At 50.4% G+C, this 103,862-nt stretch carries 98 protein-coding genes, 1 tRNA gene and 2 pseudogenes; 55 read left to right on the forward strand and 46 right to left on the reverse strand.

The features are described 5' to 3' along the window. The 10 genes from AC52PS_RS00005 to AC52PS_RS00050 form a co-directional block, all read right to left on the reverse strand. The coding region (locus AC52PS_RS00005; RefSeq protein ID WP_495560969.1) for an RHS repeat-associated core domain-containing protein at positions 1–2,278 on the reverse strand (2,278 nt) is incomplete at its 3' end. Positions 2,279–2,446: 168 nt separating this feature from the next. Beyond that, positions 2,447–3,391 carry an ABC transporter permease gene (locus tag AC52PS_RS00010; protein ID WP_495560970.1) on the reverse strand — a complete coding sequence of 315 codons (945 nt, stop codon included), beginning with the start codon at positions 3,389–3,391 and terminating at the stop codon, positions 2,447–2,449. Further along, positions 3,392–4,444 carry an ABC transporter permease gene (locus tag AC52PS_RS00015; protein WP_495560971.1) on the reverse strand — a complete coding sequence of 351 codons (1,053 nt, stop codon included), beginning with the start codon at positions 4,442–4,444 and terminating at the stop codon, positions 3,392–3,394. A 1-nt stretch (position 4,445) separates the two neighbouring features. Beyond that, entirely contained in the window at positions 4,446–5,963 is a 1,518-nt protein-coding gene (locus AC52PS_RS00020) for an ABC transporter ATP-binding protein (RefSeq protein WP_495560972.1), read from the reverse strand. 102 nt (positions 5,964–6,065) lie between these two features. Beyond that, a complete protein-coding gene (locus AC52PS_RS00025) occupies positions 6,066–7,130 on the reverse strand; it encodes a BMP family lipoprotein (protein WP_495560973.1) in 1,065 nt (354 codons plus the stop codon). A 129-nt stretch (positions 7,131–7,259) separates the two neighbouring features. Continuing rightward, positions 7,260–8,387, reverse strand: a complete 1,128-nt coding sequence (locus tag AC52PS_RS00030) for a thymidine kinase (protein ID WP_495561066.1) — start codon at positions 8,385–8,387, stop codon at positions 7,260–7,262. Positions 8,388–8,431: 44 nt separating this feature from the next. Continuing rightward, positions 8,432–9,199 carry a class I SAM-dependent methyltransferase gene (locus AC52PS_RS00035; protein ID WP_495560974.1) on the reverse strand — a complete coding sequence of 256 codons (768 nt, stop codon included), beginning with the start codon at positions 9,197–9,199 and terminating at the stop codon, positions 8,432–8,434. Next, positions 9,196–9,567, reverse strand: coding sequence for a YqfO family protein (locus AC52PS_RS00040; protein WP_495560975.1), 372 nt, complete (start codon positions 9,565–9,567; stop codon positions 9,196–9,198). The genes AC52PS_RS00035 and AC52PS_RS00040 overlap by 4 nt, the downstream gene beginning before the upstream one ends. A 2-nt stretch (positions 9,568–9,569) precedes the next feature. Beyond that, positions 9,570–10,910, reverse strand: a complete 1,341-nt coding sequence (locus AC52PS_RS00045; RefSeq protein ID WP_495560976.1) for a M18 family aminopeptidase — start codon at positions 10,908–10,910, stop codon at positions 9,570–9,572. Positions 10,911–10,961: 51 nt separating this feature from the next. Then, on the reverse strand, positions 10,962–12,002 hold the full coding sequence (locus AC52PS_RS00050; protein WP_495560977.1) for a hypothetical protein: 1,041 nt from the start codon (positions 12,000–12,002) through the stop codon (positions 10,962–10,964). A 60-nt stretch (positions 12,003–12,062) separates the two neighbouring features. On the opposite strand from AC52PS_RS00050, the gene AC52PS_RS00055 reads away from it, so the two are divergent. Beyond that, positions 12,063–12,152: transfer RNA gene (locus tag AC52PS_RS00055), tRNA-OTHER, on the forward strand. Between the two features lie 78 nt (positions 12,153–12,230). Here AC52PS_RS00055 and AC52PS_RS00060 read toward each other — a convergent pair. The 4 genes and pseudogenes from AC52PS_RS00060 to AC52PS_RS00075 form a co-directional block, all read right to left on the reverse strand. Continuing rightward, a pseudogene (locus AC52PS_RS00060) lies at positions 12,231–12,389 on the reverse strand (hypothetical protein); the annotation flags it as partial. Then, a complete protein-coding gene (locus AC52PS_RS00065) occupies positions 12,390–13,400 on the reverse strand; it encodes a calcium/sodium antiporter (protein WP_495560978.1) in 1,011 nt (336 codons plus the stop codon). A gap of 6 nt (positions 13,401–13,406) precedes the next feature. Continuing rightward, entirely contained in the window at positions 13,407–13,619 is a 213-nt protein-coding gene (locus tag AC52PS_RS00070) for a hypothetical protein (protein ID WP_495560979.1), read from the reverse strand. A gap of 30 nt (positions 13,620–13,649) precedes the next feature. Beyond that, entirely contained in the window at positions 13,650–14,345 is a 696-nt protein-coding gene (locus AC52PS_RS00075) for a TetR/AcrR family transcriptional regulator (protein ID WP_495560980.1), read from the reverse strand. Positions 14,346–14,595: 250 nt separating this feature from the next. Here AC52PS_RS00075 and AC52PS_RS00080 point away from each other — a divergent pair, with 250 nt between their 5' ends. Next, complete coding sequence (locus tag AC52PS_RS00080; protein WP_495560981.1) at positions 14,596–16,440, forward strand: ATP-binding cassette domain-containing protein; 1,845 nt, start codon at positions 14,596–14,598, stop codon at positions 16,438–16,440. Between the two features lie 119 nt (positions 16,441–16,559). Here AC52PS_RS00080 and cls read toward each other — a convergent pair whose 3' ends face one another. After that, positions 16,560–18,023 carry a cardiolipin synthase gene (gene cls, locus AC52PS_RS00085; protein ID WP_495560982.1) on the reverse strand — a complete coding sequence of 488 codons (1,464 nt, stop codon included), beginning with the start codon at positions 18,021–18,023 and terminating at the stop codon, positions 16,560–16,562. A gap of 87 nt (positions 18,024–18,110) precedes the next feature. Here cls and AC52PS_RS00090 point away from each other — a divergent pair, with 87 nt between their 5' ends. Then, on the forward strand, positions 18,111–20,177 hold the full coding sequence (locus AC52PS_RS00090) for an oxidoreductase (RefSeq protein WP_495560983.1): 2,067 nt from the start codon (positions 18,111–18,113) through the stop codon (positions 20,175–20,177). After that, a complete protein-coding gene (locus tag AC52PS_RS00095) occupies positions 20,161–21,312 on the forward strand; it encodes a DNA alkylation repair protein (RefSeq protein WP_495560984.1) in 1,152 nt (383 codons plus the stop codon). Before AC52PS_RS00090 ends, AC52PS_RS00095 begins: the two co-directional genes overlap by 17 nt. A gap of 30 nt (positions 21,313–21,342) precedes the next feature. Here AC52PS_RS00095 and AC52PS_RS00100 read toward each other — a convergent pair whose 3' ends face one another. Beyond that, positions 21,343–22,134: an ABC transporter permease gene (locus AC52PS_RS00100; RefSeq protein ID WP_495560985.1), complete on the reverse strand. Its 792-nt coding sequence runs from the start codon at positions 22,132–22,134 to the stop codon at positions 21,343–21,345. Between the two features lie 74 nt (positions 22,135–22,208). On the opposite strand from AC52PS_RS00100, the gene AC52PS_RS00105 reads away from it, so the two are divergent. Beyond that, positions 22,209–23,438 carry an LL-diaminopimelate aminotransferase gene (locus tag AC52PS_RS00105; protein ID WP_495560986.1) on the forward strand — a complete coding sequence of 410 codons (1,230 nt, stop codon included), beginning with the start codon at positions 22,209–22,211 and terminating at the stop codon, positions 23,436–23,438. A 204-nt stretch (positions 23,439–23,642) separates the two neighbouring features. On the opposite strand, the gene AC52PS_RS00110 is transcribed toward AC52PS_RS00105, so the two are convergent. Together AC52PS_RS00110 and AC52PS_RS00115 are read right to left on the reverse strand one after the other, a co-directional pair. Further along, entirely contained in the window at positions 23,643–26,132 is a 2,490-nt protein-coding gene (locus AC52PS_RS00110; protein ID WP_495560987.1) for a response regulator, read from the reverse strand. A 28-nt stretch (positions 26,133–26,160) separates the two neighbouring features. Beyond that, on the reverse strand, positions 26,161–27,420 hold the full coding sequence (locus AC52PS_RS00115; protein ID WP_495560988.1) for a response regulator: 1,260 nt from the start codon (positions 27,418–27,420) through the stop codon (positions 26,161–26,163). Positions 27,421–27,641: 221 nt separating this feature from the next. Here AC52PS_RS00115 and AC52PS_RS00120 point away from each other — a divergent pair, with 221 nt between their 5' ends. The 17 genes from AC52PS_RS00120 (at position 27,642) to AC52PS_RS00200 (ending at position 47,135) form a co-directional block, all read left to right on the forward strand. After that, a complete protein-coding gene (locus AC52PS_RS00120; protein WP_495560989.1) occupies positions 27,642–29,540 on the forward strand; it encodes a phosphoglucomutase in 1,899 nt (632 codons plus the stop codon). A 412-nt stretch (positions 29,541–29,952) separates the two neighbouring features. Then, complete coding sequence (gene hydG / locus AC52PS_RS00125) at positions 29,953–31,470, forward strand: [FeFe] hydrogenase H-cluster radical SAM maturase HydG (RefSeq protein WP_495560990.1); 1,518 nt, start codon at positions 29,953–29,955, stop codon at positions 31,468–31,470. Positions 31,471–31,481: 11 nt separating this feature from the next. Further along, positions 31,482–32,588, forward strand: a complete 1,107-nt coding sequence (gene hydE / locus AC52PS_RS00130) for a [FeFe] hydrogenase H-cluster radical SAM maturase HydE (protein ID WP_495560991.1) — start codon at positions 31,482–31,484, stop codon at positions 32,586–32,588. Further along, a complete protein-coding gene (locus AC52PS_RS00135) occupies positions 32,566–32,919 on the forward strand; it encodes a TM1266 family iron-only hydrogenase system putative regulator (protein WP_495560992.1) in 354 nt (117 codons plus the stop codon). The genes hydE and AC52PS_RS00135 overlap by 23 nt, the downstream gene beginning before the upstream one ends. Continuing rightward, positions 32,909–34,345 (forward strand): lyase family protein, encoded by a 1,437-nt coding sequence (locus AC52PS_RS00140; protein WP_495560993.1) that lies wholly within the window; start codon positions 32,909–32,911, stop codon positions 34,343–34,345. Before AC52PS_RS00135 ends, AC52PS_RS00140 begins: the two co-directional genes overlap by 11 nt. 20 nt (positions 34,346–34,365) lie before the next feature. Then, a complete protein-coding gene (hydF, locus tag AC52PS_RS00145; RefSeq protein ID WP_495560994.1) occupies positions 34,366–35,622 on the forward strand; it encodes a [FeFe] hydrogenase H-cluster maturation GTPase HydF in 1,257 nt (418 codons plus the stop codon). Between the two features lie 138 nt (positions 35,623–35,760). Next, positions 35,761–36,978 carry an ABC transporter substrate-binding protein gene (locus tag AC52PS_RS00150; protein ID WP_495560995.1) on the forward strand — a complete coding sequence of 406 codons (1,218 nt, stop codon included), beginning with the start codon at positions 35,761–35,763 and terminating at the stop codon, positions 36,976–36,978. Between the two features lie 87 nt (positions 36,979–37,065). Beyond that, the gene (locus AC52PS_RS00155; RefSeq protein ID WP_495560996.1) at positions 37,066–37,989 is read left to right on the forward strand and encodes a branched-chain amino acid ABC transporter permease; all 924 of its coding nucleotides are present in this window, start codon (positions 37,066–37,068) and stop codon (positions 37,987–37,989) included. Then, the gene (locus AC52PS_RS00160; protein ID WP_495560997.1) at positions 37,986–39,005 is read left to right on the forward strand and encodes a branched-chain amino acid ABC transporter permease; all 1,020 of its coding nucleotides are present in this window, start codon (positions 37,986–37,988) and stop codon (positions 39,003–39,005) included. The genes AC52PS_RS00155 and AC52PS_RS00160 overlap by 4 nt, the downstream gene beginning before the upstream one ends. Continuing rightward, on the forward strand, positions 39,002–39,721 hold the full coding sequence (locus tag AC52PS_RS00165) for an ABC transporter ATP-binding protein (RefSeq protein WP_495560998.1): 720 nt from the start codon (positions 39,002–39,004) through the stop codon (positions 39,719–39,721). Before AC52PS_RS00160 ends, AC52PS_RS00165 begins: the two co-directional genes overlap by 4 nt. Further along, positions 39,721–40,422, forward strand: a complete 702-nt coding sequence (locus tag AC52PS_RS00170) for an ABC transporter ATP-binding protein (RefSeq protein WP_495560999.1) — start codon at positions 39,721–39,723, stop codon at positions 40,420–40,422. The genes AC52PS_RS00165 and AC52PS_RS00170 overlap by 1 nt, the downstream gene beginning before the upstream one ends. 181 nt (positions 40,423–40,603) lie before the next feature. Then, a complete protein-coding gene (locus tag AC52PS_RS00175; protein ID WP_495561000.1) occupies positions 40,604–41,341 on the forward strand; it encodes a beta-ketoacyl-ACP reductase in 738 nt (245 codons plus the stop codon). 62 nt (positions 41,342–41,403) lie between these two features. Further along, positions 41,404–42,723: an acetyl-CoA hydrolase/transferase family protein gene (locus tag AC52PS_RS00180; RefSeq protein ID WP_495561001.1), complete on the forward strand. Its 1,320-nt coding sequence runs from the start codon at positions 41,404–41,406 to the stop codon at positions 42,721–42,723. 58 nt (positions 42,724–42,781) lie between these two features. Next, positions 42,782–43,987, forward strand: coding sequence for an acetyl-CoA C-acetyltransferase (locus tag AC52PS_RS00185; RefSeq protein WP_495561002.1), 1,206 nt, complete (start codon positions 42,782–42,784; stop codon positions 43,985–43,987). A gap of 208 nt (positions 43,988–44,195) precedes the next feature. Next, entirely contained in the window at positions 44,196–44,990 is a 795-nt protein-coding gene (locus AC52PS_RS00190) for an alpha/beta fold hydrolase (protein ID WP_495561003.1), read from the forward strand. 31 nt (positions 44,991–45,021) lie between these two features. Beyond that, positions 45,022–46,140, forward strand: coding sequence for a TetR/AcrR family transcriptional regulator (locus tag AC52PS_RS00195; protein ID WP_495561004.1), 1,119 nt, complete (start codon positions 45,022–45,024; stop codon positions 46,138–46,140). Continuing rightward, positions 46,137–47,135, forward strand: coding sequence for a 3-oxoacyl-ACP synthase III family protein (locus AC52PS_RS00200; RefSeq protein ID WP_495561005.1), 999 nt, complete (start codon positions 46,137–46,139; stop codon positions 47,133–47,135). Before AC52PS_RS00195 ends, AC52PS_RS00200 begins: the two co-directional genes overlap by 4 nt. 62 nt (positions 47,136–47,197) lie before the next feature. Here AC52PS_RS00200 and AC52PS_RS00205 read toward each other — a convergent pair whose 3' ends face one another. The 4 genes from AC52PS_RS00205 to AC52PS_RS00220 form a co-directional block, all read right to left on the reverse strand. Continuing rightward, entirely contained in the window at positions 47,198–48,112 is a 915-nt protein-coding gene (locus AC52PS_RS00205) for an HhH-GPD family protein (RefSeq protein WP_495561006.1), read from the reverse strand. 51 nt (positions 48,113–48,163) lie between these two features. Next, positions 48,164–48,898: an HAD family hydrolase gene (locus AC52PS_RS00210; RefSeq protein ID WP_495561007.1), complete on the reverse strand. Its 735-nt coding sequence runs from the start codon at positions 48,896–48,898 to the stop codon at positions 48,164–48,166. Between the two features lie 158 nt (positions 48,899–49,056). After that, positions 49,057–50,115: a tryptophan--tRNA ligase gene (gene trpS / locus AC52PS_RS00215; RefSeq protein WP_495561008.1), complete on the reverse strand. Its 1,059-nt coding sequence runs from the start codon at positions 50,113–50,115 to the stop codon at positions 49,057–49,059. A gap of 18 nt (positions 50,116–50,133) precedes the next feature. Then, positions 50,134–51,321 carry an AI-2E family transporter gene (locus tag AC52PS_RS00220; protein ID WP_495561009.1) on the reverse strand — a complete coding sequence of 396 codons (1,188 nt, stop codon included), beginning with the start codon at positions 51,319–51,321 and terminating at the stop codon, positions 50,134–50,136. Positions 51,322–51,483: 162 nt separating this feature from the next. On the opposite strand from AC52PS_RS00220, the gene trhA reads away from it, so the two are divergent. The 3 genes from trhA (at position 51,484) to AC52PS_RS00235 (ending at position 55,010) form a co-directional block, all read left to right on the forward strand. Then, positions 51,484–52,194 carry a PAQR family membrane homeostasis protein TrhA gene (gene trhA, locus AC52PS_RS00225; RefSeq protein ID WP_495561010.1) on the forward strand — a complete coding sequence of 237 codons (711 nt, stop codon included), beginning with the start codon at positions 51,484–51,486 and terminating at the stop codon, positions 52,192–52,194. A 26-nt stretch (positions 52,195–52,220) separates the two neighbouring features. Continuing rightward, on the forward strand, positions 52,221–53,042 hold the full coding sequence (locus AC52PS_RS00230; RefSeq protein ID WP_495561011.1) for a tyrosine-protein phosphatase: 822 nt from the start codon (positions 52,221–52,223) through the stop codon (positions 53,040–53,042). A gap of 117 nt (positions 53,043–53,159) precedes the next feature. Then, the gene (locus AC52PS_RS00235; RefSeq protein WP_495561012.1) at positions 53,160–55,010 is read left to right on the forward strand and encodes a methyl-accepting chemotaxis protein; all 1,851 of its coding nucleotides are present in this window, start codon (positions 53,160–53,162) and stop codon (positions 55,008–55,010) included. Here AC52PS_RS00235 and pncA read toward each other — a convergent pair. Both pncA and AC52PS_RS00245 read right to left on the reverse strand, forming a co-directional pair. Then, positions 55,000–55,617, reverse strand: a complete 618-nt coding sequence (pncA, locus tag AC52PS_RS00240) for a bifunctional nicotinamidase/pyrazinamidase (RefSeq protein WP_495561013.1) — start codon at positions 55,615–55,617, stop codon at positions 55,000–55,002. The genes AC52PS_RS00235 and pncA overlap by 11 nt on opposite strands. 97 nt (positions 55,618–55,714) lie before the next feature. Beyond that, positions 55,715–57,175: a nicotinate phosphoribosyltransferase gene (locus tag AC52PS_RS00245; RefSeq protein WP_495561014.1), complete on the reverse strand. Its 1,461-nt coding sequence runs from the start codon at positions 57,173–57,175 to the stop codon at positions 55,715–55,717. Between the two features lie 199 nt (positions 57,176–57,374). Between AC52PS_RS00245 and AC52PS_RS00250 the strand changes: the two genes are divergently transcribed. The 3 genes from AC52PS_RS00250 (at position 57,375) to AC52PS_RS00260 (ending at position 59,886) form a co-directional block, all read left to right on the forward strand. Then, positions 57,375–58,088, forward strand: coding sequence for a phosphoadenylyl-sulfate reductase (locus tag AC52PS_RS00250; protein WP_495561015.1), 714 nt, complete (start codon positions 57,375–57,377; stop codon positions 58,086–58,088). A 351-nt stretch (positions 58,089–58,439) separates the two neighbouring features. After that, a complete protein-coding gene (gene rsgA, locus AC52PS_RS00255) occupies positions 58,440–59,540 on the forward strand; it encodes a ribosome small subunit-dependent GTPase A (protein WP_495561016.1) in 1,101 nt (366 codons plus the stop codon). Beyond that, positions 59,530–59,886 carry an RNHCP domain-containing protein gene (locus tag AC52PS_RS00260; RefSeq protein ID WP_495561017.1) on the forward strand — a complete coding sequence of 119 codons (357 nt, stop codon included), beginning with the start codon at positions 59,530–59,532 and terminating at the stop codon, positions 59,884–59,886. The genes rsgA and AC52PS_RS00260 overlap by 11 nt, the downstream gene beginning before the upstream one ends. 82 nt (positions 59,887–59,968) lie before the next feature. On the opposite strand, the gene AC52PS_RS00265 is transcribed toward AC52PS_RS00260, so the two are convergent. Next, a complete protein-coding gene (locus tag AC52PS_RS00265; protein ID WP_495561018.1) occupies positions 59,969–60,757 on the reverse strand; it encodes a hypothetical protein in 789 nt (262 codons plus the stop codon). 337 nt (positions 60,758–61,094) lie between these two features. Then, complete coding sequence (locus AC52PS_RS00270; RefSeq protein ID WP_495561019.1) at positions 61,095–62,717, reverse strand: methyl-accepting chemotaxis protein; 1,623 nt, start codon at positions 62,715–62,717, stop codon at positions 61,095–61,097. Between the two features lie 210 nt (positions 62,718–62,927). On the opposite strand from AC52PS_RS00270, the gene AC52PS_RS00275 reads away from it, so the two are divergent. The 11 genes from AC52PS_RS00275 to AC52PS_RS00325 are packed head-to-tail and all read left to right on the forward strand — an operon-like array spanning position 62,928 to position 68,681. Beyond that, the gene (locus tag AC52PS_RS00275; protein WP_495561020.1) at positions 62,928–63,275 is read left to right on the forward strand and encodes a P-II family nitrogen regulator; all 348 of its coding nucleotides are present in this window, start codon (positions 62,928–62,930) and stop codon (positions 63,273–63,275) included. Positions 63,276–63,297: 22 nt separating this feature from the next. Continuing rightward, on the forward strand, positions 63,298–63,738 hold the full coding sequence (locus tag AC52PS_RS00280; RefSeq protein WP_495561021.1) for a PTS sugar transporter subunit IIA: 441 nt from the start codon (positions 63,298–63,300) through the stop codon (positions 63,736–63,738). Positions 63,739–63,741: 3 nt separating this feature from the next. After that, positions 63,742–64,254 (forward strand): Na+/H+ antiporter subunit E, encoded by a 513-nt coding sequence (locus tag AC52PS_RS00285; RefSeq protein ID WP_495561022.1) that lies wholly within the window; start codon positions 63,742–63,744, stop codon positions 64,252–64,254. Continuing rightward, on the forward strand, positions 64,251–64,532 hold the full coding sequence (locus tag AC52PS_RS00290; protein ID WP_495561023.1) for an MrpF/PhaF family protein: 282 nt from the start codon (positions 64,251–64,253) through the stop codon (positions 64,530–64,532). Before AC52PS_RS00285 ends, AC52PS_RS00290 begins: the two co-directional genes overlap by 4 nt. Beyond that, the gene (gene mnhG / locus AC52PS_RS00295) at positions 64,532–64,966 is read left to right on the forward strand and encodes a monovalent cation/H(+) antiporter subunit G (RefSeq protein WP_495561024.1); all 435 of its coding nucleotides are present in this window, start codon (positions 64,532–64,534) and stop codon (positions 64,964–64,966) included. The genes AC52PS_RS00290 and mnhG overlap by 1 nt, the downstream gene beginning before the upstream one ends. Further along, positions 64,966–65,202, forward strand: a complete 237-nt coding sequence (locus AC52PS_RS00300; protein ID WP_495561025.1) for a hydrogenase subunit MbhD domain-containing protein — start codon at positions 64,966–64,968, stop codon at positions 65,200–65,202. Before mnhG ends, AC52PS_RS00300 begins: the two co-directional genes overlap by 1 nt. Next, entirely contained in the window at positions 65,195–66,019 is an 825-nt protein-coding gene (locus AC52PS_RS00305) for an MnhB domain-containing protein (RefSeq protein ID WP_495561026.1), read from the forward strand. The genes AC52PS_RS00300 and AC52PS_RS00305 overlap by 8 nt, the downstream gene beginning before the upstream one ends. After that, positions 66,012–66,359, forward strand: a complete 348-nt coding sequence (locus AC52PS_RS00310; RefSeq protein ID WP_495561027.1) for a sodium:proton antiporter — start codon at positions 66,012–66,014, stop codon at positions 66,357–66,359. Before AC52PS_RS00305 ends, AC52PS_RS00310 begins: the two co-directional genes overlap by 8 nt. Beyond that, a complete protein-coding gene (locus AC52PS_RS00315; protein WP_495561028.1) occupies positions 66,346–68,157 on the forward strand; it encodes a complex I subunit 5 family protein in 1,812 nt (603 codons plus the stop codon). Before AC52PS_RS00310 ends, AC52PS_RS00315 begins: the two co-directional genes overlap by 14 nt. Further along, entirely contained in the window at positions 68,154–68,321 is a 168-nt protein-coding gene (locus tag AC52PS_RS00320) for an ATP-binding protein (protein ID WP_495561029.1), read from the forward strand. Before AC52PS_RS00315 ends, AC52PS_RS00320 begins: the two co-directional genes overlap by 4 nt. 48 nt (positions 68,322–68,369) lie before the next feature. Then, complete coding sequence (locus AC52PS_RS00325) at positions 68,370–68,681, forward strand: response regulator (protein ID WP_495561030.1); 312 nt, start codon at positions 68,370–68,372, stop codon at positions 68,679–68,681. Here AC52PS_RS00325 and pflA read toward each other — a convergent pair. From pflA to AC52PS_RS00350, 5 genes are all read right to left on the reverse strand, one after another. Next, positions 68,678–69,445, reverse strand: a complete 768-nt coding sequence (gene pflA / locus AC52PS_RS00330; protein ID WP_495561031.1) for a pyruvate formate-lyase-activating protein — start codon at positions 69,443–69,445, stop codon at positions 68,678–68,680. The genes AC52PS_RS00325 and pflA overlap by 4 nt on opposite strands. Before the next feature lie 8 nt (positions 69,446–69,453). Next, entirely contained in the window at positions 69,454–71,679 is a 2,226-nt protein-coding gene (gene pflB / locus AC52PS_RS00335; RefSeq protein ID WP_495561032.1) for a formate C-acetyltransferase, read from the reverse strand. Between the two features lie 110 nt (positions 71,680–71,789). Next, positions 71,790–72,392, reverse strand: a complete 603-nt coding sequence (locus AC52PS_RS00340; RefSeq protein ID WP_495561033.1) for a LysE family translocator — start codon at positions 72,390–72,392, stop codon at positions 71,790–71,792. Positions 72,393–72,425: 33 nt separating this feature from the next. Next, positions 72,426–73,136 (reverse strand): hypothetical protein, encoded by a 711-nt coding sequence (locus AC52PS_RS00345; protein ID WP_495561034.1) that lies wholly within the window; start codon positions 73,134–73,136, stop codon positions 72,426–72,428. A gap of 140 nt (positions 73,137–73,276) precedes the next feature. Further along, positions 73,277–73,849: a hypothetical protein gene (locus tag AC52PS_RS00350; protein ID WP_495561035.1), complete on the reverse strand. Its 573-nt coding sequence runs from the start codon at positions 73,847–73,849 to the stop codon at positions 73,277–73,279. Positions 73,850–73,970: 121 nt separating this feature from the next. Between AC52PS_RS00350 and AC52PS_RS00355 the strand changes: the two genes are divergently transcribed. From AC52PS_RS00355 to AC52PS_RS00365, 3 genes are all read left to right on the forward strand, one after another. Next, on the forward strand, positions 73,971–74,366 hold the full coding sequence (locus tag AC52PS_RS00355) for a VOC family protein (protein ID WP_495561036.1): 396 nt from the start codon (positions 73,971–73,973) through the stop codon (positions 74,364–74,366). A 232-nt stretch (positions 74,367–74,598) separates the two neighbouring features. Beyond that, positions 74,599–76,458, forward strand: coding sequence for an alpha/beta hydrolase family protein (locus tag AC52PS_RS00360; protein WP_495561037.1), 1,860 nt, complete (start codon positions 74,599–74,601; stop codon positions 76,456–76,458). Positions 76,459–77,343: 885 nt separating this feature from the next. Then, positions 77,344–78,450 (forward strand): TraB/GumN family protein, encoded by a 1,107-nt coding sequence (locus tag AC52PS_RS00365; protein WP_495561038.1) that lies wholly within the window; start codon positions 77,344–77,346, stop codon positions 78,448–78,450. Positions 78,451–78,575: 125 nt separating this feature from the next. On the opposite strand, the gene AC52PS_RS00370 is transcribed toward AC52PS_RS00365, so the two are convergent. The 4 genes from AC52PS_RS00370 to AC52PS_RS00385 form a co-directional block, all read right to left on the reverse strand. Continuing rightward, positions 78,576–79,442: a right-handed parallel beta-helix repeat-containing protein gene (locus AC52PS_RS00370; RefSeq protein ID WP_495561039.1), complete on the reverse strand. Its 867-nt coding sequence runs from the start codon at positions 79,440–79,442 to the stop codon at positions 78,576–78,578. Between the two features lie 184 nt (positions 79,443–79,626). Beyond that, a complete protein-coding gene (locus AC52PS_RS00375) occupies positions 79,627–80,574 on the reverse strand; it encodes a ketopantoate reductase family protein (RefSeq protein ID WP_495561040.1) in 948 nt (315 codons plus the stop codon). 123 nt (positions 80,575–80,697) lie between these two features. Beyond that, a complete protein-coding gene (locus AC52PS_RS00380) occupies positions 80,698–81,645 on the reverse strand; it encodes a hypothetical protein (protein WP_495561041.1) in 948 nt (315 codons plus the stop codon). Between the two features lie 143 nt (positions 81,646–81,788). Further along, a complete protein-coding gene (locus AC52PS_RS00385) occupies positions 81,789–82,691 on the reverse strand; it encodes an alpha/beta hydrolase (RefSeq protein ID WP_495561042.1) in 903 nt (300 codons plus the stop codon). A gap of 178 nt (positions 82,692–82,869) precedes the next feature. Here AC52PS_RS00385 and AC52PS_RS00390 point away from each other — a divergent pair, with 178 nt between their 5' ends. Next, positions 82,870–83,148 (forward strand): hypothetical protein, encoded by a 279-nt coding sequence (locus tag AC52PS_RS00390; protein ID WP_495561043.1) that lies wholly within the window; start codon positions 82,870–82,872, stop codon positions 83,146–83,148. 298 nt (positions 83,149–83,446) lie between these two features. On the opposite strand, the gene AC52PS_RS00395 is transcribed toward AC52PS_RS00390, so the two are convergent. Next, the gene (locus AC52PS_RS00395; protein WP_495561044.1) at positions 83,447–83,968 is read right to left on the reverse strand and encodes a DinB family protein; all 522 of its coding nucleotides are present in this window, start codon (positions 83,966–83,968) and stop codon (positions 83,447–83,449) included. 178 nt (positions 83,969–84,146) lie between these two features. On the opposite strand from AC52PS_RS00395, the gene AC52PS_RS00400 reads away from it, so the two are divergent. The 6 genes and pseudogenes from AC52PS_RS00400 to AC52PS_RS00425 all read left to right on the forward strand — a co-directional run bounded on the left by AC52PS_RS00400 (position 84,147) and on the right by AC52PS_RS00425 (position 87,901). Continuing rightward, positions 84,147–84,605 carry a GNAT family N-acetyltransferase gene (locus AC52PS_RS00400; RefSeq protein ID WP_495561045.1) on the forward strand — a complete coding sequence of 153 codons (459 nt, stop codon included), beginning with the start codon at positions 84,147–84,149 and terminating at the stop codon, positions 84,603–84,605. A 173-nt stretch (positions 84,606–84,778) separates the two neighbouring features. Then, complete coding sequence (locus tag AC52PS_RS00405) at positions 84,779–85,843, forward strand: hypothetical protein (protein WP_495561046.1); 1,065 nt, start codon at positions 84,779–84,781, stop codon at positions 85,841–85,843. A 12-nt stretch (positions 85,844–85,855) separates the two neighbouring features. Next, a pseudogene (locus tag AC52PS_RS00410) lies at positions 85,856–86,095 on the forward strand (DUF1349 domain-containing protein); the annotation flags it as partial. Between the two features lie 86 nt (positions 86,096–86,181). Beyond that, positions 86,182–86,760, forward strand: a complete 579-nt coding sequence (locus tag AC52PS_RS00415; protein ID WP_495561047.1) for a CIA30 family protein — start codon at positions 86,182–86,184, stop codon at positions 86,758–86,760. A 100-nt stretch (positions 86,761–86,860) separates the two neighbouring features. Continuing rightward, the gene (locus AC52PS_RS00420) at positions 86,861–87,025 is read left to right on the forward strand and encodes a hypothetical protein (protein WP_495561048.1); all 165 of its coding nucleotides are present in this window, start codon (positions 86,861–86,863) and stop codon (positions 87,023–87,025) included. A gap of 132 nt (positions 87,026–87,157) precedes the next feature. Further along, a complete protein-coding gene (locus AC52PS_RS00425; protein ID WP_495561049.1) occupies positions 87,158–87,901 on the forward strand; it encodes an alpha/beta fold hydrolase in 744 nt (247 codons plus the stop codon). 17 nt (positions 87,902–87,918) lie between these two features. Here AC52PS_RS00425 and AC52PS_RS00430 read toward each other — a convergent pair whose 3' ends face one another. After that, positions 87,919–88,290 (reverse strand): iron chaperone, encoded by a 372-nt coding sequence (locus tag AC52PS_RS00430; RefSeq protein ID WP_495561050.1) that lies wholly within the window; start codon positions 88,288–88,290, stop codon positions 87,919–87,921. A 308-nt stretch (positions 88,291–88,598) separates the two neighbouring features. On the opposite strand from AC52PS_RS00430, the gene AC52PS_RS00435 reads away from it, so the two are divergent. The 4 genes from AC52PS_RS00435 (at position 88,599) to AC52PS_RS00450 (ending at position 92,870) form a co-directional block, all read left to right on the forward strand. Continuing rightward, positions 88,599–89,630: a sodium:calcium antiporter gene (locus AC52PS_RS00435; RefSeq protein ID WP_495561051.1), complete on the forward strand. Its 1,032-nt coding sequence runs from the start codon at positions 88,599–88,601 to the stop codon at positions 89,628–89,630. Positions 89,631–89,656: 26 nt separating this feature from the next. After that, entirely contained in the window at positions 89,657–90,640 is a 984-nt protein-coding gene (locus AC52PS_RS00440; protein ID WP_495561052.1) for a hypothetical protein, read from the forward strand. A gap of 51 nt (positions 90,641–90,691) precedes the next feature. After that, the gene (locus AC52PS_RS00445) at positions 90,692–91,477 is read left to right on the forward strand and encodes an MBL fold metallo-hydrolase (protein ID WP_495561053.1); all 786 of its coding nucleotides are present in this window, start codon (positions 90,692–90,694) and stop codon (positions 91,475–91,477) included. A gap of 229 nt (positions 91,478–91,706) precedes the next feature. Continuing rightward, positions 91,707–92,870, forward strand: coding sequence for an AAA family ATPase (locus tag AC52PS_RS00450; RefSeq protein WP_495561054.1), 1,164 nt, complete (start codon positions 91,707–91,709; stop codon positions 92,868–92,870). An 11-nt stretch (positions 92,871–92,881) separates the two neighbouring features. Here AC52PS_RS00450 and AC52PS_RS00455 read toward each other — a convergent pair whose 3' ends face one another. Beyond that, positions 92,882–93,412 (reverse strand): PadR family transcriptional regulator, encoded by a 531-nt coding sequence (locus AC52PS_RS00455; protein ID WP_495561055.1) that lies wholly within the window; start codon positions 93,410–93,412, stop codon positions 92,882–92,884. 142 nt (positions 93,413–93,554) lie between these two features. On the opposite strand from AC52PS_RS00455, the gene AC52PS_RS00460 reads away from it, so the two are divergent. Then, positions 93,555–94,754 (forward strand): serine hydrolase domain-containing protein, encoded by a 1,200-nt coding sequence (locus tag AC52PS_RS00460; protein ID WP_495561056.1) that lies wholly within the window; start codon positions 93,555–93,557, stop codon positions 94,752–94,754. 40 nt (positions 94,755–94,794) lie between these two features. Here the strand turns inward: AC52PS_RS00460 and AC52PS_RS00465 are convergent, their stop codons facing one another. The 8 genes from AC52PS_RS00465 to AC52PS_RS00500 form a co-directional block, all read right to left on the reverse strand. Continuing rightward, positions 94,795–96,003, reverse strand: a complete 1,209-nt coding sequence (locus tag AC52PS_RS00465; RefSeq protein ID WP_495561057.1) for a Wadjet anti-phage system protein JetD domain-containing protein — start codon at positions 96,001–96,003, stop codon at positions 94,795–94,797. After that, the gene (locus AC52PS_RS00470; RefSeq protein ID WP_495561058.1) at positions 96,000–99,404 is read right to left on the reverse strand and encodes an ATP-binding protein; all 3,405 of its coding nucleotides are present in this window, start codon (positions 99,402–99,404) and stop codon (positions 96,000–96,002) included. The genes AC52PS_RS00465 and AC52PS_RS00470 overlap by 4 nt, the downstream gene beginning before the upstream one ends. Further along, positions 99,401–100,021 carry a DUF4194 domain-containing protein gene (locus AC52PS_RS00475; protein WP_495561059.1) on the reverse strand — a complete coding sequence of 207 codons (621 nt, stop codon included), beginning with the start codon at positions 100,019–100,021 and terminating at the stop codon, positions 99,401–99,403. The genes AC52PS_RS00470 and AC52PS_RS00475 overlap by 4 nt, the downstream gene beginning before the upstream one ends. Continuing rightward, positions 100,018–101,469 (reverse strand): DUF3375 domain-containing protein, encoded by a 1,452-nt coding sequence (locus AC52PS_RS00480; protein ID WP_495561060.1) that lies wholly within the window; start codon positions 101,467–101,469, stop codon positions 100,018–100,020. Before AC52PS_RS00480 ends, AC52PS_RS00475 begins: the two co-directional genes overlap by 4 nt. Before the next feature lie 129 nt (positions 101,470–101,598). After that, positions 101,599–101,706, reverse strand: a complete 108-nt coding sequence (locus tag AC52PS_RS00485; protein ID WP_495561061.1) for a hypothetical protein — start codon at positions 101,704–101,706, stop codon at positions 101,599–101,601. Beyond that, a complete protein-coding gene (locus tag AC52PS_RS00490; protein WP_495561062.1) occupies positions 101,703–101,864 on the reverse strand; it encodes a hypothetical protein in 162 nt (53 codons plus the stop codon). Before AC52PS_RS00490 ends, AC52PS_RS00485 begins: the two co-directional genes overlap by 4 nt. 99 nt (positions 101,865–101,963) lie before the next feature. Beyond that, on the reverse strand, positions 101,964–102,197 hold the full coding sequence (locus AC52PS_RS00495; RefSeq protein WP_495561063.1) for a response regulator transcription factor: 234 nt from the start codon (positions 102,195–102,197) through the stop codon (positions 101,964–101,966). Positions 102,198–102,236: 39 nt separating this feature from the next. Next, complete coding sequence (locus tag AC52PS_RS00500) at positions 102,237–102,632, reverse strand: hypothetical protein (RefSeq protein WP_495561064.1); 396 nt, start codon at positions 102,630–102,632, stop codon at positions 102,237–102,239. A 429-nt stretch (positions 102,633–103,061) separates the two neighbouring features. On the opposite strand from AC52PS_RS00500, the gene AC52PS_RS00505 reads away from it, so the two are divergent. Then, complete coding sequence (locus AC52PS_RS00505) at positions 103,062–103,775, forward strand: hypothetical protein (RefSeq protein WP_495561065.1); 714 nt, start codon at positions 103,062–103,064, stop codon at positions 103,773–103,775. Positions 103,776–103,862: the final 87 nt, after the last annotated feature.

Raw genomic sequence — 103,862 nt, forward strand, 5'->3', positions numbered from 1 at the left:
CATAGCTAAACCAGTTTCCCCCATCCCGGGCCGGATCCTCCGATATAAACCGCCCAATCTCAGCATCATACCACCGGGCATTGAAGTAATACAGTCCGATGTCTTCATCAAAGTCTTTCCCGGTATATTTCACCCTCTCTTCATCAGAGAGAACGCCGCTTCCAGATACCGAGTCTCCGAAGGGGTTGGTTTCTCCGCTCCATACTTCATCTCCCATGAAGTTTGTTACAAGCACGGTTGAGCCCAGATGGTCTGTTGAGTAGAAATAGGTGGTGTGGTTGTGGGTATCAGCATCCACTACCCGTTTAGCTACATGGCGGAGTTTGCGGAAGATGTAATATTCGCTCTGCCCTTCTGTGTGTTTTTCTATTCTGTTGCCGTTGATGTCATACACATAGTGGGTTTCTTCACCATCTTCGTTGTGTTTATAAATTCGTAAATTGTTGATGTCATAGCCGTATTCGCTCACCGTAACAAGTTGGCCTTGGTCATTGAGGCGTTCAACTTTTACCAGGCGGTTTAGAAGGTCCCAGTGGTAGCGGGTGTATTGGCCTTCATGATGAATGGTTACTTCATCGCCGTTGGTGGTGGCAGATGTTCCTTTTTCGATTAAGTTACCGTTGGCATCATAGCGGTAGGTAAAGCCGTTGGCGGTTTTGACCAGGTCTGAGTTGGCGTAGTAGCGGTAGGGGTCGTTGGTCATGCTTCCGGCTAAGATGCTTTTTTGGCTTCGGTTTCCATCCGGGGTGTAGTTGTAGAATTCGTTGGAGCCTCCGGTGAGGGCGGTGACTTTGATTGTGTCGGTGTTTGCCGTCAGGATTGAGCCAAGGGGTTTGGGTGTTCCATCGTCATTGAGGGTGTGGATGGTTGAGTGGAGTTTGATGTAGCGGGTAAAGACCGGGCTTGAGAAGGTGATGGTGATGCTGGTTTCAGTGAGTTCTATGCGGGCATCGTCGTGATGTTGGTAGGCACTGTTGCCATTGTAGAGCGCGGTAAATACCTGGAACATGTCGGGTGAGAGGTTTTGGGTGTCGATGTTTTGCAAAGGTATTTCTACAGATTGTACCGAGTAGCCGAAGCCGGTGTCGATTACCATGCTGTCTGCTGTTGTGGAGAGTTGAAGTTCCTCTCCCTGGAGGCTAAGCGGTTTTGTTCCTAAGACGTCGTTTTGCACAACCCCATAGCTTCGCTGGGATGTATCGGGTTCCCAGGTTTTACTTCCCGCATCGCCGATGATCATGGCTGACTGGAGTCGTCCCAATCTGTCATAGCTGTAGTAGTCATCGTTTTTTTCGATGATGTTGTCATCCATGTCATAGGCGAAGCGGTAACTTTTGAGGGTTCCTTCGTCATTGCTGTAGCTCATGGAGGAGAGGCGGTAATTGGCGTCATAGTTGTAGTTGAGCTCTACGCCGTTGGTCATGTTGTAGTCTGATAGAAGCCCCGCTTCGTTGTAGTTCAATTGGTCGATATACAGTGGCATGGATTCGAGTTGACCAAGGTTGTTGTAGTTGTACCTGGCTGAATGAGTGTCAGAATAGCGAGTCTCTGTCATCCTGAGCATTGTATCATAATCATATGAGGTTTCGAATGCTGTCCCATATCCTACTGTAGAAACTGAACGGATAAGTCCGTATGGGTCAGATAGATAAGCCCCTGGTTTGCTGTTGTATGTTGTAACCACACCGTTGTCACTGGCAGTTTTAATTTGACCTGCTTCATCATACTCGAACATCTGGCTGTGGCTAAGACCTTCACCAGTATTTGTATAGTTAATTTCTTCCAACAAGTTTCGTTCATCATAATCATAAACAGCAATGGTTTGGCGGGGGTCAATTGATCCACTCAGGTTTCCATTCGCATCGTATGCATATATCCACTCTTTTCCACGGGAATTACGCTCATATACCACCATGCCCCGTTCATCATGCAGTGCGAAGAATTCATCTGAGGCAGGATCCACAGTGCGGGATAGATTCCCGAACTCATCATAAGACAGAGTGGTGATCTGGTTGTCTGCATCTGTAATACCGATATTTCTCCCCAACTCATCGTAATAATAATAGGTTGGAAGCTGATTTCCGCTCCATTCTTCAACAAGCAGCCCCCTGGAGTTATACCGTGCCTGGTAGTTTACTCCTTTGGGCAAGGTTTGCCGAATAAGGTTCCCGAATTCATCATACTCCATGAACGAAGTAAGACCGCCGGGCAAGTTTTTTTTGATTACATTGCCTGCCGCATCAGTTGATGTTTTGCTGGTGAGTGTTATCCGTGACAATCCGTGCCTTTCCGTGGTTACATCTTTTCCAGCGTGTCCGTAGATTCATCCTATCCGCTGATTCAGTGGTTTCTTGCCATATGATGATAGCTGCCGTATGAGAAGTCCCATTTCTTTAGGGTAAAAAAAAGCCGCCTGATCATAGGATCAGACGGCCTGATGGTTCGCTCAACGTTTATCCTGTTGGAAGGGTTCGCCGATTGCTTTGGGGGCTTGAGAGGACTTGGAAAAGATGACCAGGGCCACCAGGGTAGCGACGTAGGGGAAGCTTTTGAGGAGCACCGGTGGAATTACCGCCAGCTCGGGGATTACCTGGCTCACATTGGCCATGGTGGTGGCGAAGCCGAAAAAGAAGGTGGAGCCCAGAATGCCTAATGGTTTCCATTGACCGAATATAAGGCTTGCCAGAGAAAGGAAGCCCAGCCCCGCAACGGTTCCGGTGAACTGTCCGGAATAGGTAACGATCATGATTCCTCCACCAAGGCCGGCGAAGGCTCCGGACACCCCTACTCCCAGGTATCGGGTGAGGCGTACGTTAATACCCGCCGCGTCTGCTGCATGGGGATGATCCCCGCAGGCCCGCAGGCGCAGTCCCGGCGGCGTGTAGTAGAGCACGTAGTATGCCCCGGCGAGGATTGCCAGAACCAGCCAGGTAGTGGCGTAGCTGTTGGTGAAGAACAGAGGACCGATGAGGGGAATCTTGCTTAATCCCGGTAGGTCGAAGCGGGAGAGGTTGTTGATGATTTGAATATTGCCGCTTCCCAGCATGTTCCGGGCGAAGAATACGGTAACAGCGGCTGCGATCATATTAATCGCCGTACCGGAGATGATCTGGTTCGCATTGAGCGATACCGATGCAAAGGCGTGAAGCATGGAGAACGCAGCGCCGGCGATCATGGCGGCAACCAGGCCGATCCAGATGGCGCTTCCGCCCATGCTGGTTTCCAGAACCCTGATGGTGAATGCGCTGGCGAATGAACCGATGATCATGAGCCCTTCAAGGCCGATGTTTACTACCCCTGAGCGTTCGCTGAACAGTCCGCCCAGGGCGGTGATGAGCAGAGGAATGGTGTATGCGATTGCGTAGGGAAATATCTGAATGATGATGTCCATTTATTCCTCCTTCCCTTTCCGACGGAATGAGTTGAGCATTCTGTCGAATAGAATGCTGGTCGCCGAGCCGTAGATGATCACCCCGATAATAATGTCGCCGATTTCCGGGGGTACGGCAGTCATGGACTGCATGAAGCCTTTCCCGTTCTGAAGCAGACCGAAGAAGATGGCCGAGAGCAGCGCTCCCACTGCGGTATTGGCTCCTAAGAGAGCAACGGCGATTCCGTCGAAGCCCTGGGTGGGAAGTTTCCCGATTTCCATGTGGCTTGAGTATCCGGCATAGTAGGTAAAGCCGGCCAGCCCGGCCAGTGCGCCGGCGATTACCATGGAAAGGATGATGTTCCGGTTCACGTTCATGCCCGCGTACTCGGAGGCGAAGCGGTTGTATCCGGCGGCTTTCAGCTGATAGCCCAGCACGGTTTTGTTGATAATCACTCCGATAATGATCACGATGATTATTGCAATGAACAGACCCAGGTTCAAAAATGACCTGTCGGTGATGCTGGTAAGCCACTCAGTCTGAAGACTGGCTTGAAACGGCAGCTTTGCAGACTGGGTTTCCTGTTCTGCGGTGAACCCGCCCTGAATGGTGTAATAGGTTACCCAGAGGGCAATGAAGTTCATCATAATTGTGGCAACAACTTCGTGTACATTGAACTTTGCCTTGAGAAGCCCCGGCACAAAGCCCCAGAGGGCACCTCCCAGCATGGAGGCGGTAAACATAATCGGCAGAAGCAGCGGTTTGGGCAGATCCAGGGTTAACCCGATCATGGTGGCCATGAGTCCGCCGATGAGCATCTGCCCTGAAGCCCCAATGTTGAATAAACCGGTGCGGAAGGCAAAGGCCACCGAGAGGCCGGTGAGCATGAGGGTGGTTCCGTTTGCCAGGGTGTTGGCAAATCGCTTGGTATTCATCAGTCCGCCCCGGAAGAGAGACCAGTAGGCGGAGATGGGATTGCTTCCTGTAATTAATATGAGAATCGCACCGATGATCAGGCCGAAGGCAATGGCCATTAATGCGATTTTCAACTGACGGGGAATGCGAAATTTCACATCAGGCTCCTTTTTCAATACCGGCCATCATCAGACCGACTTCATTTTCATCGGTTTCACTGGTGATTACCTCGCCCACCTTCTGACCGTGGTTTATAACCACGATTCGGTCGGCCAGGTCCAGAATTTCGTCCAGCTCAAGGCTTACAAGGAGAACCGCCTTACCGCTGTCCCGCTGCTCAATGAGCCGTTTGTGGATATATTCTATGGAACCCACATCCAGGCCCCGGGTGGGCTGCACTGCGATGAGCAAGTTGGGATCATGACTGATCTCCCGTCCGACGATTGCTTTCTGCTGATTTCCGCCGGAGAGGGCCCGGGCTTTGGCCACGGCCCCTTCACCGGAGCGTACATCGAATTCCTGGATCAGCGTGTCGGCGTGCTTGCGGATTTCATCAAACTGAAGAAAGCCGTGTCGGGAAAAGGGTTCCTTTTCGTGGATCTCCAGGATCATATTCTCCTGAATTGAATAGTCAAGGACCAGACCCCGTTTCTGTCGGTCTTCGGGGATATGGGCAAGACCGGCTTCGAAGCGGCCTTTAATGGATTTATGGGTGATATTAACGCCGTCGAGATCGATGGTTCCCGATTTTACCGGCCGCAGCCCGGTCAGAGCTTCAACCAGCTCGGTCTGACCGTTGCCATCCACACCGGCAATACCCAGGATCTCCCCGTTATATAAATCGAAACTGAACTGCTTCACCGCATCGTCGCCACGGTTGCCTTCAACCACCAGGTCTTTCACAGATAGGGTGAGTTCTCCCCGCTTCTGTTCTTCCTTATCCACATGAAACGAGACTTCCCGGCCCACCATCATTCTGGCCATGTCTGCTTCGCTGGTTTCACCAACGCCCACAGTTCCGATCACCTTACCCCTTCGGATAACGGTACATCGGTCGGCAACTTCTTTGATTTCTTTTAATTTATGGGTGATAAGGATGATGGATTTGCCTTCATTCAGAAGATTTCGCATGATCTTCATGAGATCCCGAATCTCCTGGGGAGTGAGAACCGCAGTAGGTTCGTCAAAAATCAGCACTTCCGCATCCCGGTAGAGCATCTTGAGAATTTCCACCCGTTGCTGCATGCCTACAGAAATATCTTCTATTTTCGCGTGGGGATCCACATTCAAGCCGTAGTGCTTGGAGAGTTTTGCAATTTTATCTGAAGCTCCCTTCCGGTCGATTACCGCACCGTTCATGGGCTCCATACCCAGAATAATATTCTCTGTCACGGTAAAGTTATGCACCAGCTTAAAATGCTGATGAACCATACCAATACCGAGATTATTCGCCTGAGTTGGATTGCGGATATCCACTTCTTCACCCCGAACCAGAATTCTGCCCTTATCGGGATTATACAGACCAAAGAGGATGCTCATCAATGTAGATTTACCCGCACCGTTTTCGCCCAAAAGCGCGTGCACTTCTCCCTGTTCCAGGGTCAGTGATATATCGTCATTTGCAACGATTCCCGGAAATTCTTTCCGGATATTCTGCATTTCAATTATTGTACTCATTGCCGTCCTCTAAACATCATCTTCTATCTCCGCGGAATTATCTAAAAAAAAGGCGGAGAAAAAAAAACAGGGGCATACGCCCCCGTTTTTGAGTACCAGTGCTTACTGGATGAGATCGCCCTGCTCAGCGGCTACGACGATGCTGCCGTCCATTACCTGAGCGAAAACATCATCAACCTGAGCCTGTACGTCTGCATCCAGATTGGGGTTTTCCGCGGGAATACCTACACCGTTATTGGTGGAATCAAGAGTAAGAATCTGACCGCCGGGGAACTCACCGTTCAGGTGTGCTTCGATCATGTCGTACGCAGCCTGATCAATTTTCTTCACTGCAGAAGTGAGAATAATTGAATTATCACCCTCATAGATTCCGTCGGCATACTGGTCTACATCGACACCCACAACCCATACATCTTCGCCTGAGCGTGCACGGCTTTTGGCTTCATTGATGGCGCCAACGCCAACTCCACCGGCTGCACAGAAGATTGCATCAACACCTTTTTCGTACATCTGAGCCGCAATCTGCTGACCCGCTGCCACGTTGTCGAAAGAACCCTGGTACAGTACGTTTTCTGCATTCAGAGTGATGTTTGTGCCGAGGTTTTCATTTGCATAGCTTACACCCTGCTGGAAACCCCAGTTGAACTTCTGTACGGGGGGAATTTCCATTCCGCCGATAAAGCCCGCTTCGCCTTCTTCAAGCTGCAGTGCGGTTGCAACCCCTGCCATAAAACCGGCTTCATGTTCTGCGAAGAAGATAGAAACGGTATTATCCGCTACTTCCACGTTGAAATCTCCGGGGTGGGGGCTTCCGTCGATGAGCACAAAACGCGCATCGGGGTATTCGCTCTGAGCCTGATAAATGGCCGTTTCGAATTTGAAACCGGGAGTTACGATAAACTTGTAACCCGCATCGTAGAGATTGCTGATTTCAAGAATATAATCGGCTTCAGTGGTTCCAACAGGCTTGAGATACTTGATATCAAGATCAAAATCTTCCGCCGCCATCTGAACACCTTCCCAGGTTCCCTGGTTGAAGGACTTATCGTCAATGGTACCGGCGTCTGTAACCATACCAACCTTTGTCTGAGCTCCTTCCTGAGAACCTTCAGCGAATACCGCCAGGCTCAGGAGGAAAACCATAAGTAAAAGTGCAATTTTTTTCACTTTTCCTCTCCTTTTTTTAAGGTTACTACTGCTATAGTAGAGCATGATTTCCAAAGGGTCAAAACTTTGTTGTTCAATTTTTGGAAAATCATCTCTTACTCTTTCATTCAATTAAATAATACTAGACCACTACCAATGCACAACCCGTCCGTTATCTTCCAGACGGCGGTTTATAAACTCCTGATCCAGGCTGAGCTCCCGGGATAGTTCCACCAGGGTCTGCTCCCCCACCAAATTCTGCTCAACGAAGAGATATATGAGGGCCCGTTCGGCAATGTTGGGAACCAGCAGAGCCCTCCTGTTGGCAATGCCCGACTCGCTTTCCGGATCATATTTTTCATTGAAGAGCGCCGCCAGGCTCGAGTTTTCAATATCCTCTTTCAGCAGGCTCAATTCGCCCTTAAGAGGCTCTGGATTCCCCCGGGCCGCTTCAAGCCCCAGAGGTTTGAGAATGAGAAACGTGTACTCTTTTCCCGGAAGATAATGATGTTCCTCACAGCGGGTACAGTAGTTGGGTTCCCGGGGATCGTCCTTCACATCATCTCCCCCTACGATTATAAGGGGATCGAAATAGAGAGCCGGGCATTCCTGCCCGTCAACCCGGTAATAGCGATAGGTAAAAAAAGAATCGGCCATGCAGTCCGCATGTTCGCAGTATGCGGTAAGGGGGAAAACATCAGTTGCGGTATCCAGCAAGAGCCGGGCACTGGAATTGAAAATATCTTTTCGGAAATTCAGAATGAGGGTGGGAAATACAAACACCAGACCACGCTCTATGCTGGCCTTTTTCGTCACATAGGCGATCCGTTCATCGTAGAAGCTGGCTTCATCCAGAATCCAAGTGCCTGCCTCAGGGTTGTTCATGAGCACGTTTTCCAGGCCGAAGGAATCTGAGATCCGTGCGATATTCTCCCCCAGTCGTTCGAACCCGCCACGGTAGGCCAGTGCATCTTCTGGGTATTCGCTGAAACGCTGAAGGTCGAGAATTGAGCGGATGAAAAACACCTTGCGCCGGTCGGCACCTCCGGTGATCGTGCTTTTGGCGAACTCTTTCGATTTGTTCATCGCAACCCGGGCATCACGCCAGATCTTGGCGGAGTACTCGGTTTTTCCCGAGCCCATTGGTCCGATTACCAGAATTCTGCGGGAAGGTTTCGTAAAATCGAAATGATTAATGGCATGGTGTATTTGCACATTCGGAAGCCCGAGACTTTTGAAAAACTCGCTGGCATCCGATGAATGGCTGCTTGTTAGCATCACGTTAAGAAACCCCTGTAGTCAGAGAACCAATCTACACAGTTTTACCCGGTTCTGTAAACATGGATATCCCAGAAATCCATTCCTTTGTCAAACCCATGGAGGGTTTCAAGAATATCTCCACCGGCAGAGCGGATTTCTGTTTCCAGTTCACCGGGTTGGAAGCAGTGAAGTGTAAATGTATTTAGAAGATCATCAGCGTCGGACGATTCGGCCTGGAAATACCAGTTCACCTCAATTGTAGTTTCGTCCAGCATACGGCTTTGTTCATATACCTGATACTCGTTACCCCGGGAATCATCACATGATCCCATGGAGACCGGAGCCTGGAGCGAATCCTCATAGCCCCGGGAATTGAGGACTGCGCACACGGCCACAGCATCTGTCCCCAGATGCCGGGCAATTGAGTCATACACCATGCTACGCTCCTGCCTGCTTCGGATGTGGCTCAGGCTGTTGGCCATGAGAAGAACCAGATCGTATGTTTCCCCTATACGGAAATTCCGCATATCTGCCCGATAAAAACGGGCGTCGGGAATTAACTTTCGGGCAAGCTCAAGCATGTGGGGGGATCGGTCCAGGCCGCTGAGCCGGGTACTGGATCCCCGGTACGCAAGTCCCTTTAAAATTCTGGCTTCACCGCAGGCCAATTCAAGTACCCGGGGGTTCTGCAACGGGAATCGGCGGGATATATAGCGGGACAGCCAGGCAATATCAACCTCATATCGTTCAAAGAGGGAACGGTATAATTCTGCTTGGCTATAAATAAATTCAGATGAGGGATCAGACTGATTATCTTCGTCAGCTTTCATGGTGATCTTCTTTCATTGGGAGTACGTTCATGGGGAAGCTCTTCATGGGGATCTTCATGGGGATCTTCCAACCGAATGAGTCCAAATGCCGGTTCCTCATAAGGATGGGCCATGCGCAACGCTTTCACCACATCTGCCCCATATTTCTCCGCACATATCATCTCAACCCTGAACTCCCTGACCCGGCGCAAGGAGAAACGCCTGCCGATTGCAGGGCTGGCCCCCTCTCCGGGAAGGAACTGGCCCCTGCCGGCGGTTTCCCAGCAAGCCTGGCTGTACTCGCCCTGGCGGCCGGCTCCGGCGGCGAACATGGCATGTTTCACCTTCTCCTTCCAGCGCCGGGGAACGAAGACATAGATCAGGTACATGGCTACTCTACCTCTTTGACCCCGTCACGGAAGAAGCTGAACAGCAGACGCTGACTGTCCATCTGATCCTCAAGGCCGGCGGTCTCCCGGGCACTGTGCATGGCAAGCATGGGAATCCCGATATCCACGGTGGGAATATCCGAGAGACTCATGGAGATGGTGCCGATGGTGGAGCCTGAGGGAACATCCGCCCGGTTGACCATTTCCTGGAGGGGAAGATTTTCCCCCTTCATAAGTTGGATAAACCGGGAGGCCACCAGAGCATCGGTGCCGTATTTGTACGCTGCGCTGCGCTTCAGGGCGATACCCCGGTTCAGCTCGGGGCGGAATGCGGGATCGTGTTTATCGGCATAATTGGGGTGCAGCGCATGAGCGGCATCTACAGAGATCTGAAAGCTGTTCTGCCGTGCGATAATCCGATCTTCTTCGGAAAGCCCGGCAGCCAGAAGATAGCGGGTGAACAGCGATTCAAACATCCGGCCTGCGGCTCCGCTGCGGGTTCTGCTTCCAATCTCTTCGGAATTATAGAGGCAGAGGATGGCATCCCGGGACTGGGCTGAAGGATCAAGATCAATGAAAGCTGAAAGTGCGGCATGGCTTGCCGCCAAATTGTCTATCCGCCCGGAAGTAAACAGGGAGTCTCCGCCTTCGGAAATGAAGTAATGCCCCTTCTCGGCGGGAACAAGAAAAGTCTCCACGTCCAGAATAGAGTCCCGGGATATTTCATGTTCATCGGCAAGCAGGTCCCGAATATCCTCTGAAGGGGAAGCGCTGTTCTGAAGTATCAGCGCCTTGAGTTCGGTCTGGGGGTTGTAACTGAGAGATTTGTTGATATCCCTGTTCATGTGGATGGCAACGTTGGGAATAATGGCGGCGCTCTGCTCCAGGATAAAATTCCGGGCTTCAAGTCCGTGTTTCCCCTGAAACACATAACGACCCGCCAGTTTCAGGTCCCTGTCCAGCCAAGTGGCATAGATGGGGCCGCCGTACACCTCAATTCCTGTGGTGAGACGGCCGGAATTTTTCTGAAATTCGCTGCCTTTGAGTTTGAGCAGGGGGCTGTCCAGGTGGGTTCCCACCACCGAAACACCCTTCTGGGGCTGTAATGGGCCGGTTGAAAAGGCCATAATTGCCGCGCCGTCCCGGACAACAAAATACTTTTTCCCTTTTTCAAGGTTCCAATTTTTGCCTTCTTCCAAGCGGACTGCGCCGGACTCCTCCAGCAGAAGGGCGCTGTATTCGGCGGCATGAAAGGCCGTGGGACTGGAATCGATAAACGAAGCGAGACCGCTGCTTAATTTCCTCAGCTCATCTGCACCGTAGCGGGGGGTATATTCGGACATACGTGGCTCCTTAAGACGTGGTTTTTGCACTTTTGCATACACCCTGCGATTTTAATAGAGGGTGTATGAATACAGACCGGCGTTGAGCTGGCCGTTTTTCAGATTCTTTTTTGTATCGGGTCTGAGCCCAACATGCTTTAAGCCCTCTCTGTTGGCAGAGAAAATATGTACCCCAAACCCTTTCCAATGCTGCTTCATGGTGTCGCCGAGACTGGAATAAAATTTCCTGATATCGTCCACCTGTAGCCGAATGTCGTAGGGGGGATTAAGTACCATCATTCGCTGCAGATTCTCGGATGCGGGGAGCTTGAGCACCTCGTGGAGGCGGTGAAAGTCGCACTGGAGAAACTCAATATACTCTTCAACACCCGCCCTGCGGGCATTTCTTTTGGCAATTTCCTGCGCCTGGGCATCCAGATCCGATGCAATTAGCCTCCAGGCCTTCCCTTCTCCGGGAGGCGCCGGCGTTTCGCCGGAGGACTCAGGCGTCCCGCCGTGGGACGTTTGCGTTTTTACCGAAGCCCCGGCGGCCGAATGAAAGGAATGGGAATAGGAACGGGAGGCGGCTATGAGGTAATCCCCCAAATCCGGCCAGCGGTGGCACATCAGCTCCCGACCCGCTGACGATTCTTTCTTTTTCACAAGAATGTTCTTTTTTTTAAGGATGGCGCCGGTGGATTTGTGTTGAGTTTCAACGGATTTCGTTTGAGTTTCGGCAGTTTTCATTTGTTCGTCGGCAGTATTCTTTGGATTTTCAGCGGAATTGTCCGGTTTCATCCCAGCTGTCCGGGCACCCTCAGTTGCTGCTAAGGCTGCGGGAGGAATTCCCCGGTCTTTCAGATACCGGGCCGCCTCGATGCTGAAGGTGCCGCTGCCGCACATGGGATCGATGAGGATGCCCGGGCCCTTTATGGGATCGAAGCCGGCGAGGCGGAGGATGCCCCAGGCCAGGGCTTCGTTGAGGGGGGCTCCGGCATGATCCTTTCTGTAGCCCCGCTGGCTGAGGGGAGTGCCGGCGGCGTCCCGCAGCAGCAGAGCACCGTCTTTCTGAAAGAGAACGGTGAAGCTGATATCCGGGCTGTTTCTGTCCACCGACGGGCGCCGGCCTTCCTTGGTGCGAAGGCTGTCAACGATGATGTCTTTGGTTTTCAGGGTGATATAGCGCAGGGAGGCCGGAGCCTTGCCGCCGCTCTCCAGAGCTTGGACGGCAAAGCTCTGGTTCAATCCCAGGTATCGCTTCCAGGGCAGTTTCTTCAAGGCAGAGTACAGCCCCGATTCCCTCTCCGCCGGAAGCCGGGATATCACATGAAACACCCGCAGGGCTGAGCGCAGCTGATTCAGAGCCCGTATGAGCAGAGCTTCATCCCCGGAAAAATTCACCGCCTGGCGGCCGGCTTGAATATCTTTGGCGCCGATCTGCTGAAGTTCCTCTTTCAGCAGTTCTTCCATTCCCGGCAGGCAGCTGGCAGAGAGTTTCACTTATATCCCCCTGCTTTGGAGGAGATAGATGAAATACCCGGCGTAACTGAGCAGGAAGAGAACACCGCTCCAGCGCTCAAGCCTGCGCCGCCACAGCAGAATAAAAAACAGCAGCAGACTGATAAGAATCATTGCCAGAATATCGAAGGTGAATCCCGCCGCATAGATGCTCAAGGGTGTTACCAATGCGGTTGCCCCGAGAACCATCAGGCTGTTAAAAATATTACTCCCCACAATATTCCCAACGGAAATATCCATCTGCTTTTTACTGGCGGCTATAACACTGGTAACAAGTTCAGGAAGACTGGTTCCGAAGGCAACAATGGTAATGCCGATAAAACGGTCGCTGGCGCCGAACAGATTTCTTGCCATCCAGGAGGCTCCGTCAATAAGGAAATCGGAACCGAAGCCCAGGGCGGCGATTCCGCCGACGATTTCCAGAAGCATGAGAGGTACGGGACGGTTTATATCTTCTTCGGAGATTTCATCCATCTCAACCAGCTCGGAAACCTCCTCCTCATGCTGCTTACTGTACAGGTAGAGAAACAGCACATAGGCAATCAGAGCTGCGATCATCAGAAGCCCTTCTATCCGGAAAATCCGCCCTTCACCGGGTGCCAGATCCTCCCAGAGCATGGGGAGGGCGGTGCTGAAAAGTATCAGATAACTGAAAAACATGAGGGGGATGTCCCGGCGGATAATTCCCTGGCCCACGGGTATGGCAACAATTACCGAGGATATCCCCAGGATGAGTGCTATATTGATGATATTGCTGCCCACAACATTTCCCAGGCTGATTTCGGTGTATCCCTGGAGGGCGGAAAAGAGACTGACGAAAAGTTCGGGTGCACTGGTTCCAAAGGCAACCACGGTAAGCCCCACCACAATGGGGGCAATTTTAAATCGGAGCGCCATTCCTCCGGCACCCTTCACAAGGTAGTTACCGCCTAAATATAGCAGAATGAGACCGGCTGCCACGGCTGCGCTGTTGAGAAGAATATCAAGTGTCATACTAAATTACTCCGGACGCTGAAGAAGTTCTAAAATCTGGGAGCGGTTCAGCATCCGCTCTTCGATTATCTCGAGACGTTTAATATCAACCGGCTCTTCAATGCCCTCGGTCTGGCAGTAGTTCAAGGCATCGAACACCGAAGTAAAACTGTCGATGCTGATAAGCTCGCCCATCTTTTTGTAGGTGAGTACGTATTTTACAGAACTGTTTGATCCCATAGCTGTATTATACTCATACAGCAGGATTTGTCATCCTGCAAAACTGATATTGCCGGGGGGAACGGTTGTAGTACCGCCGTAGACTCCGCATCGCAGAATTTCGAGCATATCATCCAAATCCTGCATAAATGCGGATCTAAACGTTTCCAGATCGGTGTCGGCTTCCTCACTCTGGTAAAGTCGCTGTTGTATGTCCGCCATGATCATAGTTGCAATCCGCCGCATCTGCAGGGGTTTGATCCGCAGTTCCTTCTGTGTGATCCCATCAAACATAAATTTCTGGAGTTGTGCGCTTTTTCGCCCATGTTCCCGGGCGAACTGATCAGCCATGGCATGATTCTCCGGGTGATGGACGGTTATGAGGAAACGAAACACTGCAGAATCCTGGATAAAAAGACCCAGGTAAACTTCACCCACCCAGCGTAGACGCTGGAGAAATTCGGAGGGGATGGTCTCCCGCCTCTGCTCGAAAGCTGAGATAAGCATGACTGTGGAGCGATTAATCAGATAAAGATATAGGCCCATCTTGCTTCCGAACATATTGAACAGGGTGCCCTTGGACACCCCCGATTCCCGGATAATTCTGTTGGTGGAAGCATTGGTGAATCCGTTTTGTGAAAACTCCTGGAGGGCGATTGCCAGAAGGCGGAGGATTTTTTTTCTGCCTACTGCGGAGGTATAGCGGGGTATCTCCAAGCCGTGGAGAAAATGGGATGAGAGATCCATAAAAGCATACTACCGCAATGTGACCAGGTGGTCAAACTACCTGGGGATGCTTTTTACAAGTGCGCTCCACTTTACCTCCACATCCACAGTTCGCCACAATTCAAACTGCGCCCCATCCCATCCCGCTCCGCCCCGCCTCATTCCGCCCCGCCTCGTCCCATCCCACATCGTCCCGCTCCCTTTCGTACCCGCATCTTTCCTGGGTGAACGATATTCACTCTTCCTCAGCTATGATATAACTGGCCCCACTATGGCATTGATTAGTTTGAAAAACATACACTTGCGCTATTCGGACGAATCCCTTTTTGAGGATGTAACTCTTCATATACGGCAGGGGGACAAAATAGGGCTCCTGGGCAGAAACGGCAGCGGGAAAACCACCCTTCTAAAACTGATCGCCGGCGATATCCAGCCGGACAGGGGTTCTGTTGCCGTCCAAAAGGAAGCTAAAATTGCCCGGCTCATGCAGGATGCAGCGGGTGATTTCAGCGGAAGCACCCGGAAGTTCTGTTTTTCACCCGAAGGGAAGGCGTTACTCCCGGTAAACGGCGCATTGATTAAAGACTTGCAAGATGAGGACTTCTCCCTTGAGCTGGACAAGAACTTCACCCGCCTCTCGGTGAATCCTGACGCCGAATACTCGTTGCTGTCCGGCGGAGAGAAACGCCGTGTTCACCTGGCTCTGGCTTTGGCCTGTCTCCCGGATGTACTTCTTCTGGACGAACCCACCAACCACCTCGATATCTCCACAATCCAATGGCTGGAGAGCCATCTCCGACGCTCTAATATTGCCCTGGTAATGGTCACCCATGACCGGCGCTTTGCCGCAGGGGTGACCAACAGAATCAGCGAACTGGACAGGGGGCAGCTGTACAGCTTCGACTGCGGCTACGATGAATTTCTGCGCCGGCGTGAGAATATCGCCTCCGCCCAGGATAAGGCCGAGCAAGAGTTCGATAAAAAGCTGGCGGAGGAAGAAGCCTGGTTGAGAAAGGGAATTAAGGCCCGGCGCACCAGAAACGAGGGGCGGGTTCGGGCCCTTCAGGCAATGCGGGAGGAACATCGGAACAGAAGGCAAAAGACCGGCAGGGTACGCTTCAGCATTGAGGAGGCCCGGCGCTCCGGTGATCTGGTGGCCGAGCTCGATGATGTAAGCTTTTCCTATTCGGAAGGTCCGACGGAATCACCGCTTATTTCATCTTTCACCGCATCTGTTCTCCGGGGGGATCGAATCGGAATTGTGGGGGATAACGGCGCCGGCAAAACCACCCTGGCCCGCCTGATAACCGGCGATCTGCGGACCGATTCAGGTAAGATCCGTCTGGGAACCGGTCTTTCAATCCTCTACTTTGATCAATTGCGGACACAGCTGGATCCACAGAAAACCATCCGGGAAAACATCGCCGGAGACGACGATGCAGTGGTGATCAACGAAAAGTCCCGGCACATCAATGCATATCTGAAAGACTTCCTCTTCGATCCGGAAGATGCCAACAAGCCGGTACATATTCTTTCCGGAGGTGAAAAAAACCGGCTCCTGTTTGCCAAGCTCTTTCTCCAGTCGGCCAACGTTTTAGTGCTGGATGAGCCCACCAACGATCTGGACATGGAAACCCTGGAACTGCTGGAGGATCTGCTGGCAGATTTCAGCGGCACGGTAATTATGATCAGTCATGACCGGGCATTCCTGGACAACTGTGTCAGTGATTTGTTTATATTTACCCCCTCCGGTACCATCGAGAGCTTTGTAGGCAGCTACAGTCAGTGGGAGGATCAACAAAAGGCCCATGGGAAGAGCACTTCACAGCTTTCAAAACCGGAAAACGCCTCCAAACCGGGAAAAAAACCCAAGACATCCGCAGCGAACAAACTCAGCTACCGGGAGAAGCAGGAACTGGAGTCTCTGCCGGAAAGCATTTCCTCCATGGAATCCCGTATTGCCGAAATAGAACAAACCCTTGCGGACCCGCTGCTGTACCAGGGTGATGAAGCCGGTGAGAAAACCCGAGCCTTGAGCACAGAGCTACAGGAATTGAACAACTCACTGGAAGATGCGTATGAGCGTTGGGATACCCTGGAGCAAAAACAGGGCTGACGGACCGCCCCCCGTCCCGCTCACCTTCCCCGCTTTCGTCTGTCGCCCCGCATTTCTCGGCCGCCCGTTTCCCTGAGCTGCCCCCTTTCGTCGGCGTATTCAACGGAACCGGTCGATGCCTACATGATGGGGGAGAAGATTCGCAGTATGCTGTTTCGCAACTTAATGAATGGAGACTGGCTGGTCAGGCTTGCACGGCTTACCTCTTCGCAGGACTCCAGGTCCCGTCGGAACTGATCCACCAGTTGTCGGGATAAATCTTCGTCATAGATCACCGCATTGGCCTCAAAATTGATGTGAAAACTGCGCATATCCATGTTGCAGCTGCCCACAGTACAAATTTTTGAATCAGCAACCACAAATTTGCTGTGTAAAAATCCCCGCCGATAGAGATACAGTTTCACCCCCGCATCTATCAGCCCGGAAAAGTATGTGTGGGCGGCCCAGAACGGCGGATGCTTGTCGGGAATGCCGGTCATCATGAGATGGACGTTCACTCCGCTCAGGGCGGCAGACTGCAGGGCATGGAGAATGCCCTGACTGGGTATAAAATAGGGACTCTGTATCCAGATATAAGTATTCGCATTGGTGATCATCAGAAAGAAGAGTTGCTCAATGGACGACCAGCGGGAATCGGGACCGCTGAATGCTATCTGAACCGGAGTCTGACGTTCACCGGGATGAAAGGCTGGAAAGAGTTTTCGGTCCAGAACCTGCTCGTTTCCGCTGGACGCCCAATCAATAAGAAACAGCGCCTGAAGCATCATCACCGAATCTCCGGTGATCCGCAGTGCGGTGTCCCGCCATTGTTCGAATTTTCTGCCCCCGTCAATATACTCTTTCCCCACATTGATGCCGCCGGTATAGGCTTTCCGGCCGTCGATTATCACCACTTTTCGATGGTTCCGGTAATTGATTTTCAACCGGGCTGGAGCCAGATTCAGGTCCAGAAAATATGAGAAGCGGATTCCCGCCTCTTTCAGTTCCCTGCGGTACGCAAATGAGATTTTTCCGAATGAACCAAGGCCGTCAAATATCAGCTTCACATCCACACCATTTCGGGCCCGCTCAATGAGAATATCCTTGAGATCTTCCCCCAGTTCATCCGAACGCCAGATGTAAAATTCCATGTGAATGGTTTCCCTGGCACGCTTGAGGTCGTGAAACATGGATGCAAAGGCATCTTTCCCGTTGTGGAAAAAGCGGATCCGGTTATTAAGGGTGATAATTGAGTTGTTTCCCGAAAGGAGCATGCGCATGAGTTTGGTCATGTCGCTGTAGGACTCGGATTCATGGGTCTCGATGAGCCGTGAGATAAACTCCTGTTGACGCTGGAGCACCGGCTGCAGGTAGGAGCCGAACACATCTTCCGGCTTCTGCTGAACTATTTTTCGCTTCTTCCAGTTGATACCCAGCAGGACGTAAAAGAGCACACCAATCCACTTAAACAGAAAAATCACAAGAAGCCATGCAATGGTGGTTTCGCTGCTTTTGGTATCATCAAGAATGATAATCATGGACGTAAACAGGGTCACCCCAAGGCTGAGAAGGGAGAGCAGTTGAAACGGATCGCTTAGATTCATATGACTATCGATACTACAACCATATCGATCCAAACACAATAATTGCGTTATCTCCACATCAAGATATAATGGGCGTCAGGAAGTATTATGAAAACAGAATCCTACAGCAGAACCTTCACCCCCCTGGATCTGGGGTTTACCTCCATCCCCAACCGTATTCTTATGGGTTCCATGCATACCGGTCTGGAAGAAAAGCCCGGGGGGTTTTCCAGGCTTGCGGAATTTTACCGGGAACGGGCTGAAGGAGGTGCGGGGATGATCGTCACCGGAGGAATCGCTCCCGACTTTCGGGGGTGGACCAAACCGTTCGCCGCCCGGATGAGTACGTTTTTCCATGTTCTGAAGCACCGGAAGATCACCCGCACAGTGCACCGTTACCCCACGAAAATCTGCATGCAGATTCTTCATACCGGCCGATACGGGTACCATCCGTTCACCGTATCGGCGGAAAAGCGCAAAGCGCCTATCAACCCCTTCACCCCCAGGACCATGACTCCCGCCATGATCCGCCGAAGCATCCGTCACTTCGCCCGGGCAGCCTCACTGGCGCAGCGAGCCGGCTATGACGGTGTGGAGATTATGGGTTCCGAGGGCTATCTGATCAATCAGTTTTTGTCCCGGCGAACCAATCAGCGCAATGATGAATGGGGGGGAAGCTTAGAAAACCGGATGCGGCTGGCCCTGGAAATTGTGCAGGCGGTTCGGAATAAGGTGGGCAAGAAGTTCATTCTTATTTTCCGCATATCGTTATTGGAACTGGTTGAGCAAGGAAATCAGTTTGACCAGAGTTTGGTGCTGGCACAGAGGCTGGCGGATTCGGGAGTGGATATTCTCAATACGGGCATCGGGTGGCATGAATCCCGGGTCCCCACCATCGCAGGAATGGTTCCCAGAGGAGTATTCAGCAGAGTGACGGCGAAGCTGAAAGCCCAAATAGGGATTCCGGTTGTGGCAACCAACAGAATTAACAGCATGGCAGACGCTGAATCCATTCTGGCGGCCGGGGAAGCTGATATGGTTTCCATGGCCCGCCCCTTCCTGGCCGATCCGGAGATTGTAAAAAAAGCCCGGGAGCACCGGGATGATGAGACCAATATTTGCATCGCCTGCAACCAGGCCTGCCTGGACCATGTATTTCTGAACCGCAGCGCAAGCTGTCTGGTGAATCCCCGGGCGGGCCATGAAACCCGCATTCCCCGGCCGGAAAACAATCGGGTGAACACAGCGTTGAGGATAGCGGTGGCCGGAGCCGGTCCGGCAGGCCTCTCCTTTGCCATCCATGCGGCTGCCCGGGGACACCGGGTGGAATTGTTCGAGAAGGAAGGGGATATCGGCGGGCACTTCACCCTGGCTGCCAGAATTCCGGGCAAGGCGGAGTTTCTCTCAAGCATCGCATATTACCGGAGAATGCTGGAGATTCATGGGGTCACCCTTCATCTGTCACGGTCCTTCACCCCAGAGGATGCTGCTCAATTTGACCGGGTGGCGCTGTGCACCGGAATTCAACCCCGGCAGCTGCATATTCCCGGCGTCGATCTTCCCCATGTGCTCAGTTACCGGGAGGCCTTAGAAGGGGACATCAGGCCCACAGGCAGGGTTGCAATTATCGGAGCCGGGGGCATTGCAGTGGACACGGCAAACTATCTTCTTATGCCCCACTTGCGGGGGATAGCCATGACGGGGAATCAGTTTTTCACCCATTGGGGAATTGACCCCGAGTCATCGGTACCCGGAGGGCTGACTATGAACCCTTCAGATCCTACTCACTCTACAAACCCGGAAAACGGTCCCCTCCAGGGCCGTATTTCCATGATGCGCCGCTCCAATGCCAAGCCCGGTGCCGGACTTGGGAAAACCACAGGCTGGATCCACCGCCTGGAACTGAAAAAAGGAGAGGTGGAGTTTATTCCTTCGGTACAATACCGCAGCATAGATTCCCGGGGAGTCAATATTACGGACGCTGAAGGACGGGAGCGCAGAATAGAGGCCGAAACGGTAATTATATGCGCCGGACAGGTCCCGGATAACAGGCTGTCCCGCCAACTGGATTCAATGGGAATCCGCCACCTGCTTATCGGCGGAGCCCGGGAGGCCCGTGAGGTGGATGCCAAACGTGCCATAGATGAGGCGGTTCGCCATGCAGCCCGGATCTGACGCCCCTTCACGGCCCAACAGCCTTACCAGAGAAACTCTTCATCCCGGGAGCATCACGCGCATCGCCGGCCAGATCCATGAGGCTTGGCCGGATTTTTCCCCTCAGGAGTTTGAGAGGGAGGCATCCGCCGGACTGGATTCACTGAATTTCAAGGAACGGGCACTGCAGATCAGGGACGCCCTGGTGCGCCATCTTCCCGAAGATTTTCCCAGGGCCGCAGCCATACTTTCCGCATCCCTGGGACCTCCCTCTCGGGAAGAATCAATTCGCGGAGTCGAAGGCTTCTACATTCTGCCCATGAGCATGTATATCTCCCATAAAGGACTGAATGATCCGGGCACCGCCCTGCCTGCATTGTATGAAATGACCAGACGATTCACGGCAGAGTTCGATATACGCCCCTTCCTCATACGGCATGAGCAGCAAACCCTGGAATTTCTCATGAAACTTACCCGGGATCCCAGTCCCTTCGCCCGAAGACTGGCCAGCGAAGGAACCCGTCCCCGCCTTCCCCTTGCACCCAGGCTTCAGCAATATGTGAACGATCCGTCACCCCTATTCCCCATTCTGGACGGTCTGCACGATGACCCCAATGAGATGGTACGCCGCTCGGTGGCCAACAACGTGAACGATATCAGCAAGGATAATCCTCGGCAGGCATTGGAGCTGATGCAAAGATGGGCAACCCCGGAATTATCGGAGGGAACAGCCGGGCAGCCGCCCTGGGTGGTTCGCCATGGAGCCCGCAGTCTGGTGAAATCCGCAGACCCCCGGGCTCTGGAACTTCTTGGATATTCGGACGCACGGCTCAGAATTACCTCTTTCACCTTGGCACCGGAGCAGGTGGGGCTCGGCGGTACCCTAAGCATGATTCTCCGCATTGAATCGGGGGCTACAGAGGAGCAGAAGCTGTTAATCCAGTACATCCACCGCCATCCCAACGCCAGGGGCAGCTACGCCGAGCGCAGTTTCTTTCTGAAACGAGTGCGCCTTGAAGCTGAAGCCGTGTTGGATATTTGTAAACTCCACCGGTTCCGGCCATCCTCAAACAGAAACTATTATCCGGGAATTCACAGCATCATTATCCGGGTGAACGGCCGGCGTCTGACGGAAAAGCGTTTCTGCTTCAGGTGAATGGGAATGTTACGGCTTCCGGTTCAGATATTACTTCTTCCATTTCAAATGGGGGTACGATGAGAGAAAGAGAAGCCGATAACTTCTGTAATTGGTAATAATGGTGGCCATGGCAGAAGATGCAATGATTCCAAAGAATATAAGGATCTGGTATCCCGCTGCCTCCAGGGGACTCGCACCGGCCACCATCATCCCCGCCATTGCTCCGGGAATATGAACGATTCCCAATGTTTTCAATGAATCGATCCGGGGAACCAGAGCGGTCTTCATGCTCATCTGCATGGGAATTCGCATTGCACTGCGGAAATCCATACCATCCAGCATTAAAGCCTCCACCATCTCCTGTTGGGAGGAAAAATCGCTGAGGGTCCGGCTGAACAATAGTGCAATGCTTCGGCTTGCATTACCTACAAGCATTCCGAATATGGGGATGGCCACATTGGCCTCGCTCTCCAAACCTCCGCTGAGTAAAAACACTCCAATAATGCTCACGGTGCTCAGACCCATGGCAAGGAGGCTGGTGACAAACGCGCCCGGAATTTCCCTGCCCCGTTCCCATGCCACCCTGGCGCCCATGAGTATCATCACCAGAATAATCAGAAGTTTCAGTGACCAATGGCCGGAGAAAATGGGCAATAGCAGCAGGGCAATAAACATCAGCTGAACAACGGCTCGAGCCGAGACTTTCAGCAATTCTCCGTGAAGCCCCAGCTTCATACGCATGGAGATAATCACCGGAACCAGCAATATGAGATACCCGATTAGCCACTGATCCCACTGCACGCCTGCCGAACCGCTGAACTCAAGAAATGATTCCCACATCCCCAACCTCCGTTTGCCCTTCCGATTAAAATTCCCGCTTGTAAGCCCGGGGCATAATCAATATTATCAGAGACATGATTAGAATGAACACACACTATAAGAAACTTCAATCCTCCTACTTGTTCTCAAAGATTGGGAAAAAGGTGGGGGATTTTCAGGCCGCCAACCCGGATCAGCGGGTAATAAAACTTGGAATCGGAGACGTAACCCACGCCCTGAGCGAAAGCATTCTCAAGGCCTTTCACAAGGGAGTGGATGACCAGGGAAGTGACGAAAGTTTTCACGGCTACGGACCGGAACAGGGCTACGCTTTCCTCAGAGATAAGATTGCCGAATATGACTACCGGCGCAACGGCTGTGATATTTCCGCTGATGAAATATTTGTATCCGACGGTGCCAAATGCGACACGGGAAATATTCAGGAACTGTTCTCACAGGATATCAGCATCGGTGTCCCCGACCCCGTCTATCCGGTGTATGTTGATACCAATGTGATGGCCGGTCGCACCGGCGAGTTTCGCGACGGCCGATATGAAGGACTTCATTACCTTGAAGGCAATGAAGAAAACGGCTTCGTACCTTCACCCCCGGATCAGCATATCGACCTGATCTACCTCTGCTTCCCCAACAACCCCACCGGGACCGTGGCATCGAGAGAGCAGCTGGCAGAATGGATTGCCTACGCCCGCAGGGAAAAAAGCCTGATTCTCTTCGATGCGGCATATGTTGAATTTATCCGGGATGAGAGCATTCCCAAGTCCATCTACGAGATCCCCGGTGCCCGGGAAGTTGCCGTGGAGTTCAGAAGCTATTCCAAGACCGCCGGCTTTACCGGAACCCGCTGCGCCTACACGGTGATTCCTTCGGAGTGCATGGTATATGACGAAACAGGTTCCCCCCATTCTTTGAAAGATCTCTGGCTGCGTAGACAAAGCACAAAATTCAACGGGGTGAGCTATCCGGTGCAGAAGGCAGCCGAGGCGATCTATACCGACAAAGGCCGACAGGAAGTTCGCGCCCTGAGCGACTATTATCTTGAAAACGCCAAACTGATCCGGGAAAAAATGACCGGACTGGGCTTTACCGTGTTTGGAGGGGAGAACAGCCCCTACGTGTGGGTTAAGGCCGGAGAATCCAGCTGGGAGCTTTTTGACGAGCTGCTGGAAAAAGCAGCGGTTGTCACGACCCCCGGTGCAGGGTTCGGAAGCTGCGGTGAAGGATACATTAGAATTTCCAGCTTCAACCACCGGGATCAGGTGGAGGAAGCGCTGGAGAGAATCGCCGAAGCCTTCGCATCCCGCTGAGCTGCGGTTTACGGGGTAACACTGTTCGGCCGGGGATAGGGGATATTTTTCCCGGCCGGAGTGTGCACCTCGGTACCTTTACACTAGCAGCGGCAAAGTTCGGCGCATTTCCGCCGGCGCAGCTGCTGCTGCCCCTTGCCCTTGTCGTATCTCGCCTCTTCCGTCACTATCTGCAGAGGCTGGGTCAACACCGCCGCCGGCGGGCTAATTACCGGCATCCCCGGCTCGGCGTTTTAACTCCGGCTCCAGATAGTTTTTGACCCGCTCCAGGGCCTGTTCCATGGCCGGCATGAACTGTAACGCCTCTGCTTTCTCCCCTTCTTCGCAGGCTTTTTCCACCTTCTCCGCGGCATTACCCAGTTCGGTCATACTCAAATTTCTGCTGCTGCCCTTAATCCCGTGGCTGAGAATTTGGGCATCCTTGTAATTATCGTGGTCAAGAAACTCATATATTTCATTGAGCTGATGCGTGCTGCGCTCCAGGAATTGTCCGAGAATCCTCACTACCGCCTCTTCATTATCCATGAAGGTTTTCACCGCAGCAGAAAAATTGATCATCTGTTTTTCCTGCTCCGTGGAATTCCACTCTTTACTGGTCACGGCCTGTTCCGCCTCTTTGATGTTGCCTTGCGGATGGATACTGCCTTGCGGATGGATGCTGCCTTGCGGATTCCTCCTGTCCGCTGAAGATTGTTCGGCGGCATTTTGTTCGGGGGTATATTGATCGGCGGCAGTTCCTTCCGGTGACAGACCGGGGTCGTTTCTCATTTTTCCCTGCCAGGCTTTCAAAATTTCCAACAGATCGTCACGGCTGAATGGTTTGGACATATAATCATCCATTCCCGCATCCAGACATTTCTGTTTCTCCCCCATAAGAGCGTTGGCGGTGACGGCAATGATCGGTTGCCGTGCACCTTTTTGGCGAAGCTCCCGGGCGGCACCGTAGCCATCCATCTCGGGCATTTGAAGGTCCATGAATATCAGATCAAAATTTCCGGGACTGTAGAGGTCCACCACCTCCCGGCCGTTGCTGGCCACAACAACCTGGTGTCCCAGTTTATCCAGAATGGTTTTGAACAGCTGCTGGTTCACGAAATGATCTTCCGCCAGCAGGATGCGCAGCACCGGTTCATCTATCTCTTCAAGTTCAAGCGGTTCGCCCTCTTCCACTTCCGAAAGATCGAGATTGGTATCCAGGGCAAGACTGAGCTGTTCGCTCAGCTGTTTGGTCTTCAGAGGTTTGGTGAGATAGCCGTCGAACCAATTCAGGAGTTTCATTTTTGCGTCCGCCTGCATGGTTCCCGGAGGACGGATCAGAAACAGTCTGCTGCTGTTGATCTCTTTGTCTGAATTAACCTCACTGGCGAACTGCCACCCGTCCATGTCCTCCAGCTGCAGGTCCACCAGAACCACAGGTTCCCTGCCGGACTCAATTCGGCTGCGGCGTAAATGCTCAAGCCCTTCGCCACCGGAACTGCAGTAGGATACTTTTTGTGCATAGGGGGACAAGAGGGCGGTGAGAAATTCCCCGGAAGGCCGGTACTTGTCCACCACCAAAACCTCTCTGTCTTCCAGGATGCTCAAATCCTCGGTGCTTTCACCCAGGGTCCGGGAAGGCAGCGCAGGAACTTTGAGGGTAAACCAGAATGTGGTACCGCTGTCTTCGGTGCTGGTAAAGCCGATATTGCCGCCCATGAGCTGCACCAGATTTTTGCAGATGGATAGCCCCAGTCCGGTACCCCCGTATTTTCGGGTGGTGGTGGCATCCACCTGCTGAAACGATGAGAACAGGATGCTCTGTTTTTCCTGGGGAATACCGATTCCCGTATCTCTCACCTCGGTACGGAATTGAATATACTCCGCCCCTTGCTGTATTAATGTTAAATGGAGGCTCACATGCCCTTCATGGGTAAACTTCATCGCGTTACTCAGAAGATTCACCAGGATCTGCCGCATTCTGGTGGGATCTCCGTTCACCATCTCCGGCATCCGGGTATCGATATCAAGAAGAATACCCAGTCCCCGCTTATAGAGCTCAAGACTGAGCATGTCCAGAACCGATCCGTAGAGATCAACTATGTTGTACTGGATATTTTCTATATGCAGCTTACCGGCTTCGATTTTTGAAAAATCGAGGATATCATTAATGAGACCCAATAACGCCTCGGCGGAGAAGCGGATTTGGGCCGCATACTCGGACTGCTCCTGATCCAGTTTGGTGTCCAGAAGCAGCTCTGACATTCCCCGTACCGTATGAATGGGTGTGCGGATTTCATGACTCATATTCGCCAGGAACAGGCTCTTGGATTTGGTGGCTTCCTCAGCAGCCTGTTTATCCCGCTCAAGATCTTCGGTTTCCTGGATCTGCTGATCAGCGGAGATAAAGGATGCATGCACTGCGGCGTTTTCCAGACGGGAGGCCGAGAGGAACCACCACTTATCGGCAACCCTTCCGGGAATGGATATTCTGCAGGGAATGACCGCGGTACTTCCAGGAGTGTTCAGCAACTTTTCCAGATCCTGCTGGTACAGCATTACATTCCGGGGCACTACGATATCTGAAAGATGTCTCCCTTCCAGATGCTCCAGCCCTTCGGCATACAACGCTGCGAAGCTCTGGTTCCACTGTATCACTCTGGCGCTGCCGGATAACAGGAGCTGTGGAACTGGTGAGGAGAAGACATAATCTCGCACTGAAGGCCTCCATGAGCGGCGTGTACGCTTAAAAATTCATCTGAAATATTTCAAGAGCTTTCTTGAAGACCATATCCGGCTGTATAGGTTTCACCAAATAACTTTTCACCCCCATCTGCAGGGCCTGGATGACGGTCTCCCGTTTATTCACCGCCGAGAGAACGATAATGGGAAGCTGAATCCCCCTGCTTTTCAAGGCTGTGAGAACGGAGAACCCGTCCATCCGGGGCATGAGAAGATCCAGGAAAACCATGTCAAAACTCTCTATGTCCTGGGAGTTGATAAACTCCTCGCCATTGGAGAAGGTTTGAACATCCAACTGTGTTTTGGAGAATGCCATGGAAATTAATTCCTGGATCACCGGATCATCATCAACCACGGCCATCTTCAGACCCGAGGCTATGGCGTCGAAATTTACCTGAGTATCATTTTGCTCGCTTTGGAAGCGCAGGTTGATTCCGTCAGAACTTTCTTCTACCCCCCGCCCGACTCTCAGGAAATCATCGTGAACGTTTCCGTTCTTATCTTTGTATCCCCCGGCCTTGTCTCCAAGCAGGGCATCCATGGCATCGGGCATGGAGGAGAACACCTCCACGGAGGCAATGTCCGATCTGGAGGATACGAACTTCTTTACCAAATCGTTGTTGGTAAGAATCTTGAAATTATGAAGTTTCAAATCGGTTGCGGATATAATGCCGTCAATAAGAGAACGAAGTTTCAGTGAATCACCTTCACTTATTTCTATTCCCGACATCATCAGCAGAACCCTGGGGATTTGTATGGAATAGAGTTTGATCAGCTCCTGTAGCCGGTAACGGAGCATCTCGATCTTTTCGCTGTTCAGCCCCCGGGCAACTTCTATAAACAGTATTTCCTCGTTGTAGTTGGCATCGATAATACAGGGAGTATTATCCAGCTCGATTTTTACATTGAGAAGTTCGCTTACCGACTTTGCCAGGCTGTCGATTTTAATAGGTTTGGTGATAAACTTTTTGATCCCGAATTTGCTAAGCTCAAGAATAACTTCCCGGGAGATCTTAGCAGAAGCGAATAGTACTGGCGTATTTTTTGAGTTCGGATCCCCGGCCTTTTTGGTGAGAAATTCCACTGCGCCCATTCTGCTGAGATAGTAGTCCATGATGATCAGATCCGGTTCATAACTTCTCAATTTGGTGTATCCCTCAAGACCATTGGAAGCTTGATCAGTCTCGAACCCGAATTCTTCAAGTTTTCTGTTCAGGAATTCCCGAATCATCCGAGAATCATCAATAATCAAAATCTTTTTCAAAACCCTTCTCCTGGGAGCACCGAGTGGATGTAGGAGCTGTATCGGCGTGTAATATCTCATATAACTATAGAAGTGAAATGGTTCCATTTCAAGCCTGTTTATACTCTCTCCGCCCAGGGCTGTTTTATGGAGTAAAACTCTATTCGGTATAGACAGCCCTTTTCCATGCATTTTAGTATGTTCTGAATCAATTCCCGGAGGAAAACTCATATATGTCGCATATGAAAGACAGCAACAGTGGACTCAGGCTTGGAGACAGCAGCATTATCCCCCGCCGCCTAGGGTCCAATTCAATATCCACCGAAGATATTTCCCGGGTACTGGAACCCATGATTCTTTCAGCGTCGGGCTGGAGAAAGGTCTTTGCCGCCTCAGGTGATGAGGAGGATCAATCCGAAGATATTTCCCCGGCCGATATGGTTTTGGCGGGGCTTATCGGCTTGAGCCTGGGGGAATTCCTCCTGGAGAAAGCGGGCGGAAGGGGGGAAATGACCACCCTTGTTGTTGCCTGCGATTCACGGCCCACCGGCCCGCTGTTGGCCGACGCCATCATGCGGGTATGCGGTTCTCTGGGCATTGGCATACGCTATGTGTTTATTTCCGCCGCACCTGAGGTAATGTCCTATGTCAGGACCAATCCCGGGACCGATGCCTTCGCATATATATCCGCATCCCATAATCCTGTAGGACATAACGGTTTCAAATTCGGGCTGAAAAGCGGAGGGGTTCTAAACGGAGAACAGGTGCAAGGTCTAATTGAGAGGTTTCGAAACCACTGCGGGAATGAGGCAAGCATTTCCCGGGTAACCGGGATGCTGGTTTCGTTTCCCGATCAGAAATTGCAGGAGTTTTTCCGGGAAAGCCCGGAGTGGAAGACCCAGGCTCTTGAGGCTTACACCCGCTTTAGCTCCCGGGTTATTTGTGACAGCGATGATCCAGAAGTAATATCCAGTCGGATGGAGGAGTTGAAAAAATCCTTCAGCGATGCGGATATTGCCGTATTGGCTGAACAGAACGGAAGCGCCAGAACCCTATCTATAGATGAGAGCTTCTTCCAGGAACTGGGCGTGAAGCTGCGCCTGATCAACAATGTGCCCCGGCAAATCACCCACCGAATCGTACCAGAGGGGCGAAGCCTCAATCTCTGCAAAGAGGAGCTGGAGAAGGCCCGCAGGGACGATCCGGCATTTGTGCTGGGCTACGTTCCCGACAACGACGGAGACCGGGGCAATATTGTATATATTGCCGATGACGGACAGGCCCGGATTCTGGAAGCACAGCAGGTGTTCGCCCTGGTTGCCCTGGCCGAGTCCGCCTGGCTGGAATACAGCGGACAGCTTTCAGAAGCGGACGCAAAAGCTGCCATTGCGGTGAACGGTCCAACATCCATGCGCATAGATGAAATTGCCCGGAGTTTCGGCCTTGAATGTTTCAGATCCGAGGTGGGCGAAGCCAATGTGGTGGGCCTGGCAGCCCGTCTCAGAAAGGAGGGCTTCATTGTACGGCTCATGGGCGAAGGTTCAAACGGGGGAAATATCACCCATCCGGCTGCGGTTCGCGACCCCCTTAACAGCATCGGTTCAATAGTCAAGCTTCTCTCGGTTCGGGGAGATGAAGAAACACCGGGGCTGTTCGAAATATGGTGCAAACGCAGGGGTATTGAGTACAACTCCAGTTTTTCACTTGAAGATGTCTTGAAATCCCTCCCGGAATTTGTGACCACCAGTGCGTATGAAGAGAGGGCCTTAATGAAGATCCGGGGCAGCGACCATGTACGCCTGAAGGCCGCATATGAGGAAATTTTCCAAACCGACTGGGAACAGCGGAAAAGAGAACTCAAGGAAGCATGGGGGATTGAATCCTGGGAGGAGATCAACACCGAAGGCGGCGAAGAGAAACCCGGTGTGGGCTCAGCATTCCGCAGCGGAGAGCAAAAAGGCGGACTGAAGATTCTTTTCCGGGATTCTTCCGGAGATCCCACAGCATACATGTGGATGCGGGGATCCGGCACTGAACCGGTGTACAGGGTTTTGGTGGATGTAAAGGGGGCCCGCCCCGAGCTTGAGAATGAGCTTCTTGAGTGGCACAGAGATATGATCCGGAGAGCGGATACCCAGTAAACCCGGGCCCCCGCAAATACGGCTTCCGGCGAATTCGCTTATCTGTGAAGCGGTGCATTCCTGGCTGAGCTGCGTGAAATGAGGGATCCAGGATCATCCCCGGTTTATATTGAATAGCGTATACGGGCACAGCTGAATATTTTAGGTATTTTTTTATAGATATTTAATAGTCTATTGTAGCCAAAAGATGGAAACTCCCCTACACTATTGCTGTACCCACTGAGGGTCCCCCGATGGGAGGTCCAAGGTGAACAGCCAGATCGGCATAAACCACAAATTGTAAGGTCTAAAGTAAGGGAGACTGCACGATGAGATACCATTACACCTGCCCGTCCGGACCAGCGTCGTCCGGCACCGCATTACCCATTTCTCTATTCCCGGTATGTCTGCATCTCCTGAACAGGGAGGACATATGGCAGATACCAAAGACAGCGGACCCGGCGGAGGAAAAATCCGAAGCTGGATAGATCAGGTAATCCGGCAGGATGAAATTGATCCCTACCTGAAGAATGGCAATTCGTTCATTAATGAACAGCTCATTTGGGATGAAATCGCTTCAGGACGCAACCCTTCAAGCGAAGGGGTACGGGAGATTCTGAAAAAGAGTCTGACAATACAAAGCCTCAGCCCCGGAGAAACCGCAGTTCTGTTGAATGTGCAGGATCCCGAACTTCTGCAGGAGATGGCTGACACCGCAGCCAGGGTGAAGAAAAAGGTATACGACTCGCGTATTGTTACGTTCGCCCCCCTCTATCTTTCCAACCATTGTGTGAACTCATGTCTTTATTGCGGTTTCCGAGAAGATAACGGAGGCATGAAACGGAGCAAACTCTCCATGGATGATATCCGCCGGGAAACCGAAGCTCTTGCGGGGAAGTTCGGCCACAAACGGCTGATTGTGGTGTATGGCGAACACCCCGATTCAGATATCGATTTCATGGAGGAGAGCATCAATCAGATTTACCGGGTACGGGCGAAAACCCGCAAGGGCCACGGAAGCATCCGCCGGGTGAATGTGAACGCAGCCCCCATGAGTGTGGAGAACCTCCGGCGGCTCAAGAATGTGGGGGTTGGAACCTATCAGGTATTCCAGGAGAGCTATCATCCGGGAACCTATGCACAGGCCCACCCTCCGGGAACATTGAAGGGCAATTACCTGTGGCGCTTGTACAGCATGCATCGGGCAATGGATGCGGGAATTGACGATGTGGGCATCGGGGCCTTGTTCGGCCTGTACGACTGGCGTTTCGAAGTAATGGGTTTGGTGCATCATGCCCGGGAGCTTGAACGGCGCTTCAATGGCATCGGCCCCCATACCATCAGTTTTCCCCGGCTGGAGGCTGCAGATAACGCTCCGTTTCTGAACAACATGAAATACCGGGTTTCCGATGAAGATTTCCTGAAAATAATCACCATTCTCCGCCTGGCAGTACCCTATACCGGCATGATTATTACCGCCAGGGAACCGGCGCATATCCGCAACAAAGCGGTTGAGCTGGGAGTAACCCAGATGGATGCTTCCACCCGCATCGGACTCGGTGCCTACAGCCGGGAGACAGATGATCAAGAGATCTCCCGCCAGCAGTTTATGCTGGGTGACACCCGCAGCCTGGAAGAACTTATCGGCGATTTGGCGGACATGGGATGCATTACCAGTTTCTGCACTGCAGGATACCGGATAGGACGCACCGGTGAGAGGATCATGAAACTGCTGAGGGAATGCCATGAGGGGGATTTCTGCAGGATGAACGCAGTCATTACCTTTCGTGAATGGCTGGATGACTTCGCCTCCCCGGAAATCAAGGTCAGGGGAGAGGCACTGATTGCCCGGGAACTGGAAGGAATCTCCCGGGATCTGCCCAAATATCAGGGTAAATTCCGGCCCATGTACGCCAGCACCTGCCGGGGCAAACGGGATTTATACCTGTGAGCCCTTCGCCCATGAACCGGAAGGAAATTCTGGAAATTTTGAATATACACCGGCCTGACGAGATGCAGGATTTGTCCCGCCGGGCGTCTTCACAACTGAAAGATACTCTGGGAACCCGGGTGTATTACCGAGGGCTGATTGAATACTCCAACTGCTGTTCCCGGGACTGTCTTTACTGCGGCATACGGCGCTCTGCGACTGGAGTCCAACGTTATACCCTCTCCCGGGAAGAAATTCTTAATGCGGCGGATTTTGCCGCCGAAAAAGGTTACGGTTCGCTTACCCTGCAAAGCGGTGAATCCGGTACTCCGGCGGCTGTGGATTTTGCCCGGGATATTGTGGGGATGATTAAGGAACGGACCCGGAGCGTCTACTTACCTGACGGCCTTGGCATCACCCTCTGCATCGGAGAATTTGATAAGTCCTCCTACAGAAGACTCTTTGAGGCGGGAGCCCATCGCTATCTGCTGAGAATCGAGAGCAGCAACCCTGACATTTTCCACCGGATCCACCCTCCGGGAGACAGTCTAAAGCGGCGTATCAGCTGCCTGAGAAACCTGAAAAAAATCGGTTTTCAAACCGGTACCGGTGTAATGATCGGATTACCGGGGCAGAGCACGGAGGATCTTGCCGACGATATCGAGTTTTTCCGTCGTGAAAATGTAGATATGATCGGAATGGGCCCATTTATTCCCCATAACGGAACTCCCATGGGTTCAGAGTTCCAGGGGAGCAGATCATTTCCCGCTACCGGGGAGCGGCTGCATCTCAGTTTGAAAATGATTGCTGCGGTCCGCCTTGCCATGCCCGATGTGAATATCGCATCCACCACTGCCCTCCAGACCCTCCATGCTCTGGGAAGGGAAATGGGACTGAAATTCGGAGCCAACGTTCTTATGCCGGTAATCACCCCTGGTGAGTACCGGAAACAGTACCAGCTCTATGACGGAAAACCCTGTATGGATGACAGCCCGGAGGATTGCGCAGGCTGTCTGGCAGGCCGGGTGGGAAGCACCGGAAGAGAAATCGCATTCAACCAGTGGGGGGATCCCCTGCACTTTTTTACACGCAATCAATCAAAAAAAGGAGGGGCGCATGGATATTTCCGGCAATCCTGAAACAGCTAAAAATTACCCGGCCCGGCAGAGTGAAGCAGAGTTGAGATACGGCTTTGTGGGAATTATCGTATCTCGAAAAGAAGCAGGAAGCAGGATTCAGGACATTATTGCCCGTCATGCTGATATTCTTCTCGGCCGTCTGGGTCTTCCCCATCTGGATGATGACCGTATTTCCGTTATCACCCTGATCATTCGCTCAGACACCGACCGCCTTGGCAGCCTCACTGGCCAGCTGGGAAAAATACCCGGGGTCACCGTAAAATCGGGACTGGCTCGAACCCCCGAGACCGCAGACCAGATTGTCTCTCCGGAGGACAGGGATGCACCGTAATTCCAACCCTTTTCCTGCGGAGAGTGAAACCGCCGCAGCCTGCAACATCTACCGTTTCTCTCCCTATTCCATGCCCAGGGAGCTGATCGATGCCGGCCTGGATGTGAAACTTGCTGCAGCCCTGTGCAATTCCCGGCTTGGGTATCTCAGCCCCGGTCATTTAGAGGCAATCCAAAACCGCATCTCCCGGATCCGCAGCATGGGCGAAGAAGATCTGAGAAAGCTTTTCCCCTTGGATCCATATCAGGGAGGTGCAGGCACATCCTTTCATATGAATCTTAACGAAGCGATTGCTCTGGACAGCGCACTGGACCCCTATAAAGATGTGAATCTTCATCAGTCTACCAATGATGTATTGCCGAGTGCATTAAAGCTGATGCTCATGCGCAGCTTTGCAGACCTTGAATACCTTCTCTGTGATTTTCAGGTGCATCTCCAGGGTTTGGAGCAGCGCTACGGCGAGTTGCTGATGACCGGGCGCACCCAGCTCAGGGACGCCCAATTGGTGAGCCTGGGAAGAATGTTTGCTTCCTGGGCACAGGGTATTGCCAGGGACCGTTGGAGAACCTTCAAGGCCAGGGAGCGGATTAAAGAGATCAACCTGGGAGGAACGGCCGTTGGCACCGGTGCCGGTGCTCCCAGAAACTATGTGCTCAAGGCGGCCTCGGTCCTCGGGGAAGTTACCGGACTTCCTCTCAGCAGGGCCGATGATCTGATGGATGCAACCGCCAACTACGATTCTATAGTTGAGGCCATGTCCGCGTTGAATGTCCTCGCTGTAAATCTGGAAAAGATCTGCGGCGACCTGCGGCTTCTGTCCAGCGGGCCGGGAGGGGGAATAGGAGAGCTGATTCTCCCACATCTTCTGCGGGGAAGCAGCATTATGGCCGGTAAAATAAATCCGGTAATTCCGGAGGCGGGCATACAGATCTGTGAGAAACTCAGAAGCAACCACCAGCTGATCTCCCGGCTTGCCGCCTCAGGAGAGCTGCAGCTCAATGCCTTCTGGCCCATGATCGCTTACAGTTGTTGGGAGAGCCACCGGCTTGTCGCCGGCTTCGTTCCGGCACTGGACGAGTATCTTCAAGGTATAACTCCCGACCGGAAGAGAATCGGTGATAATCTGAATCGCGGCGGTGCTTATAATCTGAGCCTGTTGCCGATTTTGGGCTACACCCATCTTGAGCGTCTCCTTGAAATCTGCGCCGCCGGAACATGCGGCCCTCCGGATTTAATTCGCTCCTGGAATATTCTCACAGTAGAGGAAGAGCGTCGGCTCTTCGCTCCCCGAGCGCTCACAGGCCTGGGATACGATGAAGAACTGTATGAGACGATCAGGAAACAGAGGGCGGCGCAGCTTCAACAGCGCATAGAAAGGGAATACTCCCAAATGTTTACCACCGCGGCCGGCGTTGGGGGGGGGTGAACCTCAGCAGGAGCAGAATAATGACTAAAACACCAAGAGGGCTTCGGCCCCATATTATTGTCTGCGGTACGGTAAACTCGGGGAAATCTTCGTTTCTCAACCGCTTTACCGGAAAGGATGTTTCCATTACCTCGTCAAGCCGGGGTACCACTACCGACCCGGTGTACATCAACATGGAGCTTTTACCATTCGGACCTGTGACTCTTGTGGATACTCCGGGGCTCAATGATGAAGGGGAGCTTGGTCGAAAGCGGATTGAACGGGCCCGTCGTCTGATTGCAACCGGGGATCAGCTGATCTTCCTCACCCGCCCCGGAGAATGGAACTCCCAGACCATGGCATTGATCAATGAAAGCGCAGAATCGGTCACAAAGCTGCATGTGGTGTTCACCCACCGGGATATCCCGGAGGAATCCGCCAAGGTGGATGCAGTTCTGAACGAGCTGGAACAGGGGCGGGGAGTATCCGCAGAATTGAAGCAAAACATCAGCATCCACCATATCAGCAACGTTGATGGGCGTGGGCTGGAGGAACTAAGCAGAGAGCTGATCGTCGGCTTGGAGAAGGCAGGACGACAGGAGCGAAGCCTCCTGCAGGATTTGGTCCGAGAATACCAGCTTGTGATGATGGTGGTGCCCATCGATACGGAAGCACCCCGGGGCAGGCTCATTCTTCCCCAGGTTCAAGCCATCCGGGAGGTTTTGGATGCCGACGGGGCAACCCTCACCGTAAAGGAGCGGGAGATTGACTGGGCTCTCTCCCTCTTAAAGCATACGCCCGACCTGGCAATCACCGACAGTCAGGCAGTTCTGAAAGCTGCGGGATCCATCTCTGAGGATATTCCTCTCACAACGTTTTCCATTTTGTTCAGCAGGCTGAAAGGCGACTTGAAGACCTTTGTGGATGGCGCCCGTGTAATCGATGATTTGGATGACGGCGATAAAATTCTCATTGCCGAAACCTGTACCCATAAGACCATGTGTGATGACATTGGAAGGGTGAAAATTCCCCGCTGGCTGAGACAATACAGCGGCCGAAACCTGGCGATCAACACCATCGGAGGAGAGTTTCCTGAAGATATATCGGCATACCGCTTGGTGATTCACTGCGGGGGCTGCATGATTACCAGGAAAAGAATGCTACAGCGCATGGGGCTGGCAGCGGACTCTCAGGTACCTATCACCAATTACGGAATCGCAATTAGCAAACTGCACCATGTGCTTGAACGGGTCCTTCGACCCTTTGCCGGGGAGACAGCTGAATCTCCTAACCCCTGATATTTCAAGGTTTTCAAAAATAAAACGCTCTTCAGGAATGAAAACCGAATCATCTCTCACTTTTTTGTTGACAGATCTGCAATACGGGTTGAAAATCAAAAAAAATGAGAACCGATTCAGTTTTCACAGGAGGAGAGTATGAATCACAAGTTCTTGCACGGGGTTCTTATTCTGATGCTTTTGGCAGGTTCAGTATTTGCCGAAGGTTCATCGGAAGGAGATCCTATCAAATTCGGAGGCATCTGGCCTCTGGGAGACATCACCGGAGATCAGGGAAGCAAAGCTGCCCAGATCGCAATTGATGAGATCAACGAACAGGGAGGTCTACTGGGACGCCAGGTTGAGTTGGTGGTAATCGACAGTGAGCTAAGCCCCGAAAAGGGTGCGGCTGCGGTTGAGCGCCTTGCAACCATCGATCAAGTTGATTTTTTTGTAGGCGGAATGTCCAGCGGAGTTCATCTTGGACAGATCCCCGTTATGAAAACCTACCAGAAGATCACCATGTGGACCGGTGCGGCCAGCCATTTGGCGGAAGAAGCAGTGGGTGAAAACCAGGACTGGTATTTCCATCTTCATCCTTGGGATTACAATCAGGGAGCATCTTATGTGGAAGGCTGGAATGCCATCGCAGAAGAATACCCTGAAATCTCCATCGGCAGATGGTTCCTGGCCTATGAAGAAGGAGCCTTCGGAAGCGCTTCGTATTCTGCAACCCAGGCACTGTTTTCCGATATGGAAATTGACGGGGAAGCCTTCCAGTCCGCAGCAGTTGGCGGCGGAGACTACACCGCGGTCCTGGAACGGGCGAAATCCTATGACCCCGATGTATTTATCTGGGCGGGATATGACGCCGACGCCCTGCCCCTCATGGAGCAGTCAAAGGCTATTAATTTTGCACCTCCCCTTTATGTGGGTGCACCTCCGGGATGGCCGGCATCCTTCGGCGAATCCAATCTTGCGGAAAACGTTACCCTCTACGGCATGTGGGCTCCCAGCCTGAATGAAGTGAGTGACGTGAGCCAGACCTTCTATGACGGATATGTTGGCAGGTATGACAACGAACCGGCCACATATTTTGCACCTCTGAGCTATTCAGCCATCCACATTATTGCTGAAGCCGTGGAACGGGCAGGTACTCTGGACAAGGAAGCGGTAATCGCCGAATTGCAGAAGACCGAGTATGAAAGTGCGCTGGGTGAAACCATCACCTTCAGTCCATCCAACATTATCAGCAATCAGGGAATCCGCCAGCAGAAAATTCTGCAGTGGCAGAACGGACGCCAGGAAGTTATCTGGCCCTTCGAATTTGCTACATCAGAACCGGTGTATCCTTTTGCACCCTGGAGTGAGCGCTAACACCTTGTATCCCGGGCGGCGTACCCCGCCCGGGTTTCATCCACAGATAATGAACTGAATCTGTTCGATCATATTTTGGAGAACTTCATGAGTAGATCTAAAATTATCAGGATAGCTGGAATTTCAGCAGGAGCCCTCTTCGTCATTATGCTCATTGTTCTGAAGCCCACTGCCCTGATTTACGGGATACAACGTGCGGGGATATACGCGGCCATCGCGATTCCCATGGCACTGATTTTAGGGATTGTACATATTGTCAATCTGGCCCACGGTGAAATGATGATGGTGGCAGCTTACCTCAGCTACTATCTTGCACGAACCTTCGGTCTGGATCCGCTTCTTTCGGCAATCCCCACGGGAATTCTCATGTTCTTGTTTGGACTGATGATTTTCCGTACAACAATTCAACATACTTTAAAAGCGCCTGAACTCAATCAGCTGATACTCACCTTCGGGGTGGCAATGGTGCTCAGTCAGACAGTGAATCTTATCGCCACAAGCCAGCCCCGCAAATTGAGCCTGGACTATGTAAGTGCCAGTGCAACTCTGGGAGATATGAGCTTTGGAATTTACGATTTTGTGTTTCCAGTGGTAGCAATCATTTTCCTGATTGTTCTTCTGCTCTTTCTTAAACGTACAAAACTTGGTAAGGCCGCCCTTGCTGTTGGACAAAATCCCAATGGTGCCCAAATTGTGGGAATCAATGTTCAACTCACCTATGCCCTGATTTTCGGCATTGCGTCCATGCTTATCGGGATTTTCGGCGGTTTCTTTCTTACAAAATTCTCGATATTTCCCGCCGTGGGAGGCAGCTACACCATGAAATCGTTCTGCCTGGTGGCCATGGCCGGGATCGGAAACCTGCCCATGGTGGCGGCGGCAAGCCTTCTCCTGGGTATTGCTGAAAGTTCCATTATGGCGGTTCCCCACGGTGCACCCTGGGCGCCAATGATCTTCTTCGTGCTGATCGTGGTTGTAATTCTGGTACGAAGTTTCAGGAGGGCGGCATGAGCACTGCGGATCTGAAAGCCTTGCAAAAAGATACTGCGTACAACCGGAACCTGGAAATTATCTTTATGGTGGTGGGAGCAATTCTCCTTATCGCGCCCATGTTCGCCGGCCCCTATGCCCGGATTATCGGACGCTCAGTAATCACCTATATGATTCTGGCAGTGAGCTGGGACATGCTTGTACGCTCCGGGCAGCTTTCCTTTGGTATAGCAGGATTTTTCGGTCTCGGGGGGTATGCGGCCACCGTTCTGGCGGCGAATTATAACATTCCCGGCGTTTTAGCCATCATACTGGGGGCAGTTCTCTCGGGTGTGGTTGCCTACGGTCTCGGGATGATTATTCTCCGTCTGAGGGGAATGTATTTCGCCATTACCACTCTGGCATTGGCAGAGATATTCCGAATTATCATGCATAACTGGACGCCTGTAACCGGAGGGCCCAACGGAAAACTGGTGCCCCAGGTGCTGTTCGCCGGGAATTCGTATCTGCAATATGGTTTCATGATTGTGATGGCCGTATTGGTAATAGCATTGAGTGAGTACTTCCGGCGCAGCAAAATCCACTATGCCCTTACTGCCATTCACGACAATGAAGTGGTGGCAAAATCCAACGGTATCAATATTTATAAGAACCTTCTGTTCATCTTTGCCGTTGTGTCGGCAATCCAGGCCATGGTGGGCGGTGGGTATGCCCATCTGTTCGGTTTTGTAAGCCCCGAATCCAACTTCAATGCGAACTATACCCTCATTCCCCTGGCGATTGCCCTATTCGGCGGCATGTACTCAACGTGGGGGCCCGTAGTGGGTGCGGTGATCCTTGGAGTAGTAGGCGAATTTCTCAAACTCTACATTCCCTACGGCCATCTGGTGGTATACGGGATTATCATTATTCTGGTTCTGCTGTTTATGCCCCAGGGTGTAGTGGGAATCTTTAAGGCAAAACTGTTCAAAAACACCAGCAACTACCCCAGCAAGGAAGAACTGGAGCTGGCCAATACCAAAGGAGAACCTGCATGAGTGAACTGCGAACCGAAAACCTCACCATCTCCTTCGGGGGACTTGTGGCCGTAGACTCGGTGAACCTGAGCCTGAAAAGCGGGGAAATCCTGGGCATCATAGGGCCCAACGGTGCGGGCAAAACCACCTTTATCAATCTTATAGCCGGTATTCATACCCCCAGCCAGGGAACCGTGTACCTGGACGGGGAGGATATCACTGGAAAACCCGCCCACGACCGGGCATCCATGGGTATCAGCAGAACCTTCCAGCTGATCAACCCGCTGCGAAACCTCACCCTTCTGGAGAACGTAATGACGGGTTTCCTTTTTGCATCGAAGATGAACACCCATGACGCCCGGAATGCAGCTGCACGGCTGTGCCTGGACCTTGGGCTGGACAGACTGAACCGGCAGACCAGCAATCTGAATATTCTTGAGACCAAGAAGATGGAGATTGCAAAGGCTCTGGCCTGTAACCCCAAAATTCTCTTTCTTGATGAGGTGATGGCAGGGCTGAACTCCACCGAAACCAAAGAAGCGATTGAACTGATCAAACATATTGCAGAGCGTCAAAACCTTGCGGTGGGCGTGGTTGAGCATGTAATGGGCGTTATCACATCCCTGACAAACCGGGTAATCGTATTGGATAACGGTCAATTAATCGCAGACGGACCGTATACCGAGGTGAGCAAAAACGAACGGGTGAAAACCGCATACCTGGGAGGAGCAGTCTGATGTTAAGCATAAAAAACGCACGGGCGTCATACGGAAAGATTCAGGTACTCCACGACCTCAGCCTGGATGTGGGCAGGGGATCAGTGGGCTTGTTCGGCCCTAACGGTGCGGGAAAGACCACCCTGATCAATACTATTTTGGGTCTGGTTCCCCTCCAGTCGGGCAAAATTGTATTTGATTTCAAAGATGTAACCACCCGCCCCACCCATGAAAGGGTTCGCCTGGGAATATCCGTTGTTCCCCAGGAACGGGAGCTGTTTCCCTGGCTCAGCGTATACGAGAACCTGGTAATCGGCGGGGAAAACACTCCTTTGGGAAGGGACGAAATTGATCGCACCCTTGAAGAGGTGTATGCCATCTTTCCGATTCTCAAGGAACGCCATGCCCAGCTGGCAGGAACCCTGAGCGGAGGTCAGCAGCGTATGCTTGCAGTGGGCCGGGCCCTGATGGCCCGACCGAAGCTGCTCATACTGGATGAACCCAGTCTGGGTCTTCAACCTTCGATAGTACATGAACTGTTCAACATCCTGAAAGAAATGAAGGAACGGGTGGGCGTACTGATCACCGAACAGAATGTCCGGGAAACCCTGCGGGTGGTTGACAAGGGATATGTAATCGAAAACGGACGGATAGTGCTCAGCGGCAGTGCCGACGAACTTGCCAGCAATCCGGAAGTTGAAAAAGCGTACCTGGGACTTTAGGCGAATATGATGGTGCAGATTGAGATTCCGGAGCCGGGATCAGGAATAGGCTTAGTCTGGGCGGCGGCAACAGTACGCTGGGGACCGGACAGCGTCAATAACAGGTAAATACAATGCATCCGCTACCGGATACCGGCGCCGGGTGCTCAATACAGAAAACATATTACATGAGGAGCAACACATGAACCTTGACGGAAAGGTATGTATTATTACCGGGGGTGCCCGGGGAATCGGACGGAAAATTGCGGAAACCATGGCGGAAGCAGGTGCTTCCGCGGTCTACGCCCTGGATATGGCATTTGATGGATTTGATGAGGTCACCAAGGCATATCCCAATGTGAAAGGCGAGAGCGCCGACGTGACCAAATCCGACGCAGTAAAGGCAGTGGTGGAGAAGATCTGGGAGGCGGAGGGCAGGATAGATGTGCTGGTAAACAACGCAGGTATTACCCGGGATAATCTGATCCAGAAAATGTCAGACGATGACTGGAACGCGGTAATCAGTGTGAATCTCACCGGCGTGTTCAACCTCACCCGGGAAATTGGACCCAGAATGATGAATCAGGGCAGCGGCTCTATTATTAACATGGCAAGCATTGTGGGCGAAGTGGGCAATGTGGGTCAGTCCAATTATGCGGCTACAAAAGGCGGAGTTATCTCCATGGCGAAAACCTGGGCCAAAGAATTTGCCCGGAAAGGCGCACAGGTACGATCCAACGCCATCGCCCCGGGATTCATCCGTACCCCCATGACTGAGAAAATGCCCCAGAAGGTTCTGGATGCTATGGTTGGCAAAACCACCCTGGGGAGAATGGGTGAACCGGAAGATATTGCCAATGCTGCGCTTTTTCTGGCAAGCGATGCATCCTCCTTCATTACCGGACAGGTTCTGAGTGTAAACGGCGGACTTACCCTGTAAAAACAGCATTACGCCCGGAGAGCCCGCGGGTCTTCGGGCCGAAAGTATGAGGAAGGTAGAATATGGCTGAATGGAAACAGGCATACCAACAGAAACTGCGAAACATGGAAGATGCAGTCCGTGCACTCCCAAAAAATGCAGCCATCATTATGGGCATGGCTTCCATGGAAAGTCAGGGATTCATGTCCCAGATACACAAATTCGCGGACCATTTTGAACATCTCAAAGTGCTGTCCTGTCTGAATATGAACTCTTACGATTTTTGTGAAGATCCTCAGTATGAGGGCACCTTCATGAATGAAAACTGGTTCTTCGGGCCCTCAAATAGAAAAGCGGCCAAGCTTGGATATAAACTTGTGGATTTTATCCCCAACAATCTGCACCAAGCCGGAACCAATAAACTGGCGGCCCTGAAAGAAGAAGGTGCCACCATCGTGTACTGGGGGCCTGTCACCCCCATGCAGGAAAACAGCGGATTCTTCAACCTGGGTGTATCCAACGTGTATGAAGCCGAGGTTATCGATGCGTCGGACATGGTGGTATTTGAAGTCAACCCTCAGGTCCCCTGGATTCACGGTGATACTCAGGTTCATATTTCCCAGGCAGATATGCTTGTGGAATTCGAATCTCAAATCCCCACCATTCCGGTTCTGGAACCCGGTGAAACTGAAAAGCAGATTGCAAAGCATATTGCGGATCTTGTTGAAGACGGCAGCACACTTCAAATCGGTATTGGGGGCATCCCCAATGCTGTGGCTTCTCTTCTGGAAGATAAAAAAGACCTGGGTATTCATACTGAAATGTTTACCGAAAGCATGATCGATTTGTTTGAAAGCGGTGCGGTGACCAACAGACATAAAACCCTTTGGCCGGGTAAATTTGTGTTCACCTTTGCACTGGGTTCCAAGCGAATGTATGAGTGGCTGGACAATAATCCCTCAGTTCTGGAACTCCGGGGAAGCTATGTGAATGATCCCTATGTGATCGCACAGAATGAAAAGATGATCAGCATCAATACGGCTATCACCATCGACCTAACTGGTCAGGTGTGCTCCGAGAGTCTGGGACCCGTGCAGTATTCGGGAACCGGCGGTCAGCTGGACACCCACCGGGGAGCTCAGAAGTCCAAGGGAGGCAAAGGCTTTATCGCCCTCCGTTCCACCGCCAAGAAGGGAACCATATCCACCATCGTTCCCATGCTCCCTGCGGGATCTGCAGTTACCGTCCCCAGACAGGACCTGGACTGGGTTGCCACAGAATTCGGTGCAGTACATCTGCAGGGGCGCACAACAAGCGAACGGGCGCGGCTGCTCATTTCAATTGCCCATCCTGATTTTCGGGAAGAACTTGAAAAGGAAGCAGCGAAGCTGGGATACGTATAATATCGATTCCTGCGGTGTGCCGGATGACTCTCCGCTGCCGCAGATTTAGGAGAAAATAATGGAAAACGTGTATATAGTCGCCGCCAGGCGCACCCCGATCGGTACCTTCGGCGGCAGTTTCAAGAAAACCCCGGCAACCCAACTGGCTGCTGCGGCGATCCGCGAAGTAATTAAGAATGCCGGGGTACCTGCCGAGGACCTTGGTGAAGTAATTGTGGGTAATGTGCTTACCAACGGTCAAGGAATGGGTCCCGGTAGACAGGCGTCAATATATGCGGGAGTTCCCGAGCAAGTTCCCGCCTACACTGTGAATATTCTCTGTGGAAGCGGAATGAAGACCATTATGCTGGCAGCGGATAATATCAGACTTGGAGAACACGGTCTGGCGGTTGCTGCGGGAATGGAAAACATGAGCATGGCTCCCTTTACCGTACCTTCTTCCGCCCGCTGGGGCAACAAGCTTGGAGCAATGCAGGTTGAGGACAGCCTGATCCAGGACGGGCTCACCGATGTATTCAATAACTACCACATGGGTGTGACAGCGGAAAACATCGTCCGAAAACATTCCATCAGCAGGGAAGAGCAGGATGATTTTGCCGCAGAAAGTCAGAGAAGAGCCGGGGAAGCACGGGATTCGGGCCGATTCGAGGATGAAATTGTACCGGTTGAGGTAAAGGACCGCCGAAAAACGGTGGTTGTGGACAGTGATGAACATATCAGAACCGAAACCACCAAAGAAAGCCTGGCCGGTTTGAAACCTGCCTTCGAAAAAGATGGAACAGTCACCGCCGGAAATGCCTCGGGCTTAAATGACGGTGGCTCGGCGGTTCTGCTGGCATCCGAATCGGCGGTAAAAAAGTACGGGCTGAAACCCATTGCCCAGCTTATTGCCACCAGTCAGGCGGCCCTGGATCCTTCCATTATGGGACTTGCCCCTGCACCGGCTGTGACGAAGGTATTGGAAAAAGCGGGCATGTCACTGAAAGAAATGGAACTCATTGAGCTGAATGAAGCCTTTGCCGCCCAGAGTTTGGGTGTGCTCAAAGAACTCAGTGCGGATCATGAAGTGAGCATGGAATGGCTCAAAGAGCGCACCAACGTGAACGGCGGCGCAATCGCCCTTGGCCACCCCCTCGGGGCAAGTGGAAACCGTATTACCGTTACCCTTCTGCATGAAATGAAGAAGCGGGGACTGAGCTACGGACTGGCCTCGTTGTGTATAGGAGGTGGAATGGCCACCGCTCTGATAGTAAAAATGCTCTAATCACCGAGCATCTTTCAAAATTGAATCTTGAAAGATGCTGCTTATCGGGTCGAAATCATAATTCATGTATATGAATCGAATTATGATTTCTGAAGGTCCTGGCAATTTCCAAAATCGAGGATTTTTGAAATTGCCTCCACCGACCGGGTAATGTTTGAACATACTGGATAGTAAAAACGGTATCCGGAAAGGACAGGAGAATAACCAAATGGAAAACCAAGCCTTGTTGAAATCCAGAACCATTACAATTCTGGGAACGCAAATTCAGGTACGCATCAGCGGCTCCTCTGTGAAGTCCCTCCTACCCCCCCTGATACTTATTCACGGCAACACAGGGAGCGGACGCTGGTTTGAAAAGCTGCTGGGGAAATATCCCGGCCTTACTCTTGCCCCGGATCTGCCTAACTTCGGTGAATCCGGACAGATAGATGAATGGAGCGTTCCTGACTATTCACGATGGCTGGGCTTTATTGCCGATTATTTTGACTGTGACTCTTTTATTCTTCTGGGACACAGTTTCGGCGGGGCGGTGGCAATGGATTTTGCCACCGCCCACCCTGAGAGGGTGACCAGACTTTTCCTGGTGGACTCCTCACCCGTGGAAGGACTGGTTACTCCCAGGGAACATTACCCGGTGATCGAGCAGTACAAAACAAACCGTGAACTGCTGGCCCAGGCGCTGAAGGCGGTGGTTCCCACGCTGAAGGACGAAGAATTTTTCCAAGAACTGGTTGATGATGCCTCCCGTATGAAGCCTGAAACCTACACCGGTCACGCCGATACATTGGCGGCTGCGGATTATCGCAGAGCGGCAAAACAATATGGGGGTCCCGTACACGTAATTTACGGCGAACATGATATCCTGATCGATGACAACAAGGCTGAGGAAACTGCAAAAGCGTTCTCCGCCACCCTTGATAAAATTGACGGATGCGGCCACAGTCCTATGGTTGAATTACCCGGGAAATTCTGGAACATTGTAGCAGGGTATTTACAAATCTGACCTGGCATGGGCGGCAACACGAGGTAAACGAATGGCAAAAAACACCAAAGTAAAATTACGGGACGCTGCATTAAACCTATTCTCCAATCAATGGTTTGAAACTGTGTCCATTGCAGAAATCTGCAGGCAGGCAGCTGTCTCGAATGGTGTTTTCTACCGTTACTACCCCAACAAAGCAGCTCTTGTGAAGGATCTTCTGGATGAGTTTCTCGAACAGTACAGGAATGAGCTGTTGGATATTCCCGGAGATACTATTGAAAGCCGCCTGGAAAACCTCATTGCAACCATCTACCGGGCCGGTGAAGTTCACAGCCGGCAGGTAACCATATTCAGGGAAGGACAATACCGTTTTCCCGAGTATGAAGAAAAACTGAGAAGTATCTATATGCAATGCTGCAGACTGGTCTATGAAAGAGAGGTTAGCGAAGCCGAGTACCTCTATATTATATCCGGCCTGCGCTTCTGTTCCACCCGGGCTCTCTATGACGGGCTGCAGAGAGATCCTGATCTCATACGGAAATATGTACTTGAGGGGATATTCACAGATCCGGGTGATCAAAAGCCCAATATCGAAATTCCCGAAGTCTTTCCGGACATAGAAGAAGCACCACCTGAGGACAGCAGGGCACGTCTGTTGGAAACCGGCATGAAATTGATCGGCAGCAGAGGGTATCACGATATCGGTGTGGCGGACATTGTCAGAGTCTCCGGTCTTGCGGTGGGAACCTTCTACACCTATTTCGACAGCAAAGAACAGTTTTTCTCCATTATTATAGAACAAATCGGGAAGCAGACCAGACATTACCTCAGCCGTCAGGCCATGACCCACGGCAACCGGCTTGAACAGGAGATTTTCGGCGTCTGGCACTTTCTATCGTTCTTCAATGTACATAAAGAATATTACAGCATCGTCAGAGAAGCGGAATTTGTGGGTAAACCCTGGGTTCGGCAGTATTACGACGCGTTTGAAGAGGGCTACATTCAGAATCTGACCCTTTTTCCCAGGGAACAACGCCGGATTGCCGCAAATTTCCTTATGGGTTTATCCCATTATATTGGGATTGAAGCCCTCCTGAACAAGCGCATTATCAATATCCCGGGATTTATTTCCGAACTTTCCGAATTATTATGCAAAGGAGTATCAAAATGAAAATCGTATCCACCGGTCTGTATGCACCGGGCGAAGCAATTGACAATAACGAATTGATGAAACTGGCAGGAATTGAATTTGACGCCTCACGAACCGAGGAGAAACTGGGCATACGCCAGAGACACATTGCCCATCTCCGGGGAATTGATGAGACTTCCGCGGATTTTGCCGAAAAAGCGGCCCGTGATGCCATAAAGAATGCAGCCATTGATCCTCAGGATATCGGCCTGTTTATCGTCGCAAGCGACACCCCTGAATACATCTCCCCGGCAACCAGCATGCTCGTTCAGGGACGGATTCAGGGGGGACAGCGGTATACTGGAACTTATGATGTTAACGCCAGCTGTTCAAGTTTTGTGGCGGCATTCAACAACGCCAGCGCACTGCTGAAGGCCGATCCGGATATCCGGTATGCCTGTGTAATTGGTCTTTATAATATGCCGGCGTTTGTACGGGAAAAAGATGTATTCGGATACTCCATTTTTGCCGACGGTGCCTCCGCGTGTATTTTGGAAAATACCACAGATACGGATGACAGATATCTGGGGGGAAAACTCCTGTCTGACGGAACTCAATGGAACTATGTGGGAGTTTATTCCGGAGGCACCCGCCAGCCGGTAACCAAACAGCGGCTGGATGACGGAGAGTACGGTCTCCAACTGCTTCAACGGCTCCCCGGCGACAGAAATGTGAAGCTCTGGCCTGAAGTGGTTGATACTCTGCTGAAAAAAATATCCCTGGAACGAAAAGATATTGATCATTTTCTCTTCACCCAGATAAACAGGTCGGTAATCCATCAGGTGATGGAAATTCTCGGCCAGGATCTAAGCAAAACCACTACAGTGATGGACCGCTACGGCTATACCGGCAGTGCCTGTATTCCCATGGCCTTTCATGAAGGGGTGCGGGAGGGACGGATTAAACGGGGAGACAGGGTACTCGCCGTGGCCTCAGGTGCAGGACTGGCAGTCGCTTCCACTGCATTTATTTACTAATTCTATTCGCTCCGGCTGCCGTATTAGACAGCCGGGGCCATATACTCCGAATAACCCGGGCATCAATCGGCAATCCTGTAGCCTCCCGGGGCTGTTTCTTTGAGAATAAACCCTTCGCTTTCAAGATTCCGAAGAGTGTTATGTATACGGACCCTGTCATGACCATGTTTTCCAAACACTGTCTCAACATGGGAAAAAATGCCTTCTTCATCCGCAGGGCCCTGTTCTGTTAAAAAATGAAGAATGCCCGAGCGAAGCTGTCTCAGAGAGCCTTCAAAAGGACTTTGACGGGAGTAGTGGGCGCTTCTGCGGTTGGCGTTGCCTGATTTCCGTTTCAGCTCAACACCGTAATCCATGAGAGCCCAGTACCAGACCCTCGGGTTCTCCCTGAAAAGAGTCTTCTCGATAACCGGCATAATATCCCGGTCCCGAACTCCTGCTTCCCGGGCCTTCGGGGTTGCGTACCTGTCGGCTGACTCAGCCGGGTAACCGGCGCCCTCTGTTTCCTGCTCCGGAAAAAACTCATGAATCATTACCCGCCGGATATTGGTTTCTATGAACACCACGGGAAGATTAAAAGCGAAGGCGGATATGGATCCGGCAGTATTAGGGCCGATTCCCGGCAGCTTCCTCAACTCATCGGGATCGGCTGGAAGGCGGCCGGCATAATCCCGGCACACCATTCGAGCCGCTTCCCGCATGAACTTGGCTCGGCGATTATATCCCAGCCCTTTCCAGTTAGACAAAAGTTCAGGAAGAGCAGCATCCGCAAGGGATTGAAAATCCGGATAGACACGCAGAAAACGCTCATAATATTCTGTTACCCTTGATACCTGGGTCTGCTGAAGCATCATTTCTGAGAGAAAAATACTGTAAGGTGATGTATCCTCACGCCAGGGCATGCCCCGTCCCCGCTCATTGTATATATCCAATATGCGCTGCTGGAATCCTTGAATTCTCCACCCGGCTAACTCCATTGAAGCGCTCCACAACAATACCCCGTTTTTGAAAATGGAAGCCGATACAATTCATTCAAGGAGACCGGCCTCATGGAGATGCTCAAGGAGAACCCCGGCGGAGAATTCCTTCATTCCACCGGGAAAGAGGAAGTGGGCCCGGGAAAACAGCTGTTCAAGCTCCCCGGGAATGTGGTGGGGAACGCCCACTACGGTCATTCCCGCCCGGAGTCCCGCCTCCACACCGTACTGACTGTCCTCGATTACCAGGCAGTTCTCCGCAGGTACGCCCAGCAGTGAGGCGGTATGCCGGAACAACATGGGATGGGGTTTGCTTTCGGAAACTGAATCGCCGGAGCATCGCAGATCAAAGAGTTCGGTTTCACCGATGCACTCAAGGGTGGTTTGTATAATGGCCGGACTGGAGGCGGATGCGATGGCCCTGGGCAGGCCCCGGCGTTTTATCTCCCGGGCGAAGGTTATCATTTCCGGGTACGCTCTGGATTCTGTGGCGGCAATCCGTATGAATTCCCGGTTCTTCTCCTCCAGCAGGTCCGGGAAGCTGCCCTGAAGCCCTTTATGGGCCATGAGTTCACGAACAAAGGCGGCACCGCCCTTCCCCACAATATGGATCCACTCATCCGGGGTGAGCTCAATACCCTTTCTCTCCAGCCAGCTCTTGTCCGCTTCATGCCAAAGAGGTTCGGAATCCACAAGGGTTCCATCCATGTCGAACAACACAGCCTGAATTGGAGCGTTCTCCAACGGGCTTTGTTTCAGGTTTGTCCTGACAATTTTACCTTTCATGGTATCCTGTCCCGGTTCACACATCCGAGCATCTTTCAACAATAAATCTTGAAAGATGCTAAATCACGGGTCAAAATCATAATCCGTTTAATAAGAAGAGAATTATGATTTCCAAAGGCCTCGGCAATTTCCCAAAATCGCTGGTTTTTGAAATTGCCTCATCCTGTTGCTTTTTTCTGATTTTTTCGGAACTTCTCAGCTTTCCGGCTGATGCGGTTCCAGGCACCGGTAAGCCCCATGGCCTTGCGGGTATCAATAATCGTCTGGCGTCCGATCTCCCGCATTTTCATGGTACCCTGGTATATCACTTCATCCACGTAACCGCTCATGGATTCATACTTTTCCCGGCGCTCACGCATGGGGTCCATAAAAGCGTTCAGCGCCTTGGCAAGTTTTTCTTTAACTTCAACATCTCCCACGCTTCCCTTTCGGTAGCGCTCTTTCAGATCATCCACTTCCGGGGTGTCGGGGTTGAAAATATCATGATACATGAACACCGGATTACCTTCCACTTTGCCGGGGATATCTGCTCTTACCCGGTTGGGATCGGTGAACATTCCCTTTACCCGTTTTTCCACGGTTTTTGCATCATCGGAAAGAAGAATTGCATTGTTCAGGCTTTTGGACATTTTCCCCTGACCGTCGGTTCCCACCAGTGTGGCGGTACCCACGATGGGTTCGGGCACAGGGAATACCTCAGCATAATGGTGATTAAAGCGCCGTGCGATCTCCCTTGTGAGCTCCACGTGGGCCTCGTTATCCTTTCCCACCGGAACCACATGAGCCCGGGGCAGGAGAATATCCGCACTTTGAAGCACGGGGTAGCCCAGCAGACCGAATGGCATTTCGTTCAGATGCGCATCCCTGGCCATGTCTTTGAGACTGGGAAGACGTTCAAGACGGGGAACGCTTACCAGCATTTCAAAAAGGAGATTCAGCTCATAGATCTCCGGCAGTGCGGATTGCATATAGATGGTAACCTTTTCCGGGTCGATTCCACAGGCTAGGTAGTCCAGGACAATATTTCTTGCATTCTCACTGATTTGATCAATGGCTTCTTTGCTGGGCTTGGTTGTAAGCATGTGGAGGTCGGCCACAAAGATGTAGGAATCGTATTGTTCCTGAAGTTTGACCCTGTTCTGAATCGAACCCACATAGTGTCCAAGGTGCAGTTTACCCGTGGGTCTGTCTCCCGTGAGAAGACGCTTCTTTTCCATTTTTATCTCCTGATGATGTTATGCTTCTCCGGAAGGCTCTTGGTATGCTGTTCCGGTCGAGGTATTCCTGGTATTGCCGGTGCCGGGACTGTTCTGACCGTCTCCGGCGGATTTGCGTGCCCGCCTTCGTTCAGCGGCTCTTATACGGTTTGCTTTAATTCTGGCTTTCCGCTCTCCGAACGTCCCCGTTCCCATGAGAATGCTGATGTAGCGCATGCTGGGCACATGTTCAAAAACAATTTTCAGCCCCACGGTCAGAGGTACGGCCAGAAAAAGACCTGCGATTCCCCATAAATAACCCCAGATAAGCATAGCCACAAGAATAATTACCGGTGATAGATTCAGGCTGTCTCCCAGCAGTTTTGGATCGATAATGTTCCCAATAATGATCTGGGGAATAACCATGGCCAGAACCGCCAGAATAATCGGTTCATATTGGGGGAAGAATTGAATAATTGCAAACACCGATGTAATGGCGGAAATACTGATGGAACCGATGGTGGGAATAAAATTAAACAGAAATGTCAGAACAGCCCACACAAATGCAAAATCGATGCCGATTGCACTAAAGCCGAAGAATACGATAATAGAGGTGAGCAGGCTGACAAAAAACTTAACCATTAAATACCGGCCAACCTGATGGGTAATATCCGCGAAAATCCGGGCAATCCGCTCCGTTTCCTCATGGCGGATTGCGTCCACAAGTTTTCTCCTGATAAACGGTTTTTCCAAAAAGAGGAACAGCATAAAGATCAGAACCAACATGGTATTTCCCAGAAAGTTCACCAGATTTCCCGAGACCTGTCCTACGATGCTGAAAATGGTACCGCTTATCTCCAGAGTCTCAAAATAATCTCCGGGCAGATTCAGCATGCTTGCAATGAACCCGGTCACCTCAGTGTAGCGGTCCTGATACTTCCCGAAATTCCGCAGAATGCTCTGGATGCTTTCGTACAAAATCAGTCCAATAAGAAAACTCAAACCCACCAGCACAATTATCACCATGAGAATGGCCACGATCCTGGGGATTTTGATTTTTACCAGAACCTCCACAAGGGGGTTGAGGACAAAAGAAAGCAGAAATGCAACAACAAAGGGGATAAGCACCGGCCCGGCCAGTTTGAGAAAACCCATAACGAGAAGGGTTACAATTACACCAAGAAGGGCAATTACAGAACGCATGAATTTGGGAGACAGCTTTTCCATAGAGCCTAAAATAACATAAAATGATCCGGGCTGTCAGCTTATTCCGGGTCTCTCCCAATAAGTAACCATACTCGGGAATTGGGAGATAGATATTCTGATGACAGGCTATGTATTTTTCAGTAATATATATCTGAAATCTACACAGCGGCAGAGGAATCCTACATGAAATCCAAATCAGGTATTCACCGGCTTTTCAGCGAACAGCTGTGCCCGGATCAGATCAGCCATGACGGGAATTCAGCAATTGAAGAAATACTGAACAGCATGCTCCACTCCATAGGAGCAGGTATGTCCATTGCAGGCCTGGTAGTGCTTCTGCTGCTCAGCAGTAATAATCCAAGTCCATGGAAGTACACGGCATTCTCTGTATATGGTGTCAGCCAGATCATCCTCTATCTCTCATCCGCCCTGCTCCATGCCTCCGCCCCCTTTCCCCTTCTTCAACGGCGCTTTTCCCGCCTGGATCATGCTTCTATTTATCTGCTTATCGCGGGAACATATACTCCCATTACCCTGGTGATTCTCCGCACCCCCCTGGGTTGGACGCTGTTTGGTATTGTATGGGGGCTTTCGGTGTTTGGTTTTATTATGAAAATGTGGGTGGTGAAAAAGCCTAACATTGTAATCGACAGTCTCTACATACCACTTGGCTGGATGATTCTCATGGCCATAGGTCCCCTCTCGCGAATTGCTCCTCCGGGATTTTTGCTCTGGGCTATTATCGGCGGGGTTACCTACTCCCTGGGGTTCATTTTCTATGCGTGGAAAAAGCTGCCCTACTCCCATGTAATTTGGCATCTTTTTGTACTGGCTGGAAGTATCGCTTTTTATCTGGGCTTCGCCATATACATAGCCTCTGTTTCAATATCCTGATTCTTTAAGGGGAGAACCAATTAACGATGAGTAATGCGATATCCGAACGACAGCTACTGAGGAAGATCAGAGCATACAATTTCCGCCCCGTATTCCCAGATCAGGGGCTTCCTGCACCGGCTGTTCGCCTGTACCGCTCCGGGGAGCTGAGCAGATTACATCCGGGCAGCCATTCTGCCCTTGAAACCTTGGGCATCACCAGGGTAATCGATTTCCGCAGCGAGTTTGAACGTAAAAGAGCTCCCGACAAACTCCCACGGGGTGTTGCATATCATCACCTCCCCATCGACGCCGGGGGCGAAGAAGTCCACCGGAACATGCAGGAGCTTCTCAGGGGAAACGGAGAGTTGGACCCCGCCGAATACATGTCCAGCCTGGGCAGAAGGCTCATTGATCAGGCCGGCGAACAATACTCAGCGTTTTTTAATCTCCTCAGTCAGCACATGGCAGAGCAAACTTCCAATTCCTCACCTCATGCCCGGCACGACCGCTCTGTGGTTTTTCACTGTACGGCGGGAAAGGACCGCACCGGATTTGCCAGCGCAATCCTTCAACGCCTATCGGGAATGTCGACAGAAGAAGTGCTGGAGGAGTATCTGGCCTCAAACATTCATAACAAAGCCCTTATTAAAAAGATTTTTACCCGCATTCGTATCGCTAGCCTTTTCCGTGCGGATCCGGAAGTACTCAGACCCTTGCTGGAAGTCCGTGCAGAGTATCTGCTCCCGGTCCTGGATTATATTGATGAACAATGGGGAGGTGCCGAACAATTTCTCCTGGCCGGGGATGGATTAAATCTCGAGCCCTCTGTTGTCCGCCGACTTTCACAATTCAACCCCTCGATCTGACCCGGAAGATGACCAGCGAGAAGAGTTGACAGCCGCTGCCGTGCATGGTACAACTCCTTTCAATTAAATAACTTGTACTCGCAATGCCTAACCATGTAAAAATAAACGGAGCCTCACATGCAAAAACAGGGACTATCTCTCTATCTAAAAATTTCTTTAATGGTGGTGGGCATATTGATGCTTGCCTTCATTATTATGACCGTATTTCTGGAATCAGCGCTTAGACGGATTATTGTAGAGGAGAACCGGGAGGAATTCGATTTCCGGATTCATCTCATTACTGCCCGTCTGGAAAATCAGAACTCCGCGTTTCAAATTGAGAAGCGGGACATGCTCAGCAGAGAGCGTGCCGCCGGAAATTCAGCATCCTTCACCAGCGGCAATCTTGCATCGTTTGAAGAAGATCTTCTTGAGCAGATGCAAATGAACGTTCTCCGGGAACTGAAATTTCAGTATTATCAGGGAAGCGCAGCAGAAGATCTGGCCGTGTATCCTTTCATCGTGGACCGGAACGGCAATGTGGTCATGCACCCCACCCTGAGCCGAGGCAGTGATGCATTGAGTGACATGGCATTCATTCAGGAAGCAGTAGACCTTCAAACAGGAGCCATTGAGTACAGCTTGAGGGGTGAAGAAAAATGGTATACCTTCGATACCTACCTCCCCTTCGGGTGGACTGTCGGCTACGCGATGAAGACCGATGAATTGTACGCCGCGGTTAGTGATTTTAGAATCATCGAAATAAGTATCGCAGTTATCACTTTCCTGGCCGTCGGTCTGTTTACAACTCTGTTCATCCGCTCTTCCCTCATGCCAGTGAGAAACGTCCACTCCAAGATGAGTGAAATTGCCCGGGGCGGAGGCGATCTTACCCAGCGAATGGAAATAAACTCTCGTGATGAAATCGCTGCCCTATCAGGGGAATTCAATGAATTCCTCGCGTCCCTTGGAAGCATTATTGCAGATATTAAGCATGTTTCCCGGCGCACTCTGGATATCCGCAGCGATCTCAGCAGCAATACCCAGCAGACCGCCACAGCGATCCAGCAGATTTCCCAGGTCATTGACAGCATTCAGGAGAAAATGCAGCGTCTCGGTAGAAATCTGGCAAGCTCCGTTCAGCATGTGAAGGAGATCAGTGAAGCCGCCCGGGTCAATGATGATATCAGCAGATCCCAGTCAGAACTGGTAAATGAATCGGTTGCCGCGGTGAACCAGATGTTTGCTTCTATTAAAAAAGTTTCTCAGGTTGTAGAGGAGCATGCAGCCCAAAGCCGCGAACTGGTAGGCACCGCGCAGGACGGAGGCGGAAAAATGCAGGCTATGGAAACATCTTTCCGTGAAGGTGTGAGTTCCAATATTAACCATATCAGTGACTTCGTGGGTGTCATCGGCAAAATATCAGCCCAGATCAACATGTTGAGCATGAACGCCGCCATTGAAGCCGCCCACGCAGGTGAGCGGGGCAGAGGTTTCGCCGTTGTGGCCGAGGAAATCCGCCGACTTGCGGAAGAAACCTCTCAGTATGCGGGAAAAATCGGCGGCACCATCAAAGAGGTTGTTGGATCTATCAGTCAGACCGATGGGGATCTCAAGGAGGTGCATCTGGCATTCGGAAAAATCGATACCAAGGTTCAGCAGGTGTCAGGAGCATTCGACGAGATTGAATCGAATACCCAACAGCTTAACCTGGGCGGACAGGAAATCCTCCAGGCAATGGAGGAACTTTCCTCGGTTGCGGTGAATCTTAGAGAACAGTCGTCTGATGTGAATCGGAAAAGCAGCAGCATTATACAAAACATGGAAGATGTTGAAGGATTTTCCCGGGAGGTTTCCAACGGAATCGGAGAGATCAGTTCCGGTGCGGTTCAGATCGGGGAAGCAATGAGCCAGGTTGAAAAGATCGCCCGGGAGATGGGCAGTTCATCCGAATCCCTTAACGCTCGGATCCAGGAGTTCAAGACCTGATCTCTTCTGCGTAGATACAGTGAACACCGGCCTCCTTCATTTGCTGCAGGGCGGCTTCCCCATCCCCGGGTTTCAGATTCACCGCTCTGCTTGCATCCTGGATCAGATAGGTCTCATATCCCAGCTGCCGGGAATCCAGGGCGGTGAACAGCACACACACATCCAGGGCCAGGCCGGCAATATACAGTGTATCCACCCCAATTTCCTGTAAATGATCATGAAGCCCTGAAGAAGTGCGGTGATCGTTATCAAAAAAGCCGCTGTAACTATCCACTTCAGGGTCCATCCCTTTACGGAAATTTCGTTGAACAGAGTCAATCTTCAATCCGGGAATAAAGTTCGCCCCTTCACTGTGCTGTACACAATGCACGGGCCAGAGAATCTGTTCCGTTCCTTCCAGCTGCAGTACATCTCCCGGCTCCCTGTTGGGATGATTGGATGCAAAACTCATATGCTCTCCGGGGTGCCAGTCCTGGGTGGTAAAAACATGGGAAAATCGGGGAATTATTCGGTTGAGCACCGGAACAACTTCATCTCCCTTGGGAACTGCAAGGGAACCGCCTGGTGCAAAATCATTTTGTACATCTATAATTATCAGTGCATTCATACTTTTTCTCCTATACGGTCACCACAGTAAGATCTCTCCGGTAAGGTCACTCCAGTGAGGTGACTACCGGGAATCCGGCCTTCTTAGCTGGACTTTCTCAGCGGGACGCCCGGGCTTCCATGATCATATCCTGCCTGAGATTGTGAAGCCGGGTTTCATTTCCCGCCGGATAATCATGCGGATTCAGCAGCCGGGTCACCGAGGGGTGAAATCGGCTCAGTTGATCCGCCGTATAATCCCGGATTTCATCCAGGGATTTCGGAGTGTACTCAGGCTTTCCGTTGCGGAACATTGGGCGAAGAAGATCTTCGTAGCTGTATTCATTCCCGAACCTTTTCCATCTTGTGGAATCCATGGGGTCGACAATAACCCCGGGATGATCGATTCCCAATTCCAGATCGAAAATAGCATCTCCCCGGAATATTCCATCCTTACTGTACCGCCGTATTTGATGCACTCCGGGCGTACTGCTCTTGATTGCCTGTTCCGAGACTTTCAGGCGGGGGCTCCACTTCTTTAGGGCCGGTGATCCATTGATATCTCTTACAGCGCTTAATTTATATATTCCGTCCAAGGCAGGCTGATCGTATGCGGTAATCAATCGTGTACCCACACCCCAAATATCGATTTGTGCCCCCTCCTCCTTCAAGCTGGAAATCAAATATTCATCCAGATTGTTACTGGCCACAATTTTGGCATTTTTAAAACCCGCATCGTCCAGCATCCGGCGGGCCTCACGGCTGAGATAGGTCAGATCTCCTGAATCCAGGCGGATTCCAGCCAGTTCATGGCCTGACTTTCGCAGACGCTTCCCTGCATCAATTGCATTACGCACCCCGGATTCGGTGGAATAGCTGTCTACCAGGAGCAGGGAATTTCCAGGCATTACATCAACATATGAATTGAACGATTCCAGTTCATCGGAAAAGGAGATCACCCAGCTGTGGGCGATGGTTCCTTTTACCGGGATTCCGTAGTGTTTCCCCGCCATCACGTTGGAGGTTGCGGCACAGCCTCCGATATACGCTGCACGGCTGGCACTCAGTCCGCCGTTTCTCCCCTGGGCACGGCGCAGCCCGAACTCAAGGACCGGATCACCCTGGGCGGCCCGCACAATTCTGGAGGCCTTGGTTGCAATAAGCGTTGGAAAGTTAATAAAATTCAAAAGCGGAGTTTCCAGAAGCATGCATTGAAGCAGCGGGCCCTGAACCCTGAGAATAGGTTCAAAAGGAAACACAGGAGTGCCTTCAGCAAGCGCATCAATACTGCACTCAGGCTCCATATCTGCCAGATAACGGATAAAGCCCTTGTCGAATAGTCTATTGCCTTCCCCGTCCTCCAGGGCGGACAAATATTCCAGATCACTATCCGAGAAATGATAGCTGCTAAGAAACTTACCTGCTTCATCAATGCCCGCGGCAATGGCATATTGTCCGCCAAAAGGAGCCTTCCGAAAAAACAGATGAAAGGTCCCCTCCATTGAACTGCGACCCGTCTTCCACAGGCCGTATGCCATGGTGAGTTGGTACAAATCTGTGAGCAGCGGTCCATTTTCCATGATTGCTCCTTCCAGCGCCCGTTTCATCGTCTGTTTAAAGTACACTTTCCCCGTGCAGGAGACAAATTTCAGATGCCTTGATAATCATACTTGATATTGTTACGTGTATTAGTTAACTTTTTAGAAAGATGGAGGATTACAAAGAATATCCAGACTCCACGGAACATGGAATCATCCGCTGGAGACAAGGGAGGATTTTATGAGTCAATATGGCACCCCCCCAGAGCCCCATGAACTGATCCGGTGGGCTCATGAAACATATTCGGATACACTCATCATGACCACAAGTTTTGGAATATACTCTGCGGTAATGCTGCATCATGCCACATCGGTGGTACCAGATATTCCTGTCGTATGGATCGATACAGGGTATCTTCCCCGGGAAACATATCTCTTTGCCGAGGACCTGAGAAAACGTTTGTCTCTAAACCTTCACGTATACCAATCCCATATAAGCCCCGCCCGTATGGAGACACTCTATGGAAAATTATATGAATCCCGTGACCCTGAGGATCTGAACAGTTATGACTACATCAGAAAGGTGCAGCCAATGGGCCGGGCAATTAAAGAGTTGGGAGCCGAAGCTTGGATCGCCGGAGTGCGAAAAGATCAGACGGATGCCCGGAACCATCTGAAGACCCTGGATCGGCAAAACGACATAGTTAAGATTCATCCAATTTTGCACTGGACACGCTCAGATCTGCTTGCGTATCTGGATGCCCACTCCCTTCCGGCCCATCCCCTCCACCAGGAAGGGTATGAAAGCGTGGGAGACGCACATTCATCCAGAGCCATGAGAGAGGACGATCATCATCCCAGAGATACCAGATTTCATGGTGTTAAGCAGGAATGCGGCTTGCATCTGGACCTGCGTCCGGACCAAATACAGGCTTTGGATTCAAGCAGACTGTAATTCGTAGTGAATGCCCCAAAGAATGTGGAAACCGCTCCGCTACCGGCGGTCATGGAACACCTGCAGTTTCTTGACATCAAACCATATCTCCATATATATTCCTATAAGATATTTAACCAAGGAGTGTACATGTTACCCATTGTCGTAAAGCCCCGGTTTCGTTTCGAATTACTGGCTGCAGCGGAATAACTTCACAAAGTAAGCTTTACAGGGTGTAAATCCGGGTTAAACCCGCCCGTTCTCTGAATCTGGGAACAGCCCCCCTTCCTTTCTTGTAAGTTTTCCTCTGCCTTCTGATCAGTACCGGTAGCAGTCCGGTCGCGGCTTGTCCTTTAGAGGAAGACATTACCAATGAACACAATGCATCTTGAATCCATCGGTTGGAACTCCGTTTGGAATCAAAAATTTCACCATATTAATGAAACATCCGCAGGAAACCTATATCTCATGCCTGCACGGGTTATCGGGAAACATCATGATCTGTTCACCGTTCAAAGCGAATTGGGAGAACATCTATGCACTCCGGCGGGCAAACTCAGGCTTGAACAGAGTTGGCCTGCAGTGGGTGATTGGGTTTCCATCCAACTCCCCCACGGTCAGTCCGACGGAGTAATTCATCACGTTTTGGAACGAAAAAGCAGATTTCAGCGCAGCGCGCCGGGCAAACGCAGCTCGGTTCAAGTAATCGCATCCAACATAGATCTGGTGTTCATTATCTCCGGCCTGGATGGGGATTTTAATCTCCGGCGCATAGAGCGCTATATGACCCTGGCCTGGGATTCGGGCGCCACTCCGGTCTTGGTTCTCAACAAGGCCGATTTAGTGGAACATAGCGATGAATTTGTCCGGGAAGCGGAACTGTACAACCCGGGAGCTCAAATCTACTGTATCTCTGCAAAATATGGCACCGGCGTAGAAGAGCTGAAAAGCCGTCTTCACGGTGGACGCACTGCGGTTTTCGTGGGTTCATCCGGATCCGGAAAATCAACCCTGCTCAATACACTTCTGGGAGAGAATGTTCAGAAAACCTCAGCCCTCCGTTCCAATGACCATCGGGGAAGACACACCACAACCAGTCGTCAGCTTTTTCCTCTGGCTGATTCCGGTGCCATAATCGATACTCCAGGGTTGCGGGAAGTGGGATTGAGTGCAGATTCCGCCGCCATGGACACCAGCTTCAACGACATTTTTGAACTTGCGGCATATTGCCGGTTCAGCGACTGCAGTCATGAGCACGAACCGGGTTGTGCAGTCCTGGAGGCGGTCAGAGAGCAAAGAATTCTCCCAGACAGATACCAAGCCTATCTCAAACAAAGGAAGGAACTGCACTTCATACATAACCGGCAGGATGCTCTGCGTAAAAAACGTGAATGGGAAAAGGAAGTGGCCCAGTATGTGAAGAAGCAACGGAAACGGGCCGGAAAAGGGAGGGATGCTGAAAATGGGTCGTAAATATGAACAAAAATTTGAATCGGTGAGCAACGGCTTCGGGCCCTTCCAGTGCGCACACTGCGGTATGCCTGTGGCTCTTCCGACTTCCGGTTCGCGGCACCGCAATCATTGTCCTGCCTGCCTTCACAGCCTCCACGTGGATCTGCTGCCGGGAGACCGGCGCAGCCGCTGCAAAGGAATTATGCATCCTATTGCCCTCTGGGTAAAAGACAATGGAGAACTTTCAATTCTCCATCGTTGCGAAAAATGCGGAACTGTGAAATCCAACCGAATTCTCCCCGACGATAGTGAATTAATCATCGGCGAACTTGCAAAGCGGCCCGCCATGGCGGTGGGTCTTGCATAGTTGAACCAAAAAAACGGGATGTCCGGATTATAGCCCGGACATCCCGCATGTATTCACATGTATCTTCTAAAATAGAAGATGTTTACTGCATTTTCAGCTGACCTACAGCCTTCTGTATCAGACCGAAGTAGTCATAGAAGTCGGAGGCAGTTGCTCCGGTTACAGCATCGGCAACAGACCATTTACGCATACCGTCGCTGTCCTCTTCGCTGGCACGAACAATTTCAGCGGGAGAGAAGCCTACGCCGGTGGTTTCTGCAAACTCTTCAATCGCTTCGATGTTGCCCATCCAGCCGAGACCAAAGTTCCAGTACTCTGAACCCCGCTTAAACAAACCGCCGTAATTAGTGGTCTCAACGGCTTCAGCCTGTCCGCCGAATTCTTTGAATATCTTGAAACCGCCGGCTGCGATGATGTCGTAGTATGCTTCCATGGTGGAATGATTGCGCAGGATAGCTTTTTCCAGTACGGTATTTCCCGCAGCTTCACCGTTTTCATCGGCGGCTACATACACAAGTGCCGTACCTACAGTGGATCCGGTATATACGGTGCCATCGTATTCAACCCATTTGGCAACACGAACTTCAGAACCCCGCTGAATGTAAAAGACGGTGTTGTCTTCGGTCCAGCCGTCTTCGCCCACAGTTACAACGGCCAATGAATGGGGGAGAAAAGCTTCATCCAGGGTTACATCCAGGCGGCCATCCGCATCGGTTGTAACCACAGCCTGTCCCACGTATCCGCCGTGAGTATATGCATATGCTTCGACAACCTGATTCGGTGCAAAACCGGTTGGCGCTTCAGCGCTTGAACAGCCAATCAATACGATTGCAATCAGAGCAATCATGAGTACTGATATGATTTTCTTCATAGTCGGTACCTCGTCTCCTTAAAGATTCAATCCGGATTAACACCCGGACTATAGGAGTATAATATAATATATTTCACATTAAATCCAGTACTTTCCTATTATTTTATGTAATCAGCTTTTTATGTGAATTTTTTTGTGATTATTTCATATCTCAATCATTTTTTAAGATTACAGATAATAGAAAGTTATCATGTATAAAACAACGAGATTATAGATTCGACCGGTTTATAGATATTGGCTATAACGTCATAGAATACTGAGGTTTCTCAGGAAGGAAGGACTCTGTTAAGATATGCCGCCCGGAAATATAGACGGCATTGAAATATCCTGAATATTTTCAGCCAAGGGATTCTTCGAGGACTCGTATGTGCCGGGTATTCTCTTCACCGATCTGCACTATTGATTCACTTTCTTTCTCAATACTTCCGGCTGTATTTCCGATCTGATCCACTGAAACGGAGATTCGCCGAACTGTATCACTTATACTCTCAACACTTTTGCTGCCTGAAGATATCTGAGTACTTACATTTACCAAAGATTCCTGGACCAAAGAGTTCACCTCTGCCAGGTTATTGGTTGTATTCTGTATTTCGTCGCTTCCCGTAGCCAATTCTCTAAGTCCTGAAATCATCTCTCCAAGTGAATCGTGAACATCCTGGATTTTACCGGATATTTTTGTGAATTGACCTTCCATTTCACCAAATGCGCTCACAGCCTGATCAACTTCCGCCATATTATCAGTGACACGGCTCTGTATATGCGTGAGGTTATCACTGATCTCTCCACTAAGCTTCCGTATTTCATGTGCGACCACCGCAAACCCTCTGCCCCTGTCGCCTGCGTGAGCGGCCTCTATGGAAGCATTCATTGCCAAAAGGTTTGTTCGTTCAGAAATATCACGGATTACATGAATAACTTCCAGCATTTGTGCAGAAGCGTCCCGGGAGCTCTGGAATGCGTTAGCTGTGGTTCCCATCCTTGCGGCCATTGCCTTTTCTGAGGATATCAATTCTTCAAGTTGGGTTTTTTTATCGTTGGCCGAATGCGAGAGCTGTTTGATAGATGCGGTTATTTCGGCTATTACAGATGATGTCTGCTCAACCGCTGATGATTGAGCATGCATCTCACCGGCAACTGATTTTTCCGCTTTCTGAATGTTGACGTAGGCATGGGAAGTCTGTTCAGTCTCTTCCTGAAGTCTTGAAATAGATGCCTGTATGCTGTTGATTTCAGAATTTATTCCTCGAATGGACTCCAGTGAGCTTTGAGCGGAATTACCGAGTTTTTCTGAAATATTCACCCCATCCTTCACCGATCCCACTGTATTTGCGAGCAACCCAAATCTGTTTTCCGATTCAGTGTTTACTTCCATGAGACGTTTCAGCGTTTTCCTGGAGGAATACACCACCATCACAGTAAAGGCCAGAGCAAGCACTGTCAGTATTACCGGAGCGATGATTTTGAAACTATAGTCAGTTGATGGTATTCCGTTCTGTTGAGCATACGGAATCACCTTGGTAAAGGCTGATATCAGTAATCCTGCAATAATTGTAACCGATATAACAACAGCTTGGCGAGCTGAATTTGAAAGCAGGGCCAAAGCGGCAAGAGTGGGCAGAAAATAGGTCAATGACTCATTTACAGCTCTGATTGACGGATCAACACCAAGGACCCCCACAGCATAACCCATCACCACCGCTAAATAAATAATCGCATCGGCTACTTGGTTGGCTTTACCTCTGAGAAGAAACGGCAAACCTCCGAAAAGAATCACTGCAAAGGCAAGTTCGAGAAATGCTGGTACAAGATCCCCTTCCAGAATATTCAAAACGAACCCGAAAACAAAAAGAGTGCCGGTGAATAATTCAATCCAGAATAGTGCCTGAGCCCGATATACCATTATAAGAGATTGGCTGGAATAGATTTTCTCAATTCTATTTCCAATTGATTTGATAAACATATGCAATTTCCTAATTTTAAATAAATGTTTTTATAGAATTTTGATCGTCCAAGCTTACCATAATTCGCTGACATACATCAAGATAGAGGTCACTGCATCATTTAATCCGCAGCTGTTGGTAACCAGTTAAAAATCTTCACACATAGTACCCCCCTATAAATTTCTTGACATTGTGGATACCATCAACCTACCATTCCTACGGAGAGTTCCATGAAATTGCTGGTTTTTGTTCTGAATAAAGAAGAGTTTCTTGAAGACGTACTGGAAGCCTATGTGGAGGCAGGTGTTGCCGGCGCTACTCTCCTGGATTCCGAAGGAATGGGACGTTTTCTTGCCTACGAGGTCCCGCTGTTTGCTGGATTTAAGGAATTCATGAAGGGCAATAAACCCTACAATAAGACGATCATTTCAGTTATTAAAAATGATGATATTATCAGCCGGGTAAAATCCCTGGTGGACAAGGTGGTTGGCGGCCTTGAGAATCCCGGAACGGGTATTATGTTTACCATTCCTGTTGACTGGGCCACCGGGCTGGTTCCCGAGGATGAAGAGGTTTAGGCATATGGGTGCACTGTGTAAAATGATTTCCCCTGAATGGATTCTTGTGGACGAGGCTGTCTCAAACAAAAAGGACTGCATCAGAAGATTGATTCATGCCCTGGAGGCAAGCGGCGATGTACAGGATACTGAAGGACTATTCTCAGATATTATGGAGAGAGAAAGCCTTTCCTCTACCGCCGTCGGGTCGGGCTGTGCCATTCCCCATGCTCATTCAGCATCCATCAGCACTACCCGGGTGGCGGCTGCACGTCTGCATGAACCCATAGATTTTGATTCCCAGGACGGGGATCAGGTTCAGCTGGTGTTTCTCATGGCCGGCCCCAAGAAAGATACAGGGATACATCTGAAGGTTTTGTCCAAGATAGCCCGACTCCTCCATGATCCTGCGTACCGAAACCGATTTCTGGAGGCGTCAGACTCCCGGTCATTTTACTCCGTGCTCTGCCAAACGGACTCATAGCCAATGCGTACGGATCAGAGGTGGCGGCTCACCCGTTTTCTAATAAGCAGCGCAGTTTTGTATCTTGTTTGGCTGATATTCACCGCAAGCCTGGAACCCTTTTCTCTTTTCGCAGGAGCCCTCGGTTCGGTTTTTGTCGCCGCCCTCACCTACGATGAATTCATTGCATCCCACGAAGCCTCGCTGAATTCATTTATGCCCAGACCACTTATGCTGATTCTCTATCTGCTTCTGCTGTTGTATGCCCTCTATGCCTCCAGTTTCAAACTCCTTGCTGCGGTGTTCACCGGAGGTATTAATCCAAGAATTGTACACTTCCGCACCCGGATAAAGTCGGATCTGGGCAGAATGGTTCTATCCAATTCCATCACGTTTACGCCGGGAACCATCACCATAGATTTAAACGATGATCATCTGATTGTACACTGGATTTTCTGCAATACATCCAATTCCCGGGCAGCGGGGGAACAGGTAAAAGGACGCCTGGAAAACCTTCTGAGGAAGGTGTGGCAATGAGAGAACTGATGCTTGAACTGATGCAATGGGTTCTTGCGGGAGCATCCGCTGTGGTTTTCATCCGCCTGATTATCGGCCCCACCGGGGCGGACCGTCTGGTTGCATTGAATATTCTCTCAGGCCTGGCCCTTGCGTTTCTGGTTACCCGGGGGGTTGCCCTGGGCCGAGCCCTGTACCTCGATGTGGCCCTTGTCTACGATATTTTCGGATTCCTGGGCTTTTTGGCCATTGCTCGTTTTCTCAAAGACAAGATAACGGATGAGGATGGTTCTGCATAATGGAATTGGTACGGGAAATTTTAGCATTTATAACATTTACTCTGGCGGGAATATTCACCCTGGGGGGAATCATCGGACTGTTCCGCTTTCCTGACGCTTATACCCGTCTCCAGGCAGGATCCCTGGCAGGAACTACTGCTGTGGTTTCGGTATTCATCGGTGCGCTGATCCTGGCTCCTAACTGGGCGATTGCGGGCCGAATTGTAATTATCATTATTTTCTTCCTGCTCTCTTCCCCCACCGGAGCCCACATTGTAGCCCGCTTCGCATGGAATTCCGATCTCCCGGCATGGAAACCCAGGGATCAGAAGCGGAGCGGTCCGGAACGTAAAATCAGACCCGGACGGAAAAAGCGGCTTCGCAACATTATGCAAAAGCGGCTCAAACGCAAGCGGAGAAAAGATCCCGGTCAATCCGGCGCTGGGGAGACTTAATGATTATTCTGTTTTTGTCTGTTATTGCCGTGCTTTCGATCTATACCCTCGTGTCCCGGGATCTGCTCTACGGGGTAATTGCCCTTTCGGGAATCAGCCTGGTATCTGCCCTGCTATTTTACCTGCTGCAGGCGCCGGATGTTGCCATTACCGAGGCTGCGGTAGGCGCCGGGGTATCCACCGTAATTTTTGTCTGGGCCATAAAGGCCACTCAGCGGGGTGATGAGGATGACTAGATCCAAAGACAGAATGATGAATGACGGATCCAGAACAGCAGGCCGCAGCCGTCGTTCAGCGGGCACAGCGGGAGTGGGATTTTATTTTCAGATCGTATTATCGGTACTCGCTGCGGGTCTGCTTCTCCTTCCCTTAATTCTCAGCGACCATCCATGGCCCGAGATGGCCAGAGATTATCTGCAGACTCAGGCACTGGGGGAAACCGGAGCGCTGAATACCGTGAGCTCCATTTATTTAGGCTACCGGGTATTTGACACGCTTGGTGAAACCATCGTACTCCTTGTCGCAGTGAGCGGTACCATTGGGATTATCGCCCATAGCGGGTCGGTTCTCGCCAAAGGTTTCGATTTTGAGAAACCTGTTCCTTCGCACACCACCCATGGAGAGAACATTCATCCCAAACGCCTTCGCACGGCTCTTATTGAAGTGGTAACCGGCAAGCTCGGCCCCATCGTACTGATCTTCGGCGTGTATGTTATGCTCTACGGCCATCTTTCCCCGGGAGGAGGATTTCAGGGGGGCGTGGTAATCGCGTCAGGGATTGTGTTTCTTTCTTTAGGCGGGCGCCAAGGAGCATCCACAAGGCTCACCGAGCCGGGAATTCTGGCCGGTCTGGAGGCCGGGGCGTTTTTCATTTTGGTACTGGCTGGGCTCACCGGGAGCATCTTGGGAGGGGGATTTTTTTCCAACTTTATTCGTGGTACCGGACTGCCGGATGTGGCATTTATTGTGTTTTTAAATACGGTAATCGGACTGAAGGTGGGTGCCGGGATTGGCTTTATGAGCATTGCAATGTTGGGGAGGGTACATGATTGAACGAATTTTACTGGCTGTAATCTTTCTCACCGGATTCACGGCGATTATCGGGAACCGAAATATCATCAAGAAGATATTCGGCCTTACCATCATCAATACTGCGGCGGTGTTACTGTTTATTGTGGAGGGTGCAGGCATAGGAAGCGATTCACCGATTTTGGGGGAAGGGATTGAATCAATTGTAGACCCCGTGCCCCAAGCGCTCATGCTCACCGCCATAGTAATCGGCGTGTGCATCAACGCCCTGGCCCTGGCTCTTGCATACCGCCTCTACACTGCCACGGGATCGTTCAATATCGATACCATTTATTCACGGCTGAGCAGCAATGACGATAATTAACTCGGATATGGTATACAGCCTGGTGGGGCTGCCGCTGTTGGGTGCCGCATTGGCCCTTCTTTCCAAAGCATTCTTTTCCGGCTCCAAAAGCCGGGTACTTGAATATACCGGTGCATTCATCGGGCTTGCCCTGCCCTGGATTATGCTCGTGTACACTCTACCGGATATTTTAAACGGAAACGTATACAGCGGGATTATCGGGGGCTGGAGCCCTCAGGTGGGCATTCAATTCCGCTTTGACGGTCTTGCCTGGCTGGTGAATCTCATGGGTTTTACGGTTGCAGGAAGCGCATGGATTTACAGTCTGGGAAAGGGCCCCAAGGGCGCAGGTTTTACATCGGTATTTCTCATTCAGACCGCAGCCCTTGCGGCCACCTCCATGACCGCCGATATTTTCAACCTCTTTGTGTGCCTTGAAGTAATGGGAATTGCTTCCTATGTGCTGGTTGCCTCCAGCGAAAAACCCGGCGCCATGCTTGCCTCATTTTCCTATCTGATGGTGAGCGCCACTGCAATGGTCTTTTTCCTTATCGGGATTTTCGGTCTCTACCGCCTCACAGGAAGCCTGGGCTACCAGAGCATTGCAGCATCTCTTGCGGCCATGCCGGATCAGGGAGGGCTTGCAGCCATTGTTTCGTTGAGTCTCATCGTGGGTGCGGTGGCCATCCGGGTGGCCATTATGCCGGTGTACGGCTGGCTTCCCGACGCCCATGCCCTGGCACCCCACAGCATCTCCGCTGTTCTCTCGGGTGTCCTGATCAAGACTCCTCTGTTCGCCCTCTCCAGGGTGATCCTTCTCATTCCCGCCGGTGCTGCTGCTGCCCAGCTGATGGGCTACGCCGGCGCCCTCACCGCGCTTGTAGCGGTAATCATCGCCCTTTCGCAGAGTGACGTTAAACGGCTGTTAGCCTACCACAGTGTAAGCCAAATCGGGTATGTTGTTGCAGCCTGGGGGGCGGCCCTCAATGCGGGCCCTGACACGCCCCAGGGAGCGGCCCTCATGAGCGCGGCCTTTCTTCACGCACTGTTTCACGCCCTGTTTAAGGGGCTTCTGTTTCTCACCGTGGGAAACCTCAGCGATGCCGCCGGAGAACGGAACGTGTACCGGCTGAGAGGGGGGGCGGCCATTCTTCGGGGTGCGGGCGAACGGTTTCCCGTTACGCTTATCGCCTTCATGGCCGCTGCCCTGGCGATCACCGCCATTCCCCCCATGAACGGCTACGCAAGCAAAACGGCCCTGTCCTATGCCCTGAAAGGCAGTTGGGAATATTATCTGCTGTTCGCCGCAGGAATCGGAACGGTTGCATCTTTCATAAAACTGGGACGAACCTTTTTCGGCCAGGCTTCTGTCGCATCTTCTGGCGCTTCCTCTGGATCTTCTTCTGGAGCTTCTTCTATTGTTCCTGGCGACACCCTCCCCTCAACTCACAGCAGACCTCAGACTTCCGGTACCGCAGAAGCCGTCAGCCATGTAATTCTCACTGCAGCGGTGGTTTCTACCGGGATTGCCGGTTCGTTCATGTACCGATTCGTTCTCACTATGTTTTCATCCGGAGCAGGGGCGGATTCAGGATACGCTCCGTCAATTGTCCCCGATCTGACTCTTTACAGCCCTGAGGGAATCCGGAACATGCTCATTATTGTGGCCTCCGGCGGCCTTCTTTATCTTCTGAGCCAAACAGCAGTGGGAAAGGGGGTGTTGAAGCGTATTCGGGAACGCCCAAGAGGGTTCCACGGCCTGCTTGCTTCTTTTACTTTGGGTACCCTGGCTCTTGCAGTCTGGATGTACCTTGTATGAACCGGCTCGGCGGTATGCCCGCCGATAAGCTGGAGCATGCCTTCCTGCCGTTCACACAGCTTGAAAATCCGTTTTCCAAACCCCACGGGGGCATGGGAGCAGGATTGAGCATTTCCAGGTCTCTGGCGGAACTGTTGGGGGGAAGCTTGAACGCAGAGTCCTAACCGGGGAAAGGATCCACGTTCACCCTGAGGCTCCCTCTCTCCCTGCTGATGCCCGAGGCGAAAGGTGGCCCGTCGGCCACAGCTTCCGGAAAAATTGAGGAGCAGGGCCTGCAAATGGTGGAAAGGGAAATTCCCGATCTCATCCTGATGGATATCGGGCTGCCGGGCATGAGCGGCGATGAGGCCATAGAAAGGTTACGGCAGGATCAGCGCTACCGACATCTCCCGGTGGTAGCGGTCACCGCCCACGCCCATGAGGAGGATGTACGGCGTTTCATTCAGAAAGGGGCGGATAGCGTACTGGTGAAGCCCTATACGGCGGATCAACTTCTGAAGCTGGTATATGAAGTGTGTACTTAGCCCCCTGTTTCTACGGGGATACCGGCGGCTTCAAATTCCTCATTCAGACTTCGAATAAACTCCGGTTCCGGGGCGGGGGTATCTTTCAGGGTATATGTTTTTCCCAGTTCCGCCCACTTGGCTTCCCCCATCTTATGGAAGGGTAAAAACTCAAAACGCTGCAGGTTGGGGATGGAAAGCAGGAGCTGTTTCAGAAGTTCCAGATCCTCAGCAACATCTGTGAGGCCCGGGACGATCACATGCCGAACCCACAACTTCCTGTTTGTTTCAATGAGATAATCCAGGCTTCGCCGGATCACCGACAGATTCACTCCGCAGAGTTCTTTATGAAGCTCAGGGTTGGCGGTTTTTATATCCAGCAGAACCAGGTCTGCGGCATCGAAACACGGCGATATAACGCTGAGACGACCGTATCCGGAGGTATCCAGGGCGGTATGAATACCTGCATCCCGAGCCCGCAGCAGGATATCCCGGGTGAAATCCGGTTGGGCCAGGGATTCTCCACCGCTGATGGTCAGCCCGCCGCCGCTTGAGTCCATCCAGGTCTTGTATCCCCGGGCTTTCTGAATCACCTCCGCGGAGCTCATCTCCATGGCCGGTGCATTCATGGCCCAGGTATCAGGATTATGGCAGAACAGACAGCGCAGCGGACAGCCCTGGAGAAACACTACAAAACGCAGCCCCGGACCGTCCACCATTCCACCGCTCTCGAAGGAGTGAACCCTTCCCCTCACCGGCTCATTGGCGGCCTTAAGCACAGACATGCAACTCTCTACACCATGGAGTGGAAGGTGCGGCTGATCACATCTTCCTGCTGCTCACGGGTGAGCTTCACGAAATTCACCGCGTAGCCTGAAACCCGGATAGTCAGTTGAGGATAGTTTTCCGGATGTTCCATGGCATCCAACAGCGTGTCCCGGTTCAAAACATTGATGTTCACATGATGTCCCCCGTTGAGAAAGTAGCCGTCCAGCAAGGAGATCAGATTCTTCTCACGCTCAGCTTCTGTCTTGCCCAATGCCTGGGGGACAATAGAGAAGGTGTAGGAGATTCCGTCAGTCGAATGCTCGTAAGGCAGCTTGGCAACCGATGCAAAGGCTGCCAGGGCACCTGATGTGTCCCGTCCGTGAACGGGATTTGCCCCGGGACCAAAGGGAATGCCGGCCTTTCGTCCATCGGGGGTTGAACCGGTCTTTTTGCCGTACACCACATTGCTGGTGATGGTGAGAATGGACTGGGTGGGCTCAGCGTTGCGGTAGGTCTTCTGTTTGCGCAGCTTATCCATGAAAGTCTCTACCAGATCGGCGGCAATCCGGTCAACGTCGTCGTCGTTGTTCCCGAAGGCAGGATACTCACCCTCAACCTCATAATCCACAGCAAGTCCCTCTTCATTGCGGATCACCTTCACCCGGCTGTGTTTAATTGCAGAGAGGGAGTCCGCCGCCACCGATAGCCCGGCGATACCGCAGGCCATGGTTCGCTGCACTTCCCGGTCATGCAGCGCCATCTGCAGGGCCTCATAGTTATACTTATCGTGCATGAAATGAATTACGTTCAGGGTCTTAATATAGAGTCCCGCCAGCCATTCTAAAACCGTATCGAATCGTTCCTTCACCAGCTCGTAATCCAGATATTCGTCGGTAATGGGACGAAGTGCGGGGGCCACCTGTACGCCGGATTTTTCGTCCCGTCCTCCGTTAATGGCGTACAGCAATGCCTTTGCCAGGTTCGCACGGGCACCGAAGAACTGCATCTGCTTGCCCACCTTCATGGCGGATACACAGCATGCAATGGCATAATCGTCACCGAAGAAGGTGCGCATGGTACAGTCGTTTTCGTACTGAATCGCCGAGGTCTCAATGGAGAGACGGCTGCAGTAATCCTTGAAGCCCTGGGGCAGCCTGGGAGTCCACAGCACCGTGAGGTTGGGTTCCGGAGCGGGGCCCAGATTCTCAAGGGTGTGAAGGATGCGGAAACTGGTTTTACTTACCAACGGCCGGCCGTCAACGCCGATCCCCCCCAGCGCTTCGGTCACCCAGGTGGGATCTCCGGAAAACAGCTCATTATAGGCCGGGGTTCGCAGAAAGCGTACCATCCGCAGCTTCATTACAAAATGGTCGATGAACTCCTGGGCTTGTTCTTCGCTGATCGTTCCTTCATCCAGATCCCGTTTAATGTAGATATCGATAAAAGTTGCAACCCGGCCCAGGGACATGGCGGCACCGTCCTGTTCCTTAATGGCCGCAAGATAGGCAAAATAGGTCCATTGGATGGCTTCCTGAGCAGTCTCTGCGGGCCGGGAAATATCAAATCCGTAGCTTTCGGCCATGCTTTTCAAAGCCTTCAGGCTTTCCACCTGTTCGCTCATCTCCTCCCGGCTGCGGATGTTTTCCTCATCCAGCTGGGTGGTATTGTAAATTTCACGGGATACCTTCTTCTCTTCGATCAGGCGGTCAACACCGTAGAGGGCAACCCTGCGGTAATCTCCGATAATCCGGCCTCTGCCGTAGGCATCGGGCAACCCGGTGAGAATTCCCGATTTCCGGGCCCTGCGCATTTCCGGGCTGTAGGCGGCGAACACCCCGTCATTATGGGTTTTTCTCTCCTTGCCAAACACCTGGGCCAGCGAATCATCCATCTCGTAACCGTAGGATTCCAGAGCGGATTTTACCACCCTCCAGCCTCCCCTGGGCATGATAGCCCGCTTCAGCGGTGCATCGGTCTGTAGCCCGACGATGGACTCCAAGTTCTCATCTACGTATCCCGCTCCATAAGCCGTTACCGAAGAAGGGATTCTGGTTTCCGCATCGATAATGCCCTTCTTCTGCTCAAGCTTCATAAGCTGGGAGGTCTTTTCCCACAACGTTCGGGTACGCTCGGTGGGCGGCGCCAGGAACTGTGCATCGCCCTCGTAGGCGGTATAATTCTTCTGGATAAAATCCCTGACATCAATCTTATATTTCCAGGCACCGTCACTAAAGCTGCGCCACTGTTTCATATGGATCTTCCTTTCATGTGGTTTTGGGATGATATGGTATGTAATAGTATTTTACTCAGCAAAAAACTACACGTTCCGAGAAGAAAAATCAACTGGTAAATTAATGGGTTTTAACTGAAGTGGAATATGGCCGGTACGGTGGAAAATACCAGGGCTGCCGCCATGGTCCAGTTAAATGCGCTCAGTCGCCTGGGGCTGGAAAGAAGTCTCTGGAACACGCTTCCGAAGAGAGTCCAGCTGCATATGGATGCGGCGGCGATGATCATAATCGAGACGGAGTTCATGCTCATACTTTGCCAGTAGTTTTGAGGGTCGGTGAATGTGGATACGATTGTGAGGGAGGCGAACCATGCTTTGGGATTCACCCATTGAAACAGGGCTGAGGCGAACAGACTATTAGGTTTCTCCCGGTCCTTCACCGATCCAATGGCGCCGCTGGTGCCCATTTTCCAGGCCAGAAGCAGCAAATACACAAGACAGGCAACCTGAAGGACATTGTACACCAGAGGAACCGCCTCAAACAGGGCTCCAAGTCCCAGCCCTACAAGAAACAGCATCAACCCGAAGCCCAAAGCGACCCCCATCAGATGAGGCAGGGTTTTCCGGAATCCGAAATTGGCTCCGCTTGAGAGGGCGATGAGATTGTTGGGACCGGGGGTGAACGATGCGGCAATGGCAAAGCCCAGAAATCCGGCGTACAGCGTCCAGTTCATACGTTCTGATTATGCCGATGCAGAGGGATCAGGTCAAAGGGTGGGCTTTAGAGAAAAATCAACATTCAACAAGCCATCCTCCCCTGCCCAGCTTCCGGCAACAGGTCCTCCCTGGGGAATAAAATATTGCACATGTTCTTCACCCAGGAAAAGCTTGTAGTCCATCCGGGGATTATTTTCGATAATATACCCTGGATAGTACCACTCAAGTCCATGTTTCCTGCAATAATCCAGAGTGAGCAGAATCAGATATTTTCCAGGACTGAAGCGACGGTATCCGGGATGAAAAAAGTGAAGAATAGATGCAGCCGAATTTATCCCCGTATAAAAAATGCCGCAGGAGACCGGAATATTTCCATCCCGAACAACCCAGGCCTTTCCGTGGTAAATGTTTGTTTCACCATAGTCGCAGGTTGCATCCTGGATGCTTTCATATCCATCGAAGTCAATGGAACTGAAGTAATTCGCATATAAGAGATCAAGCTCACGCCGATGTTGAAAGGGATCAAGAAGCTCAACGGAAAAGGCGGCATTGCGCCTGAGGATCCGCCTGTGCGAACGGCGTTCAGTCACCTGCGCCACCGGATACCGTACCCAGTGTACCCGCTCGGGTTCCTCTCCTCCGGTATCCAGATGGGAGGTGGTAAAAATCCCCTGGCCCATGGGATACCAGCCAAGGGAGAGAAACAGATCAAACAGATCCGGCGGCAGCTGTGCGGGGGTAAAATATTCATGGTAAAACATTCTTACCTTCTACAATGGGGTATTTCCCTTGTACAATCAAGCAGTGAGTAAAACGACGTGAAGGCGCCGAGCAGAACGGGATTTTTCAGAAAAGCCCCCGCCCCGGGCATTTTGGAACGGCCCGATTGCGGAGGAGCCTGCTAGAAAATGGACAGATCTTTGTTGGGTAAATGAAAACCAATTCCGAACTCCAGGTTCAAATAGGGATCATCGGGAAACCTGCGGTCATCATCAAAATTCAGCCTGATAGCTTCCAGCTGGATAAACGGGGCCACCCGGGGCTGTACAAATGCCATCAGCTTAAGGAACGGAATAATCTGATATCCGCTTAGTTGATCAAAGGCTCCGGTGTAGATATACGCAACAGCCCCGAGGGAAGGAACAAGACCTGTCTGACGACGGGGATGGGTCACGAAACTGTAACTGGTCCCCAGTTTCACTGTGAGATAGTGAAACTCATCATATTTCTCTTCCAGATACAGAAAGGCTCCCGCCTCCAATGCCAGGGAATCAACAACGAAGAACGAAAAATTAGGAGAAATCTTCAACTCCCACTCCCTATCACCTTCATATTCATCTTCCAGATTGTTGTAATAGTATCCGGAAAGACTCAGCACCATTCCGCCGGTTTCAAAATTCTCTCCCACAGTCTGGGCGCTCACCCCTGCAGCTATCAGAAGGAAGATCAGTGAGATAAGCAATCGTTTGTGCATCAGCAACTCCTCGGCATACATCCTATCCGGAAATTCAAAATTTCTCAATACAATTTATATTTTGAATATTATAATTTTTTTGGAGTTTGGTTTGCTGATAAGATACTACAAAGGAGAAACAATGAGCATTAAGCTGGACGGATTTGGAATATTTGTGAAAGACATGAAAAAGATGGTGGATTTTTACAGGGATGTACTGGGCTTTGAGATCGACTGGCAGGAGGGTAAAAGCAATGTGTATCTGGAAAAGGACGGAACTCTGTTTCTCATGTACGGTCGCAGGGATTTTGAAAAAATGAGCCGCCGTAAATATGAGTATATAAAGGGACTGAACGGTCATTATGAGATCGCCATGAGCGTGCCCAGCTTCGCCGACGTTGACCGGGAGTATGAGCGGATAATTGCCGAGGGCGGGGTTTCGGTTCTGGCGCCGGAAGACGAGCCCTGGGGACAGCGCACCTGCTATATTGCCGATCCGGAAGGCAATCTGATTGAGATCGGGTCGTTTAATCCATAGTTTTCCCAAATTGCTCCGCATTTTTGGAAAACAGGGCGGCGGGCAGGCCCGGTATGAGAAAGTCCCATGCTTGGCCCTGCCATGATCGTTTATGTTCATTTTTCCACTTTCACACGGAAAACTCTGTTTATTTAGGAAACTATTTGACAGTTTTTGATAGGGGGCTGATAATTTCATCAGCCATAGTACTTTTGTCAGAAATATCTGACTAATTATTCAAGAGGAGGATACAATGGCTGATGCAAAAAAACTAGCCTGGAAATGGCTGGGCATTGCTCTAATTCTGGTGCTTGTTAGCGCAATTGGAGCTTCAATTGTTCAGACATCCGGAGGACGGGTGGAGATCAAGGATCTACGCTGGGAGACTCCCTCCGGCGATTTAATAAGCGCCCTGCTGTTCATCCCGCCCAATGCAAGTGCGGAGAATCCCGCACCGGGGATTGTTACCAGTCACGGCTGGTACAACAACCGGGAGATGCAGGATCTGAACTATGTTGAGTGGGCCCGTCGGGGATATGTGGTGATGTCCATTGATATGTACGGTCACGGTCATTCCGATGCAGTTACCCCTGCTGAGTGGTATGTTGCGGGAACAGGAATGTACGACGCGGTAAAACTCATGGTGGATTTCCCCTATGTGAATTCCGATGAGATCGGAGTAACCGGACATTCCAACGGTGCGCGGGCAGCAAACTTATCCATCCGGGAAGATAATATGGCCGAGGAACCGCTGATCGATTCGGTTCTCCTGGTTGCCAATGACGCAATGTACACCACATCGGAAAACGAACCGCTGTACACCGGAATTGTGGCTCCGGACGCCCGGGAGCCCTATACGAACCGCTACGGCACCCGGGATGTGGGTATTATTGCCGCCCAGTTTGATGAGTTTTTCTTTCGTACGGTACAGGCCGACGGTACTCAAACCCTGCCAAGGGATTTTATCACCACCGAATATGCACAGTCGTTTTTGAACTTCGGAAGCGATCCTGTTGAGACCCGGGAGAGCGCTGTGTTCTATGAGAAGCGGATTGACGGTGAGAATGCCCTTCGGGTGATTTATAACCCATGGGAGATTCATCCCTGGAATCATTTTTCCATGAAGTCCGCCGCCCAGGGTATTGAGTATTGGGAGGAATCTTTCGGTGCGCCTAACCCTATCCCCAAATCGAACCAGATTTGGATTTTCAAGGCCATGTTCAACTTCATTGGACTGGTGGGCTGGGTGATTTTCATTGTTGCATTTGCCAAGGTGCTTCTGTTCACCCCGGCGTTTGCATCATTACGAAAGGACCAGGCTCCCAAAACCATGGTTCTGAACCGCAACGGGAAGCTGTGGTTCTGGATCGGTTCGGCAGTAGTAGCGGTTATCGCAGCCGTTTCTTACCTGAATGTGGGAGCATGGGCCAACGCCAATCGGCCGGATTTCCTGCCCCAGGCACCCACCTATTTTATCGGTGTGTGGAGTACCGTGGTAGGTGTTTCACTGATTGTCCTTCTGGTACTGAGTTATTATCTGTACTCGCGGAAGAACGGGTATGACCCCAAGGAGCGGGGTATTGCCATGGGGGTAATGCCATTACTGAAGACCCTTGCTTTGGCGGTAACCGTCCTTGCATCGGCGTTCGCCGTGGTGTTTGTGGTGGATTATTTTTTCAAGGCGGATTTCCGGTTCTGGGTTCTTACGGTTCGTACGTTCAGCCCGGATAAGATCGGGATTGCCCTTCGCTACGCACCGCTGTTCCTGCTGTACTATATTCCCATGTCGGTGGCCACCAATAGTTTCAACCAGTTCAAGCTGGGAGATAAGGAGTGGTACAATACGGCCGTAGCAGCAGGTTTCACAGGACTGGCTCCCGGGATTATGATTATTCTTCAGTATGTGACATTTATGTCCACCGGAGACGTATTTTTCCAGGGGATTTCAAATATCTACGGTATTTGGTTGTTCCCGATTGTAGTGATTATTCCTGTGGGTGCGATTGTTTCCCGGAAGCTGTATAAGTTGACCGGTAACCCGTATCTTGGTGGAATTATCTGGGGGCTTTTGGTGCCGATGATTATGGCAAGTAATACCCTCACCCAGATTTAAACCGCTGCATATGCAGTATGTGTAAAGAAGTGATTTGTGCCGGTGCAGTTTCATGACCGGTACACGGGGCTCTGGAGCATTGGCTTCAGGGCCTTTTTTATTGAGATACGACGGTTAGAGACAGCTGGCGAAGAGTTTTTTTATTGATATTTTTCAGCGCTGAACCGTCACAGCCGCTATCTCGGCGCGGCAGCTGGTGCACAGGACGTACGCTGTTCCATGGCCGAAGTCTTGAGTTATGTTGCTTCATTCAGGCTGATATTGATGGCGGCTCTCTTTCACTTTTTTCCGGGAGGGAACCGCCACAGACACGACGGAGCGCGACAGAAGAGGGAAACAGGACCGGGGTTATTGGAATTGCCGTACCATAATGCACTGTACATGGAGCTTCGTGAACCGGGGTGTGAGGTTCATTTCCGGATGCCGTCCGGGCTATGTTATATTGGCTGATTGCCCCTTTTCGACACTGATGTGATTTCTTTGGCTGAGCGTCGGAGTTTTGCGCTCGGTACAAGAATTGGAGTAAATTGATTTGGGACGAGCGAACTCCATGCATATTCCAGTCACGGCCCAAAACGCTCCTCTTTGGTTTTTTGGTACAGCATGGAGTTTCATCATCTATTCGCATATGTATGAAAAATGGCGCCAAAAGTCATTGCCATTGGGATTCTGGGCTTCATCGATTCCACATATGATTAACTATGCATTGGTGGTTATGCTTGAGTATGCAAGTACTTGAGATTGTGGCAGAATTGACGTTTCAAGGAATTCGGGACTCGTGTGCCTATTGCCGCGGTACCTGATTCCGCTGCGGATGCAAAAATACGTTACAGCATAAGCGAAACGGAGTGTCGGATTAATAACTGCTCTACACAGAGAGGAAATATGACTAAGGTTTTTCTAAAAATTTTACTTATCATACCAGTTTTACTTCTAACCGCTTGTAATGCCCCGGAGCACATATCCCCTCCTTTTATTATTCTCGAGAAAGGTAATGATCAAATTACAATAGCCGGGACCGTTCATTTTGTCTCGGAACAAGCTGGTAAAGAAATACAAGAAGCTGAATCTTCAATCTCCGGCCTGATTAAAGAAAGTGATGCGTTCTTCACAGAATATGGGCCGTTAGAATTTTCGGATGCAATGCAGGATGAGTACATTTCACTTATAAGGTCGTCCGAAGAAAGACCGTCATTAGAAATGTATCTTCAGGATTTTGAACCTGATAGACGGGAGGCTTTCATGCGCAACATGAACTCATTCCCATTGTTAGAAAATCACGTAGGCCGTCAAAAACAATTTCTTGAGTTTCGCCCGTTTGCAAGCAGTGATTATTTAGAAAAAGAGATAATTAAGCCGGCGACTGGAATATCAACAGGTCCATCGATCGACAATATTTATACCCTATGGTCCGAACAAGCGGGAATTCCCCACTATGGTTTACAGGGATTTCTAGATTCAGTTCGGCTTTATGACGCAGTGAATCAGGAGCTCTATGTTAAAGGGATTGAGGAAATTCTTTCTATCAATCCCACAGCAGCCGAATTACGGGAAGCATATCAGAGAGTTATGGAAGTTCATCTGGAAGTGTATAGGACTGGAAACGTCAAGTTTTATAGTGAAAAGGAAATCTATAAATTTTTCGATTACACCGATGAGGAAATCGATCGCTTAACATCGCAAACAGAAATTACATCTGCAGTGCTCGCAAAAAGAGAACGGCTTTGGATGGATACCTTAAAAACGTTTTTAGATGACAATAACGAACCGCAGAATGTATTTTTGGCAGTCGGATATGCTCATCTTGGAAAACCGGGTTCAATACTCATAGCGGAGTTAATACAGGATGGCTGGGAAATCAAACAGCAATCCTTTAAGCTGGTTGAATCTGAACAAGATTCCCGGGTATCAATCCAGACACATCTTCATCGAATCTCAGGAGTTGCCCGGAACCGGAAAGGTGATAAAAGATTTCCAGATTTTATCCACTGAGTTTCCGGGCTCGAAGGCAGTTCCGCCGGAAACGATGACCAGGTTACCCGGAAAGAATGAAGACCCTTGAATAACGGGATGATCGGGCATTCCTGTTTACCCCATCATCTCACATAACGGTGTTTTCAGAAATCGATAATCTCACCGGTTTCATCCCAGACATTTTCCTCCCAGAGATCCACTTCTCCGGTCAGGACTCCGTAATGATAATACGCTTCGTCACCGAAACGGTTGCCACGTAAAGACATCCCCGGGACTCCATAAACAGTGAACCCTCCTCCGTAAAGCCAGTTGTATTCCACCAAAATATCGGTGTAACGTTCGGTGTCGGTCATCATAAAGGTGGTGTTGGCTTTATAAGGACTTCCAGGATAGTGACTGGATGCTTCACCGGGAATAGAAAAATGGTTGTAGCGAAATATCGCATCCGATCCGCCGCTTCTCATCTGAACCGCATCGGCATGGGCTCCATCTCTCATGCCGAGTTTTTCTATGAAACAGGCTTCTATCAAGGTTCGATTGCCGTCAGAAACCTTAATTCCATCACCGCCTGTGTCATGGATGTAGAGGTGCCGGGCAGTGAAGCCGCTGCCCAGGATCCCGGCACTCAGTACTCTTCGGATTTCTCCATATTCAAATGTAGCATTGGTGCCACCGGACATTTTAATGCCGTAAAAATTACCGGTTTCTTCAATCGGATCATATATGCCATCCCCATGGATCACAAAATCTCGTAGGACCACATTGTCTGCTTCTATCCAAATCTCACCCTCAAGGGAAAAGCCCTCGAGAACCGCACCGTCTTCCTTAATTTTGGTAAGGCCAGGCTCCCAGATCTCAAGATCAGTGGTGCGCGGACCGGTATTTGTCCTGTCCGGTTTCGGGTAGGCTTCCGACAGAGGAGTAATGTCTTTCTCTTCAACCTCCACGGGGAACCTGCAACCCTGGCTTAAAATGATCAAAAGGAATAGAAAAGCAATCTGTTTCTGCATATTTCACCTCAACTTTTCATTCAGCGTATTGTCAGCTGCTTTATATTATAGCAACAGGACAGATCAGTTATCAGGACCTACAGCATATGGATGCACTGAAAGGGGCCATGTGGTTTGCTTTCCGGGGTGAAAGTCCATATGGGTATCTTTTTCTACAGTAATCAAAGTTGGGATTATTTCATTTTCACTCCATAGGGATTTTCCATAGCTGCTGGATATTCCCATACCGACAGTTCTCCATCCTGCAAAGCTCCAATATGCCCCGGGCTATGGTTTCCATTTCATTTCTGGCCGTATTGGCATGGGCTGCCAAAGCAATCCGGGCCAAGGGGCTTCTAAAGAGAATTTGAAACTGGATTCTTAAAAGAAAAACGGGAACAAGAAGAAAAATGCGAAGTTTCAAGGGATAGATGGGCAACCCGTTTTTTCTGACGCCGACAAGCCCCTCCTTAATCGCCCTGACAGATAATGTCAAAAGATGCCTGTCCTCTGCCAGGGCATGAAGATTTTCGTTCTTTGCATATATTGCCCCTGCCAGGCCGCATATCAAGGCACCATGGCAAAGGTGCCATGCCTGGATTGGCGAGTAGAGTTTGGTCTTATATCCCTTGGTTTGCAGTTGCCGCACAAGATTCCTCAATGAGCCTTTTCCTTCATTCTGTACTGAGCCCAGAATCAGCAAATCTGTATGGCAATTTTTATTCTGAGAGAAGCTGTCGGCGTAATGAAGCTCTCCATTTTTCCAGGTTCCCCCTGCAGATGAAAACCCTCCCAGCACTCGCTTTTTTCCCAGAACATCCACTGCGAAACGAAAACCCTGTATATTATTCCCCACAAAGACAAAAGCTTTACAGCTTTTCAGAGGAGTTAACAGATCCAGTATTGAAGGCTGCTGCATTGCCTGGACGCAGATAAAGACCGTATCATAGATATCTTCAGGAGATCCTTGTACGATCGTCGGTTTGATAGTTCTGGTCTCATTGGTGAATTGGTTTCGAAGGATAATTCCATGGTTTCGAAACCGATGTATCTTTTCTCCGCGAGCAAGGAGACTCACATTGATTCCATGTTCCAGGAAGCGATAGGTTAAATGACAACCGATTATTCCAGCACCAATGACTAGAGTATTCATACCATCCCCCGGTTTCATTTAATACCAAGACCAAAAAAAGCTGGATCAAAGTGCGTCTATTTCCATTCGGATGCAAACAGACGCTTACAGGCAACATGAAAGAGCCGTAATGTCCTGAACGGCTCACGAGTCCTGATCACTCCAACCGGCTATTCTTGCGAACAGCCACCAGGCGGCATAGGCTTTCATATTGGCATTCAGGGCTTGGCTGTGGGCGGAATCGCAGCTGTACCATTCTACTCCTTCTATATGACTGTTCTGCCAATCAGCCGCCCAGTTACTGTCTCTAGATCCATCTCCGTCACTGTCGTAGTTGCATCCATCATCGGCATACTTTTCCAAATAGGAATTCCCGTCAGGGTCGTAACTTTCAATATCAGCAAAGTCAAACAACCACGTATTATTGGATATGCAGTATTGTCGGATTTCCTCATTTCGCAGGTGCAGATTCCCTGACTCACCCGTCCCGTCCAGATGACCGGTCATATAGATAAAGGTAATTTCGGGATATTCATTCTCCAGTTGAGCCATTCTATCCAGGTAGTTATCCCGCAGTTCTTCCGAACTCCATTCGCTGAGCTGACCGCAAAAGGACCAGAGGATAGTATTGTAGACCGCATACTCAGGGTCATTAAGAAAATCCCTGGTTTCTGCATCCCAGCCGCTGTAGCCTGCATCAAGCTCAAGGTGACCGTCAGAATACCCGGCCCCCTCATACAGATCGAGAGCCCCCTCAGTACCGCTGCGGTTCCATACAAAAAGATCGGTGCTATAGGAGTTATTCAGATACCCGTTATTGGCGTATGCCACCAGTCCTGCCATTCCGTCAGTCACCTGTGATCCATGACTGGTATGACCGTAGCCGATGTGCAGAGTATCGATTGCTCTTTGAATGGCCGATTCGGGAATCTGTCCTGCTTTTAATACGTGGACAATACTGTGATCAGCCACCCGTGAAGGAGCTGCTTCAGAGTTTTCATGGTCTTCGGGATCCACTTCCACAACAGGCAGGGTGCATCCGCCTATCACAACTAAAACCAGTAGCAATTTACAGCATGTTAGCCATCTCATACGTAATGATAGAAAAAACATTTACGGTCTGGCAAGTCTCGGAGTGAGCAGTAAAAGATATTTCAGTGCACTTAAACTTGTAAAACACGCTTTCGGCGATTTTCGGACTCAGATCTGGCGATGCAACTCGTGCCCGCCAGCGGCTATTCCAGGGAAAAACCGTACAACCAGGCCAGAAGCTCCGGCAGTCGTTCTCTCCAGGACATTTCGTTGTGTCCTGCGCCTTCATCTATGACAAGCTTGAGATCCTCAAGCCCCTGCTTCCGGAGCAGCTCAGCCATTTGCCGGGTTAACGCAACATTCTCATTCCCTTCACCGGTGCCCATATCCAGATATACCCGCAGGTCATCAAGCCCGGGATTCTGTCGTGAAAAATCCTGGATAATCGATGCCTCGGCAACCCATATGGAAGGGCTCATGGCGATAATATTCTTGAACTCACCAGGTATTACCAACGGGGCATAGAGGGAGATCAGCCCTCCGAGACTGCTTCCGGCAAGGCTGTGATATTCACTATCCGGAAGAACACGGTAATTCTGTTCAACCCACGGCTTTACCAGGTTTGCCAGATCACGCAGATATTCCACTGCCAGGGTTTCCATTCCATTGAAATCCGTCGGGTACGGGCTGTATTCGGAAACCCGTCGTTCTCCGCCGTTGGCAACGGCCACTACTATGGCTCCGGGGAAATAATCCAAGGCGTACAGCCCGTCAATCACCTCATCCACCATCCACTCACCGCTGAATGCAAGATCCCGAAAGAAAAGGTTCTGTCCGTCATGCATGTATATCACCGGGTAACGTGACTCCTGTTCATCATAGCCCGGGGGTGTATATATCCAAATATCCTTTTGGGTGCCCAGTTCGGTCATGGAGAAGTCTTGAATATGCGTTATTGACCCCCGCATTTCCTTCCCGGCCTGCTGCAGTGTTTCCAGTAAACCGGGTTCAGGTCTCCGCCCTGGAGGCGGAGGGGGAAGAGTGCTGGTGACACAGGAATTGAGAATCAGTAGCAGTGCCCCTGCAAGTAAAAAATATGGCTTCATGAGGAACCTCATCAATGTTGAGTTAGAATGGATTGTACCACACCGGGCGGCAGTTGCGGCTGATTCTTTTATCCCATACCCTGGTTCTTATCCGGATGGGATCCAGCTGGACAAAATCGGAGTAACCGGACATTCCAACGGTGCGCGGGCAGCAAACCTATCCATCCGGGAAGATAATATGGCCGAGGAACCGCTGATCGATTCGGTACTCCTGGTGGCAAACGATGCAATGTACACCACATCGGAAAACGAACCGCTGTACACCGGAGACGTATTTTTCCAGGGGATTTCAAATATCTACGGTATCTGGTTGTTCGCCATTGTGGTAATTATTCCTGTGGGGGCGATTGTTTCCCGGAAGCTGTATAAGTTGACCGGTAACCCGTATCTTGGTGGAATTATCTGGGGACTGTTGGTGCCGATGATTATGGCAAGTAATACCCTCACCCAGATTTAAACTGCTGCATATGCAGTATGTGTAAAGAAGTGATTTGTGCCGGTGCAGTTTCATGATCGGTACACGGGGCTCGGGAGCATTGGCTTCAGGGCCTTTTTTTTATGCGGATATGAACCCATGGGGGCTGGGCTGATGGTAAAAGAGTTTCATTGTAGTGATTGTGTTGTTTGAACCGCGACAGACGCGACAAAACACGACAGGCGTACAGTGTGCTTTTTTTGTGGTGCTCGCAATGACCAGCGGGTGAAGATTGCCCGCTTGAAAGTACCATTGCTTTTAAAAATTACATTTTCTTCAATCAGCCATCCTTTTTTACACTGCCTTTGCTTTCCCATTTCATAACACCAAGCCCAAGAAATTGCAGCCGCAACCCCAATTGGGCGGCATGGTGCTGGATATGCCTGATATTATAGATATGGAGTTCCAGAGTTGACATTTGTTTGAGGCCGTAGGAACAAGGGATATTGAAGTCACCTTCACTAAGACAGGATAAATCAGAGCGAATTATACTCTGCAGGAATTTCAGATACGTGTTGATTTCCTCCCTACTGTAAACTTCTTCCGGTATTTTATCGTCCAGCTCTTCGTAATCACGGAATATTTCCGGGTGCTTCCGGTGAAATGACTGATCTTTGAATGCTTTGATCCCTGGAGAGAGGTAAAGATCGGTAAACATCAAGCTATGGAAAACTACCTGTGAAAACGGGGCATCATCATGGGTTTTATCCCACTGGTTCTCGGGGCATCTGTTGCATACATTTTCCAGAGTTTTCAGAGCAGCCAGGTATTGGGATACTAAGGAATGGGCTATTGAGTTCATGTTTCCTCCATGTACTGAGTATAAACCAAAATATTGTATGTGGCTCTGTGCCAACACTGCTCAGGCACTGAATGATTGACCACCAAAGTTGAATAGACCAAATCCAATTGCAAATTACCCCAATTATTGCTTTGTTCGGGTTACAATTAACAATGTTTGTCTTTTTGAAAGGAGCAAGATGAAGATCTGTATTGTTGACTACGTCCAATCCTATGAGTCCGATCTTTTTGAGATCTATAATAAATCGAAAATACAGGAGTTTATTAAATACCCCGAAATAATTTCTGTACCGAGGATTCAGGACGATCCGGAGGCTCTAAAGAGTTTCCATAAAGCTCAGAAAATAATTGCATGTATTGATACGATACCGATCGGATTTGCAGGATCCAAAGGCAATTTTATCAGTCATCTTTACGTACTGCCTGAGTATAGAAACCGTGGTATTGGAACGAGCCTTTTATCGGAGATGCTAAAAACATATGAAGTGGATCGTTTTCTGTTTACAACATCAGGGAATATGCCGGCAATCAGGCTCTACAGGAGATTTGGATTTAGGATTTCTGAAGTGATGAATTATACGTATCATAACAATGAGATTCAAATAGTTAAGATGCAGGAGTATATGAAGTCAAAATAGCATCTGAGTGCAATTGGGGAACTCATTCATCATGATGTTGATAAAATTCATGGCTGGTCGGGATCTGGGGAAAAGCAGACGGTAATGTAGATCCCTGCTGCCGGAGATGGAAAGTTAGATCATCGGCGAGACACCACCGCTCTTGCTACGGTTTACTGTAACGGGAGGATAGAATGACAGAACAAAACAGCTCCAAGGCGTCGGTTGCGGCGTCGCTTGCGGCATCCTTGCTCATCCTCCTGCTAATAGCAAGCTGCCATCATAGCTCGATGCCAAAAACCTACGATTTTGAAATCCCCAGAGCTTTTCAGACCTGTCTTTCACCTACTTTTCAGGGAAGTTGGGAACAACATTCGACGGCACAAATAGACTCAGGTATGCAGTTAGCAGCGAGTATTGCAGTTGAGACACTGCATGTGGGCTTTGAGTGGGGTCAAGTCGAGAAGCAAAGGGGGGATTTCGATTGGTCCTTGACCGATAGAATAATTGGGGCCGGCGGCGTACGTACTTCAGTGGTAATAAATATGCTTGATGCACGATTACCGACAGATGTCTCAGAATCTGATTTCGGCAATACTGAATACACTGAGGGTTTCTCTCAAATGCTTCAGGTTTTTCTGGAACGATACCAGGATAACATCACGCATCTATGGATTGGTAATGAGGTTAATATTTCTTTGGAGGAATATAGTATCTCGCCTGTCGCATACGGAGCCTTCTACCAGGCAGCAGTAAGCGACTTGAGGAATACGTATCCTGACATTAAGTTTGGGGTCATTGTTACTTATGCGTATGAGGACGAGCAGATAGTGGCTGATCTGATTGATGAGGTAAAAGAAGGCAGTATCATCGGCTTTACCTTCTACCCACAATTCTTAGGCCACGAACCAAGGGAAGCCAAGAAGTCCTTCGACCTGCTTGACTCGTATGCACATGACAGAGATATCAACTATGCGATAGTGGAGACCGCCTGGAGTACAGCAGGTGAAAATGGATCCGAAGCTAATCAGGTCGATTACATTAGCTCATACTTACCATTGGTCAGCAGCTCGGAGTACGCTAATCGCGATTTCGTATGTTACTGGAGCCTGTACGACCCTAAGATTCCAGCATGGCAAAAACTTTTCCTGGGCGACTCAGTTGATTACTTGGAGAGTCTGGGTCTACTAGAGAACAATGGCACGGCAAAACCTGGATGGGAGGTGTTCAACGAAGAGTTGAGCAAGCTAGTAGACTAGGTCGTCACCAACCGGGGATATTCGGACTGGGCAACCCGGGACATCGTTTTACCCAGCCATATCTGGTACCGTCTCAGTAGCCGCGGGCCCGACTTCCTCGTTGAAAGCTCCTTCGAGGGCACGGAATACCGGCAGATGCGGATCGGGTCTGCCCGCCGCCCCGTTTTCCAAAAATGTGGAGCATTTTGGGAGGATTTCCACATACACGCACTGGGCGAAACAACCGCAGCGATGGGACAGGCCCACGCCTGAAATGAGCTCACATCAGATGAGAGGTCCGCTGCAGTTATGTATAAGATAATTATTGTATAACTGGTACAAGATTGTATATTAATGCTATGAAAAAGAAAAGTTTGACAGTTTTCTTTCTTTTGGCACTGTTAATGAGGTTTCATCTGACTGGAATCACTATCGACGATTTTTCAGCTGATCCTGCCAGCTCACCCCTGAGAAACCAGTGGCGGGGTTTTACCGATCGGGTAATGGGCGGTCGCTCGGATATGCAGGCGGGTCTGATGCAGGAAGACGGAGAACTATTCCTCCGAATGCTCGGCAGCGTCACCACCGAAAACAATGGGGGCTTTATCCAGGTGCGGCTCGTCTTCGAACCCTCCCAGCTCAATGTGGATTTTCAAGATTATACAGGCGTCCGCATCCGCTATCGCATTAACCGGGAGGGCAAGTACGCAATTCATCTTCGGACCCGACAGAACCGCCTGCCCTGGTCATACTATTCAGCAAGCCTTCCTGCAGGGGACGATTGGCAGATCGTAGAAATCCCATGGAGCGAATTCAAATCGACCGGAACTATCCGCCAGAGCTTCAACCCCAATGACGTGCGCAGTTTGGCGCTGGTTGCCGGCGAAGACGACTTCGAAGCCGAAATCGATCTTCAGCGGATTAGATTGTATGACTGAGTGGTAGGTATGAATTACAAATAGTGACCACATTGTTTTATAGATTGTTACATCACGATCAAACTATCTCTGACCATATTTTTTGAGGAATGATCGAAATATGATTACACGGAAACAACTTGAAATCGGCGGATGGGCACTGTTCACTGCCGGCAGTGCGGTTTTCCTGGTAGACAGCATCCTCCATGGAAATTTAATAGCCGGACTCGGAAGTGGGGCATTTTTAATCGGCTGTGTGTTTTTTCTGATAAGTGAAAAATTCTGAGACCTGTCAGCCCAACGGCCAGCAGTATCACCGTAATTGCCTTGAAAATATCTGTGTAGGTCAGTATCGAGATTCTTCTTACTTCTTTGTGTAAAGGTTCCCGAATGTGCGGGAAATCAGTATTGTATACATATGAAATCTCGAAGGCTGATTACTTTACTCCCTCTCCTTTTCATGCTCATTCTGAGTCTCAACTCCTGTGTATTTTTCTCAGCATCTTATAAAGCCGATGAAACCGCCACCCTGTTAATTGAAACCTTGAAGGAACAGGGCCGCTTCCGTTTTGAGAAGCCTGTATACCACATGACCGCGTCCGGCGATACTTCGTTGCCCGCCATCATTTTCTATCCCGGAGCCAAAGTGGAGCCGTTGGCCTATGTACCCCTTTGGGAGCGGTTGCGCAATGAAGGCTATGATGTGTTTATTGTTGATATGCCCATGGACTTTGCATTTCTGAATATTAACGCCGCTGCGAAGATCATGGAGAACAATCCGGGTATCTCCCGCTGGATTATTTCGGGCCACAGTCTGGGCGGTGCCATGGCCTGGGAGTACCTTGCCAGAGAACCTAAGGCCTTTCATTCTGCAATTCTTATTGGCAGCTACCCGGCTAAATCCACCGATCTGTCACAGACCCAAATACCGGTGCTATCTATCCGGGAAGAAAAGGGGCTTCCGGGAAGCAGTGAAAAAGCCCGTGAGGTGGAGGGAAATTTCCCCCCGGGAACGCGCTTCTACACTATTTCCGGCGCAAATCATGCCCAGTTCGGTAATTACGGTATCCAAAAGGATGACAGTCAGGCAAGAATCTCCTGGCAGGTTCAACAGGATATTACCGCTGAGGTAATTCTAGATTTTTTGGCCGAGCTGTATTGATATTACCGGGATAGAAATCACGGACAAATTTCAGCATCAGATTGAAAACTTGCTTTTAACATCTCCTTAATCAGTTCAAAATCGATTTTCTTCGGATTTTTATATCTGATGCATCCTTTCCCAATTGCAGATTTCGCAAAATGATGTCGGTATTGATCCAACACGTCTTTTTTCAGGATATATAAGGAGATGTTATTTTTTTGTGAAGCGAAGGCAACTGAAGCTTCGCCTTCTGCCTGTAAACGGTAGGTAGGCATACCGTATTCCATTGTTTCGCTATATCCCGGGAGTTCGCTAAGACAGAGTTCCCGAATCCTTTTTATTGCTTCCTTCCGTTCATCCGGTACTTCATCGAGATATTCATCCACGGTATTTGCAGCACTTGTCATGTACTCCCCCTCTATTCAAAATGGTATCTTCCATACTTCAACCGGTTTGGATCCCGGCTCCGAATTTTCACAACTACACCTTTCAGCGTCCCAAGACAAAGCGTCCAAAATAAATTACAATTTTTTCAGGATTTTTTCACTCTAAATCCACCGGGTTTTCCATGGATAAAGAACAGGCCGAGAAGTGAAAACCCCAAGAGTTTCGATAAACCGCGGATCTGAGCATTAGACCGTATGGAAAGCGATTACGTTAGGAACTGCCTGAAATACAATAAGACTCGCACGAATCAGGGGGCATTACTGTGCTGATGTTTCATACAGGAAACTGGACACTTCTTGAAAGCAGCATAGTATTCGGCGGCTGTGCGTTGGTAATCGCCTTCGCCGGTACGCGGATAACCCGGGTGGTGGATCAACTGGCTGACCGTACGGGAATCGGGGAAGCTGCAGCCGGGGCAATTCTGCTTGGCGCATCCACCTCCTTGAGTGGGGTGCTGTTGTCCGTGGCTGCAGCCTGGAATGGACATGCAGAACTGGCGGTGAGTAACGCCCTGGGAGGAATCGCTGTCCAGACCTTTTTCCTTGCTATTGCAGATATGTTCTACCGCCGGGCAAACCTGGAGCATGCTGCGGCTTCTGCACCGAATATGCTCCAAAACGGTCTGTTAATTACCCTTCTCTCCTGGATCATGCTTGCTCCCAATCTGCCCAACGTAACTGTATGGGGTATTCATCCTGTTACTCCTATTTTATTTGCCTTCTATATTTTCGGAATACGCATGATCAAGGGTGTGAAAGAGTCACCCATGTGGCACCCATCTATTACCCGGGACACTCGCCAGGACAAACCGGACCCGGAGAGCCGCACCCCTTCTCTTCTTCGGTTGTGGAGCGAGTTCATTGTTCTCATGGCGGTTCTGGGACTGGCGGGGATAACCCTTGAACCTGCGGCAACCACCATTGTTGCCAAGACCGGCTTGAGCCAAACGGTAGTTGGAGTACTACTCACCGCAGTGAGCACCTCCATTCCCGAGCTGGTAACCTCCATCGCCGCCGTACGCCGGGGGGCTCTGACCCTTGCGGTGAGCGGGATTATCGGGGGCAATGCTTTTGACACCCTGTTCACCGCCGTTGCGGATGTGGCCTACCGTGAGGGTTCGATTTATCATGCAATTACTGCAGATGTGGAATTCTGGGTGTCCTTAACTCTGCTCATGTGCGGTGTTCTGATGATCGGGCTGATTCGTCGGGAACGCTACGGCCTTGGGCGGATCGGATTCGAGAGTGCTACCATTTTCTTACTCTATATCATGGGCGTGATAATGTTGCTGATATCATAAAGCGAAATCGGGTATAATATATATTAATGCATGCACTTTCACGACTGCTAACCATCTACGGAACCGGACTCATTTTGATGTTTTTCTCCGAGTACTTTTTCGTAAACGAGGCTCCGGCACAGGCTATTGTTCAAATTTTCCAGAGCACCGGGAAGGCCGGCCTTTTCAGCTACTTGGAGTTATCCCTGTATTATGCCCTTTTCGCAGTATGGCTGCTTATACCCCTTTACTACTTCAAAATTCGCAGTTTCTGGGCACTCTATATTGCAGCCGGTTTCTTCGGAATAGCCACCGAGGGAGTGGTTATTCCGCTCATTTTCACCGAAAGCCTTAGCTGGCCTGCATTGTCTTGGCACATTCTTGCGGATGTTATACTGGGATGGTACATAATGCGCCGCATCCTGATAAAAAACTCACCACTGTTTACTATTCTGGCTTCCATAAGCCTGGGTCTCTTCTGGGCATACTGGGCATCCTGGTCCCATATTTCCGATCTCCCATTTATCCCCTCACCCGGGCAGTTTACCGGCTATACGCTCATAACAAGTACCGGTCTTATTGCCGGCTATGTTTTGCTCAATTTTTTGCGAAAGACCGAATTCAAACCGAAAAAAGCCGAAGTTGTGTTTTTTTCCGTTCTCACCCTATCTCTGTGGCTGTTGATGGTCGCTGAACAAGGGATTCAGCTGCTCGTCATGAACCCCCTGAATTCCATAATGCTTATGATATTTCTGGGCATTGCCATCTACACCCTTCACAGATACAGCAAGATTGAACCAAAAGAGAACATTCTACACCTGTTCCAATCAGATATCGCTTGGTGGAATATCCTCATATTATTGCTCATGCCTCTCAGCGCAAGTGGAGCATATTGTGTGATGCATCATTATCAACTTTATCCCCCCACCGGGCTCATTGTTACATTACTGCACACTTCTTCACTTGCCTTGCTGGTCATAGCGCTGTTCATGGTTTGGCGGCAGATTGTAGAAGCCAAGCATGACATATAGATTTTTGCCATTTTTACAAAGATTCACTTCCCCCTGGAGGAGGCTTGCAACATGATAACAACCCTCATTGAGAATCTGGTGTACCAGAAACGTTTAATGGCGGAGCATGGTCTGGCTCTTCATATTGCCCTGGACGGGCAACATATCCTGTTTGATACCGGTCAGAGCACTGGGCTGATTCAAAATGCCCGTGAGATAGGAATCGACCCTGGAAGTATTGATCATTGTATTATCAGCCACGGACATTATGATCATACCGGAGGAGCCGCTGAGCTACTTGCACTGAACCCCGGGATGAAGCTATGGATGCATCGGCAAGCATCTGTTCCCCGCTACAATCCCCGGGGGGAATATGTGGGAATGGCCGCTCCCGAATTAGCAGAAGAGGCCGTTTCGGTGGAAGGTATTACCCCGATTAACGACTCGGTCTACATCCTTCCGGCTCCTGCTATCACTTATCCAGAGGATCAGCACATGGACGGATTTACCATGGATCTGGCTGGGGATCGTGTCCCCGATCATTTCCAGGATGAACAGAGCCTGGTGCTGGTAGTCAACGACAAGCTGAAGATTATCAGCGGCTGTTCACACCGGGGCATCACCAATATTATTCAGGCCGCAGTTGACCATTTTCAGCTGCCGGTTGATCTGGTTACCGGTGGTTTCCATCTGCGTCACCAACAGGATATAGCTGACATAGCACAAATCCTCAATGGATTCGGAATCCAGCGGATCGGAGTCGCCCACTGTACGGGTATCCATCAGTACGGCGAGTTGAAGCGTCTGTTACAAGCAGATGTGTTCTACAATTACACCGGCTCAACGAGCTCAATATAACCTGGAGATCTCTAAGATGTAACTGCTCCCTGCACAGTTTCAATGGGCAGACAGTGCATCCTGCAGACCCCCTCCCTTCTTCTCTTTGATTGAATCTTTCATATTGATGATTAAGGCTGTGTTATTGACAGAATCCTCCAGTCCTGTTTAGATATATTATATCGATATTATTTTATCTTTTATTACTTCTACTCTGTAGAATGCCTTTGAACCATACAGGAGGGACCCGGTGAAAATAATTTATGTTGCAGGATTTCGGCAGCATGCGGGAAAAACACTTACCAGCCTGGGGATCATCAGCCAGTTGAAAAAGTATATTCCTGCAGAGAATATCGGGTATATTAAACCCGTGGGCCAGGAACTGGTTCAACTAATGGACGGGACCAAAGTGGATAAGGATGCGACCATCATCCGGCAATTTGCTCTACCCGATGTGGACATGTCTGCAGTCTCCCCGGTCCGTCTGGGCAGCGGCGTCACCAAGACCTTCCTTGAGGAAAATAATCCGGGAGAGATAACCGCCCGTTTCGAGTCCAGCATCGCCGATGCCATAGAAAAGTTATCCGATAAAACGGTGATCATTGCAGAAGGTACCGGGCATTTGGGCGTAGGCGGCATTGTAGGTTTATCCAATTCACGGGTAAGCCGTCTCATAGATGCAGAAATTGTGTATCTTGCAGGTGGAGGCCTGGGCAAGACTCTGGATATGCTTGAGGTGGATTTTACATATATGCGCTGCACCGGCGCCAGGGTTCGGGGAGTGATATTCAACAAGCTTCTGCCGGAAAAAATCGGTCAAATGGAACGCTTGATCACTGAAGAATATCTTACAAAACGTTTCGGATCCCCGGATAACCCCGTATCAATTTTCGGATTCTTACCCCGGGTAGACCGGCTGGATAAACCCTCCATGGAGCAGGTTTCCCAGTATTTCAACTCGGCGGGAGTTGGGGGCGATATTGAGACTGCATCATGGCATATTCCCAGCGCAGGGGTATCTATCATTTCACAATCCCACGAGAACCTGAACCCGGATGAGTCTATTGAACCCGGTGATATTGTGATCCTTTCTTCCATGTCCCGCCGACGCCTCCGTCTGATTCTTGAAAATAACGCCAAGCGATCACCGGACAAATGTATTGCCGGGATCGTTCTCACCTCCACCAAGCCGAACGCCGATCTCAGCACAAGTATGCGCATGGTGACTGAATACGGCGTTCCAACTCTCTATGTGGCGGACGACACCCATTCAGCGGATGAGAAAGTATACAGATGTATTCAAAACACAAAGCTTCAATCCTACGATGAAGAGAAAAACACCCAGATTGTGGATTTGTTTGAGAAGCATTTCAGGACTGAATCGTTTCTTGGGGCCTTGGATCTGAAATCCTGACCTCTTTAAGATCAGCGTTTTAAGGAGAATTCCCGTTCGAAAAACGCCTTGGCCATCTTGTGGCTTTCTATGCCGTATTTGAGGGTTGTCCGCTGATACTTGAATATCTCCCGGTGTTCATTTGCTACTTCCAGGGAATTAAGCTCCCGCTCCAGGCTAAGCAGTTCGTTTAAGCCTTCATCAAGCGCAGCCTGGAGATTTTGCGCCAAAAGGCTGCGGTTCTTCTCATCGGTCAGTAATCCTGCGAAGTACACCCTGGAGAGGATCTGGACCTCAAGCTTGGTGCCTGAAGGTTTGGAAACCAACCACTGGAAGAAAGCTTTGCGCCCTTCAGGAAGGATGGAATATGTCTTCCGCCGCCTGCCCTGGGTTTCATGATCCGCAACTTCGATCCTTCCCTCCCGCAGCAGCTTTGCAATTGCCGCCTGAATGCTACCGTAACTTGCGGAATAAAAGAGTGAAATACCCGCTTTCACCGACGCATTCATATCGTAAATGGTTTGTGCTCCCAGCATGATCAGTCCCAACACCACAAAATCCACAAGTCCTCCTCCCCTGTTGTATCTCCCGGATCCGGTACCCAGTATATCAGAATTTAAAACAATCATCATGAGGATATAACTCTTGCCTGATTCTTAGGCTTGTTTTATATTACTATTAGTAATATTATAAAAGGAGACCCCAATGCCAGTTTTAGCTAGTATTTCTCTTACAATCCTCACCATCGTCTTTCTGACAGTTGTCTTTCTGGCAATTATTTCCAAACTATCGGTTTCAGCTGAAAAAGCCGGGAACAGAATTAAAAACGCTTTTATGAAAATGATGCGTCGACACAGCCCCCCGGCAGGTTTGGTATACATTCACCGGACCTCGGATAATATGGTGTTGGCTCTTTCCCGGAATGAATTCGGCCATTCATCGGAAGATATTGAAGAAGTGAAACTGCAGCCTTTTCATATTGCAAGCGTGGGTAAACTATTTACCTCAACCCTTACCTTTTCCTTAATGGAGCAACAGCTGTGTGCGTTAGATAGCAGAATTATCAACATTCTCGAACCGGAACTTCTCCGTGGGTTATTTGTATATGAAGGTGTGGATTATGCCCCGGAGGTTACCGTAGAACATCTACTGAGCCACACAAGCGGCGTGGCGGATTATTTCTCAGAAGCGGGGAAAAACGGCGACAGCCTGCAGAATACCCTTTTGCAAAAACCACATACTTCATATACGCCCCTGGAATTATTGGATATTAGCAGACAACAGCAGCAGGCCCTGTTCCCTCCAGGTATGGGGTATCATTATTCAGATACCGGCTACATTCTGCTTGGGCTGGTGATTGAAAAACTGAGCGGAAAAGAATTTCATGAAGTATTGGATGAACGAATTTTCGCTCCTCTGGGAATGAACCACAGCTATCTGGCAACACATTGCCCCCATCCCCCGGAGAAGAATATTTCAGCCCCAATCTATGTGGGCGGGCTCGATTTAAGAAATCTACCTGCTCTTTCTGCGGACTGGAGCGGTGGTGGAGTTATATCCACCGCAGGCGATTTGGAGACATTCATCCGGGGGCTCTTTGCCGGAGAAATTATAGGAAAAGAATCGTTAAGTGAAATGATGAGGGAAAAGAATACCTTCGTACGGGGAATTCAATACGCAACCGGTATGATGAAAATACGCTTCGGCGACTTCTTCCCTCTTTTGGCCTCCATGAACCATATGTACGGTCACATGGGCGTTCTTGGAACTCAGCTCTTTTGGGATCCCCGGGAAGAAACCGTGTACATCAGTAATTTCAGCAGCGATGGCTTCGCTGAACGGAGCGTCCGCTTCCTGATCTCGGCCATGAGTGTGATCAGCCGAACAGGCAGGAATTCTCATTAAATTGGACAGATAGCATACCCGTAGAATCTTTACCAGAAGTTCAATAAAGACAGGTATCAAGCTCAGCCATTACAAAGTTCAGGGGAATCCGCTCCTGCTCCAACCTGTTCGTTTGACCTTTGAGAGACCGGTCATGGAGCTGGTTAAACAGCTTCAACTCCCGTTCATCTAGGTTATGCGGCGTGGAGATAGGGGCGGAACTATCGTGGGTGGAATACGCTGCAAAGGTTTCGAAGGTTCGCAGGTTCATGCAGATACTCGTGATTTTGGGCAATGAACTTCGTAAGCGGGACAGGATATCCAGTCCATGGGCGTCGCAATCCCCAAAGTATAGAATGCGTTTTTCCCTCAGCCAGGAAAGACTAACAAGGGTTGCCGCTCCGTACCCCGAACCGTCAATTGCTGCAACTCCTTTCCTGGCCTGCAGGCTGAGAAAGCTGAGATGATTTTCTACTATGATAACACTGTGGATATTTTGCATGAATGATGGTTCCACTTCATGCTGATACAACTCAAAATCGCTGATGCCCGCAAGGGGAGAATCTGAATAGGATAAAAATCGAAACCGTATTCTTCGCCGCTCCCGTGCAAAGCCGTAGCGGCGGCTGAAATCTTTGAAATGCCTTCGTTCCTGAAGCCAGTGTTCATCCAAACCGGCTTTGAACCAGGCTGCCAATAGTTTTTGATGCCTTTCCACCAGTTTGGTGTGCACCCCCTCCAGGTTCAGCTCCCGGATAAAGGGGGTCAGTTCGGGATGTGTCTTTCTCCATATGTACACCCGCAGGAGAGCCGGGATGGATGATTCCGCCTCTGCTATTGTTCCCTGATTTGCTGCGCTCCAGGAAAACAGTTCGTGAGCCTGTTCATGTATGAGGGTAAGAGACTCACGGATTTTACGGTACTGTTTCCCCACCCTGAGAACCTCAGCATGGGTAGGTCCGTCGGGAATTATGAGAGCCTCAGGAATCCGCTGCCTGCCGAAGGCCCGACTGCTGTGGTCCCGGTATTCTATTTCTAAACCATTGCGCTGAGCAAAAGCTTCTATTTGCCGCTGCCATGTGAGGACGCGGTCCATGTGCCGTGGAATGCTTGAAAGACTAAACGGCCGCTTGAGTGCTACTCTCAGCGGATATGGAGAACTATCTGATATATCCCGAAAGGGCATACCGCTTTCGTAGCTTTGCATAATGGAGGTGAGTATCTCTCTGTTTGTCGAATCCTCATGTTTCAGCCATTCATCTGGATTCATGACGTATCCTGATCTGCAACCTGGGCTGCATCCTGGCCTGAAACCTGGTCTGCAACTTGAGCCCGCTTCTCCATGAAGGTTTCTATATCGGTGGTGTATAGCATGGAGTGACTGGCTTCATTTTTATGCGTCAGCCCAACTGTGGACACATACTGCTCGATAATCGGAATATCCTTGTTTGGGGTTACGAGAAGCAGCTGAAGGTTGAATAGCTTGAACAGTTCCATGCCGTAGCGGGTGGAATCGGAGCTGGCTTTATGAAAGGCTTCATCGATCATGACAAAACGGAAGCTGTCGCTGCGGGTTTCTCCCAGCTTTAAGCCGAACTGATATGCCAGCGATGCGGCCAGAATGGTATAAGCCAGCTTTTCCTTTTCACCTCCTGATTTACGGTTACTGTCTGAATAGCGGGCAACTTCCTGATCGTCCTTCCTACGCTTTTCAGAAATCTGGAAGACCAGCCAGTTGCGTACATCACAAACTTTTTTCGTCCAGCGAATTTCAGTTCTGAACCTCTCGATAAGCTTTTTCACCTGAAGAAAGCGGTCCTCGGAAAATACGTCATCTTTCCCTGATCCGGCACTGTCCTCGGTACAGGAGCGAAGTTCAGATTTAAATTCTCTGATGGTGATATCGGGATTACTCCGTGCAATCAATTCCAGATACCGGCCTTCAGAAAAATTTATTTCCTTCATACTTCGGTTAACTTCCCGAATCCCCCTCTCCATCCGTTCCCGGACAAATTCCAGATGCTGACGGAACTGAACAATGCCCTGAACCGTCTCCTGATTCAGCATCCGTTTGAAACGGGACTTGAACTGAGGCAGGTCATCATGAATGAGATGCTCATGGTATCGACGGTATTCCTCCAGACTGTCCATGGTATTCCCAAAGTCCCTCATATCCGCAGGATACAGATTACCTCCCAGGTTGCTCATAGCTCCAACCAACTTCTGTTCAATCTCCCGAACCTTCGCCTCAGCCTTCTGCTTCTGACTCCTGTTCCATGCAAAAAGCTTATCTATGTGCTTTATAATTTCATTTTCATTTACCCCGGCGGGGACTTCCTTCGCCTCACGCTGCAGCGTCTTTCCCGCAGAGATCACCTCGTCCCGATGGGACTGAAGCTCTGCCAGTTCGGAGGCCAAATCTTCAAGCAGCCCATTGATTTCATTCAGCCGGTCTGTCAAGCCGCCAATGCTGCGGTTCGCATCGGTAATATTTGTGCTGCAAGACTGAAGTTCCTGCCCAATACTCGCTCTGTTCTCTTCAAGGTCCTTAAGAATATCAGACGAATTCTCAAGTGCATACTGTTCATCTATTCTATTCTGATAAAGCAGACTCAGGGGTTTTATGTTGATCCGCTCATATTTGTCCAGAAACAGCAGGTTCTGACATACGTTCACTATATCTTTCAGATTCCGGTCATCGGTTTTGAAGCGCTCCAGATGTTCGGTATGTTCATCAATTCTGGCGCTGAGCTCTTCCATCAAAGACTCCAGGGTACGAATTTTCGCACTCGTATCCCAGCCAAGGATATATCGGCTCCTGTCATCAATACGGCTTCGATCGTCCTTTCGCAGCTGGCGGCCGCCCCGCTTAATCAGTCCCTGGGGTGTGATGGCATACTCTTCATAATGAAATTTCTGAATATCGGCACAGGTTGTATAGTTAAACCGTTTGAGAATTTCCTTCTGAATCCAGGGGGTATATGGGTTACCGGTGTGAAAATCGAGCTTGTTGTAGACTGATTGTCTGGCAATTCCCCGGACATTAATCTCCGGTGTAACATCCAGATCCACCGGTTCGGCCACCAACAGGCTGCGCAGATGATTTGCATTAATCCATTGCTCAATTTCATCTTTTCGATCCGCAGGGAACAGAAGGGTCTTGGCAAACGAGTTCAGATGTCGTTCTATTGCCCCCTCCCACAGCTGCTCATCGTTTCGAACAGCTAGCAATTCTGCCACGAATGGCAGCTGTTCTACGGAGATATCAAGCTCTTCACCGAGTCTTCGGCGAATTCCCAGAGTCTTAATGTCCATATTATTCTCTCGGGTCTTAAGACTCTCAACCTCCTGTTCATATTCATGCCGCTCATCCCGGATTCTTTTTACATCTGAGTGTGCCTCAGCAATCTGGTTAAGTACCCCGTCCCTTCTGGACTCCGAGGATTCACTTTTTTGGGATATCTCCCTGCGGTTTACCTCAAAATCCTCCTCATTATCGGGGAAAGGAAGCGCCAGCTGACGGACCAGCTTTCGGTAGGTATCTGCGTCTCTTTTGACGCCCTCCAGTCTATCTGCTATATCAGCAAGTTCGGTCTTCAATTCATTTAGACGCTGACCTCCGTTCTCAGAGATTGCAGTAGTAATGCGGTCAAGACGGGTTTGTAACTCCCGCTGTTCGCTTTGAAGGCCGGAAAGAAGCTGTTCCCGGGAAGCAAGCTCTATACTCAGCCGTTGTTGTTCAGCTGAGGCAAAATCCAGGCGCAGAAACTTCCCGAATAACGGAATAATTTCCTCGTTTTGCTTGTAGCGCTCAAGATCTTCGCTGTGCTTCTCCCATATTTCAACATCAATAAAAAGGGCGTCCAGATACCTTCGCTGTTTCTCCAGCTCAACCAGACGATCATGCACATTCGAGAGATTATCAAAATGAGAAATAAGAGTTTCCAGCTGTTCGGTGGGGTCATTCGGTTCCAGCATCAGTTGCCTGATAAACTCAGTATAATTGTCCACCTGCTTCATACTGATGGTTTTGTGAAAAAGCTCCAGAGGCTGGCTGCTTTTCATGGAAAAGAGACGCTGAAAAGCCTGAGCATAGGTGGTGAAGGACGGATGAAGTTCCGTACCGGGTATATTCTGAATAAATTTACGCAGATCGGTGATTTTATCGGGTATATCGGAAAAATGTTCCTCTATCCGAAGGGGGTGGCGGGATAAAATATAGAGTCGCTCAATCTGTGAACTTTTGTCCCTGGCATACATGACCTGGCACAGGGTAACTGTCTGCTCTGTCCCCCGATTATAAAATCTGGCGAGAAGTATGCTTATGTGTTTCCCCCCGGGGCGGAGGGAAACATCCCTCACCGATGTTTCGTCTTCGGAAAAGACAGTATTATAGGTTCCGTAAAAGTAATCCCGAATTTTCCGTTCCACCTTCGTCCCTCCGGACGCCTGGTTGTAACGAACCCGGTGAGCGGGATATAAAAGGGTTGTAATGCCGTCTATAAAGGTCGACTTGCCCGATCCGTTCGGTCCGGTTATGAGAGCATTCCTCCCCCTTAACAGCAGAGTTACCACGTGATTGTGAAAGGTACCCCAGTTATACATCTGCATATAGTCGAGACGAAAACCTGCGCTGCTGTCATCACCGTAGAACTCAAAACTATCGCTCATTCCTGATTTTCTCCATCGGCGTAGCGTTTTCTGGCATGCTCAGCGTATATCTCCAGCTGCTCCGCCATGGACCCGACCAAGGCCGCATCCACATAGGCTTTAATAACCCGGCTGATTTCAATCTTGTCTGTATCTCCCGCCAATTCACTAATAAACCCCAGGTCCTTAACCTTTCTCAGATCCGCCCGAAGCTCATCTTCCAGGCGGGCCTTATTAGTTCCGTCCTTCTGCGCAAGGCGAATACGGTCAAATACCACTTCACTGCTTACCACGCAACGATGGGACCCGTCGGCGGCGTCGTACTCATCCAGCATCTTCCGGAGCATAACCAGCAGGTAACTGACCCGATACGGCAGCTGAGTCCGGATGGCAAGCCGGGGACCTTCGCCCCCTTCATCCACGTCCATACCCCTCAAATGGGCGAAGCCTTCAACATCATCAACAATCAGCTTGAGGCGAAGCAATTCCAGGTGGTTACTCAATGCTTTCAGGCGCTTTTTGAGAATCGCCCACAGGCGCTGATGTTTCTGGTCACCATGACGAATAATCCAGGTACCCTTTAAAAGAGTAATCAAAACATCCGCCAGTTCGCTATTTGCTTCATCGAGTATGCTCATACTGTTTTTTCCTCTTCCCGGGACTGGTAAAAAATAATATTCGGAACTGACCGTGCCACACGCTGCAGTCCCGAAGCATCCTTCCAACAGATATCCACACCATCCTCCCGGAGAATCATCCCATGAAACGTAGAATCCACAAGAGCAAAATACCCGACAATTTCTTCAAGACTTTCCACCGGGTGCTCTTCCACAAGCCGGGCCAGACTCGCCTGGCTGTGCCGATTCAATTGAGCAGTTATATGCCCCTTAATGGTTTCCAGATTCATTTGAGATTGGGGAATAATATCCGCCAGGTCCGGCAGTGTTACAGCCGTATCCTGCACTCCTTCTATCTTTAAATCCGCAGCAGGGGAAAAGAGCGGTCGGTCAAACGGAATTGAAATATCAAGTTTTCGCTGTTCGAGCTCCAATGAGAAGTCCTTCGGAGGATCCTCGGCAAGATAAATCGCCATCCGTTCAATATCATTCAGCAGCTGATGCATCCGTCTGGATTCCAGGCTGGATTGTTCCTCCAGGAAGCGCCTGAGAGATTGGGCTACATAGGATAAGGTTTTCTGAGCTGTCTCATTTGCCTCAAGAAGTTCAAAGTAAAAGTTATCCAGAACCGAAGTATCAAGTTCGCGGACAGCGGCAAGTTCATGAATTGTATGGATATTATTCTGCAGAGTCGCATTTTGATTGGCGTTCATAAGCAGGCGTCCAAATGACAGGAATGACTGACCCTGGGGAGAACTGTCTATGCTGCCCCGGAATTCCAGGATATCGCGGATAATTTCTGCCCGGTTTTCGCCGGCTTGAGCCACCTGTTCCCGGATGGACTTATTAAGTTCTTCAAACTCCCGGGTTACACTGCGTATATCGGTCACCAGAGAATTGGCGATGGTGGAAATATGACGGTAGGTGTCCTGCACGGTACGGTCGTCCATGGTTTTCATCCGGTCTTCACCGATATCCTCCAATTGCTTCTGAAGGGCCTCTATCTGGCTGTGCAATGCTTCTCGTCGAAGCTCGGGATCCTCTTCACTCTGGGTCACCAGGTTCTCAAGCTCTCTCAACAATGTGGCGAGTTTGGTGTCGGTGGCGGTGTAGCTCGGATTCAGCTGGGCGCTGAGGAATTGCAGTGCTGCATCTATCCCTGCGGTCATACGGTAATGGGGTTCATCCTTCCCCCGGGGATAAAACCCGTCGAGCCAGCCCCGTTCGCCGCTGCTCCATGTTGCAAGGTACTTGTCTGCGCTCTGAAAGCTCTCATCAGGATAATCCCGTTCCAGAAGCTTGAGATACGCCTCCAATTCATAGAGGAAATCCGACCTGGATACCGGGTTTCGGGAGAATTTATCAAGCAATTGTTGAAAAAACCCCAAAATGAGGGGGGCATTGTTGGCCGAGAGCAGTTTCCAGGCCGCATTGTGTTTATGGAAAAACCGCAAATCTGAATATGTCATAGGCATACTCAGATTAACATGCAAAACGCTTTCAACGGAAGATGAACTCAATCCGGAATTCGATTCACCGGATCAGTGCGCACATACCTCATCGATGTTTAGGCCAGCCATAATTGTTGCTTCAACAGTTTAGCCCGCAATCAAAGGATAATACTGCCGGTGGGGTCTCCTGGCAAGTTCCAGATTAATCCGGATCCGCTTCGCCTGATAACTGCAGGTTCCCCAGCGGGTTCTCATCTTTTTTTGCCGAATTCAGCTACTTCAAGGTTCATGAGCGGTTCATATTTTTCAATTAATAGCGGTACTACAGCTTTTAACATGGTGGATATTGTGAGAAAAGCCAGCCGGATTTTCTGAAAGTGGGTGTTGCGGGCCGTTAATGCTATTTTTGCCATGGTTGAACCTCCATGTTCGCATTCTTACCCGTTTCGACATCCAAATCCATGAGGAATTCCCCCTAAAGATAAGCTTTGGGAGTATTTACCCATTCAGATCTAGTCCTGTTTCCAGGTCTGGAGAACATGCAACAATTGAGTCCGGCTGCTCAAGTCGAATTTCTGATAAACCTTGTATAAGTGGTTCTCAACGGTCTTTGTTGATATGAACAGTTTTTGGCCGATTTCCTTATTGCTTGAGCCGGTGATGACTTGTTCAACAAGTTCCGCTTCCCGGGGTGTAAGTTGATAAAAAGAAATGCATTCCTGGGTGAGAGAACCGCCGCTGACCAAGGCGCCCCTGGACAGGTATTTATTGGCAAATAGAAATGATCATACACTCAAGCTAATGAGATACAGCGGTAGGCTGAAGTTGTCCACAGGGTCCAGAGCCGGGATGGGAATCAGTGAAATGGACATATCGAGGCCGAGGAGAACCAGGAAAATCATCGAGAGTGCGGTAAACACCCGCAAGCCCTCATACCACCAGCTGTTTTTTATTTTGGGTATTCTCCAAATTATCACGGTTATTGCCAGTGCAATGGAGGAAAGCTGCATAATCAAAAAAAGCGATTGGATGAAGAGTAAATTCGGGGCGAGGAAGAACAGAATTCCTCCCAGAACAAATACTCCGGTCCACAAAACATGGGCGATCATCATCGGTTTGCTGATCGGGAGAGCCGCCAGGCTGCTAACCAGGGTCGTTAGGTACAGTACGCGTAAAGCCATAGCCCCTATTGTAGCCCCTAGGATGAATGTTCGCTATGCTGATGTATAAATCGGCAGTTTACCGGTTCGATAGCTTACGCTGCGCTGTACACACATCGAGTACATATAAAGGAGGGAAACCCTCCAGGGCTGCATGAGCCTTAAACCAGACGTATTGACTGTGGGAGATATTTGGAGCATACCGATGGCTCAATAAAACTGATCAGCAGTACTTCCAATTAGGTGGCGCAGGCGGTCTGGAGAGAAGCCGCCCGATGATGCTGAAACTCCCACGATGTATCTGGCGGTGATGTCCGCGGAGCAGGCGGTCTTGAGAGAGGCCGCCAGTTGATGCTGAATGGCAATTTCCGTCTGTCATAGCAAATAATCAATAAGTGAATAGATTGTAGCAATTGTGCAAGCGATAGCCCCAATAGTATACTTCCATGGATGATCAATCTCCGTTTTTTCTCAGACATGCTGGTCCTGCCTTTGAGGGGGCTGCTGCTCTTTCCACAAGCCTTGGGTATCGATAGAACGCGAAAGGTTCGAAGGCTGGTTTGGAATGTGACCAGGGATATAGATGATGCCCTTCGACTAATATCTCCATGGTATTCTTCTTCTCCACCAGACGCCAGGGAGAGCATTGAAGATCTCGCAACTCGTAGCAGGGATTGCGGTCATGTAGCAATGCTTGCCGCCCACGACTATTATCATCAAAAGGATGAAGGCTGGGTTCGGCACTGGATTGATACGGCCAGAAATAATCAATATGCCAATCAGCCTATGTTGATGTATCTGGAACTCATTCTTTGTAATACCCGTCAAAATCCTTCTGCAGCCATTGAATTAAGCGGGAATATTCTTGAACGGGGAGATTTCCCTCCCACCATCACCTATACCGCAATGTATAATCGTATAATTGCCATGCTTCATCTGAATCGCATTGATGAAGCTGAAAGATTGTTAACGCGGATGTTATCAATAAAGCAGGACAACACTTCCATAGGCCTGGCTATAAGCCTCCGTTTAGCCCGGGGCAATTCTCAGGTGGATGACTTACTTTCAAAGATTGAGCCTGGAGATGAAAATCAGCGGAAAGCTGTGCTCAATCTTGCACGGGCAAATGCTGGAGATAGGCAGGAGAACACATTTGATATTTAATCTGTCCCAAAGCTGGGTGGTCCTCCCAGGATTTATTATCGGCTTGACGGTGCATGAATTTGCCCATGCATTCAGTGCTCATCTGCT

It is taken from the genome of Salinispira sp. (assembly GCF_059431795.1).

Coding starts and splice junctions, on each gene's coding strand:
- AC52PS_RS00010 (WP_495560970.1), bottom strand. CDS start 3,391: ATGGACATCATCATTCAGATATTTCCCTACGCAATCGCATACACCATT.
- AC52PS_RS00020 (WP_495560972.1), bottom strand. CDS start 5,963: ATGAGTACAATAATTGAAATGCAGAATATCCGGAAAGAATTTCCGGGA.
- AC52PS_RS00030 (WP_495561066.1), bottom strand. CDS start 8,387: ATGCTAACAAGCAGCCATTCATCGGATGCCAGCGAGTTTTTCAAAAGT.
- AC52PS_RS00035 (WP_495560974.1), bottom strand. CDS start 9,199: ATGAAAGCTGACGAAGATAATCAGTCTGATCCCTCATCTGAATTTATT.
- AC52PS_RS00040 (WP_495560975.1), bottom strand. CDS start 9,567: ATGTACCTGATCTATGTCTTCGTTCCCCGGCGCTGGAAGGAGAAGGTG.
- AC52PS_RS00045 (WP_495560976.1), bottom strand. CDS start 10,910: ATGTCCGAATATACCCCCCGCTACGGTGCAGATGAGCTGAGGAAATTA.
- AC52PS_RS00065 (WP_495560978.1), bottom strand. CDS start 13,400: ATGACACTTGATATTCTTCTCAACAGCGCAGCCGTGGCAGCCGGTCTC.
- AC52PS_RS00070 (WP_495560979.1), bottom strand. CDS start 13,619: ATGGGATCAAACAGTTCTGTAAAATACGTACTCACCTACAAAAAGATG.
- AC52PS_RS00075 (WP_495560980.1), bottom strand. CDS start 14,345: ATGGATCTCTCATCCCATTTTCTCCACGGCTTGGAGATACCCCGCTAT.
- AC52PS_RS00080 (WP_495560981.1), top strand. CDS start 14,596: ATGGCATTGATTAGTTTGAAAAACATACACTTGCGCTATTCGGACGAA.
- cls (WP_495560982.1), bottom strand. CDS start 18,023: ATGAATCTAAGCGATCCGTTTCAACTGCTCTCCCTTCTCAGCCTTGGG.
- AC52PS_RS00090 (WP_495560983.1), top strand. CDS start 18,111: ATGAAAACAGAATCCTACAGCAGAACCTTCACCCCCCTGGATCTGGGG.
- AC52PS_RS00095 (WP_495560984.1), top strand. CDS start 20,161: ATGCAGCCCGGATCTGACGCCCCTTCACGGCCCAACAGCCTTACCAGA.
- AC52PS_RS00100 (WP_495560985.1), bottom strand. CDS start 22,134: ATGTGGGAATCATTTCTTGAGTTCAGCGGTTCGGCAGGCGTGCAGTGG.
- AC52PS_RS00105 (WP_495560986.1), top strand. CDS start 22,209: ATGATTAGAATGAACACACACTATAAGAAACTTCAATCCTCCTACTTG.
- AC52PS_RS00120 (WP_495560989.1), top strand. CDS start 27,642: ATGAAAGACAGCAACAGTGGACTCAGGCTTGGAGACAGCAGCATTATC.
- hydG (WP_495560990.1), top strand. CDS start 29,953: ATGGCAGATACCAAAGACAGCGGACCCGGCGGAGGAAAAATCCGAAGC.
- hydE (WP_495560991.1), top strand. CDS start 31,482: ATGAACCGGAAGGAAATTCTGGAAATTTTGAATATACACCGGCCTGAC.
- AC52PS_RS00135 (WP_495560992.1), top strand. CDS start 32,566: ATGGATATTTCCGGCAATCCTGAAACAGCTAAAAATTACCCGGCCCGG.
- AC52PS_RS00140 (WP_495560993.1), top strand. CDS start 32,909: ATGCACCGTAATTCCAACCCTTTTCCTGCGGAGAGTGAAACCGCCGCA.
- hydF (WP_495560994.1), top strand. CDS start 34,366: ATGACTAAAACACCAAGAGGGCTTCGGCCCCATATTATTGTCTGCGGT.
- AC52PS_RS00150 (WP_495560995.1), top strand. CDS start 35,761: ATGAATCACAAGTTCTTGCACGGGGTTCTTATTCTGATGCTTTTGGCA.
- AC52PS_RS00155 (WP_495560996.1), top strand. CDS start 37,066: ATGAGTAGATCTAAAATTATCAGGATAGCTGGAATTTCAGCAGGAGCC.
- AC52PS_RS00160 (WP_495560997.1), top strand. CDS start 37,986: ATGAGCACTGCGGATCTGAAAGCCTTGCAAAAAGATACTGCGTACAAC.
- AC52PS_RS00165 (WP_495560998.1), top strand. CDS start 39,002: ATGAGTGAACTGCGAACCGAAAACCTCACCATCTCCTTCGGGGGACTT.
- AC52PS_RS00170 (WP_495560999.1), top strand. CDS start 39,721: ATGTTAAGCATAAAAAACGCACGGGCGTCATACGGAAAGATTCAGGTA.
- AC52PS_RS00175 (WP_495561000.1), top strand. CDS start 40,604: ATGAACCTTGACGGAAAGGTATGTATTATTACCGGGGGTGCCCGGGGA.
- AC52PS_RS00180 (WP_495561001.1), top strand. CDS start 41,404: ATGGCTGAATGGAAACAGGCATACCAACAGAAACTGCGAAACATGGAA.
- AC52PS_RS00185 (WP_495561002.1), top strand. CDS start 42,782: ATGGAAAACGTGTATATAGTCGCCGCCAGGCGCACCCCGATCGGTACC.
- AC52PS_RS00190 (WP_495561003.1), top strand. CDS start 44,196: ATGGAAAACCAAGCCTTGTTGAAATCCAGAACCATTACAATTCTGGGA.
- AC52PS_RS00195 (WP_495561004.1), top strand. CDS start 45,022: ATGGCAAAAAACACCAAAGTAAAATTACGGGACGCTGCATTAAACCTA.
- AC52PS_RS00200 (WP_495561005.1), top strand. CDS start 46,137: ATGAAAATCGTATCCACCGGTCTGTATGCACCGGGCGAAGCAATTGAC.
- AC52PS_RS00205 (WP_495561006.1), bottom strand. CDS start 48,112: ATGGAGTTAGCCGGGTGGAGAATTCAAGGATTCCAGCAGCGCATATTG.
- AC52PS_RS00210 (WP_495561007.1), bottom strand. CDS start 48,898: ATGAAAGGTAAAATTGTCAGGACAAACCTGAAACAAAGCCCGTTGGAG.
- trpS (WP_495561008.1), bottom strand. CDS start 50,115: ATGGAAAAGAAGCGTCTTCTCACGGGAGACAGACCCACGGGTAAACTG.
- AC52PS_RS00220 (WP_495561009.1), bottom strand. CDS start 51,321: ATGGAAAAGCTGTCTCCCAAATTCATGCGTTCTGTAATTGCCCTTCTT.
- trhA (WP_495561010.1), top strand. CDS start 51,484: ATGAAATCCAAATCAGGTATTCACCGGCTTTTCAGCGAACAGCTGTGC.
- AC52PS_RS00230 (WP_495561011.1), top strand. CDS start 52,221: ATGAGTAATGCGATATCCGAACGACAGCTACTGAGGAAGATCAGAGCA.
- AC52PS_RS00235 (WP_495561012.1), top strand. CDS start 53,160: ATGCAAAAACAGGGACTATCTCTCTATCTAAAAATTTCTTTAATGGTG.
- pncA (WP_495561013.1), bottom strand. CDS start 55,617: ATGAATGCACTGATAATTATAGATGTACAAAATGATTTTGCACCAGGC.
- AC52PS_RS00245 (WP_495561014.1), bottom strand. CDS start 57,175: ATGGAAAATGGACCGCTGCTCACAGATTTGTACCAACTCACCATGGCA.
- AC52PS_RS00250 (WP_495561015.1), top strand. CDS start 57,375: ATGAGTCAATATGGCACCCCCCCAGAGCCCCATGAACTGATCCGGTGG.
- rsgA (WP_495561016.1), top strand. CDS start 58,440: ATGAACACAATGCATCTTGAATCCATCGGTTGGAACTCCGTTTGGAAT.
- AC52PS_RS00260 (WP_495561017.1), top strand. CDS start 59,530: ATGGGTCGTAAATATGAACAAAAATTTGAATCGGTGAGCAACGGCTTC.
- AC52PS_RS00265 (WP_495561018.1), bottom strand. CDS start 60,757: ATGAAGAAAATCATATCAGTACTCATGATTGCTCTGATTGCAATCGTA.
- AC52PS_RS00270 (WP_495561019.1), bottom strand. CDS start 62,717: ATGTTTATCAAATCAATTGGAAATAGAATTGAGAAAATCTATTCCAGC.
- AC52PS_RS00275 (WP_495561020.1), top strand. CDS start 62,928: ATGAAATTGCTGGTTTTTGTTCTGAATAAAGAAGAGTTTCTTGAAGAC.
- AC52PS_RS00280 (WP_495561021.1), top strand. CDS start 63,298: ATGATTTCCCCTGAATGGATTCTTGTGGACGAGGCTGTCTCAAACAAA.
- AC52PS_RS00285 (WP_495561022.1), top strand. CDS start 63,742: ATGCGTACGGATCAGAGGTGGCGGCTCACCCGTTTTCTAATAAGCAGC.
- AC52PS_RS00290 (WP_495561023.1), top strand. CDS start 64,251: ATGAGAGAACTGATGCTTGAACTGATGCAATGGGTTCTTGCGGGAGCA.
- mnhG (WP_495561024.1), top strand. CDS start 64,532: ATGGAATTGGTACGGGAAATTTTAGCATTTATAACATTTACTCTGGCG.
- AC52PS_RS00300 (WP_495561025.1), top strand. CDS start 64,966: ATGATTATTCTGTTTTTGTCTGTTATTGCCGTGCTTTCGATCTATACC.
- AC52PS_RS00305 (WP_495561026.1), top strand. CDS start 65,195: ATGACTAGATCCAAAGACAGAATGATGAATGACGGATCCAGAACAGCA.
- AC52PS_RS00310 (WP_495561027.1), top strand. CDS start 66,012: ATGATTGAACGAATTTTACTGGCTGTAATCTTTCTCACCGGATTCACG.
- AC52PS_RS00315 (WP_495561028.1), top strand. CDS start 66,346: ATGACGATAATTAACTCGGATATGGTATACAGCCTGGTGGGGCTGCCG.
- AC52PS_RS00320 (WP_495561029.1), top strand. CDS start 68,154: ATGAACCGGCTCGGCGGTATGCCCGCCGATAAGCTGGAGCATGCCTTC.
- AC52PS_RS00325 (WP_495561030.1), top strand. CDS start 68,370: ATGCCCGAGGCGAAAGGTGGCCCGTCGGCCACAGCTTCCGGAAAAATT.
- pflA (WP_495561031.1), bottom strand. CDS start 69,445: ATGTCTGTGCTTAAGGCCGCCAATGAGCCGGTGAGGGGAAGGGTTCAC.
- pflB (WP_495561032.1), bottom strand. CDS start 71,679: ATGAAACAGTGGCGCAGCTTTAGTGACGGTGCCTGGAAATATAAGATT.
- AC52PS_RS00340 (WP_495561033.1), bottom strand. CDS start 72,392: ATGAACTGGACGCTGTACGCCGGATTTCTGGGCTTTGCCATTGCCGCA.
- AC52PS_RS00345 (WP_495561034.1), bottom strand. CDS start 73,136: ATGTTTTACCATGAATATTTTACCCCCGCACAGCTGCCGCCGGATCTG.
- AC52PS_RS00350 (WP_495561035.1), bottom strand. CDS start 73,849: ATGCACAAACGATTGCTTATCTCACTGATCTTCCTTCTGATAGCTGCA.
- AC52PS_RS00355 (WP_495561036.1), top strand. CDS start 73,971: ATGAGCATTAAGCTGGACGGATTTGGAATATTTGTGAAAGACATGAAA.
- AC52PS_RS00360 (WP_495561037.1), top strand. CDS start 74,599: ATGGCTGATGCAAAAAAACTAGCCTGGAAATGGCTGGGCATTGCTCTA.
- AC52PS_RS00365 (WP_495561038.1), top strand. CDS start 77,344: ATGACTAAGGTTTTTCTAAAAATTTTACTTATCATACCAGTTTTACTT.
- AC52PS_RS00370 (WP_495561039.1), bottom strand. CDS start 79,442: ATGCAGAAACAGATTGCTTTTCTATTCCTTTTGATCATTTTAAGCCAG.
- AC52PS_RS00375 (WP_495561040.1), bottom strand. CDS start 80,574: ATGAATACTCTAGTCATTGGTGCTGGAATAATCGGTTGTCATTTAACC.
- AC52PS_RS00380 (WP_495561041.1), bottom strand. CDS start 81,645: ATGAGATGGCTAACATGCTGTAAATTGCTACTGGTTTTAGTTGTGATA.
- AC52PS_RS00385 (WP_495561042.1), bottom strand. CDS start 82,691: ATGAAGCCATATTTTTTACTTGCAGGGGCACTGCTACTGATTCTCAAT.
- AC52PS_RS00390 (WP_495561043.1), top strand. CDS start 82,870: ATGGCCGAGGAACCGCTGATCGATTCGGTACTCCTGGTGGCAAACGAT.
- AC52PS_RS00395 (WP_495561044.1), bottom strand. CDS start 83,968: ATGAACTCAATAGCCCATTCCTTAGTATCCCAATACCTGGCTGCTCTG.
- AC52PS_RS00400 (WP_495561045.1), top strand. CDS start 84,147: ATGAAGATCTGTATTGTTGACTACGTCCAATCCTATGAGTCCGATCTT.
- AC52PS_RS00405 (WP_495561046.1), top strand. CDS start 84,779: ATGACAGAACAAAACAGCTCCAAGGCGTCGGTTGCGGCGTCGCTTGCG.
- AC52PS_RS00415 (WP_495561047.1), top strand. CDS start 86,182: ATGAAAAAGAAAAGTTTGACAGTTTTCTTTCTTTTGGCACTGTTAATG.
- AC52PS_RS00420 (WP_495561048.1), top strand. CDS start 86,861: ATGATTACACGGAAACAACTTGAAATCGGCGGATGGGCACTGTTCACT.
- AC52PS_RS00425 (WP_495561049.1), top strand. CDS start 87,158: ATGAAATCTCGAAGGCTGATTACTTTACTCCCTCTCCTTTTCATGCTC.
- AC52PS_RS00430 (WP_495561050.1), bottom strand. CDS start 88,290: ATGACAAGTGCTGCAAATACCGTGGATGAATATCTCGATGAAGTACCG.
- AC52PS_RS00435 (WP_495561051.1), top strand. CDS start 88,599: ATGTTTCATACAGGAAACTGGACACTTCTTGAAAGCAGCATAGTATTC.
- AC52PS_RS00440 (WP_495561052.1), top strand. CDS start 89,657: ATGCATGCACTTTCACGACTGCTAACCATCTACGGAACCGGACTCATT.
- AC52PS_RS00445 (WP_495561053.1), top strand. CDS start 90,692: ATGATAACAACCCTCATTGAGAATCTGGTGTACCAGAAACGTTTAATG.
- AC52PS_RS00460 (WP_495561056.1), top strand. CDS start 93,555: ATGCCAGTTTTAGCTAGTATTTCTCTTACAATCCTCACCATCGTCTTT.
- AC52PS_RS00465 (WP_495561057.1), bottom strand. CDS start 96,003: ATGAATCCAGATGAATGGCTGAAACATGAGGATTCGACAAACAGAGAG.
- AC52PS_RS00470 (WP_495561058.1), bottom strand. CDS start 99,404: ATGAGCGATAGTTTTGAGTTCTACGGTGATGACAGCAGCGCAGGTTTT.
- AC52PS_RS00475 (WP_495561059.1), bottom strand. CDS start 100,021: ATGAGCATACTCGATGAAGCAAATAGCGAACTGGCGGATGTTTTGATT.
- AC52PS_RS00480 (WP_495561060.1), bottom strand. CDS start 101,469: ATGACATATTCAGATTTGCGGTTTTTCCATAAACACAATGCGGCCTGG.
- AC52PS_RS00485 (WP_495561061.1), bottom strand. CDS start 101,706: ATGAGAACCCGCTGGGGAACCTGCAGTTATCAGGCGAAGCGGATCCGG.
- AC52PS_RS00490 (WP_495561062.1), bottom strand. CDS start 101,864: ATGGCAAAAATAGCATTAACGGCCCGCAACACCCACTTTCAGAAAATC.
- AC52PS_RS00500 (WP_495561064.1), bottom strand. CDS start 102,632: ATGGCTTTACGCGTACTGTACCTAACGACCCTGGTTAGCAGCCTGGCG.
- AC52PS_RS00505 (WP_495561065.1), top strand. CDS start 103,062: ATGATCAATCTCCGTTTTTTCTCAGACATGCTGGTCCTGCCTTTGAGG.